This window comes from Streptomyces sp. NPDC007863 (assembly GCF_040633895.1).
Classification (GTDB): Bacteria; Actinomycetota; Actinomycetes; order Streptomycetales; family Streptomycetaceae; genus Streptomyces.
In genome coordinates, this window is the sequence record NZ_JBEYEI010000026.1 from 1 (window position 1) to 111,696 (window position 111,696).

Genomic DNA, 111,696 nt, shown 5'->3' on the forward strand with positions numbered 1-111,696 from the left:
CTCGATGACCAGAAATCGATCACTCGGGAAGGTACGCCCTCCGCGTTCCGCGAGCACCCCTCCCGAGTCCGATCCACAGGTCTTGAGCATTGCTCCTCAGCGCCCGGCCACGAGCTCTCGGACGAACGGGCCGCGCGGACCGCCTGGTGCATCAGGGTAGCCATGGGCCAGGAAGCCGCCGCGAGGTCGTACTCGAGGGTCCAGGAGTCCGAGACGAAGGTCGTGACCGGACCGCTGTCCTCCTTCTTGAGGCTGGCGACGTGCTCGGCGATCTCAGCTGGCGTCATCTCCGCCGAGCAGCGCAGTTCGCCCCTCATCTTGGCCGGGGTGTCCTTCGGTACGAGGTCTCGGTCCCTGATGCAGGCCACAGGGATGGGAACCGGCTCGCCGTCGCGCTGGAAGATCCGGCTGTAGCGGAACAGCCCGACGTGCCCGACGTTCACCACGCTGATGCCGCGTTCGTTGAAGGACCGGCCCATGGCCTTGGCGAGAGCGGGAAGGAAGATCGCCTCGGCATCACCCTCAACGACCGCGACGCCGCGGGCGAAGAACAGGTTGGCCTTGGTCACGTCCAGGAAGCGGGAGAGAAAGGCGTAGTCGCCATCGTCGAGCTTGGTGTGCTCAGGCGCCAGGCTGAACGTACGTCCCCGGGCCACCATCGTAAGGGACCCGACCGGCATGGCTGACGCCAGATTGGGACTGTGTGTGGTCAGGATGACCTGGACGGGTGCCGCTGCGGCGGCTTCCTCGGCTTCTTCCGATCGTTCACGCAGCAGATCCATGCTCCGGGCCTGCAGCTGCGGATGAAGGTGAGCCTCCGGCTCCTCGATGAGCAGCAGCGGCGCGATGTCGCCCTTCCCTAGAAGCAAGAGTTCTGCGGCCATGAACAGCGCGTTGTTGTAGCCCAGCCCGCGGCGGGTCCATTCGTCGGACGCCGAGAAGAGGGTCAGCTCCAGCCTCTCCAGGGCCCGGGCCAGCGACGCGTCACCCGCGACCCCGATCTTCCCTCGGAGCACGTCCCCGCCGATCACGAACTTCTGCAGGTACGCCGTGTTGATGTCGTCTCGGGCCGCGGTAACGGCTGGGTTCCGGCCGATGTGATGCTCTGCGCGGCTGAGGATGCCTACGAGCGTGGAAGCCGAGTCGTCCTCCGCGTCGAAGTCATCCTTGTCCTGGTCCGTCATCGCTGGATAGCTGGCAAGGATCTGCGACAGCCGGGATCCTCGCCCCGAGCGGAGCTCTGCTTCGGCGTCTCGTAGCGGGCGAAGGTAGGTGGCTTTGAGGAACTCACGTGCCGCCCCGTCGAAAGCCGGCCCCTTCCCGCCCTCGCCGGTGCGCGTGCTCCAGGACACACGGTTCCGGAGCGGGTCCATGAGCTGCGCCTTGAAAGTGACGTCCAGGACAGCGTTGCCACGACCGTCATTCGTCAGCAGCTCCAGGAAGGCCCCCTGCTCCTGCGTGGACAGGTCCTCGAACCGACAGGAGATCGAGAAGGTCTCCGCCCTGCCACGGTCACCGACGTGGAAGTCGTCCCTCGATATCCGGTAGTAGTCTGCCGCCGCAGTCTGCAAGCACAGGCGAATCGCGTCGACGATCGCAGTCTTCCCACTGTCGTTCTCACCCACCAGAACATTCGTTCCCGGACTGAACGACACATCCAGCGACTCACCCGAACCGTCGCCCTCTTGTGAGGCAGCACCGAAGATTCTGAAGTTCTCGGCACGCAGTCGCGCTAGGTACATGGCCCCATGCCACAGGAGCCTGCACCCGAGCGGGCGCAGGCGAAGACAACCGCCTCAAGTGCCCCACCCGTAAGCGGATTACCCATGGATCATATGCCCGCCTGGCCTGACTACGAGGCGGATCACCGTTTCTCACAACCGGCTAGAGACCGGCACCTGGCAGTCAGCCGACATTGACCAAGCACGACACGCCACCCGTTGCCGAACGTGATTTTCGCCCGGCATCCGTGGGCATGCACACCGGATTCAGGCAGTTCTCGTCTGGCAACCCGAGGGTCTGCGCGCCCGTCGGCCTCGACAAGGTCGGGAGCGGCACGACCGGCACGCCTGCTAACACGGCCCTGGCCGGCGTTACGGTCCCGCCTCGGCGCTCGACGATCTCGCTCCTCGGCACCCAGAGCAGTCTCTGGCAGAGAAGTGGCAGTGCTGCCTGACACCGCACTAGAGAGGGTCGGGAAAGCCGTCGAGGCCCAAAGAGCAGGGGCTGAGCGGCATACCGTCGTCGGGCGAGTCGGTCAGAAACATCCGGTAGTGCTCGCCTCGCGCGGGGCGCAGCACGAGGGTCGCCTCCGGCGCGAGACCGCTGCGGAGCAACTCGAGAACGGTGGGCCCGTCGTCGGCCGTGACTTCCGTGTGGAAGATGCAGACGGAGCCGAGGTTGAGAAGGTGTCCTGCGATCGTGATCCCGTATTCAGAGCTTGTGATGCGTAGCGACTGCGGCCGGCCGCTAAGCAGCTCCCTCGTGTTCTCGTCATCGATCCAGGTGAGTGTGATCGTCAGCTCGCGACTGACCGGTGACGCTACGCAGCGGCCCTCCACCAGGAGGCGAGCCATCCGCAGAGCAATCCGGTCGGTCATCGACATGTCGGCCGGGATGGGGAAGTCCTGTTCGCAGTATCGCTGGACCACTTCGAGGTCCTCCAGGAACAGCTGTAGCTGTTCCCAGCGGCGCAGATCATCTGCAGTGCCGCTCTTCGGCAGGCGCCCCGCACCCGCGAGTTGGCCGTCAATCATCACCCGGAAGTCGCCGCCGAGCGAAAGGCGCCGGCGTAGCCGCAGCACCTTTAGCGCCTCCGCGGGACTGAGGCCGGCAAGATCGAATTGATACGCGAGCTTCGCGGGAGCCGATTCATCGAACGGACGCAGCACCCGAAGCACCGCACCGGGTAGATCCACCTCGATCGAGCTCCCCAGGGAGCCGGAACCTCGCGCCTTAAGTCGACCCGCGTACGACGCCTGCACGCTGCCGTCCTCACCGAGGAAGGCTACGGTGACCGCGGCATCGGCCCCTGACACAGGCGAAATCGGCCTCCACAGAACTGTGGTGTTGGTGAATGTCTGCGCGATCCAGTCCGGTCCGCTGATCGTCAGGCTCTCCACCACGTCGGGCGGGAGCTCGACCGCCTCGGCGACCCCGAACCCCAGGGAGCGTGTAACGGCGGCTGACAGATCGGCGTCCATGGCCGTTCCGGCGATGGTCATGGTAATGGGGCTTACCTCATGCGCCCTGGAATGCTTCGCCCGCAGGGTTTGGATGACCTTGTCGCCTTCGCGGGCGAAGTCCACCGTCCAGTTCGGGTCGAGGTCGTCGACCACGCGCCCCAGAGCCTGCACTCGAGCACCCAGGTCGGCCGCGCCACCCGCCAGGATGTCCTGCTCCCGATTCATGATCTTCGCGTACTCCAGCAGCCCCACATCGCCACTGGTGCGGCTGAGACTGCGCTCGATATCACTGTGCGCGGCGAGGCGATCGTCCAGTACGGTCCGGTCCATCACGGTGACCTTCACGTCCCGGCCTTCACCCAGACCCGTGATGAACGCCCGTTCGCCCGGGGTAAGCGTGCAAGGAACCACGAGGAGCCACTCATAGGGGTCGTGTTCCATAGCCCGCTTGAACGACTTCTTGATACTCGGTCTGCGCCCACGCCCCTGCAGCCCGTCGGGGAAGTACTTGAGCTGGTAGATCCGCAGGCGGCCGCCTTGCACCACGTCAATGTCGCGGCCGCCATCACCGCCGCGCCCGTTGACGGCCCGGACCTCCGCCGTCTCGCTGTAGAGCCGGTGGACCAACGCCTCAACGACTCGGTCAAAATGCGGCTGGCCGATCCGATCCCACTCGAACGCCACAGCACTCCTCACTTCACGACGGACCCCTCCCACGCAGCATGACACTTGCCGCTGACAGCCGCGCAGAACGAGCCCGTCATAGGGAAGGGTGGTGGCCGCTGCCCTCTCTCGTCGGTGGACCGGCACGGCGTCGTGCCTGGCGTGCGGAGATTCGATGGACCCGGGTCAGGCGTTGATCGCGGGGATGATCTTGGAGCCGTACGCGTCGATGGTGCCCTCCCGGTTGTCGTGCATGTCGTAGACCGCGAACTGGTCGACGCCCAGGTCCCTCAGGTGCTTCAGCTTCTCGACGTGGGCCTCGGCGGGGCCGAGGAGGCAGAAGCGGTCGACGATCTCGTCGGGGACGAAGGCGGTGTCGGGGTTGTCGGCGCGGCCGTGGTGGGAGTAGTCGTAGCCATGCCGGTCCTTGATGTACGCCGTGAGCTCCTCCGGCACCATGTCCGAGTGCTCGCCGTACTTGGAGACCAGGTCGGCCACGTGGTTGCCGACCATGCCGCCGAACCAGCGGCACTGCTCGCGGGCGTGGGCCAGGGCCTCGGGCGAGTCGTCGGCCGTCACGTACGCGGGGGCGGCGACGCAGATGGTGAGGGCGTCGGGGTCGCGCCCGGCGTCGGCGGCGGCCTGCCGGACGGCCTTGACCATCCACTCGGTGAGGAAGGGGTCGGCGAGCTGGAGGATGAAGCCGTCGGCCTTCTGCCCGGCCAGCGCGAGCGCCTTGGGGCCGTACGCGGCCATCCAGACGGGCAGCCTGCCGTTCTTGATCCACGGGATGTGGATCGGGTTGCTGTCGACCACGGCCTCCCGGCCCTCGGCGAGGTCGCGGATGACGTCGATGGCCTCGCCGAGGCGGGCGAGGGTGTTGGGCTTGCGGCCGGCGACGCGCATCGCGGAGTCGCCGCGGCCGATGCCGCAGACGGTGCGGTTGCCGTACATGTCGTTGAGGGTGGCGAAGGTGGAGGCCGTCACCTCCCACGTCCGCGTCCCCGGGTTGGTCACCATCGTGCCGACGTGCAGCTTGGTGGTGTTGGCGAGGATCTGGCTGTAGATGACGAAGGGTTCCTGCCAGAGCACGGCGGAGTCGAAGGTCCAGCCGTAGCGGAAGCCGTTGCGTTCCGCCCGGCGCATCAGGCCGACGACCTGCGACGCCGGCGGGTCGGTCTGCAGGACGAGTCCGAAGTCCACGCGGGACCTCCAAGTTCAAGTCGATGAGGTGGGGCCCTGGCCGGGTCAGCCCAGGTACTGACAAAGACCGCGGGGCACGAACACCCCGTGGCCGGCGTGACCCGTGTATTTCCGCTGGTCGACGACAACCTCACCCCGCGACAGCACCGTCTGGACCTGGCCGGTGATCGTCTTGCCCTCGTACGCCGAGTAGTCGACGTTCATGTGGTGGGTCTCGGCCGACAGCACCTGGGTCGCGTGCGGGTCGTAGATCACGACATCGGCGTCGGCTCCCGGCGCGATCGTGCCCTTCTGCGGATAGATGCCGAACATACGGGCCGGCGTCGCGCAGGCGATCTCAATCCAACGCCGGCGCGAGATGTGCCCGTCGACCACCGCCTGGTGGAGGAGGTCCATGCGGTTCTCCACGCCCGGCAGGCCGTTGGGGATCTTCGAGAAGTCCCCGCGTCCCAGCTCCTTCTGTCCCGTGAAGCAGAACGGGCAGTGGTCGGTGGACACGACCTGGAGGTCGTTCGTCCGCAGCCCCCGCCACAGCGCCGCCTGGTGCTCCTTCGGCCGCAGGGGCGTGCTGCACACGTACTTGGCGCCCTCGAAGTCCGGCTCCGCGAGGTTGTCCGTGGACAGGAAGAGGTACTGCGGGCAGGTCTCGCCGAAGACCGGAAGCCCCATGTCCCGCGCCGCCGCCAGCTCCGCCACCGCCTCCTGCGCCGAGACGTGGACGACGTACAGCGGGCTGCCCGCGACCCGGGCGAGCTGGATCGCCCGGTGGGTGGCCTCAGCCTCAAGCAGCGCCTTGCGGACCTCGCCGTGGTAGCGCGGATCGGTCTCGCCGCGGGCCAGGGCCTGCTCCACCAGGACGTCGATCGCGATCCCGTTCTCCGCGTGCATCATGATCAACCCGCCGGTGCCGGCCGCGACCTGCATGGCGCGCAGGATCTGCCCGTCATCCGAATAGAAGACACCCGGATACGCCATAAACAATTTGAACGAGGAAACGCCGATCTCAACCAGCTTCGGCATCTCCCGCAGCGTCGCCTCGTTCACATCCGACATGATCATGTGGAACGCGTAGTCGATCGCACAGTTGCCGTCCGCCTTCTCCATCCAGACATCCAGGCCAGCCCGAAGCGGCTCGCCCTTCGCCTGCACCGCGAAATCGACGATCGTCGTCGTCCCGCCCCACGCCGCCGCCCGCGTCCCCGTCTCGAACGTGTCCGACGCGAACGTGCCACCGAACGGCAACTCCATATGCGTATGCGCATCGACCCCACCCGGGATCACATACTTCTGCGACGCGTCGATCACCCGGTCCGCCGTCCACTCCTGCGTCCCCGGCGCCGCCAACGCCACCACCCGGCCATGCTCGATCAGCACATCCGCGTGCACCTCGTCCGCGGCCGTGATCACAAGACCACCGGTAATCAGAGTCCGAGTCATTCCCCAGCCATCCCTTCACACCGACCACCGAACGGACCACCACCGGCACAGGCCGGGGCCACGCCCCCGCCCGCCGGCCCCCTCACGCCGCCGCCTCGCACGACACACGGCCTACTCCGCCAGAAAACCCCTGGTCACACGACCGAACGAAACCCTTGAAGGAGGTCACGCCCTCCTGGATGAGGAGGGACATCTCCTTCAGGGTGGTCGGGGTGACGTCCGACATGATCATGTGGAAGCCGTAGTCGATGGCGCAGTTGCCGTCGGCCTTGGCGTACCAGGTGTCCAGGCCTTCGCGCAGGCTGTGGCCGACGGTCTGGACGGCGAAGTCGACGAGGGTGGTGGTGCCGCCCCAGGCGGCGGCGCGGGTGCCGGTCTCGAAGGTGTCGGAGGCGAAGGTGCCGCCGAAGGGGAGTTCCATGTGCGTGTGGGCGTCGACGCCGCCCGGGATGACGTAGCGGTCGGTGGCGTCGAGGACGCGGTCGGCGGTCAGGCGGGCCGCCGCGTCGGAGCCGTGGGCGGCGAGCACGGCGACGCGGCCGTCCTCGACGAGGACGTCGGCGTGGAGTTCGTCGGAGGCGGTGACGACCAGGCCGCCCCGGATCAGGGTTCGGGTGCTCACGGGAGTACTCCCCTGCCAACTAGAGGGATCGGAGGGCCTGTTCGAGGATGGCGGCGCCCTCTTCGGCCTCGGCGACGGTGAGGGAGAGCGGGGGTGCGACGCGCAGGACGCTGGTGTCGTGGCCGCCGCCCTTGCCGATGAGGAGGCCGCTCTCGCGGGCCTTCTCCAGGACGGCGGAGGCGGCCGCGGGGGCGGCGGCGCCGGTGATGGGTTCGGCGAGCTCGATGCCGATCATGAGGCCGCGGCCGCGGATCTCCCGGACGAGGTCGACGCCGGCCGCGGCGGCGCGGAGCCGCTCGATGAGGAGGCCGCCGACACGGCGGGCGTTGCCCTGGAGGTCGTGGTCGAGGAGGTAGCCGAGGTTGGCGAGGCCGGCGGCCATGGTGACGGGTGAACCGCCGAAGGTGGAGATGGAGTTGGCGTCGAGGCAGTTCATGATCTCGGCGCGGGCGACGACCCCGCCGACGGACATGCCGTTGCCGATGCCCTTGGCGAAGGTGAGCAGGTCGGGCGGGCCGGCCTGGCCGTGCGCCTGCCAGCCCCAGAAGTGTTCGCCGGTGCGGCCCCAGCCGGTCTGCACCTCGTCGGAGATCCAGAGGATGCCGTGACGGTCGAGGACGCGGCGGAAGGCGGCGTACAGGCCGTCGGGCGGGGAGGTGAAGCCGCCGACGCCCTGGATGGGTTCGGCGATGAGGGCGGCGGTGCGGTGGGTGTGGCCGAGGAGGTCTTCGAGGTCGGCGACGGCGGCCTCGGTGAAGCGCTCGTCGCTGAGGCCGGCGAAGGGGCCGCGGGTGCGGACCGCGCCGTGCACGTAGAGGGTCTGGAGCGGGGAGAGGCCGGTGGGCGACCAGGCGCGGTTGCCGGTGACGCCGACGGTGGAGAAGGAGCGCCCGTGGTAGCTGTTGCGCATCGCCAGAATCTGGTTCGAGCGGCGGTACGCGGTGGCGAGGAGCAGGGCCGTGTCGTTGGCCTCGGTGCCGGAGGTGGTGAAGAAGACGCGGGCGTCGGGGATGCCGGAGAGGGTGGCGATCCGCTCGGCGAGCTCCACCATCGGCCGGTTGAGGTAGAGGGTGGAGGAGTGGACGATCCGGCCGGCCTGTTCGGCGACCGCCTTGGTGACCTCGGGGAGGGCGTGGGCGGTCATGGTGGTGAGGATGCCGCCGAAGAAGTCGAGGTAGCGGCGGCCCTCGGCGTCCCAGACGTGGCGGCCCTCGCCGTGGGTGATCTCGATCGGCTCCTCGTAGTAGAGGGCGAGCCAGTCGGGCAGGACGGAGCGGTGGCGGGCGTGGAGGCTGTTCACGGCCGGACCAGCCCGTCGTACGCGTCGGGGCGGCGGTCCCGGTAGAAGGCCCACTGCTGCCGGACCTCCTTGATCAGGCCGAAGTCGAGGTCCCGGACGACGAGTTCCTCCTCCTTGTCGGAGGCGACGTCGCCGACGAAGCGGCCGCGCGGGTCGACGAAGTAGCTGGTGCCGTAGAAGTCGTTGTCGCCGTACTCCTCGACGCCGACGCGGTTGATGGCGGCGACGAAGTACTCGTTGGCGACGGCGGCGGCGGGCTGCTCCAGCTGCCACAGGTGGGAGGAGAGGCCCCGGTGGGTGGCCGAGGGGTTGTAGACCAACTGGGCCCCGTTGAGTCCGAGTTGGCGCCAGCCCTCGGGGAAGTGGCGGTCGTAGCAGATGTAGACGCCGACCTTGCCGACGGCGGTGTCGAAGACCGGCCAGCCGGCGTTCCCCGGGCGGAAGTAGTACTTCTCCCAGAACCCCTTGACCTGGGGGATGTGGTGCTTGCGGTACTTGCCGAGGTAGGTGCCGTCCGCGTCGATGACGGCCGCGGTGTTGTAGTAGAACCCCTCGCCTTCGACCTCGAAGACCGGGACGACGATCACCATGCGGGTTCTGCGGGCGAGCTCCCGCATCCGCGTGACGGTGGGGCCGTCCGGGACGGCCTCGGCCCAGCGGTAGTGCTCGGGTTCCTGGACCTGGCAGAAGTAGGGGGCGTTGAACACCTCCTGGAAGCCGATCACCTGGGCGCCCCGGCCGGCCGCCTGGCGGGCGTGCTCCTCGTGCTTGGCGATCATGGATTCGGTGTCGCCGGTCCAGGTCGCCTGGACGAGTGCGGCGCGTACGACGGTCATGAGCAGCTCCTTCGGCGCGGCGTCAGAGAGCCTCTACGCCCGTAGACACGGTGCGTAGGAGGAGAACGTAAGCCCCGTCACACCCCGGAGCAAGACCGCCGCCCGGAAGCAGCGCAGTCGATCATGTTTCATACCGGAGTGGTCCACACCGGACACGTACCGACACGTGCCGACTGCTCCCGTTCTTCCGTACGGGACCGGCCCGGACCGGCCGGCCCGGGTCCGCCGCGGCGCGGTCCTCAGGGGCCGAGGACGCCGCCGACCCGCAGCGCGTGCCGCAGCGCCCGGTCGTCGGCCGCCGACAGGGCGCGGGCCGCCGCGCCGAGCCGGGGCACGAGGAGCGCCGGGTCGACGGCGGCGAGCCGGGCCGCCTCCTCGGGGGTGCGGACCCGGATGAAGGCGGTGAGCAGGGCGTGGGCCTCGCGTTCGCGGGCCTCCGCGACCAGGGCGGCGACGGCCCCGGTGAGCTCCTCGACCGGCCGGGCCAGGCCCTGGCGCAGCAGCTGTTCGCAGTCCTCGGCGCGCCCCGCGTCGGCGAGCGCCCCGGCGACGGCGGCCAGCCGCGCGGGCGGCAGCGAGGCGGCCTCCCAGAGCAGGGTGCCCCAGTCGGCGCCGAAACCGGCCCGGTGCAGCTCCGCGGCGAGCGCGGGCAGCCGTCCCGGCGGTCCGCCGAGCGCCTCGCAGAGCAGCACGTGCGCCTCGCCGGTACGGCCCTGGGACCGCAGCCGCCTGAGGGCGTAGACGGCGTTGACGGCGGCGCGGGCGGCCTCCTCCGCCTCGCCCGCCCCACCCGGCCCGTCCACCCCGTCCGCCCCGTCGGCGGCGACCGCCCCGGGGGCCGGGGCGTCCGGCGCGGCGGTACGGGACCCGGTCCGGCCCCGGAAGCGGGCGCCGCGCGGCGGCTCGCCCCCGCCGACGGGCAGCTCGGGCACCGCGGCGGGCGCGGCGTCCTCGGCGGCGTCGGCCGCCTCCGTCCAGGCGTACCGCGCGCCCCGCGGCCGTCGGCGCGCCGCCGCCGTCGCGGGGCCGTCGGCCGCGGCGCGCCCGGACGGGGCTTCGCCCTGGCCCGTGGGGGCGTGGAGGCGGGCGAGGCGGGCGGTGAGGTCGGTGAGGCGGGCGGTGGCGCGGGCGTGGTCGTCGCGGGTCCAGGCGAGGTCGTGGGCCAGCCGGGCCGCCTCCTCGGGGCCCGGGGCCGGGTGGGCGCCGAGCCGGCGCTCCAGCGCCTCGATCCGGGCCTCGGCGCGCCGGCGTTCGCCCTCCATGGCGTCGCGGCGGGCCACCAGGGCCTCGGCCCCGCCGGGCGTCCGGTCATGCGCGCCGGCGGCGGCCTCGTACAGTTCCCGGCCCCGGCCCGGGGCCTCCCCCACGTCCCGGAGCAGGGACTCGACGACGTCCCAGGGCAGCAGTTCGGTGCCGTCGAGGCAGGCGCGCAGGCCCTCCGGGTCCCGTTCGGCGAAGACGGCCCACCAGCCGCCGACCTGCTCGGCGCGGGCGGCCAGTCCGTTCAGCCAGTGGGTGAACTCGGCCATCCGGGTGGGAATGTGAGTGACCGTCATCTGCATGCACCTGCCCCGCGCTTGGGAGAAGGGGACCTTCCGGTCCGCCGCAGGGCATTGCACCGCAGCCGTGTTACGGGACGGCTACGGTCCGTTTTCCTTTCCGTGCCCCGGGGACCACATCGGTCTCGCACCGGGTCCGCGCCGGCGGGTCACAGGGTGACGACGATCCCGGTGTGCGGGCGCTTGCCGAGGCGGACGAGGGTGGCCGGCCAGTCCACCAGCCAGTACTGGTAGGTGTACTTGCGGGAGAGCAGGCGGCGGATGCGGCGCAGCTCCTCCCCGGTGACGAGGCGGGCGGTCCCGGGGGTCCGGGCGGCACCCTCGGGGACGGTGCCGCGCAGGTCGCAGACGGCCAGTTCGACCCGGGGGTCGTTGCGGAGCCGCTTGACCTTCCAGGAGTCGGCGCGGGTCCACACGTACACCCGCTCGTCGTCGACGGCGTACCAGACCGGGGTGGCGACCCCGGTCCCGTCCTTCCGGTAGGTGGTGAGGCTGAGGTAGCGGCCGCGCCGCAGCTCCTCGGGGATTCGTCGGTCGGTCGTCATGACCGGGGAGCCTATGCCGGAGTGGGGTTGCGGGCGTGCGTCAGGGTCTCCCAGGCGACGAAGAGGCCGTCGGTGCCGCCGGGCCGCTGGCTGGCGGCGAGGCGGGCGGTCTGCGGCAGCCGCATGCCCAGGCGGCCTTCGAGGTGGTTGAGGGCGACCTCCACGTCGGGGCCCATGGTGCGCTCGACCCGGCCGCCGCAGAGCCAGCGCGGGGCGGTGGCGCCGAGCTGGTAGCGGGCGTGGAACTCCAGGGCGGCGGCGATCCGTTCGGCCTCCTCCCGGTAGAGGTCGACGCCCTGGTGCCAGGCGGTCTCGGCGATGTGCGCGGTGGCGGCCAGCGAGTAGCCGATGTGCATGAAGTTGCGGCAGGTCTCCTGACCGAGGCCGTCGCGGTAGGTGCGCTGGCCGAACCAGTAGCCGGCCAGTTCGTCGGGGGTGTCGATGGTGCCGCCGGGCGGCGGCTTGGGCAGGGCGCCGTCGGAGGCGAGGTAGAAGTAGGCGGGCACGCGGGCGCGGTAGCGGCGCACGGACTGCTCGAAGAGCCGGCGGTCCTCCAGGAAGACGGCCATGCCGATGGCGGCGTCGGTCATCACCAGCTCCCAGTTCCCGTTGTGGTCGGGGACGGCGGAGGTGACGGCGGGGAGGTACGCCTTGCGCAGCATCCACTTGAAGCGCTGCACGGCCGGACCGCCCCAGGCGGGGTAGCCCGCGTGCACGATGTCGGCGGCGCGCGCCCAGGAAGAGCCGGACCAGGCGGTCTGGAGGTCGGCGTCGTCGCGGGTGTGCTCCTTCACGGTCCGCGCCCAGGCGTCCATGATCTCGACCGCCTTGGCGGCGTGCGCCGTCTTCCCCGACACGGACCACATGAGGGCGTGGGTGTACGCGGCGAGGGCGTCCTCGCGTTCGGCGACACAGGCCTCGGTGCCGGCGTTGGAGGCGCAGGCGACGGTCGCGGCCGGGTGCGGTACGTAGTCGAGGGCGGCGTACGCGGAGGAGCCCATCGCCCGGTAGGCGGAGGTCCACGGTTCGTCGCCGGCCGCCACGTGGCGCCGGACGGCGGCGAGCTGGGCGCCGCCGACGAGGACGCCCGGATGGCGGAACCGCTCCGGGGCCGTGCCGCTCGGCGGGGCCTGCGCCCGTTCGCCCGCGGAGTCGGCGCCGCAGGCCGCCGTGGCGAGGAGCAGCAGCGGGACGAGGGCGGCGGCGGCCGTCCGGAGGCGGCGGCGCGGGCGGGTACGACGGGGCTGAGGCTGCACGGCACCACGGTGGGGCCCCGGCCGGGCGGCCGCATCCGCTGTTACGCCACCGGACGGTTCTCCGGGTACGCGGCCCGCGCGTCGCCGACCTCCGTGCCGTGGGCGCGGGCCCAGGCGCAGGCGGTGTCCAGCGGGCCGAGGAGGGAGCGGCCGAGCGGGGTGAGGGCGTACTCGACGCGCGGCGGGTTCTCCTCGTACACGGTCCGGGCGAGGAAGCCGCTGCGCTCCATGGAGCGGAGGGTCTCGGTGAGGACCTTGGGGGTGATCCACGGGAGGGCGGCGCGGAGTTCGCCGAAGCGGCGGGCGGCGCCGTCCTCCAGGCAGCGCAGCACCACGCCGGTCCACTTGTCGCCGACGCGGAAGGGCTGGACGGCCCCGTCGGCGCAGTCGGGGTCGTCGAACCGGACGCGGATCGGGGGTGGTTCGCTCATGGGGCCGACGGTAGCGGCGCCGGTTCCCTTGAAGTAACCGGGGGCCGCCGTCCTACCGTCCCGGCCATGGGAATCGACACAGGCAAGAAGATCGTCGTGTTCGGCGCCGGCGGGCGGGTGGGCCGCGCGGCCGTGGCGGAGGCGGCGGCCCGGGGCCACCGGGTGACGGCGGTGGTCCGCGCCCCGGCGCGCCACCCCGGCCTGGAGGCGGCCGGGGTGACCGTCGTCCGGGGCGACGTGACGGACGCGGAGTCGGTGGCGGCGCTCGCCGCCGGGCACGACGCGGCCCTGCACGCCTCGGTCCGCCTCGACGTGCCGTCCGAGGAGTACTTCACCGCGACGGCGCAGGCGCTGCTCTCCGGGCTTCCGGCGGCCGGGGTCGGCCGGCTGCTGACGCTGGGGATCGCCACCACCCTGGAGGGCGCGTCCGGCATCCGGCTGATGGACGCGCCGGGCTTCCCGACGGAGTGGCGGGCGTTCGCCCAGGGGCACGTGGTGGAGTTCGGGCTCCTCACGGCCGGGGCGGGGCCGGGGCTCGACTGGCTGATGGTGGTGCCGCCGCTGGACCTGGACGCGGAGGCGGAGCCCACCGGCGGGTACCGGACGGCGGTCGGCACGGTCGTCGACGGCCCCGGCCGCCTCGCGCACGCCGACCTGGCGCTCGCCCTGCTCGACGAGATCGAGACGCCGCGCCACAGCCGCGTCCAGCTGGCGGTCTCGGCGTGAGGGACGGGGGCCCCGACCCGAAGGGCGATGTCAGGCTCGAGTGCTGAGCCGGCTCAGGCCCTCGGCCAGCTCCTCCGGGTTCATGACCGGGGAGTAGTGGACCTTGGCGCCGAGCCTCATGAAGAAGGGCTCCGAGATGGCGGGCAGGTCGGAGGACTCGGTGAGGTCGAAGAAGAAGTAGCCGGTGCGACAGCCGTCCTCGACGGTGAAGAAGGCGGCCTCGGGGTGGATCCGCGCGACCGTCTCCTGCATGAGCCCCGGGATGCTGCCCTGCCTGATGGCCTCGTTGGAGGCCTCGGTGTCCATCTCGACCTTCAGCAGCATGCGCATGGCACAGCTCCCATCCCGGCCGGGCGGGGACGCCGTGCGGTACGCCCTCGGTCCACCCGGACGTACTCCCTTCCAGCGTCCTCCCGCCGCGGGACGGGGGCCACTCGGCGACCGGGGCCGGAGCTCAGGCGGGCGCCGCCGCCGGGAGCCGGAGCTCGGGCGGGGGCCGGAGCTCAGGCGGGGGCCGGAGCTCAGGCGGGCAGCGGCGCGGTGCGGACCAGGAGGTCGTCCATCGACAGGTCGAGGACGCCGGCGAGGGCGGCGACGGTGAAGAAGGCCGGGGTGGGGGCGCGGCCGGTCTCGATCTTGCGGAGCGTCTCGGCCGAGAGGCCGGCCGCCGCCGCGATCTCCACCATCGACCGCTCGCCGCGGGCCTCGCGCAGCAGCCGCCCGAGCCGCTCGCCGCGCTCGCGCTCTTCCGGAGTGAGGGGGGTGCGCACCATGTCCCCCACCATACCCGCCCGCCCCCATTTTTATACCGGTATAGTAATGGGAATGGTAGAGATCAAGACCGACGAGAACATGGACGCGATGCGCGAGGCGGGCCGCGTGGTGGCCCGCGCCCTGGCGGCCGCGCGGCGGACGGCGGCGCCCGGGGTGCCCGTCACCGAGCTGGACCGGGCGGCACGGGAGGTCCTCGAGCGGGCCGGGGCCGGCTCGCCCTTCCTGGGCTACCGGCCGGACTGGGCGCCGACGCCCTTCCCGGCCGTCGTCTGCGTCTCCGTCAACGACGCGATCGTGCACGGCATCCCGGACGGCTCCCGGCTCGCCGACGGCGACCTGGTGTCGGTGGACTGCGGAGCGCTGCTGGGCGGCTGGGCCGGGGACGCGGCGGTGAGCTTCACCGTCGGCCGCGCCCGCGCCGAGGACACCCGGCTGATCGGGGCGGCCGAGGAGGCGCTGGCGGCCGGGATCGCGGCCGCCGTGGTCGGCAACAGGATCGGGGACGTGGCGCACGCCATCGGCACGGTGTGCCGGAAGGCCGGGTACGGCATCCCGGACGGCTTCGGCGGGCACGGCATCGGCCGCGCGATGCACGAGGACCCGGGCGTGCCGAACGAAGGGCGGCCCGGGCGCGGGATGAAGCTGCGGCACGGCATGGTCCTGGCGATCGAGCCGATGCTCGTCGGGGGCGGCGGCGACGAGCACTACACGGCGCGGGACGGCTGGACGATCCGTACCCTCGACGGCTCCCGCGCCGCCCACGCCGAGCACACCGTCGCCGTCACGGACGCCGGGCCGCGCGTGCTGACGGTCCTGTAGCCGCCGCCGGCATCCCGGGCGCGAGCTGTCGGAGCGGTCGGTCGCGCCGGGGGCGCTCCGCCTGGCGGTGACCCCCGGCACCCTGCACCGCGGCCTTCCGGTGCCCGTGTCGCCGGCCTCCGTCGCGCGGCTGTGGCGGGACACGCCGCTGCCCGCGCCCGCCACCGCGCGCGAGGAGCGGCTCGTCCACGCGCTGCTGTACGAGGTGCACGACGACCACCGCGCCGACGACGTGTCCGCGCGGCAGATCTGCGACGGCCTCATGGTCCGGAGCGTCGCGGCACCGGCGCGCCGGATGGGTCTGGAGGCGGCGGACGGCCCCTGAGGCGGGTCGTCCGCCGCCGGGCGTCACTTGTCGGGGCGGATGTCCGGGCGGACGACCATCGCCGAGCCGCCGCCCCGGCGGACGGTCTCGGCGGCGGCGATCCAGCGTCCGCCGGGGAGGCGCTGGACGCCGGTCGCGGCGCCGATCTCCGGGTTCTGCCGGAAGCCGTGCCCGAGCGCTTCGAGCCGGGCCCGCAGGGGGCTGTTCCAGAGGGCGGGTTCGAGTTCGGTCGTCGCCTGGTTGCGCTGGCTGGCGCGCGGGGCGGCGATGGCGTCGACGAGCGGCAGGCCCCGGTCGACGACGCCGGTCAGGGTCTGCAGGACGGTGGTGACGATGGTGGCGCCGCCGGGCGAGCCGAGGGCGAGGACCGGCCGGTCGTGCCGGTCGAGGACGATCGTCGGGGAGATCGAGGAGCGGGGGCGCTTGCCGGGGCCGGGCAGGTTGGGGTCGTGGACGGCGGGGTTCGCCGGGACGAAGGAGAAGTCGGTCAGCTCGTTGTTGAGCAGGAAGCCGCGCCCGGGGACGGTGATGCCGCTGCCGCCGGTGGACTCGATGGTGAGGGTGTAGGCGACGACGTTCCCCCACCGGTCGGCGACCGTGAGGTGGGTGGTGTTCTCGCCCTCGTACGTCGTCGGGGCCGCCGTCCCGCCGGCGGCGCACGGCACCGGGTCGCGCGGGTCGCCGGGCGCGAGCGGGCTGGTGAGCGCGGCGTCGTCGCGGATCAGGCAGGCCCGGGAGTCGGCGTACCGCTGGGAGAGCAGGCCGCGGACGGGCACGGACTCGAAGGCGGGGTCGCCCACCCAGCGGCCCCGGTCGGCGAAGGCGATCCGGCTCGCCTCGATGAAGCGGTGGAGGTAGCCCTCCTGCGGGGCGGCGGAGAGGTCCGTGGTCTCCAGGATGTTGAGGGCCTCGCCGACGGTCGTGCCGCCGGAGGACGACGGGGCCATGCCGTACACGTCGAGGCCCCGGTAGGTGACCTTGGTGGGCGCGCGCCGGACGGTCCGGTACGCGGCGAGGTCCCGCTCCGTGAGGTCGCCGGAGCGGACCACGCGCGACGCGCCCTCGCGGACCGGAGGGGTGCGGACGGTCCGCACGATGTCACGGGCGAGCGGGCCCCGGTAGAGCGCGCCGACGCCCTCCTCGGCGAGGGTGGCGTAGGTACGGGCCAGGTCGGGGTTCCGGGCGACCGAACCGACCTCGGGCAGCCGGCCGCCGGGCAGGAAGAGGTCGGCGGAGGCCGGGAAGTCGCGGAAGCGGGCCTCGTTGGCGGCGGTCTGGGCGCGGTAGGTGGCGTCGACCGTGAAGCCCTCGCGGGCCAGCCGCTCGGCGGGGGCGAGGAGTTCGCCCAGCGGCTTGCTGCCCCAGGCGTCGAGGGCGGTCGCCCAGGTGGCGGGGGTGCCGGGGGTGCCGACGGAGCGCCCGCTGGTCATCGCCTCGTCGAAGGGCAGCGGGGCGCCGTTCTCGGTGAACAGGGCGGTGTCGGCCGAGGCCGGGGCGGTCTCGCGGCCGTCGACGGTGGAGACCGTACGGCTCCGGGCATCGTAGTGGACGAGGTAGCCGCCTCCGCCGATGCCGGCCGAGTAGGGCTCGGTGACGCCCAGGGCGGCGGCGACGGCGACGGCCGCGTCGACGGCGTTGCCGCCCCGGCGGAGGATCTCGATGCCGGCGGCGCTGGCGTCGGCGTCCACGCTGGCGACGGCACCGCCGTGCCCGACGGCGACGGGGACCTTGCCCGGGGCGACCGGTGCGGCCTGTGCGGCCTGTGCGGCCTGTGCGGCGGGGGTGGTCGCCGGGGCCCTTGGGGACGGTGGGGTCGGTGGGGCGGTACGGGACGGGGCCGCCGCCCCCACCGAGAGCACCGTCGCGGCCGCCGCCGCGAACACCCCGTACCGGACCGTGGAGCGACGCATCCTGACCTCCCGTCAATGACCGTCCACGCAGGGTAACTTCTGCCGGGCCCGTCGTCAGGACCGCCTCCGGCCCCCTCTCGAACGGTCACCCGGCCGCCGCTAGCATGCGCCCCTATGGACGAGGACCTGCGCAACATCGTGCTCGGCGTGCTGGCCACCGGGCTCAGCGCCTCGCTGGGCTGGCTGACCCGGACGTACGTGTGGCGTCGGCGGCTCCGCCGCAAGCAGGCGTTCTTCGGCCTGCCCGGCCACGCGGAGTGCCTGCTCGTGGTGAACCGCGAGGCGGGCGGGGAGGGGGCGGTGCACCGCTTCGACGTCTTCGCGCTGCTCGAACTCGCCGCCCTGGTGAAGGACTGCGGGGCGCAGGCGCAGATCGTCCAGCACGACCGGACGCACCTGGGCTTCGGCGACCGCACGGAGTTCTGCGTCGGCGGGCCGGGGTCGAACCGGCGGATGGCCGCCCACCTCGGTTCGCTGCTGCCCGGCCTCGCCATGCGGACCGAACCGGATCCGGTGGAGGAGCGCGGCGTCATCGAGGTCGGCGGCGAGCGGTACCCCATGGACCCGGGGGCCGTGGAGTACGTGGTGCTGGCCCGGATCACGGCGGGCGAGGGCGGGCGGCCGGTCTTCCTCTTCTGCGGGCAGCGGGCGATCACCAACCAGGCGGCGACCCGCTATCTGGCCCGCCACCACGAACGGCTCGCCCGCACCCATCGCGGCGGCTCGTTCGTGCTGCTGCTGCGGGTGGTCAACTCGCAGGCGTACGGCCCCGACGTCGTCGAGCTGGTGGCCGACGTGACGCGGGCGGCGCTCAGGGCTCCCGCAGCCGCACCGGCAGCGACTTGATCCCGTTGATGAAGTTGGAGACGAGCCGCCGGGGCGGTCCGGCGAGCTCGACGCCGCCGCATGCCTCCCGCAATTCCTCGTGGAACACGCGGAGTTGAAGACGGGCGAAGTGCGCGCCGAGGCAGACGTGCGGACCGTCGCCGAAGGACACGTGGGGGTTGGGGCGGCGGCCGAGGTCCAGCCGGTGCGGGTCGGGGAAGACGCGTTCGTCGTGGTTGGCGGAGCCGTGGAAGACGACGACCTTGTCGCCCTCGGCGATCCGGACCCCGGCGAGTTCGGTGGCGCGGGCGGCGGTGCGGCGGAAGGAGAGCACCGGCGGGTGGACGCGCAGGAGTTCGTCCACGGCGGTGTCCATGCCCACCTCGCCGCGCCGGAGCCTCCGCTGTTCGCCGGGGTCCTCGGCGAGGGCGAGAACTCCTCCCGGGGCGGCGGACCGCACGGTGTCGTTGCCGGCGACGGTGAGGAGGAAGAAGAACATCTCCATTTCGGCGTCGGCGAGTTCGGTGGTGGCGAGGGCGGTCATCAGGTCGTCGCCGGGGTGGGCGCGCTTGTGGGCGGCGAGCTCCTGCGCGTACGCGAACATCTCGGCGAGCATGGCCGGTGACCGGGGGTTGACGGGCGTGCCGTCGGCGTCGAGGACGGCGGGTTCGTCCGGGTCCTGGTAGGCGATGACCCGTTCGGTCCAGGCGTGCAGCAGGCCCCGGTCGCCCGCCGGCACGCCGAGCAGGTCGGTGAGGTTGAGCAGCGCGTAGTCGTCGGTGACGGTCCGGACGAGGTCGACCTCGCCGCCCGCCTCGCGGGCCGCCGCCAGCAGCTCCCGGGCCCGGGCGCGGGCGGTCGCCTCGAACCGGGCGATCCGCCCCGGCGTGAAGGCCCGGGCGGCCAGCCGCCTCAGCTTCCCGTGTTCCGGCGGGTCCTGATTGAGCATCATGCGCCGGATGAACGGCAGGTCGGCGGGGTCGGGGTCGCGGATCTGGGTGGCGCCGAGCCAGGAGGAGTACGTCCCCGCGTCCTTGAGCACCCGGACGACGTCGGCGTGCCGGGTCACCGCCCAGAAGCCGGGCCCGGCCGGCCAGCCGAGCACCGCCCGCTCCTCCTGCCGGGCGACCGGCGCCCGGTCGCGCAGCTCGCGGAAGGCGTCGTGCGGCGGCCCGGCGGCGTGGACGCGGGGGTCGAAGACATCGGGGAGGTCCGTCGGCTGCTTCACGGCTCCAGCCTGGAGCAGGGGTGAAGACGTGTCCATCATGACAGGTCAGAGCCGTTTTTCGTAGGACGGAACGCACAGTTCGCGCGCCTTGTCCGACCTGTCGGCGGACGCCCAGAATCTCCGCCATGACGCATCGGGGTGGAGCAGAGGACGCAGGGGTGGTGAGCTGCTGCCGGGTGGGCGTGCATGTGTGTGTTCTGGCACGTGTGAGTGAGTGTTCCGGCGCGTGGCGATTGCCTGCGTGATCCGGGAACGACAGTTCCGCAGTCGAATGGGTGACCTTTCCGGGTGGCGGTCGTTGGATGCGGTGACGGGGCGCGGCGTGTGTGCGAGGCCGGGAGGGGGTGGTCACGGTGGGTGTGTTGCGGGAGGTGGCGGCGTCGTTCGTTGTGCCGGGGCCCTCGGGTGTCGCGGTCCGTGACCGGCTCAAGCACCTGACGGCCGAGGACGAGAGGGTGCTGCGGCTGGTGGGAGCGCACCTCGGCTCCCTCGCCTCCCGCGACCTCAGGGCCCGCTGCGCTGACGGCCTGGACCACTCCACGGAGACGTGGGCGGCGCGGAAGCGGGAGCTGACGGCCGTGTCGTCGTCGCGTTGGGCCGGGTCGCTCACGAAGGCGACGCACGACCAGTGGGCGCTGGCCCGCCGTGGTCAGGCCGCCCATCTTCAGGGCCTGGAAGCCGGTATCCGCACGATCGCGTACCGTCTGGCACTGCCGGTCGGGTCGAAGGGCACCGGGCGGGCTCCCGGCGGCTACCGTTCGCAGCGCGAGTGGTTCCACAAGACCCGCCGCCTGCGTGTCCTCGAAGACCGGCTGGCCGCCGTGCGCGCCGATCGCGAGGCCGGCGTCGTGCACGTGACACGGGGCGGCAAGCGCCTGCTGAACAACCGGCACCACCTCGACGCGGCTGAGCTGACCGAGGCGGAATGGCGGACACGGTGGGAGGCCGGGCGCTGGTTCCTACAGGCGGACGGCGAGTCCGGGAAGCGGTACGGGAACGAGACGATCCGCGTCAGCCCGGACGGTGAGGTGTCCCTCAAGCTCCCCGCCCCGCTCACACATCTGGCCAATGCCGGGCACGGCCGCTACGTTCTCGGCGTGAAGGTCCGCTTCCCGCACCGGGGGCAGGAATGGCGGGACCGTGTCGAGGCCAACCGGGCCGTGGCCTACCGCATCCACCTGGACGTGACACGCGGACGCTGGTACCTCACCGCCTCCTGGACCTTCCCGGTCACCAAGACGATCCCGATCGAGGCCGCACTCGCCGACGGTGTCATCGGTGTCGACACCAACGCCGACCACCTCGCCGCCTGGCGCCTCGACACCCACGGCAACCCCATCGGGCACCCGCGAAGGTTCCCCTACGACCTGTCCGGCGCTGCGGACCATCGTGACGCCCAGGTCCGCCACACCCTGACCCGCCTGCTGAACTGGGCCCAGACCTGTCGCGTGACAGCGATCGCGGTCGAAGACCTCGACTTCACCGCCGAGAAGACCCGGGAGAAGCACGGCCGCAGGCGCCGGTTCCGGCAGCTCATCTCCGGCATGCCCACCGGGAAGCTCCGCGCCCGCCTCACCTCCATGGCCGACGCCACCGGCATCACGATCATCGCCGTCGACCCCGCTTACACCAGCAAGTGGGGCGCCCAGCACTGGCAGAAACCCCTCACCGGCACGACCCGTAAGACCACCCGTCACGATGCGGCGAGCATCGCGATCGGGCGACGCGCCCAGGGACACCCGATCAGGCGACGGACGGCACCGCCCCGTGCTCACCAGAGTGATGAGCACGGGCATCGGACCGTCCAGGCCCGACCAGAAGCCCTTGGGAGTGAGGAACCCCGCCCCCGCAACCCCGGACCACGCACCCGATGCGCGCAGCCGGACGCGGAGAGAACGCGGGCGACCAGGACACCCAAAACCGTTCGGGATGTCCGCAGTGAACAGGCATGGGTCCAGGACTCACTCCTGCTCACTGATGAGGAACGGTCGTGGACGCGGACAGGGTGATGAGGGCACGGGTGTTCCTGCTGGGGTCGGGACGGCTGGACGAGCGTCAGGAGCTGGACGCGTACCGGGTACTGGCCCCGGTCAGCCCGGCCGTGTACGCGCCGAAGCTGGTGGGGCGGCTCGGCGGGGCGCGGGCGACGACGCCGGAGCGGCGCGAGGAGCTGGCCCTGGAGGGCGTCGCGGCGGCCAGGCTCCTCGACCCCGGCCACCGGCTGCGGACGGACGTCCTGTGCCACGCACTCGACCGGTACAGGTCCGAGCTGCTGCGGCAGGGGCGGCGGGCCGAGGCCCTCGCGGTCTGCGAGGAGTCGGCGGCGGTGGGCCGGGAGGGGTACGAACGCGGCCAGGTGGAGCATCCGGAGTACGGGTCGGGCCACCTGATCACGGTGCTGTCCGAGGAGGGCCGGTACGCGGAGGCACTGGAGGCGCGCGGCGGCCGGGCGGAGAACGACTTCTGGGAGGCGGTCGAGGGGTCGGCACTGCGCGAGGCGGCGGGCCGGAGCGAGGAAGCGGTGGCGGTGTTCGGGGAGTTCCTGACGGAGAGGCGGACGGCGGTGGTCGACGGGCGTACGGCCCTGGCCGTCCTGGTGTGGTCCCTGCTGTGGCAGGCCGAGGTACTGGACCGGGCCGGACGGCCCGCCGAAGCCGGGGAGCACCGCCGGGAGGCGGGCGAGGCGCTGGCCCGGCTCGCGGCCGACGGGGAGCCCGTCTCCTGGAGCAACATCCAGAACTGGTGGGTGATGCTGCTCCTGCTCTCCGGCCGGCCCGACGAGCCGCCCGCCGCCTCCGGGGCCCCCGGCCCCTTCTTCGGCGAGGACGCGCGGAACTGGTCGCCCGACATGCGGCAGGCGTACGCGGCGTCGACGGAGCCCCTGGAAGCGGAGAAAGCGGTCCTGGCGGAGCGGGCGGCAGGCGATCCGGCGCGATGGCTGCCGGACCTGGTGACCGCGCACCGGCGCCTCACGCTCCGTGCCGCGCTGCGTACCGCGCATCGCACTCACCGCATCCTCGACCCGCTGCGCCCGCTCTTCGACGAGGGGGTCGAACTGGCCCGCCGGCTCTCCCCGGCGGCGGAGGCCCGCGCCCTGACGGACCGCTCGACGATGCTCCTCGCGGCGAAGGCGTACGAGGAGGCCCACGCGGACTTCACGGCGGCGGAGGCCCTGCGGGCGGCGACGCCGGCGACGACCGGGTAACCGCTCCGCCCCCCCCCGGGCCGGGCCAGCGGCTACCCACCGGCCCGGCCCCGGACCCGGCGGGTCGCGGCGGGCCCTGGGGACCTGGGATGGCCGGGCGCCGGGCCCGAGGGCCGGGGCGGGCGGCGGCGTCGGGGCCGGCCGCGAAGCCGTGTGCGGGCGGGGCGGTCATCCCGGCCCCAATCGTTACCCGCACGTAACTTACCGACCGGTTACCACGGGTAGCCCGGCGCGGTTACCGTCGGGCCACCTCGCCGACCCCCCATCGGCGACCCCCCATCAAGGAGTGGCCCGTGCGTACACCCCTGGCCCTCGCCGTCTCGGCCGCGCTGCTGGCCGGGACGGCCCTGTCGCTCTCCCCCGCCGCCCACGCCGCGGAGTCCGGCACGAGCGGCACGTCGATCCGGTTCGTCGACATCGCCGGAGACGGCGGCACCGTGCTCAAGGCCAACGTCGTCACGCCCGCCGGGGCGGACGGCTCCGCCCGCTTCCCGGTCGTCGTGCTGCCCACCAGCTGGGCCATGCCCCAGATCGAGTACCTGGCGCAGGCACAGAAGCTCGCCGACTCCGGTTACGTCGTGGTGAGTTACAACTCCCGCGGCTTCTGGGAGTCCGGCGGTGAGATCGAGACCGCAGGGCCGAAGGACGTCGCCGACGCGTCGAAGGTGATCGACTGGGCGCTCGCCCACACCCCCGCCGATCCGGCCAAGGTCGGTATGGCCGGGGTGAGTTACGGCGCCGGCATCAGCCTGCTCGCCGCCGCGCACGACTCCCGGATCAAGGCGGTCGCCGCGCTCAGCGGCTGGGCCGACCTCATCGAGTCCATCTACGGCGGCCGCACCCAGCACCTCCAGGCCGCCGCCCTGCTCGGCGGAGCCGGGTACCTCACGGGCCGTCCGGGGCCCGAACTGGAGAAGATCCTCGGCGACTTCCTCTCCTCGAACCTCGATCAGGAGGACGAGATGATCGCCTGGGGGCGGCAGCGCTCCGCCGCCACCTACCTGGACCGGATCAACGCCAACGGCGCCGCGATCATGCTCGGCAACGCCTGGGGCGACACCATCTTCCCGCCCAACCAGTACGCGAGCTTCTACGAGAAGCTCCAGGGCCCCAAGCGCCTGGAGTTCCGCCCCGGCGACCACGCCACCGCCGAGGCCACCGGCATCCTCGGGCTGCCCAACGACACCTGGACCAGCGCCCACCGCTGGTTCGACCGCTACCTCAAGGGCACCGACAACGGCATCGACCGCGAGCAGCCGGTCCAGCTCAAGCCCCGGTCCGACGGCGGCTACGAGGGGTACGCCGACTGGAAGTCCGTGAACGCCCACCGCGAGCGCATCGCGCTGAACGACTCCGAGCACGTCTGGGCCAACGTCAACTCCGGCGCCGACGGCGGCATCGTGCTGCTCAGCAACCTCCTCGACCAGCTGACGCAGACCCCGCCGACGGTCTCCGTCCCGCTGCTCCCCCGCTCCTTCGCCGCCGTCTGGCAGTCCGGGCGGTACGACTCGGGCGCGGCGGTGCGCGGCACGCCGGTGCTGCACACCACGGTCACCCCGACCGCGTCGAGCGGCACCTTCGTCGCGTACCTCTACGACGTGGGCCCGCTGGGCGTCGGGAAGTTGGTGAGCAACGCCCCGTACACCTTCCACGGCAAGACGCCCGGCCGGCCGTTCGCCGTGGACCTGGAGCTTTTCTCCACGGCCTACGACGTCCCGGACGGCCACCGCCTCGCGGTGGTGGTCGACACCGTCGACCCGCTGTACATCGAGCACAACCCGGCCGGCGCGCAGCTGACCTTCTCCTCCCCCGCTTCCGATCCCTCGTACCTGTCGGTGCCGCTGCGGGAGGAGTGATCACGGCTGCTGCCGGGCCGGTTTCAGGCCCGTGCGGGGGCCCGTACGGGGGTCACTCGCGGCCCGGCAGCGTGGTCACCGGTGCGGCGGGAGCGACGTCCACCCCCTTCGTGCGGGGGTCGCGCCGCTCCCGTCGCGCGACCCAGGTCGCGAACCAGGAGAGCAGCATGCACATGCCGATGTAGATCGGCGAGATGACGAGGACGACCGGGATGAAGGGCAGGTCGTAGTCGAGGTTGGAGGCGATCAGCTTGCCCGCGTGGAGGAACTCCTCGTAGGTGATGAGATAGCCGAGCGAGGTGTCCTTGAGGGCGACCACCAGCTGGCTGATGATGGCCGGCAGCATCGCCCGGACCGCCTGCGGGACCAGGACCCAGGTCATGACCTGGGTCTTGCGCATGCCGAGGGCGTACGCCGCCTCGCCCTGCCCGCGCGGCACGGCGTGCACGCCGGTGCGGAAGACCTCGGCGAGCACCGAGCCGTTGTAGAGGGTGAGTCCGGCGACGAGCGCGGGCAGCGGCTGCACCTTGAGCGCCACGAAGATGAAGAAGATCATCACGAGGACGGGCATGGCGCGGAAGAACTCCACGAGCAGGGTGGCGATCCAGCGCACCGGCCGGTGGTCGGAGAGCCGCCCGGTGGCGAGGACCGCGCCGAGCGCCAGGGAGAGGACGGCGGCGAGCGCGAACGCCTTGAGGGTGTTGCCGAGCCCTTCGAGCAGCAGCTCCTGGATGCCCTCGTAGAGGAAGGGCCGCCACTTCACGGCGGTGAACTGCCCGGTGTCGAAGAGGAGATAGAGGATCCAGGCGGCGAGGCCGAGGATCACGGCGGTGGAGGCCAGGCCGTACAGCAGGTGCCGGCGGCGGGCCTGGGGGCCGGGGATGTCGTAGAGGGCGCTGGCCCGCTCGGTCGCGCTCATCGGGCCACCCCCCAGCGCTTCTCCATCACGTTGAAGACCGCGCTGATGGAGAGGGTGATGATGAGGTAGCCGACGGCGATCCAGACGAAGGTCCAGATGATGTTGTAGCCGAGTTCGCTCAAGGTCTTGTAGGTGCCCAGGAGTTCGGTGACGCTGAAGGCGCCGGCGATGGCGGAGTTCTTGGCGAGGGCGATCAGGGTGGAGCCGATCGGCGGGATCACCGAGCGGAAGGCCTGCGGCAGGACGACCGCGCCGAGGGTCTGGGTGAAGTTCATGCCCAGGCTGCGGGCCGCCTCGCCCTGCCCGACGGGGACGGTGTTGATGCCGGAGCGCAGCGCCTCGCAGATGAAGGCGGAGGTGTAGCAGCCCAGCGCGAGGACGGCGAACAGCTCGAAGGGCAGGACGAGTCCGAAGCGGGGCAGGCCCAGCATCACCGCGAAGAAGAGCAGGGTGAGCGGGGTGTTGCGGAGGATGGTGACCCAGACGGTGCCGAAGACCCGGAAGGAGCCGACGGGCGCGACCCGGAAGGCCGCCATGACGAAGCCCAGGACGAGCGCGAGCGCCGAGGCGTAGAGGGTGAGTTCGAGGGTGCCGAGGAAACCCTCGCCGTAGAGCGAGAAGTTCTCTGTCAGTACGTCCATGTCTGTACGTCCATGTCAGCGGTGGGGGTCCTCAGTCGGTCGGGTAGCGGTCGATGGGCGGCGGCGTCGGGGCCGGTACGCCGGAGAGGCCGAGGGTCGCGTCGTACGCCTTCTTCCAGTCGCCGTTCTTCTCGTGCGCGGCGATCGCGTCGTCGAGGGCGAAGCGGAGCGCGGTGTCGCCGCGCGGCACCCCGATCCCGTACGGCTCCTTCGAGAACGGCTTCCCGGCGAGCTTGAGTTCGTCGGGGACCTTGGCGGCGTAGCCCATGAGGATGGTGTCGTCGGTGGTGACGGCGTCGACCTGGTAGGTGAGGAGGTTGTCGACGCAGATGGAGTACGTGTCGTAGGCGACGAGTTCGGCCTTCGGGTACTCCCGCTGGATGCGCTGGTAGGGGGTGGAGCCGGCCGCCGAGCAGACGCGCTTGCCGTCGAGGTCCTGCGGTCCGTGGATGTCGTCCTCGTCGGTGCGGACGAGGAGGGACTGGCCGGCCTCGTAGTAGGGGCCGGCGAACCCGACGAGCTGCTTGCGCTTGTCGTTGATGGTGTAGGTGCCGACGTAGTAGTCGATCTGGCCGTTCTGCAGGGCGGTCTCGCGGTTGGCGGAGGCGATGGTGCGGTATTCGACGCCGGTCGCCGGGTCGAAGCCGAGGGAGGCGGCCATCATCTTGGCGATCTCGATGTCGAAGCCGGAGTAGCGGCCGGTGGCGGGGTCCTTCTCGCCGAGGTACGGCTGGTCCTCCTTGGCTCCGACGATCAGCCGGCCGCGTTTGCGCGCCCGGTTCCAGGTGGAGGAGTCCGGCAGCCGGAAGCCGGACTGGATCCGGTAGGAGGGGAGTTGGTCGGGCTGCGGGCCCTTCACGGGCGGGCTGCCGGGCCGGCCGCAGCCGGCCAGGAGGGAGCCCGCGGTGGCGAGCAGCAGGGCGAGGGCGCCCAGGCGTCGGTGCGTGCGCGGCATGGTTCCCACCCCGGTCAGTGCGAGAGGATCTTGGAGAGGAAGTCCTTGGCGCGCTCGCTGCGCGGGGCGGTGAAGAACTCCTCGGGGGCGCGGTCCTCCAGGATCCGCCCGTCGGCCATGAAGACGACGCGGTTGGCGGCGGAGCGGGCGAAGCCCATCTCGTGGGTGACGACGACCATGGTCATGCCGTCGTGCGCCAGTTGCTGCATGACCTCCAGGACCTCGTTGATCATCTCCGGGTCGAGGGCGGAGGTCGGCTCGTCGAAGAGCAGCGCCTTGGGGTCCATGGCGAGGGCCCGGGCGATGGCGACGCGCTGCTGCTGGCCGCCGGAGAGCTGGGCCGGGTACTTCTCGGCGTGGGCGGCGAGGCCTACCCGGTCGAGGAGGGCGCGGGAGCGGCGGTCGGCCTCCTCCTTCCCGCGCCGGCGGACCTTGATCTGCGCCAGCGAGACGTTGGCGAGGACGGTCTTGTGGGCGAAGAGGTTGAAGGACTGGAAGACCATGCCGACCTCGGCGCGCAGCCGGGCGAGGTCCTTGCCCTCCTCGGGGAGGGGGCGGCCGTCGATGCGGATCTCGCCGGACTCGATGGTCTCCAGGCGGTTCATCGCCCGGCAGAGGGTGGACTTGCCGGAGCCCGAGGGGCCGATGACGACGACGACCTCGCCGCGGCCGACGGTGAGGTCGATGCCCTGGAGGACGTGCAGCGTGCCGTAGTGCTTGTTGACGCCACGCAGTTCGATCAGCGGATCGACGGTCATGCGCTGCCCTGCCCCATTTCTCAGCGGTGTGCCGATGCGGTGTGTCGAGACAGCGCAAACTATCCGCCGGGAAAAGGGACTTCACGCCCGACACGCCCGAAAGGGGTAATCGGGGATTAGCCGTATTTACGTCACTGCTCGGCGGCCTCGGCGTACACCTGGGAGAGCTCGGGAGCGCCGGTCATCGCCCACTCCACGCCGTACTCGACGACGGGGATCTCGCGTCCGGACTCCAGGACGACGACCGGACCGCCGTTCGGCCACACCTGCCAGCGGGCCCCCGGCACGGTCCGCACGATGACGGTGCCGAGGTAGAGCCCCGCGTCGTTGCCGAACCACGGCAGCTCCTCGGGGTCGTCGCGCCAGCGCGGCGGGAGCTGGTCCAGCGCCTCCAGCGAGCGCGGGCTGTCGTCGAGCTCGACGCCCGCCGCCTCCACCCGGGCGCGGAGCAGCTCGCACTCGGCGAGCAGCTCCGCCACGCCCTCGGGGTCCCGGTCGTACGCCGCGGCCAGCGGGGACGGCTCGGGCTCGTGCCGCTTGCGCCAGTGGCCGAGAAACGGGATGTTCATCGGAACAGCGTCGCACCGCCACCTGCCGGACCACCACCCGGCACGCGGAGATCGACGGGACCGCCCGCGCGGGGCGGCCCGGGTCAGAGATCGAGGTCGACGACGACCGGCGCGTGGTCGGAGGCGCCCTTGCCCTTGCGCTCCTCGCGGTCCACGTAGCTGTCCTTCACGGCCTCGGCGAAGGGCTTGTTGCCGTACACCAGGTCGATGCGCATGCCGTTGTTCTTGGGGAAGGCGAGCTGGCGGTAGTCCCAGTACGTGTACGGGTGGTCGTACTTGAGGGGGCGCGGGACGACGTCGGCGAGACCGGCCTCGCGCAGGCCGGCGAGGGCCGCGCGCTCGGGCTCGGTGACGTGGGTGGCGCCCTCGAAGAGGGAGATGTCCCAGACGTCGCTGTCGGTCGGCGCGATGTTGTAGTCGCCGAGCACGGCGAAGGGGCGGCCGCCGGCCGCGTCCTCGGCGACGGCCGCCTTCAGCGCCTCCAGCCAGCGCAGCTTGTACGCGTAGTGCTCGTGGGCGACCTCCCGGCCGTTCGGCACGTAGACCGACCAGACGCGGACCGGGCCGCAGGTGGCGGAGATCGCCCGGGGCTCCTGGGCGCTGTCGTACTCGGGACCGCCGGGCAGGCCGGTGACCACGTCCTCGAAGCCCACGCGGGAGAGCAGCGCCACGCCGTTCCACCTGCCGGTGGCGTTGACCGCCGACTCGTAGCCCAGCTCCTTCAGCGCCTCGGCGGGGAACTGCTCGGCGGTGCACTTGGTCTCCTGGATGCACAGCACGTCGGTGCCGCTGCTCTCCAGCCAGGCCAGCAGCCGGGGCAGCCGGGCGGTGATCGAATTGACGTTCCAGGTGGCGATGCGCATGGGCCCCACCCTACTGGCGGGCACCGACAACGGCCCGGAGCCGGCTCACAGCCCCACGGAGGCGCCGGAGGACAGCCGCTGGTGGTCGGTGCCTCCGAGCGCGCCGATCTGCCGGTCGTAGATCGGCCGGGCCAGGTCGGTGAGCAGCGCGTCGTGGATGTCGTACGCCCGGCGCGGCTTCACCTCGCGGACGTAGTCGATGACCTCGGAGATCTTGTTCCAGGGCGCCATCACCGGCAGCAGCAGGGTGTCCACCGGGCGGCCCGGGACGGTGAGGGCGTCGCCGGGGTGGAAGACGGCGCCGTCGACGAGGAAGCCCACGTTGGTGACGCGCGGGATGTCGGGGTGGATCACGGCGTGCAGCTCGCCGTGGACCTCGACGTCGAAGCCGGCGGCGGTGAAGGTGTCGCCGTCGCCGACGGTGTGGACGCGGCCGGGGTAGGCGGCGGACAGCCGCTCGGCGACGCTGCGCAGGGTCCAGAGCTCGGTGGCCGGACGCGCGTCCAGGGCGGCGCGCAGCCGGCCCTCGTCGAAGTGGTCCGGGTGCTCGTGGGTGACGAGGAGGGCGTCCGCGCCGAGCACGGCGTCCTCCTCCGTGAACATCCCGGGGTCGAGGACGAGCGTCCGCCCGTCCTTCTCCAGCCGGACGCAGGCGTGGGACTTCTTCGTCAGCTTCACGGCCTCACCCTACGCCGGGCGTGCGGGCCCGGCGTGGTCCGCAGACCGCGGCCTACGCGGGCGGCGTGGTCTCCTCGGTGATGACGCGGCCGACGGCGGCGAGGGCGGTCTCGGCGGCGGGGAGGCCGCAGTAGACGGCGGTGTGCAGCACGATCTCGCGGATCTCGGCGGGCGAGAGGCCGTTGCGGAGGGCGGCGCGGGTGTGGTCGGCGAGCGCCTCCCGGTGTCCGCCGGCCACGAGGGCCGTGAGGGTGACGACGCTGCGCGTGCGCCGGTCGAGTCCCTCCCTGGCCCAGACCTCGCCCCAGGCGTAGCGGGTGACGAGCTCCTGGAAGTCGGCCGCGTCCTCGTCGGCGAGCGCCCGGTCGACGTGGGCGTCGCCGAGGATCTCGCGGCGCAGCCCGAGCCCCTTCTCGTACGGGTCGGGCCGGCCGGCCGGGGTCTCCTCGCCGTCCTCGGGGGCCTCCGGGGCGGGCGCGGGCTCGGCCGGGGCGGGGACGGGGACGGGCGGCGGTACGGCCAGGGTGCCGCTGGTGTCGTGGGAGATCGCCGCGAAGTGCTCCAGGAGCAGGTCGGTGACGGCGGCCGGCTGTTCGACGGGGGCGAGGTGGGAGGCGCCCGGGACGACGGCGAGCTTGGCGTCGGCGATGCCGGCGACGAGAGTACGGGCCTCGGCGGGGCCGGTGACCCGGTCCTCGGAGCCGACCAGGACGAGCGCGGGCACCCCGATGCTGCCGAGGGCGGCCCGGACGTCGAAGACGGCGAGGGCCTCGCAGGCGGCGACGTAACAGGCGGCGTCGGTGGTGCGCACCATCTGGACGGCCCAGTCGACGATGGCGGGCTGGTTGGCGGCGAAGTGCGGGGTGAACCACTGCTCGGGCGCGGTGCGGGCCATCGGCTCCAGGCCGTTGGTGCGGACCACGACCCCGCGCTGGCGGAACTCGTCGGCGGTGCCGAAGCGGGGCGCGGTGGCGACCAGGGCCAGCGAGGCGACCCGGTGCGGGGCGCGCAGGGCGAGGTCGAGGCCGACGGCGCCGCCGAGGGAGCAGCCGGCGTAGCCGAAGCGCTGGATGCCCAGGGTGTCGAGGGTGGCCAGGAGGCGGTCGCCGAGCTCCGCGACGGAGGTGAAGGGCTGGGCGGGCGCGCCGCCGTGTCCGGGGAGGTCGAAGCGGACCACCCGGCGGTCCCGGATCAGCTCCGGGATCTGCCGGTCCCACATGTGGAAGGTGGTGCCCAACGAGGGGCCCAGGACCAGGACGGGCGCGTCCTCGGGCCCGTCGACTCGGTATTGCAGGGTGTTCGTCGGTGTCTCACTCACTCGCCCGACCCTCTCATCCCGCCGGATCCGGCACGCCGCCGGGGCGGGATTCCCCGGCGCGCCCGGGGAGGATCGGCGGGCCGCGGCGGATCAGCGGCCGCGGCGGACCCGGGCGGCCTTGCGGGCCTCGGCCAGCTTCCGCTCCTCCGCGGAGCGGCGGGACTCGTTCTTCGCCCGGCCGGGCTTGCCGGGGACGGTGCCGATGCCGCGGTACTGCGCGCCGCCGCGCTTGGGGCGCTCGGGGCTGGGCGCGCTGCCCTCGACGGGGACGCCGGAGGGGGCCTTGGCGCCGGTGATGCGGCTGAGCTCGGCCTCGCCGGAGCGGACCTGGGTGACCCGGGGCCGCAGTCCGGCGTCGGACATGAGGCGCAGGACGTCCTTGCGCTGGTCGGGCAGGACGAGGGTGACCACGGTGCCGGAGCCGCCGGCGCGGGCGGTGCGGCCGCCGCGGTGCAGGTAGTCCTTGTGGTCGGCGGGCGGGTCGACGTTCACGACGAGGTCGACGTCGTCGACGTGGATGCCGCGCGCGGCGACGTTGGTGGCGACCAGGACCGGCACCTCGCCGGTGCGGAACCGCTCCAGGGTGCGGGTCCGCAGCGGCTGCGACTTGTCGCCGTGCAGGGCGGCGGCCCGGACGCCGCTGCCGCGCAGGTGCGCGGTGAAGCGGTCGACGGCCGCCTTGGTCGCCAGGAACATGATCACGCGCCCGTCGCGGGCGGCGATCTCCGTGGCGGTGGCGAACTTGTCGGCGCCGTGCACCTGGAGGACGTGGTGCTCCATGGTGGTGACGGCGGCGGCCGAGGGGTCCACGGAGTGGACCACCGGGTCGTGGAGGTAGCGCTGGACCAGGAGGTCGACGTTCTTGTCGAGGGTGGCGGAGAACAGCATCCGCTGGCCCCCCTCGCGGACCAGGTCGAGCAGTGCGGTGACCTGGTCCATGAAGCCCATGTCGGCCATCTGGTCGGCCTCGTCGAGGACCGTGATCGCGACCCGGTCGAGGCGCACGTCCTTGCGCTCGACGAGGTCCATGAGCCGGCCGGGGGTCGCGACGACGACCTCGGCGCCGTCGCGGAGCGCGGTGGCCTGCCGGCCGATCGACATGCCGCCGACCACGGTGGTCATCCGCAGCCGCAGCGCGGCGGCGTAGGGGGCGAGCGCGTCGGTGACCTGCTGGGCCAGCTCGCGGGTGGGGACGAGGACGAGCGCGCGCGGCTTGCGCGCCTCGGCCCGCAGCCCGGCGGTGCGCGCGAGCAGCGGCAGCCCGAAGGCGAGCGTCTTGCCGGACCCGGTCCGCCCGCGCCCCAGCACGTCGCGCCCGGCGAGGGCGTTCGGCAGGGTGGCGGCCTGGATCGGGAACGGGGTGGTGACCCCCTGGGCGGTGAGCAGTTCCCGCACCTCCGCGGGGAGCCCGAGCTCGTCGAAGGAGCCGACGGCGGGCAGGGCCGGCGTGTGGCTGACCGGCTGCGCGAAGTCGTCCTTGGAGACGGAGGGGCGGGGGCCGCGGTCCGGGCGGGCTGAACTGTTCATGGGTTCCATTGTGGGTCACCCCGGGGGTCCCCACGTCCGGCGGCCGGACCGGGGACGGTCAGGGGCTGGTGGTGGAGACGGCGAAGACGCGGGGGAAGGCCGGGTCCGTGAGGTCGACGGTGAGGTCGGTGGACGGGCGGGGGTCCTCGCGGTCGACGGTGGTGCCGGACCAGCTCAGGCCGTCGGGGAAGGTCCAGCCGACGATGTCGGCGTCCCGGTCGGAGACGGTGATCCGGCCCGGGGTGAGCGCGGCGCGGCCGGTGCCGGACTCGGCGAGGAAGGTGTCGAGGCCGGTCGCCGTGGTGGTGAACTGCACGTACAGCCGGCTGGTCTTCCAGTTGCTGGTCTCGTAGTAGGCGACGCCGGAGGCGCCCGCCGGGACGGGGACCTCGAAGACCCGGCGCTTCATCAGCGAGGGCCAGTTGTCCTGGAGGCCGGCGGCGGAGGACTCGCGCTCCTTGTCGATGCCGCTCTCCCGGCTCTGCCCGGCGGAGATCACCAGATAGCCGGCGGGGATGCCGACGAGCAGCACGATGATGACCGCCGTCAGCCAGCGGCGGCGCAGCATCCGCCCCCGCTCCTCCGGCAGCCGCCGCCGGTCGGGGAGCTCCTCGGGGAGCCGCTCCTCGGGCGGGCTCGCGGGCTGGTGGTGGACGGTCATGAGCCGGGGTCCTCGGGGGTGCGGGGGGTGCGCCCGTGGGTGCCGGCGCGGAAGGCCTGCGCGTACCGCTCGTACCGCTCGTAGCGCTCCACCCGGCGCCGGTTGGCGCGGCGGAAGCGGCGGGCGACGAGCCGGGCGAGGTCGGCGGCGCCGACCATGCCGGCCTCGGGGCCGAGCTGGGCGCGGGTGATCCGGGCCTCGGGGCGGTAGCCGCGGCCGGTGAGGTGGCGGCGGAAGGCCTCCCGGGCGGGGCCGATGAGCAGGTCGTCGGCGGCGGAGACGCCGCCGCCGATGACGAAGCAGGAGGGGTCGAGGGCGGCGGCGAGGTTGGCGATGCCGACGCCGAGCCACTGCCCGATGTCCTGGAACAGCTCGACGCACATGGCGTCGCCCTCGCGGGCCAGCTCGGTGATGAGGGGGCCGGTGATGTCGGGGACGCTGCCCTTGACCCGCTCGATGATGTTGTACGCGACCGGGGAGTCGGCGGCGGCCAGCTCGCGGGCCTCGCGGACCAGGGCGTTGCCGGAGCTGTACTGCTCCCAGCAGCCGCGGTTGCCGCAGGGGCAGCGGTGGCCGCCGGGCACGACCTGCATGTGGCCGAACTCGCCGGCGACGCCGAACTTGCCCCGCTTGACCTTGCCGTCCTCCAGGATGGCGCCGCCGATCCCCGTACCGAGGGTGATCATGACGAGGTGGTCCTCGCCGCGTCCCGCGCCGAAGCGCCATTCGGCCCAGGCGGCGGTGTTGGCGTCGTTGTCCACCATGACGGGGACGGCGAGCCGGTCCTGGAGGGCGTCCCTGAGGGGTTCGTTGCGCCAGGCCAGGTGGGGGGCGAAGAGGACGCGGGCCCGGTCGGCGTCGACCCAGCCGGCCGCGCCGATGCCGACGGCGTGCACGTCGTGCCGGTCGGAGAGGTCCAGGACCAGCTCGACGATGGTGTCCTCGACGACCTTGGGGCTCTTGGACTTGTCGGGGGTCTCGGTGCGGATCTTCTCCAGGATGGTGCCGTCGGCGTCGACGACGCCCGCCATCACCTTGGTCCCGCCGATGTCGATGCCCACCGTCGGCACCCGGGGCGCCGACAGGTGGGAGCGCCGCTCGCGGGTCCCGACGGTCCGCAGGACACCGCCCCGGGCGGCGGGGTCACGGTAGGTACTCATCGGGTCGATTCTGCCAGGAGGGACGTCGGGTCCGCGTGATGAAGCCCGGGGCGGGTCACGGTCCGGCGGGCCGCTCCAGCTCGTGGCGGAGGTCGTCGAGCTCGCTGCCGCCCGCCATCTGGCGGGTCAACTCGTCGAGCGTCACCGCGTCCTTGGTGTGGCTCGCGGCCATGACACCGCGCTTGAGCAGCACGAAGCGGTCGCCGACGAGGTAGGCGTGGTGGGGGTTGTGGGTGATGAGGACCACGCCGAGGCCCTGGTCGCGGGCGGCGGCGACGTACTTGAGGACGACGCCGGACTGCTTGACGCCGAGGGCGGCGGTCGGCTCGTCGAGGACGAGGACCTTGGCGCCGAAGTGGACCGCGCGGGCGATGGCCACGCACTGGCGTTCGCCGCCGGAGAGGGTGCCGATGGGCTGGTCGACGTCGCGCAGGTCGATGCCCATGCGGAGCAGCGCCTCGCGGGTGGTGGTCCGCATCCGTTCGACGTCGAGCCGTCTGAAGGGGCCCTTGCCCTTGGTGGGCTCGGAGCCGAGGAAGAAGTTCCGCCAGACGGGCATGAGCGGGACGACGGCGAGGTCCTGGTAGACGGTGGCGATGCCCCGGTCGAGGGCGTCGCGCGGGTTGGCGAGGGTGACCTCCTCGCCCTCGACGCGGAAGGTGCCGGCGTCGTGCCGGTGGAGTCCGGCGACGATCTTGATGAGGGTGGACTTGCCGGCGCCGTTGTCGCCGAGGACGCAGGTGATCTCGCCGGCCGCGACCTCCAGGGACACCCCTTCGAGGGCCCGGATGTTGCCGTAGTACTTGGAGACGTCGTCGAGCTCCACCAGCGGGGTCGTCGTCGGTGCCGTCACTTGGTGGCCTCCACGCGCTTGCGGATCCAGGCGTTCAGGAGCGTCGCGAGGAGCAGCATCGCGCCCAGGAAGAACTTGAACCAGTCGGGGTTCCACTCGGCGTAGACGATGCCCTTGCTGGTCATGCCGAAGATGAGGGCGCCGACGGCGGAGCCGATGGCCGAGCCGTAACCGCCGGTGATCAGACAGCCGCCGATGACGGCCGCGATGATGTAGATCAGCTCGTTGCCGACGCCCTCGCCGGACTGGACGACGTCGAAGGAGAAGAGCAGGTGCTGGCCGGCGACCCAGGCGCTGAAGGCGACGCCCAGGTAGAGGCCGATCTTGGTCCGGTAGACCGGGACGCCGACCGCGCGGGCCGCGTCGGCGCCGCCGCCGACCGCGAAGATCCAGTTGCCGAAGCGGGTGCGGAGCAGGATCCAGGTGGCGACCGCCACCAGGCCGAGCCACCACAGGATGGTGACCTTCAGCTCCACGCTCCCGACGGTGAGGGTCGAGGCGAAGACGGAGTGGGCGGAGGGGAAGCCCTCCATGTCGGCGATCGACTTGGTGGAGACGGTGCCGGTGATCAGCTTGGTGAGGCCGAGGTTCAGGCCCGTGAGCATGAGGAAGGTGCCGAGCGTGATGATGAAGCTGGGCAGTTTCGTGCGGGTCAGCATGAAGCCGTTGAAGGCTCCGATGGCCAGGGTGACCAGCAGCGAGACGCCGACGCCGACCCAGACGTTCGCGGTCATCTGGTAGCTGAACATCGAGGAGACCAGCGCGGAGCTGGTGACCAGGACGCCGGCGGAGAGGTCGAACTCGCCGCCGATCATCAGCAGCGCGACGGGCACGGCCATGATGCCGAGGGTGGAGGCCGCGTACAGGACCGTGCCGAGGCCGGCGGGGCGCAGGAAGCTGTCGGCGGCGACCGCGAAGAAGACGAAGACGGCGATCGCGCCGACGACCGAGCCCAGCTCGGGGCGGGCGAGGAGCTTCTTCAGCGGGGTGGTGCGCAGCAGGCGTTCGTCGACGTGGTCGAGGCCGTCGCCGGGCGCGGACGGGGGCGCGGCGGCGCTCATCGGGTCCCCCGCTCCGTGTACCGCTGGAGCTCCGCGGCCTGGTCCTTGGTGATGATCTGCGGTCCGGTGAGGACGGGCTTGCCGCCGCCGAGGACGTCGGCGTTGTAGCGGTAGAGCCAGAGCAGGTCGACGGCCTCGTACCCCTGGAGGTAGGGCTGCTGGTCGACGGCGAAGCCGAGGGTACCGGCCGCCAGGGCGGCGGCGACCTTGGCGTTGAGGTCGAAGGTGTCGATCTCGGCCTTGCTGCCGGCGCTCTTCGCGGCCTGGGCGGCGGCGTCGGCGAAGGGGGCGCCGAGGGTGACGACGGCGTCGACGTCCTTGTCGGACTGGAGCTTGGCCTCGATGGACGCCTTCACGTCGGGCATGTTGGTGCCGTCGACGTAGAGGTTGACCAGCTCGCCGTCGAAGGTCTCCTTCGTGCCGGCGCAGCGCTGTTCGTGGCCGACGTTGCCCTGCTCGTGCAGGACGCAGAGGGCCTTCTTCTTCCCGCGCCGGGTGAGTTCCTCGCCGACGGCCTGGCCGGCGACGGTCTCGTCCTGGCCGATGTGGGTGAGGGCGCCGAAGGCCTTGGACTGCTCGGCGCCGGAGTTCACGGTGATCACCGGGATGCCGGCCTTGACGGCCTTCTCCACGGAGGCCTTCACGGCGTCGGGCTTGGCGAGGGTGACGATCAGCCCGTCGACGCCCTTGGCGACGTACGAGTCGATCAGCTGCGCCTGCTGCTGCGCCTCGGCGTCGTGCGCGTACAGGAAGTTGATGTTGTCCTTGGCGGCGGCCTGCTCGGCGCCGTTCTGGACGATGTCCCAGAAGGTGTCCCCGTCGCCCGAGTGGGTCACCATCGCGAAGGTCCAGCGGGGGGTGTCCACGGCCGCCCGGCCCTGGGCCGCCGCCGCCTTGCGGGCGTCCTCGGCCCGCTTGCCGCCCGTGCTGCTGCACCCGGCGAGCGCTCCCGTGAGCGCGAGTGCGAGCACGGCGCCGACGGCGGCGCGTACCCCTCCTGTCCGAAGCCTGGTCACGAGGCCGTGCCCTCCTTTGTGTCCTTCTGCGTGCATTGCAGTATCGGTCATGCGGGTACCGCGGCTCGCCAGGGGGCCTACCCCGCTCCGCCAAGGCCTACGTACGGACCAGCCGCGGGACCGCCTTGACACCGCCCGGCGGGGCGGCCCACGGTGGGGCCATGCGCATCGGACTGATCGGTACGGGCCGGATCGGGAGCTTCCACGCGGGGGCGCTCGCCCGGCATCCGGAGGTCGGCTCGCTGGTCGTCACCGACGCCGAGGCGGTGCGGGCCCGGGCGGTCGCCGCGGCGGTGGACGCCGAGGCCGTGCGCGACGTGGCGGCGCTGCTCGGCTCCGGCGTGGACGCGGTGGTGATCGCCTCGGCGACGGCCGCGCACGCGGAGCTGATCGCCCGGGCCGCGCGGGCGGGCCTGCCGGTCTTCTGCGAGAAGCCGATCGCCCTGGACGTGCCGGGCACGCTGGCCGCGCTCGCGGCGGTCGCGGAGGCGGGCACCGAGCTCCAGCTCGGTTTCATGCGCCGCTTCGACGCGGGCTACCGGGCCGCGCGGGAGGCCGTCCGCACGGGGCGGCTCGGGCGGCTGCACACGGTGCGGACGGTCAGCTCGGACCCGGAGCCGCCGCCCGCCGCGTATCTGCCGCTCTCCGGCGGCCTCTTCCGGGACTGCATGATCCACGACATCGACATGATCCGGTGGGTGACCGGCCGTGAGGTCGTGGAGGTGTACGCGCGCGGCACGGACGCGGGCCCCGCGATGTTCCGCGAGGCCGGTGACGTGGACACGGCCGCCGCGGTGCTCACCCTGGACGACGGCACCCTGGTGACGGCGACGGCGACGCGCTGCAACGGCGCCGGGTACGACGTCCGGATGGAGCTGGCCGGCGACCTCGACCAGCTGGCGGTCGGGGTGGACGAGCGGACCCCGCTCACCTCCCTCGAACCCCACTCCCCCGCGCCGCCGCCCAAGCCGTGGCCCGGTTTCCTGGAGCGGTTCGCCCCGGCGTACGAGGCGGAGCTGGACGCCTTCGTGCGGCTGGTGCGCGGCGGGGCCCCGAACCCGTGCGACGGGTACGAGGCGCTGGCCGCGCTGCAGGTCGCGGAGGCCTGCGAGCGGTCCCGGCGGGAGCACCGCCCGGTGGCGGTGGCGGGCTAGCCGACGGTGCGGACGGTGCCCTGGGCGAGGGCGCAGAGGGTCTCGTCGCCCTCCTCGTCGACGGCGAGGAGTTCGCAGCGGACGACGGCCTGGCGGCGGCCGGAGTGGAGGACCTCGGCGCGGGCGCGGAGGGTGACGCCGACGGCGGGGCGGACGTAGTCGATGGAGTAGCCGGCGGTGAGGACCGACGCGCCGAGGACGGTGCCGGCGGCGAAGGTGATCGCGTTGTCGGCGGCGTAGGAGAGGACTCCGCCGTGGACGTAGCCGTTCTGCTGGCGCAGGTCCTCGCGGATCGGCAGTTCCAGGGTGGCGCCGCCGTCGCCGAAGGCGCGGACGTCGGCGCCGACGAGGCGGCTGAAGGGCTGGGCCCGCAGGATCTCCCGGGCCATGGCGAGGGCGGCGTTGTCGGTCACGCGCGTCACCCTACTCGCCGGTACGCTCCGGCGGCTCGTGATCGAGGAGACCGGCGTCGTGGACGAGGAGGGCGATCTGGACCCGGTTGTTGAGGCCGAGCTTGGCGAGCAGCCGGGAGACGTACGTCTTCACCGTGGGGACGCTCATGTACAGCCGGTCCGCGATCTCGGCGTTGGAGGCGCCGCGGCCGACGGCGACGGCGACCTCCCGCTCGCGGTCGGCGAGCCCGGCGAGCCGCTCCGCGGCGGTGTCGCGCCGGGGCCGGACCTCCGGCGCGCCGGCGACGTGGGTCATGAGCTGGCGGGTGACGGCCGGGGAGAGGACGGGGTCGCCGGCGGCGACCCGGAGGACGGCGCCGGCGATCTCGGCGGGCGCGGTGTCCTTGAGGACGAAGCCGGCGGCGCCGGCCCGCAGGGCGCGCAGCACCTGTTCGTCGGCGTGGAAGGTGGTCAGGACGATCACCTCGGGGGCGCCGGGGCGGGCGCGCAGCCGTTCGGTGGCGGTGAGCCCGTCGACGTGTGGCATGCGGATGTCCATGAGGACGACGTCGGGGGCGAGCCGGGCGACGAGGTCGGGGACCTCGGCGCCGTCGGAGCCCTCGCCGACGATCTCGATGCCTTCGGCGCCGCCGAGCATCAGGGTGAGGCCCGCGCGGACCAGGGGGTCGTCGTCGACGACGAGCAGCCGGATGGTCATGGGGGCCACGGTAGCCAGGCGGTGAGGGCGAAGCCGCCGCCGGGGGTGGGGCCGTGGTCGAAGCGGCCGCCGGCGAGGACGGCCCGCTCGGAGAGGCCGATGAGGCCCTGTCCGGAGCCGGGGACGTGCGGGACGGTTCCGGCGGGGGCGGGGTTGCGGACCTCGACGGTGAGCCCGTCGCCGGGCCGGCCGCTCAGGGTGACGGTGACCTGGGCGCCGGGGGCGTGCTTGCGGGCGTTGGTGAGGCCTTCCTGGGCGATGCGGTAGACGGTGCGGCCGGTGGCGGCGGGGACGGCGCCGGGGTCGTCGACGGTGGAGTCGAGGACGACGCGCATCCCGGCCGCGCGGGACTCGTCGACGAGCTCGCCGAGGGTCGCGAGGGTGGGCTGCGGCCGGTCGCCGCCGCCGCTCTCCTCGCCGGGCGCGCGCAGCACGCCGATGATCTCGCGCAGGTCCTGGAGGGCGTCGTGGGCGCTGTCGCGGATGACGCCCGCGGCGCGGGCGACCTGCTCGGGCGGGGCGTCCGGGCGGAACTCCAGGGCGCCGGCGTGGACGCTGAGCAGGGTCAGCCGGTGGGCGAGGACGTCGTGCATCTCGCGGGCGATGGCCTCGCGGGCGAGCCGCTGGGCCTGCGCGGCCCGCAGCTCGGCCTCGGACTCGGCGCGCTCGGCGCGCTCGCGCAGCGCCTCGACGAGCTGGCGGCGGGCGCGCACGAGCATGCCCCAGGCGACGACGAGGAGGGTGAGGGCGACGCCGAGGACGATCCCGAGGAGCCGGCCGGTCTCGGGGTCGGGCCGGACGAAGACGGTGGCGACCGCGCCGGCGAGGGCGAGCCCGACGATCCAGGCGAGGTCCCGGAAGGGGCGGCGGACGGCGACGCTGAAGAGGCTCGCGAGCATGGCCCCGGCGGCGGCCGGGACGAGCGCGCCGACGACCGCGAGGACGGCGGCGAGCGCCACCGGCCACCGGCGGCGCAGCCAGAGCGAGCAGCAGGCGAGGGCGCCGACGATCTGGTCCGTCAGGTTCACGGGGTCGCTGTTGTAGCGGGCGCTGGTGTCGATGGCGACGAGCCCGAAGAGGGCGGCGAGCAGGAAGACCAGGATGTCCACGACCCAGTCGCGGACGGTGCGGCGCGGCCGGGCGCCCCCGGTCCCGGCCGGTTCGACCAGGTGGGAGGGGAGCAGCCAGCGCTGCCGGTCCGTTCGCGTCATATCCGCAATGTACGCAGCCGGGGCCCGCCGCACCGGTCCGCGGCGCCCGGCCGCTACCGAAGTCGCGCGGATCGATACTTCGGTCGCACGGGGGTGGACCGGCGGCCGACGCGGGGGGCCGCCGGGCGCGCCCATGATCGCCGTATGAAGCGAATTCTCGAGGTGGCCGGTTTCCTGCTGACGGTGTTCGGGGTCTGCGGGGTGGTGCGCGAGCTGACGGACGGGTGGTTCTCGTTCATGGGCGTGACCCGTTTCCTCACCGAGAACGTGTGGTTCCTGGAGGGCCGGGAGGTCTTCACGAACCTGGTGATCGCCGCGCTCGGCCTGGTCCTGATGATCGTCTCGGACCGGGTGGAGCCGAAGGGCTGACTCAGGCGCGGGGCCCGGCGTCCAGGTGCTCGGCGACGCGGCGCTCCGCGCTCGCGCCCGCGTAGACGGCGGCGCCCAGGGCGGCGAAGGGGACGGAGCCGCCGAGGAGCAGGGTCATGAAGGGCCAGTCGCGGCTCTCGACGCAGTCGTCGTCGTGCGCGTACGCGCTGGCGACCAGGGCGGGGCACTCGCCGTCCTCGCCGTACGGCGTGACGAGCAGGACGGCGAACCAGCCCCAGAGCAGGCCGGCCACGGCGAGCAGGAGGAGCCCGCGGCCCTGGGAGCGGCGGGCGCGGGCGAGGAGCGGGGACTCGGGGCGGGTGCGGCCGTCGGCGGTTGACATGATCACAACCTACTGGGCGGCGGTGTCGGCGCTGCGGCGCCCCCAGGCGGTGCCCGCGAGCACCAGGACCGCGCCGGCCAGGCCGAGGGCGCCCGGCCGGTCGCCGGCCAGGGCGATGCCGGCGAGGGCGGCCCACAGCGGCTCGGTGCCGAGCAGCAGGCTGACCCGGGACGCGGAGGTGCGGCGGACGGCCCACATCTGCACGAAGAAGGCGAAGAGCGTGCAGCAGACGGAGAGGAAGACCAGGCCGGCCCACTCGCGGGGCCCGAAGTCGAGCGCGGCGGCCCAGGGGGTCGTCCCGCCCCCGGCGGCGGAGAGCACGGCGAAGACGAGGACGGCGGTGCCGAGCTGCACGGTGGTCAGGGAGAGCGAGTCCGCCGACCGCACGGCCTTCGTCCTGGCCATGGCGAGGACGTGCACGGTCCGGGCCAGGGCGGCCAGCAGGATCAGCAGGTCGCCGAGGGAGGGTGCGGTGAACCCGGCGCCCTGGGTGAGCAGCACGACGCCGGCCACGGAGAGCGCGGCGGCGCCGAGGAAGCCCCGGGAGGGCGCGGTCCGGGTGACGGCGGCCTCGGCGAGCGGGGTGAAGATCATGGTGAGGCTGATGATCAGGCCCGCGTTGGTGGCGGAGGTGTGGACGACGCCGTACGTCTCCAGGAGGAAGATCCCGGCGAGGATCAGCCCGAGGAGCGCGGCGCCCCGCCACTGCGCGCCGGTCAGCGCCCGCAGTCCCTTCCACCCGGCGGCGACGAGGACGGGCACGACGAGCGCGAAGCGCAGCACGAGGACGGCGACCACGGTGTGGCTCGTGGTGATGCCCTTCGCCGCGAGGTAGCTGCCGCCCCAGAAGACGGCGACGAGCAGCAGCGGCAGGTCGGTGAGCCAGGCGCGGCGGCGGACGTCGAAGGGGACGGCGGCGGCGGGCGCCGGGGCGGTCGGAGCGGCCATGGCGGTCCGGGTCTCCCACTCTTGTGCAGGGGTGGAGACGTCGGCGGCTCGCACACGGGAGGCTCACCGTACCGGGCACGGCCGGTGGTGACTACACCTTTCCTCGCTCCTCCTTCCTCCCCTTCCTCAGGCGTAACTGCCGTACGTGGGACGCCCGGCGCGCTCGTACGTGTGGAGGGCGACGCCCGTGCCGGTGACGGACGACTCGGTGAGCCGGAAGGCGGTCGGCCGGGCGCCCTCGGCGAAGAGCCGGAAGCCGGTGCCGAGGACCACGGGGAAGACGTGCAGGTGGAGCGTGTCGATGAGGTCGTGGGCGAGGAGGGTGCGGGCGAGGCCCCCGCTGCCGTGCATCTGGATCTCGCCGTCGAGGCGCTCCTTGAGCGCGGTCACCTCCTCGACGGCGTCGCCGCGCAGCAGGGTCGTGGCGTTCCAGTCGGCGGAGTCGAGGGTGGTGGTGACGACGTACTTGGGCAGGGCGTTGAGCTTGCTCGCGACGGGGTCGGCGGGGTCGTCGTGCTGCGGCCAGTACCCGGCGAAGATGTCGTAGGTGCGGCGGCCGAGGAGGAAGGCCGTGGGCCGGGTGAAGATCTCCTCGACGCGGCGGAGGAAGGTCTCGTCGCCGAAGGGCACGGACCAGCCGCCGTGCGCGAAGCCGCCGCTGCGGTCCTCGTCGGGGCCGCCGGGGGCCTGGTACACGCCGTCGAGGGTGAGGAACTGGGTCAGGCTGAGAGTGGCCATGGCGGTCGCCTTTCGGAGAACGGGGACGTCGTGTCCCATCCGTATCGACCCGGCGCGGATCCGAAACTCATCGGTCCGCGCCGCGGCGAGGACGGCGTCCGATGGCCGCCAGCACGGCCGCCCCGCCCCGGGTTTCCTTGAATTCGCAACCAGTTGTGACGGATCGAGGAGGCGGAAGCGATGTCCACGACGAGGATGGCCGGGACGGCGGCACTGGTGACGGGCGGCAGCCGCGGGATCGGCGCGGCGACGGCGGTCCGGCTCGCCCGGGAGGGCGCGGACGTGGCCTTCACCTACGTACGGGACGAGGCGGCGGCGAAGGAGGTCGCGGCCCGCATCGAGGCGACCGGCCGCCGGGCCCTGCCGCTGCGCGCCGACGCGGCGGACGCGGGGGACGCGGCGGGGGCGGTGCACCGGGCGGCGGACGACCTCGGCCGCCTGGACGTCCTCGTGAACAACGTCGGCGTCGGCGTCCTCGGCCCGCTGGCCGAGCTGACGCTCGCGGACGTGGACCGGGTGCTGGCGGTGAACGTCCGCGCGACCTTCCTCGCCTCCCAGGCGGCGGCGGAACGCCTGCCGGACGGCGGCCGCATCATCACGATCGGCACCTGCATGACCCAGCGGGTCCCGGGCCCCGGCGGCACGCTGTACACCCTGAGCAAGTCGGCTCTGGTGGGCCTGAACCGGGCCCTGGCCCGGGAACTCGGCGCCCGCGGCATCACCGCGAACCTCGTCCACCCGGGCCCGGTCGACACGGACCTCAACCCGGCGGACGGCCCGTACGCGGCGGGCCAGGCGGCCATGACGGCCCTGGGCCGCTTCGGCACCCCGGACGAGATCGCCGCCGCCGTCGCCTACCTGGCGGGCCCGGAGACCCGCTACGTCACGGGCACCGAACTCTCGGTGGACGGCGGCCACGCGGCCTGACGCGGAACGTTGCGCGGCGAACCGAGCCGGAAAAAAAGAGGGGTTCGCGAGGGCGCACCGGTGCTGTCGGGCCGGTGCGCCCTCGCGGGCCGGGCGGGGTGTCGTGCCCGCCCAGTCTGTGGTGAGCCCGGCGAGTGAGCCGAAGGGGCGCGCCGGGCTCACGACCCCGAGCGCGCGCAGGCCCGTGAGGAACGAGCGGGCCGAGCACGATCGGGGTCGTGAGCCCGGCTGCAGCGCCCCGGAGGCGAACCGAGCCCTCAAAAAAAAGGGGGGTGTCGTGCCCGCCCAGTCGTTGCCGGGGGCCGGCCGGTGTCGGCCGGCTCGGCCCCCGGGGTCGTACGGGCCCCGTCAGCCGCCGAGCTCCTGGTGGCGGGCGGTGAGGCGGGCGGTGCCCGCCTCGGTGAGGGAGCCGTAGAGGCGGAGGCGGGAGATGCCGCCGTCCGGGTAGATGTCGATCCGCACGCGGGAGCCGACCGCCGGGGTGTCGAGGACGAACCGGTGGTTGGTGTCGGGCTGGAGGCGGGTCCGGGGCAGGACCTCGGTCCAGTCCTCGGAGCCCTCGGCGGCGACGGAGAGCGCGGCCCAGCCGGCGCTGTTGCCCTTGAGGTACGCGGTGTCGATCTCGACGGCGCGGATCGCGGACTCGGCGACGAGGGAGTAGCGGATCCAGTCGTTGCCCTTGTCGCGGCGGCGGCGGGTCTCCCAGCCGTCGTCCATCTTGCGGGAGCGGCCGGGCTGGATGGTGTTGGTGGCCGGCGAGTAGAAGCGGTCGGAGGCGTCCTCGACCTGGCCGCCGTTCTCCAGGGCCGCGAGGTCGAAGGTGCCGAGGACGTTCAGCCACGCCGGGTCGGGGGCGACCTCGCCGTACACGCGGAGGCGGGCGATGCCGCCGTCGGGGTGCTGGTTGACGCGGAGGTGGGTGAAGCGCTGCTCGACGTCGACGGCGAAGCCGTTGGCCGCGTGGCCGCCGATGGCGGTGCGCGGGACGAGGGTCGTCCACTTCACGTCCTCGGCGAGGAGGTCCTCGGGCGAGGGCGAGCCGGGTACGGAGGCGGCCTCGACGGAGACGGCCTGCGGGTAGTTGCCGCGGAAGTGGGCGGTGTCGACGACGATGCCGCGGATGACGCCGGGGGCGCCGAGCCGGACGAGGGCCCAGTCGTGGTCCTCGGCGGTGGGGTGCGGTTCGGCGGCGGAGACGCCGCGCCGGCGGCGGGTCTCCCAGCCGTCCATGATCTTGCCCTTGTGGCCGAAGTGCTCGGGGTCGAACTCGGCGGCCTCGGGCTTGAGGAGGTTCTCGCGCTCGGCGAAGAACTCGTCGTTGGCGGCGATGACGCCGGCGCCGAGGCGGCGGTCGGCGAGGTCCGCGTACTGGGTGAAGGGGAACTCGGCCGTGCGGTAGTCGGCGTACGGGTCACCGCCGCCGTACGGGCTGGCGTCGCCGGTGAAGGAAGGTATGCCGGTCACGGTTCAGTTGTTCCTTTCGAGGAGGCGGCCGGAGGGCTCGGCCAGGGTGCCGCCGTCGTTGATCTTGCGGCCGTGGAGCCAGGTGGACTTGACGACGCCGTGGAGGGTCTTGCCGGCGTACGCGGTGATGCGGTTGCGGTGCTGGAGCTCGGCCGGGTCGACGGTGAAGGTGGCGTCGGGGTCGAGGACGGCGAAGTCGGCGTCGCGCCCGGGCTCGATGGCGCCCTTGCGGTCGAGGCCGGCGAGGCGGGCGGGGCCCTCGGACATCCAGCGGACGACGTCGGTGAGGTCGAAGCCGCGGCGGCGGGCCTCGGTCCAGATCGCGGGCAGGCCGAGCTGGAGGGAGGAGATGCCGCCCCAGGCGGAGGAGAAGTCCGGCGTCTTGAGGTCGGCGGTGGACGGCGAGTGGTCGGAGACGATGCAGTCGATGACGCCGTCGGCGAGCCCCTGCCACAGCGCGTCCTGGTTCACGGCCTCGCGGATGGGCGGGCAGCACTTGAACTCGGTGGCCCCGTCCGGGATCTCCTCGGCGGTCAGGGTGAGGAAGTGCGGGCAGGACTCGACGCTGACCTTGACGCCCTCGGCCTTGGCGGCGGCGATGAGCGGCAGCGCGTCGGAGGAGGAGAGGTGCAGCACGTGGACGCGGGCGCCGAGCCGGCGGGCCTGGTCGATCAGGTTCGTGATCGCGGTGTTCTCGGCGTCGCGCGGCCGGGAGGCGAGGAAGTCGGCGTACTCGGACGAGGACTTCTGCGGGGCGGCGGCGAGGTGGTGGGGGTCCTCGGCGTGGACGATCATCAGGCCGTCGAAGCCGGCGATCTCGGCGAGGGAGCGGGCCAGCTGCTCCTGGTCGAGCTCGGGGAACTCCTCGACGCCGGAGGGCGACAGGAAGCACTTGAAGCCGTAGACGCCGGCGTCGTGCAGGGGGCGGAGGTCCTTGACGTTGTCCGGCAGGGCGCCGCCCCAGAAGCCGACGTCGACGTGCGCCTTGGCGCGGGCGACCTCCTGCTTGACGCGCAGGTTCTCCACCGTGGTGGTCGGCGGCAGCGAGTTGAGCGGCATGTCGACGATGGTGGTGATGCCGCCGGCGGCGGCCGCGCGGGTGGCGGTCCAGAAGCCTTCCCACTCGGTGCGGCCGGGGTCGTTCACGTGGACGTGCGAGTCGACGAGGCCGGGGAGGACGACGTCGTCGCCGACGTCCTCCAGGACCGCTCCGGCGGGCACCTCGGCGTCGTACGGCAGGACCGCCGCGATCGTTCCGTCCGAGACGGCGATGGCCGCCGGCCGTGTGCCCTCCGGGGTGATGACCCGAGTCGAGCGCAGTACCAGGTTGACGTCCACCATGCCCCTTTCCGTTCCGCTTCGGGGAAGCGGAAATTCAACGAACTGTTGAAGGAGTTTGCGGCCGGGACGACATGCCGTCAAGGGGAGGCCCCTCGGGGCGACACCCGGCCGAACTCGCTTGGATGTTTCCACAAAGTGGAATCGATATTTCGTACAGTAGAAGGTAGCTCCGCACAGGCGGGGTGGTCCAGACCCGCGCCGAGCAGCCGCCGACAACGGACAAACACCCCGCTGACCGGCCGGTTCGCCGGGCCCCGAGCACTGTGCCCGGCCCGGCGGCCCGGTAGGCTGCTGCCTTGCCCGCCTGCCCCGAAAGGACCGTTGACGTGCCGACGTCCAGCGCCAGCACCACCGACGCCGCCAAACCCGCCGCAAGCGGGGGCGTCCAGTCCCTTGAGCGCGCCTTCGACCTTCTGGAACGGATGGCCGACGCGGGGGGCGAGGTCGGGCTCAGCGAGCTGTCCGCGAGCAGCGGGCTGCCGCTGCCGACCATCCACCGCCTGATGCGCACGCTGGTCGCCTGCGGCTACGTCCGCCAGCAGCCGAACCGGCGGTACGCGCTCGGCCCCCGGCTCATCCGGCTCGGCGAGTCCGCCTCCCGCCTCCTCGGCACCTGGGCCCGGCCCTACCTCGCGCGGCTCGTCGAGGAGACCGGCGAGACGGCGAACATGGCGCTCCTCGACGGCGACGAGATCGTGTACGTCGCGCAGGTGCCGTCCAAGCACTCCATGCGGATGTTCACCGAGGTCGGGCGGAGGGTGCTGCCGCACTCCACGGGCGTCGGCAAGGCGCTCCTCGCGCACACGCCGGACGAGGAGGTACGGGCGCTGCTCGCGCGCACCGGCATGCCGGCGGCGACCGAGAAGACCATCACCACGGCGGACGGCTTCCTCGCGGCGCTCGCGGACGTGCGGGAGACGGGGTACGCCGTCGACGACAACGAGCAGGAGATAGGGGTCCGCTGCCTCGCGGTCTCGGTCCCCGACTCGCCCACGGCGGCGGCGATCTCCATCTCGGGTCCGGCGGGCCGGGTCACCGAGGCGGCGACGGAGAAGATCGTCCCCATCCTCCAGGAAGTGGCCCGCGAACTCTCCACGGCCCTCGCCAACACCACGGCCAACGGCCAGGCGTAACACCCCGCCGTTTCGTCGTGGGCAATCGTTCCGCAGGGCGGGACGTATGCCCACAGGGACGGCGGGCGTCAGGCCCTGGTGGTGGCCGTCAGGCGGCCGTCCTGGACCGTCGCCAGTTCGTCGGCGGCGGACAGGTGCGTCCGGTCGTGGGTCACCAGGACCGTCGCCGTGCCACGGGCCCGCGTGAGGTCCGAGAGCAGCGCCACGATCGCCGCGCCCCGCTCGTGGTCCAGCGCGCTCGTGGGTTCGTCGACGAGCAGGACCGACGGCTCGTTCATCAGGGCCCGCGCGATGTTGACGCGCTGGCGCTGGCCGCCGGAGAGCTGGTGCGGGCGGCGGTCGGCGCGGTCCGCGAGGCCGACCGCGTCGAGGAGTTCCCTGGCCCGGTCGCGGACCGAGGCCGGCGGACGTCCGGCGAGGTGCGCCATGACCTGGAGCTGTTCGACCGCCGTCAGCGAGGGCAGCAGGTTCGGCTGCTGGAAGACGATCCCGATCGAGGTGCGGCGCAGCTCCGCCCGCCCGGCCGCGTCGAGGCCGGCCGTGTCCGCGCCCGCGACGACGACCCGGCCCCGGTCGGGCGTGACGAGGGTGGCGGCGACGGCGAGCAGACTGGACTTGCCGGAGCCGGAGGGGCCGACGACGGCCGTGAGGCGGCCGGCCGGGACGGTGAGGGAGACCTCGTCGAGGGCGGTGAGCCGCCCGTCGCCGTCCGGGTAGGTCAGGGTCACGGCATCGAGTGCGAGGCTCATCGGACGCTCCCGAGCGCGGTGAGGGGGTCGACGGCGGTGATCCGCCGGATGGACAGGGCGGAGCCGATCGCGCCGAGCACGATGATCACGCCGGCCGGGCCGAGGACGGTCAGCGGCGCGAGGACGAAGGGGACGTCGCCGCCGGAGACGAGCGCGCCGATGCCGAGGGCGAGGGCCGTGCCGAGCAGCGTGCCCGCCACCAGCATCAGGACCGCCTGGCCGAGCGCGTCGCGCAGCAGGTACGGGGTGGAGGCGCCGAGCGCCTTCAGGACGGCGACGTCGCCGCTGCGCTGGATCGTCCACACCGTGAAGAAGGCCCCTATGACCAGCGCGGAGATCACGAAGAGGAAGCCGCGCATGAGCTGGAGGGAGCCGTTCTCGGCCTGGTAGGACCCTATGGCGGTGAGCGCGCCGTCGACGGTCCGCGCCTCCGTGCCGGCCGCCGCGTCGCCGGCCGCCCAGTCGGCGCCGTCGCCGCGCAGCACGATCACGGTCGCCTGCTCCCCCGCCGTCGCTCCGCTCCCCCCGAGCTTCTGCCAGTCGCCGAGGGCGGTCCACACCACGGGTGTGTGGCTGTACGAGGCGTCCCCGGCGACCGCCGAGACGCGGGCCTCCAGGGGGCCGAGCCGGACCGTGTCCCCGGTCCGCGCGTCCAGTTCCTTCGCCGCCGACGCGGAGAGGACGGCCTCGCCGGGCGCCACGGCGGCGGGCGCGAGCCCGTCGCCCGGCCGCGTGCCGAAGGCGGAGACGGCGGCGGTCCGCTCGCCCGCGACCGCGTTGAGGGTGCGGATGCCGAGCGGTGCCGCCGCGGTGACGCCGGGCCGCTCCGCCCACCCGGTCCACTGTTCCTCCGTCACCGTCGAATTGGTGAAGGAGACCGACTGCCCGGCGGGCGGGGCGGCGAAGGCCACACGGTCGGCGGGCAGACCGGTGATCGCGGAGATGTTCTCCCGCGCGAGCCCGGCCGTCAGCCCGGACAGCAGCCCCACGAGCAGGGTGATCAGCACGATCACCGTGCCCATGAGGGCGAACCGCCCCTTGGCGAATCTCAGGTCTCTCCATGCCACGAACATGGGACCCAGCCTGGCGCCCGCGCCCGGCCGCTGGCATCGCGCCACGGATGGCTCCCCCTTCAAACTTTTGGTTGACCCGGGCGCACCCTCCCCCTGTCTACGCTGGTGGGGTCATGGATCCACGCAGCCTCACCCCCGTCCTCCGCGCCGTCCGGCTCTGTCTGCACCTACTGATGGCGGGGCTCCTCGTCCTCGCCGCGGTGCGCGACCGTTCCACGGCGGGCACGGTCCTCGCGGCCGTCATGGGCGCCGTGTACGCGGCCGGGGCCTGGATCCCGTCCGTGCGGCGCTCGCAGCGGGCGGCGGCCGGCTGGCTGGCGGTGCTCGCGCTGTCCTGGCTGGCGCTGCTGTGGACGACGCCGGAGGCCCTGTGGCTGGCCTTCCCGCTGTACTTCCTTCAGCTGCACCTGCTGCCCGCCCGCTGGTCGCTGCCGGCGGTGGCGCTGACGGCGGGCGCGGCGATCCTCTCGTACGTGGGTCATGGCGCCGCCCTGAACCCGGGGGTCTTCATCGGGCCGCTGCTCGGTGCCGCCGTCGCCGTGGCGACGGTCCTCGGCTATCAGGCGCTGTACCGGGAGAGCGAGCGGCGGCAGCGCCTGATCGAGGAGCTGATCACGACCCGGGCGGAGCTGGCGGCGGCGGAGCGGCACGCGGGGACGCTGGCCGAGCGGGAGCGGCTGGCCCGGGAGATCCACGACACGCTGGCGCAGGGGCTGTCGTCGATCCAGCTGCTGCTGCGGGCGGCGGAGCGGGCCCTGCCGGAGGGTTCGCCGGCGGCCGGGCACATCGACCGGGCGCGGCGGGCGGCGCAGGAGAACCTCGCGGAGGCGCGCCGTTTCGTGCGGGCGCTGACGCCGCCGGATCTGGAGCACGGTTCGCTGGCGGCGGCCCTGGAGCGGCTGTGCGAGCCGGGCGCGGGGCCGCGGGTGCGGTTCTCGGTGAGCGGGACGCCGGTGGAGCTGCCGACGCCGTACGAGGTGGCGCTGCTGCGGATCGCGCAGTCGGCGCTGGGCAACACGGTGCGGCACGCCGGGGCGTCCCGGGCGGAGATCACCCTGTCGTTCATGGACGCGTCGGTGACCCTGGACGTCGTCGACGACGGCCGGGGCTTCGATCCGGCCTCCGTGCGCCCGTCGTCGGACGGCGGTTTCGGGCTTCCGGCGATGCGCTCGCGGGCGGAGTCGCTGGGCGGCACGTTCACCGTCGAGTCGGCGCCCGGCCAGGGCACCGCCGTCGCCGTCTCCCTCCCGCTCCCCCTCCCCCTCTCCGCAGGAGCCGCCGTATGACGATCCGACTTCTCCTCGCCGACGACCATCCGGTGGTCCGGGCGGGACTGCGCGCGGTGCTCGACACCGAGCCGGGTTTCACGGTGGTCGGCGAGGCGGCGACGGCGGAGCGGGCGGTGGAGCTCGCGGCGGCCGGGGGCGTGGACGTGGTCCTGATGGACCTCCAGTTCGGCGCGGGGATGCACGGCTCGGAGGCGACGGCGGCGATCACGGCCGTGCCGGACGGGCCGCGGGTGCTGGTGCTGACGACGTACGACACGGACGCGGACATCCTGGCGGCGGTGGAGGCCGGGGCCTCGGGCTATCTGCTCAAGGACGCGCCGCCGGAGGAGCTGGCGGCGGCGGTGCGGACGGCGGCGGCCGGCCAGTCGGCGCTCGCCCCGGCGGTGGCGCACCGGCTGATGGACCGGATGCGGACGCCGGCGGAGGCGCTGACGAAGCGGGAGCTGGAGGTGCTCCAGCTGGTCGGCGAGGGGCTGTCCAACCAGCAGATCAGCAAGGTGCTGTTCCTCAGCCAGGCCACGGTGAAGTCCCATCTGGTGCACGTCTTCGCGAAGCTGGGCGTGGACTCGCGGACGGCGGCGGTGGCGGTGGCCCGTGAGCGGCGGCTGATCCGGCGGTAGCGCGTACCCCGGTCACGCGTATCCCGGTCGCGCGTGCGCCGGTCAGCGGGGGGACGGCGGGCCGGGCGGGCCGAAGAGCTCGACGGCGTTGCGGACGCCGGTGAGCGCCTCGGAGAGGGCGCTGACGGAGCCGAGGGAGCCGGCGACGAGGAGCAGGCTGCGGCGCAGCCGCCACACCTCGGGGGCGCCGGTGACGGCCATGGCGTCGAGCGCGGCGAGTTCGTCCTCGGCGATCTCGCGGTCGGCGAAGTCCACCCGGTGTCCGGCCAGTTCCCGCCGGAGCCGGGACACGGCGGACCTGAGTCCGGCCACCCTCGGATCCACTGCCTCGCCGGTCACTCGCCTCTGCCCCACGCTCCGCAACACGGTCTCCCCCCACGCCGAGACGTCCGTCCAGGTACCCCGGGACGGCGGTCGGGCGCCCGGAGTGCGGACAGTTAACTCCCCGGCCGCCCGGCGGGGAAGAGGCAGTGCCGCGCATTCATGCGACCGTGTCGTTCCGTGTCATGCGGTATGCAGTCCTCCATGACGCACATGACTCCCCTGACTCCCGAGACCCCCCGGACGCCTCTCGTCGCCGGGCTGCTCCTCGCCGCCGGAGGCGGCCGCCGGCTCGGCGGGCGGCCGAAGGCGCTGCTGCCGTACCGGGGCCGGCCGCTGGTCGAGAACGCGGTGCGGGTGCTGCGCGAGGGCGGCTGCCCGGTGGTGCACGTGGTGCTCGGCGCCTCGGCGGAGCTCGTACGGGAGCGGGCGGAGCTGCCGGGCTGTGTGGTGGTCGAGAACCCGGAGTGGGCCGGGGGGATGGGTTCCTCGCTGCGGGTGGGGCTCGCCTCGCTGGCGGCGGATCCGCGCGGGGTGGACGCGGCGCTGGTGTCGCTGGTGGACCAGCCGGGGATCGGCGCGGCGGCGGTGGCACGGCTGCGGGCGCACGGGGCGCGGGACGCGCTGGCGGCGGCCTCGTACGAGGGGAAGCGGGGGCATCCGGTGCTGTTCGGGGCGGACCGGTGGGCCGGGATCGCGGCGGGCGCGGAGGGCGACCGGGGCGCGCGGGAGTATCTGGCGGCGCACCGGGAGGCGGTCGCGCTGGTGGAGTGCGCGGACGTGGCGGAGCCCTTCGACATCGACACGGAGGCGGATCTGTACCGGCTCGACGGGTGAGGAGGGGCCCGGGCGGGCACCTGGAGTAAGGGGGCTGGCACCCGGAGCCATGATCTGTCGACCCGAAGAATCTCGACATCAACAAACGATTGAACTTCCACCATGAGGAAACTAATATCCACTGCTTAGAAGCGCCTCATCCCTTGTGAGGGCGCTCGCGGCCGTATCTCGGCATCGCGGCACTCCGTGCCGTCCGTGACGCCCGGCGGCCGCCAGGCACCGCCCGTAGTCCGCTGAAGGAAGTGACAGTTCATGTCCGCACCAGCGCCGTCCCCCCTGGTCGTCGTCGACGCCGAGCCCCTGCCGCGCCAGGAGGAGGTGCTGACGGAGGCGGCCCTCGCCTTCGTCGCCGAGCTCCACCGCCGCTTCACCCCGCGCCGCGACGAGCTGCTCGCCCGACGCGCCGAGCGCCGCGCCGAGATCGCCCGCACCTCCACCCTCGACTTCCTGCCGGAGACCGCGGCGATCCGCGCCGACGACTCCTGGAAGGTCGCGCCGGCCCCGGCGGCCCTGAACGACCGCCGCGTCGAGATCACCGGTCCGACCGACCGCAAGATGACGATCAACGCGCTCAACTCCGGCGCGAAGGTGTGGCTCGCGGACTTCGAGGACGCCTCCGCCCCCACCTGGGAGAACGTGGTCCTCGGCCAGGTCAACCTGATCGACGCCTACACCCGGAACATCGACTTCACCGACGACCGCACCGGCAAGTCGTACGCCCTGGGGCCCGCCGAGGAGCTCGCCACCGTCGTCATGCGGCCGCGCGGCTGGCACCTGGAGGAGCGTCACCTCGCCTTCGAGGGAAGCCCGGTGCCCGGCGCGCTCGTCGACTTCGGCCTGTACTTCTTCCACAACGCGCGCCGCCTGATCGACCTCGGCAAGGGCCCGTACTTCTACCTGCCGAAGACCGAGTCGCACCTGGAGGCCCGCCTCTGGAACGACATCTTCGTCTTCGCCCAGGACTACGTCGGCATCCCGCAGGGCACCGTCCGCGCCACCGTCCTCATCGAGACGATCACGGCCGCGTACGAGATGGAGGAGATCCTCTACGAGCTCCGCGACCACGCCGCCGGCCTCAACGCGGGCCGCTGGGACTACCTCTTCTCCATCGTCAAGAACTTCCGTGACGGCGGACAGAAGTTCGTCCTCCCGGACCGCAACGCGGTCACGATGACGGCCCCGTTCATGCGCGCGTACACCGAACTCCTCGTCCGCACCTGCCACAAGCGCGGCGCGCACGCGATCGGCGGCATGGCGGCCTTCATCCCGTCCCGCAAGGACGCCGAGGTCAACAAGGTCGCCTTCGAGAAGGTCAAGGCCGACAAGGACCGCGAGGCCGGCGACGGCTTCGACGGCTCCTGGGTCGCCCACCCCGACCTCGTCCCGATCGCCATGGCCTCCTTCGACGCCGTCCTCGGCGACAAGCCCAACCAGAAGGACCGTCTGCGCGAGGACGTCTCCGTGGCGCCCGGCGACCTCATCGCCATCGACTCGCTCGACGCCAAGCCCACCTACGAGGGCCTGCGCAACGCGGCCCAGGTCGGCATCCGCTACATCGAGGCGTGGCTGCGCGGCCTCGGCGCCGTCGCCATCTTCAACCTGATGGAGGACGCGGCCACCGCCGAGATCTCCCGCTCGCAGATCTGGCAGTGGATCAACGCCGGCGTGGTCTTCGAGAACGGCGAGACCGCCACCCCGGAGCTGGCCCGCAAGGTCGCCGCCGAGGAGCTCGCCGCCATCCGCGCCGAGATCGGCGAGGAGGCCTTCGCGGCCGGCAAGTGGCAGCAGGCGCACGACCTCCTCCTCCACGTCTCCCTCGACGCGGACTACGCGGACTTCCTCACCCTCCCCGCGTACGAGCAGCTCGTCGGCTGATCTCCGACGCACCCCCGTACAGGGCCCGGCCCCCGGCGAACGCACAGCTCCGGGGCCCGGGCCCTGTCGTGTCACAGGGGAAGTGACGCAACCGAGATATGCAGCTACCTAGCGGTAATAAGCCGGCGCGTGCGAGATTCCGCCATGCCACCGGCCGGCGGCTGTCCCCCACGTCACTGCGTACCGCAGGAGCACACAGCCATGCCTTCGACCCCCCACCGCGCGCTGCGCGCACTCCTGGCACTGTGTACCGCCGCCGGACTGGCCACCGCCGCCGCCCCGGCCGCCCAGGCCTCCCCCGGCAACGGCCCCACCGCCGTCGTCGCCATGGGCGACAGCTACATCTCCGGCGAGGCCGGCCGCTGGCTCGGCAACAGCCTCACGAACTCCGGCGGCCGCGACGGCACCGACCGCGCCTGGACCGGCAGCGGCTACGACCCGTCCCGGGTGTACGGCTCCACCGCCGGCGGCTGCCACCGCTCGGACGTCTCCGAGGTCAGGAGCGCCGGACCGGTCGCGACCAACCTGATCAACCTCGCCTGCTCCGGGGCGACCACCGAGAACGTCATCCGCGCCTCGCAGGGCGGCCAGGCGTACAAGGGCGAGGCCCCGCAGGCCGACCGGCTGGCCGCCGTCGCCGCCGCGAACGACGTGAAGCTGATCGCCCTGTCGATCGGCGGCAACGACCTCGGCTTCGCCGACATCATCACCACCTGCGCCACCGACTACATCGTCTGGTACTCCTACTGCCACGACGACCAGCAGGCCGAGGTCGACGCCAGGATCGACGCCGTGATGGCCTCCGTCGGCAAGGCCGTCGACGAGATCCGGGCGGTGATGACCGGCGCGGGCTACACGGCCTCCGACTACCGGATCGTGCTCCAGTCCTACCCCTCGCCGATCCCCCGCGCCGCCGAGAACCGCTACTCGGAGAGCGGCTGGGCGCGGACGAACACCGGCGGCTGCCCGTTCTGGAACAAGGACTCCGACTGGGCGCGGGACTCCCTCGTCCCGCAGCTCTCCGGGCGGCTGCGGCAGGTCGCGGTGGCGAAGGGCGCGCAGTTCCTCGACCTGCGGGACGCGCTCCAGGGGCGCGAGGTGTGCGCGAAGGCGAGCCGCCAGGTGACGGCGTCCCTGCCGCCGTCGGGCGCGTCGAGCGAGTGGGCGCGGTGGATCGACAGCCAGTCCACCCAGGGGCTCGTGCAGGAGTCCATGCACCCCAACGCCTACGGTCAGCAGGCCCTCGGGCGCTGCCTGGCGCTGATCCACGCCGTCCCGTCGGGCCACCGCGCCTGCCGGAACACGGCGGGCGCGGGCCCCTCGGGGATGTACCTCACGACCGGCTGACCCGCCTCACGGCAGGCTGATGCCCAGCGGGCCGAGGACGCGTTCCGTGCCGTGCCGGTCGGCCTCGGCCATCGCCCGGACGAGGGCGGCCGAGCCGCCCGGCCAGTCGGCGGCGGCCGCGTCGAAGGCGGCCCGCCGGGACTCCAGCGGCCCCTTCTTCCCGGGCAGCCGGTCCAGGAGGTGCAGGGCGCGGGCCGAGGCCGGCACCTGGACCTCGTCGGCCTCCTCGCCGCGGGCGCGCAGCGCGTACAGGGCGTAGGCGCCGACCACCGGGTCCCGCAGCGCGCCGCGCAGGGCGCCCGGCGGGGCGGTGGCGGTGTCGAGGAGCCCGAACAGGGCGCGTACGTCGCCCCCTTCGGAGGCGTGGGCGTGGACGGAGCCGAGCGCGGCCAGCAGCTCCGCCCAGGCGTCGGCGGTGTCCCCGCGCGCGTGCAGCCAGTCGGCGAGCACGCGCGCGGCGGGCGCCTGCGGCCACTGCGCGGCGGCCCCCACCAGCTCCGCGGCCGGCCAGGCGACCGCCTCGGCGGCGGTGGGCGCGGCGACCCGGCGGACCCGCAGGAGGTAGCGGACGGTGGCGGCGCCGCGCGGCGTGAGCCCGAAGGCGTCGCCGGAGCGCAGCACGAGGCCGGTGGCGGCCAGCCGGTCGGCGACGGCGGCGAGTTCCCGGGCGGGGCCCTCCAGACGGGCCCGGTCGTCCTCGCCGAGTCCGTCGGAGCCGAGCAGCCGGACGAGCTCGGGCACCGGCGGGGTGACGTAGGCGCCGGCGACCCCTTCGGGGACGGTGACGGGGACGTCCTCCAGGGCCGGGTCGACGGTCCAGTCCTCGTACTCGGCGGCGCGCCGGGCGATCGAGTCGGCGGCGCAGCCGCGCTGGTAGAGCGCGTACAGCAGGTGCGGGGCCTCGCCGCCGTAGGGCTCGTGCTCCTCCTCGGCCAGCTCCTCGACGGCGGCGAGCAGGGCGTCGGCGTCCCGCTCGGCGTCGCCCGCAGGGGCGGGCTCGACGGCGGCGGGGGGCGGGACGGGGATCGACGGGTCGCCGTAGTAGTCCATGTGCTCGTCGAGCAGGGCGTCGGCGAGCACGAGGTGGGGGAAGTCGTCGGGGCCGGGGGCGAAGCGCGCGTAGGCGCCGGTCAGCTGGTCGGCGAGGCCGGCGGCGGTCCAGCGGTCGAGGAGCGCGGCGGCGACCCGGCCGACGCCGGCGGCGACGGCGTGGTCGGTGAGGAGCGGCCCGGCGGCGGGCGGCTCCTCGGCGTCCCGTACGTAGGCGCGGGCGACGGCCTCGGCGAGCACGGTGTCCGCGAGCGCGGTACGGCCCATGAGGTCGGCGCGCAGGACCCCGTCCGGCAGCGGCGCGCCGTCGAGGGCGCCGATCCGCCGCCGTACGTCGTCGGCGTCGCCGAGGTCGGCTCCGACGCTCCGCAGCAGCGAGGCGTACCACCGGTACCAGGTGAGGTTCCCGGGGTCCGCCATGGCGCGCTCGAAGTCCCCGGCGCTCTCGTCGACGACGGCGGCGATCCGCTCGCGCAGCCCGCCGTCGAACCGTCCGGCGAGCTCGCCGACGACCGCCCGGTAGCCGGGCAGCTCGCCGGGGGCGACGTACACGAAGGCGGGCAGGTCCTCGACGAGGAGCCGCCGCACCAGCTCCGGCGTGGGCTCGGGCACCCCGCTGGCCCGGTCGGCCCCGCGCAGCGCGAGAAGGCCGAGGACGACCTCGGCGGCCCGGCGGAACGCGGGGTCACGGTGCTCCGGCCTGCCGTCGAGCAGCTCCAGGAACCTGTCCAGCCCGGTATTGGTGAGAACGGTCTCGGCCACGGTTCCAGGGTAGTTCGGGGGCACCGGGAACGGCCTGAGGGACACCCCCGGGCAGGGCGGGGCGGCGGCGGGCCCGGTGTCCCCGTACCCGGCCGTCCTCAGCCGTCCTCAGCCGTCCTCAGCCGTCCTCAGCCGTCCTTCGACCACGTTCGGCGGTCCTTCGCCGTTCCTCGCCGGTACGAGCCGCGCGAGCCGCGCGAGCCGCTCCGCCGTACGGGCGCGGTCCAGGGCCCGGCACAGGGCGACGGTGCCGGTGCCGGGGCCGTGGTCCGGCGCGTACCGGCCGAGGAGGGCGTGGTGGCGGTCCTCGGCGTGGGGGCCGTCGGCGCGGGCGGCGAGTTCGCGGGCGCGGGCGAGGAGCGCGCCGACGGCCGCGTCTTCCGGCGTGGCGCCGGGGAAGGGTTCGCCGATCCGGGACGGCTCGGTGTCGAGCCCCCGGTACCAGGGGCCGAGCAGGAGCCGGTCCGCCCCGGCCCGCGCGGCGAGGGCGTCGGTCGCCCGGCGGGCCTCCCGTACCGCGTCGAGGGCGGTCCGCGCCTCTTCCAGGGTGGGGGCGTGGGCGGGATCGCCGTCGCCCCGGCCGGCCGGGGCGAGGGCGTCGAGGAGGTCCATGGCCGCGGCGAGCGGGGCCAGGTGGGCGCTCACCCAGTGGGCTGCCCGGCCGAACGACTGCCCGGCGAGCCCGTCCGCGCGGTCCGCGAGCCGCGGCCGGCGCAGGTCCGCCCGCCAGCCGGCCAGCGCGCCGCGCACCGCGGCGGCGTGGCCGGTCAGTTCGGGGGCGGGGGCACGGCCGTCGGCGAGCTGCGCGGCGAGGAGGGCGCGGCGGCGCGGGTCCGCCAGGGTGTCGGGCGCGAGGCGGTGGACGGACTCGGCGTGGGCGAGAGCGGCGTCGAGGGCCGCCGGACCGGGGGGTTGCGGCGTCACGTACCGGGCGAGCAGCGCGCCGTGGGTGCGGACGAGCGACCGCAGCCGGTCGTGGGCGGTGCTCCAGGCGAGGGCGAGGGGCAGCGTGTCGTACAGGTCGCCGCGCCAGGTCCCGGCGGTGGTGAAGGCGCCGATGATCCGGCGGTCCGCGCGCACGGTGCCGGAGAGCAGGCCGCCGATGCCGCGCGCTCCCCCGGTCAGCCGGCCGACGATGTCGGGGAGTTCGGGGAGGGTGGCGATCTCGGGCCGGAAGACGGCGGACGCGGCCGCCCCCGCCTCGGCGAGGCGGCGGGTGGCGTCGGCGAGCTCGGCGCGGGCCGCGCGGACCCGGGGCAGCACCCTCGGGTCCAGCCAGTGCTCCGGCGCCCGGTGCGGGGCCTCGGCCAGGTCGCCGAGGGCGGTCAGCTCCTCGGCCTCCCCGGTACCGGGGGGTGTGTCACGGCCCAGGAGCGCGGCGAGGGCGGAGGCGCGCGCGTCCGCCTTCGCCAGGCGGGCCGCGAGGGCGCCGAGCCACGGGGCGAGGCCGGCGGCCCGGGCGCGGGTGAGCGGGGCGAGGTCGAGGGCCTGGGGGCGCAGTCCGGCGAGCGTCTGTTCGCCGGAGAGGAAGCGCGTGACGAGGGACGGCGGCAGTTCGGCCCAGCGGGGGCCGGCCTCGGCGGCGGCCCGCTCCCGGGCGGCCAGTGCCCCGGCGCGGCGGGCGAGGAAGGCGTGGAGGGCGTCGGCGGTGACGCGCACCGCCGCTTCCTCGATCTCCTCGGACCTTTCCGGGTCTTCGTCGCCACCGAGGGCGATCGGGTTCGTCACGCTGGTCCTTGTCGTCCGCTCGCGAGGGGACCGGCCGTGCCGGGCCGCCACCCCACCTTGATCACGCGATCCTAGGTCAGCGGACGGTGACGGTCCGTGGGGCGGAGAAGTCGCCCCAGGTGCCGTCGGGGAGGCGGGCGCGGAGGGTGAGGGTGTAGGTGGTGCCGGGTTTCGCCTGGGCCGGGAAGGTGTAGGTGGCGCGGCCGGTGGGCGGGGCCGCGCCCCAGACGATGGTGGTGGCGAAGCGGCCGTCGATGTGGAGTTCGTGGTGGGTGACGGGGCCTCCGGTCTCGGGCGGGGTCCAGGTGAGGGTGATCGCGCCGTCGGCGGAGGCGGCGGCGAGGGCGCGCGGGGAGGTGTTGGGGGGCGCGCCGGGGGCGGGGGCGGTGGTGAGTTCGGCCGGGGGGCTGTCCGGGGAGGAGTTCTCGGCGGCGTCGCGGGCGCGGAGGGTGAGGGAGTAGGCGGTGCCGGGGCGCAGGCCGGTGAGGCGGGCGGTGGTGGCGGTGCCGGGGGCGGTGTGGACGCGGACGCCGGCCTGGTGGACGTCGTAGGCGGTGACGCGGGTGTCGTCGCGGGCGGGGGTCCAGGTGAGGAGGGCGGCGGTGGGGCCGTCGGGGGTGGCGCGCAGGGTGCGGGGGGCGGTGGGGGGTTCGCGGTCCTCGGCGGTGGCGCGCAGGGTGGTGGCGGCGACGGCGGGGGTGGCGGGCGAGGTGTTGCCGGCGGCGTCGCGGGCGACGACGGCGAAGGTGTGGCGGCTGCCGGGGGCGAGGCCGGTGACGTCGGTCATCACGGTGGTGGCGGGGAGGTCCTTGACGGGGCGGCCGTCCTGGAGGACCTGGTAGCCGGTGACGGCGTGGTCGTCGGTGGCGGCCTCCCACATGACGTGGACGGTGGTGGAGCTGCCGGAGGCGGCGGTGAGGCCGGTGGGGGTGGTGGGCGGGGTGGAGTCCGGGGGTTCGGCGCGGGCGCAGGCGCCGAGCGCGAGTACGACCAACAGGCTTGCGGCGAGCGGGCGTTGGGGGCGTCGCACAGGCCGGCCTCCATCTCCATCGGAAAGGTCCAGACCTATATGGCACGCGGAGGGAGGGGTGCGCAAGGGGGCGTTGTCAGTGGGGTGCGCTTCACTGGAAACGTTACTCTCCGTAGTCGATTCTTGGGGGGATCATGACGGACCGTTGGCTGTACGTGGCGCCGGCCGGGGTGCGGCGGCGCGGCTGGAGCGACGCGATGATCCGGGAGCTGCTGGGGCTTCCGGACGTGCAGGGGCGCGATCCGCGGCGGTACGCGCTCACGCCGCTGCGGCTGTACCTGCTGGCGCGGGTGGAGGCGGTGGAGCGGACGCCCGAGTTCGCGGCGGCCTCCTCGTCCCTGGCGGAGCGGGGGCGGAGCACCGCCGTCGGGGTGCTGGCCGAGGGGCGGCGGGCGGCCGTCCTCGCGGCGATCCGGGCCGAGCCGCTCCTGGTGCCGAGGCTGCCGGCGGCCGAGCTGGAGCGGCGGGCGGCGCGCCACCGGCGGCTGCTGACGGCGCGCGGGGCGGGCGGCGGGGGCGGCGGGGCCTCGCCCGGCTCGCTGGTGCGGTGGCAGGTGGGCTATCTGCGGCAGACGCTGGCGCGGTACGAGACGCTGCTCGACGGGCTGTACGGCGACACGGGCCGCCGCGAGGCCGAGCGGCTGCTGCGGCGCAGGCAGTACGAGGCGATCGCCGCCGCCTATCCGGCGCTTGCCCCCGAGTGCGCCCGGCGGATCGCCCTGGAGTCGCGGTGAGGGCGCCGGGCGGCACGCCGCCGCCCCGGACCCCGCGGGGTGCGCGGGGTCCGGGGCGGGCGGGACCGAGGGCCTGGGGGCTGCGGGTCCTCTGGTGGCTAGTGGACGTGGGCCGCCTTCGCGGTGCGGGTCTCGGAGATCTCGTCGCCCGGTTCCATCGGCGCGGTCACCTCGTCGTCGTCCGCGCGCCGGCCGAAGTGGTTGAAGACCACGTTGAGCAGGACGGCGGCGACACAGCCGGTGGAGATGCCGGAGTCCAGGATGATCTGCGCCGTCTGCGGGAAGGCGTGGTAGAAGTCCGGCTTGGTGATCGGGATGATGCCGACCGCGATCGAGACGGCGACGATGAGGACGTTGTTGTCCTTCTCCAGGCCGGCCTTGACCAGGGTCTGGATGCCGCTGGCCGCGACCGAGCCGAAGAGGACGACGCCGGCGCCGCCCAGGACCGGGCGGGGCACCACCGAGATCAGCGAGGCCATCACCGGCGAGAGGCCCATCAGGACCAGCAGGCCGCCGCCGCAGGCGACGACGAAGCGGCTGCGGATCCGGGTCATGGCGACCAGGCCGACGTTCTGCGCGAAGGCGCTGCACATGAAGCCGTTGAAGAGCGGGCTGATCGCCGAGCCGAGGGTGTCGGCGCGCAGACCGGCCGCGATGGTCTTCTCGTCGGCGGGCCGCTCGACGATCTCGCCGAGCGCCAGCATGTCGGCGGTGGACTCGGTCATCGAGACCAGCATGACCACGCACATGGAGATGATCGCGGCGAGCGCGAACTGCGGGGCGCCGAAGTGGAAGGGGCTCGGGAAGCCGACGATGTCCGCCTCGGTCACCGGGGAGAAGTCGGTGGCGCCGAAGGGTATGGCGATCAGGGTGCCGAGGACCAGGCCGACGAGGACGGCGATCTGCTTCAGGAAGCCGCGGGTGAAGCGGCGCAGCAGCAGGACGATCGCCAGGGTGACGGCGGCCAGGGCGAGGAACTTGCCCGAACCGTAGTCGTCCGCCGCGGGGTTGGGACCCTGGGCCCAGCCGAAGGCCACCGGCAGCAGCGAGATGCCGATGAGGGTGATGACGGTGCCGGTGACCACCGGCGGGAAGAAGCGCACGAGCCGGGAGAACCACGGCGCGGCGAGGAAGCCGAGCAGACCGGCGACGATGATCGCGCCGAAGATGACGGGCAGCGCGTCCGCCTTGTCCTTCGTGGTGTCGATGATGGCGAGCATCGGGGCCACGCCCGCGAAGGTGACGCCGTTGACGAAGGGCAGCTTGGCGCCGATCTTCCAGACGCCGAGGGTCTGGAGGAAGGTGGCGAGTCCGGCGGTGAAGAGGCTGGCGCCGGTCAGGAAGGTGAGTTCGGTGCCGGAGAGGCCGACGGCCGCTCCGACGATCAGCGGCGGGGCCACGACTCCCGCGTACATGGCGGCCACGTGCTGGAGGCCGCTGGTGAACATCTTCAGTGGGGGCAGGGTCTCGTCGACCGGATGTCTGGTCCGGTCTCCGGGGTCGGTGCCTGCGTCTTGTGCATTGCGAACCTGGGGCTCGTCGGCCACGGCGGTTCCTCCGGTCGGTTACACGTCGGCGGTGACGCGGGTGTCTGGGAGGTGGTGCGATGCGGTGCGAAGTGCAGGAGGTGCGGCTCGGTGCGGGGTGGTGCGGTGCGCCGGAGGAAGGGGTGCGGCGCGGGTACGGGGTGCCCGGTGGGGGTGCGGGCGGGTGTGGCCGTCCCGGGCGGCGCCGTACGACGGGTGCGTACGGCGCCGCCCGGTCGGGCTGCCGCGGACCCCGCTCGGGTCCGCGGCGACCGGTCGGGGGCCGTCCCCCCCGACCGGACTCCGGGGGAGGGTCAGGCCTGGGCCGCGATGCGGGCCAGGCGCTGGGCCTCCGTGCGCGCGTCGCGCGCGATGGTGTCCTCGTCGACGGTGAGCAGCCGGTTGTTCTCGACGATCTGCTTGCCGTTGACGAAGGAGGCGGTGACCGGGGCGGCCGCGCCGAAGACGATGGCGGTGACCGGGTCGGCGATCGAGGAGTGGCCGAGGCCGTCGATCTTCCAGAGGACGAAGTCGGCGAGCTTGCCCGCTTCGAGGGAGCCGATGTTGTCGGCGCGGCCGAGGACCTCCGCGCCGCCGTAGGTGCCGAGGCGCAGGGCCTGGCGGGCGTTGAGCGCGGCCTCGCGGTGGGCGCCGAGGCGGTTGATGAGGAGGGCGTTGCGCAGCTCGGTGTGGAGTTCGCCGGACTCGTTGGAGGCGGTGCCGTCGACGCCGAGGCCGACCGGGACGCCCGCCTTCAGCATGTCGGGGACGCGGGCGATGCCGGCGGCGAGGCGCGCGTTCGACGAGGGGCAGTGGGCCACACCGGTCTTGGTGCGGGCGAAGGCGGCGATGTCGGAGTCGTTCATGTGGACGCAGTGCGCCATCCACACGTCCTCGCCGAGGAAGCCGGTCGACTCGAAGTAGTCGGTCGGGCCCATGCCGAAGAGCTCGTGGCAGAACTTCTCCTCCTCCACGGTCTCCGAGCCGTGGGTGTGCATGCGCACGCCGAGGCGGCGGCCGAGGGCGGCGCCCTCGCGGAGCAGCTCGGTGGAGATGGAGAACGGCGAACAGGGGGCGACGGCGACCTGCGTCATCGAGTCGAAGGAGGCGTCGTGGAACTTCTTGACGGTCTCCTCGGTCGCGGCGAGCGCGCCCTCGGTGGTCTCGACGGCGAAGTCCGGCGGCAGGCCGCCGTCCTTCTCGCTGCGGTCCATGGAGCCGCGGGCCAGGGTGAAGCGCACGCCCATCTCGGAGGCGGCGCCGATGATGGCGCCGGAGAGGTCGCCGGAGCCCTTCGGGAAGACGTAGTGGTGGTCCATGGCGGTGGTGACGCCGCCGCGGGCCATCATGGCGAGCGAGCCCTGGGCGGCGACGCGCACCATCTGCTCGTCGATGCGGGCCCAGGTCGGGTAGAGCGCGACCAGCCAGTTGAAGAGGTTGTGGTCGGTGGCCAGGCCCCGGGTGATCCACTGGTAGAAGTGGTGGTGGGTGTTGACCAGGCCCGGGGTGATCAGATGACCGGTGGCGTCGATCCGCCGGACCACGTTCTCCAGGTTCTCGGGGGCCTTGCCGGGGCCGAGGGACTCGATCCTGTTGTCGGCGACGACGAGGTAGCCGGAGGCGTACTCGGTGTCGTTCGCGTCGACGGTGGCGATCGCCGCGTTCTCGATGACGATGCGCTGGGCTGCCGAAGGTGCTGCCATGGCGGTGCTTCCTTCATTCCTCATGGGTGGGGTGGGCACGGCAGGACCCTAGGAGGATTTGAGTGCCGGGGCCGTCTGACGGCTCCGGGTGCCGAGATGATGGAAGAACAGGTTCAGCAGGACGGCGACGAGCGCGCCGGCGCTGATGCCGGAGCCGAGCACGGTCTGTGCCCAGGCGGGGAAGCCGGCGTAGAAGGTGGGTGCGGCGAGCGGGATGATGCCCGCGCCGAGCGCGACGGCCACCAGGATGATGTTGGAGCTGTCGTCGAGACCGGCCTCGGAGAGGGTCCGGATGCCGCTGACCGCGATGGAGCCGAAGAGGACGATGCCGGCGCCGCCGAGGACGGGCATCGGGACCATGGAGACGACCGCGCCGAGCACCGGGAAGGCGCCGAGCACCAGGAGGGCGCCGCCGGCGACGGCGACCACGTAGCGGGAGCGGACCCGGGTGAGCGAGACGACGCCGACGTTCTGCGCGAAGGCGGAGGTCGGGAAGCCGCCGAAGACGGGGCCGAGCAGGGTGGCGATGCCGTCGGTGCGCAGGCCCCGGGTGATGGTCCTGCCGTCGCTGGGACGCTCGCAGATCTCGCCGAGGGCGAGCATGCCGGCGCTGGACTCGGTCATCAGGACCAGCATCACGATGCACAGGGAGAGGATCGCGGCGGGCTGGAACTCGGGGGCGCCGAAGGCGAAGGGGGAGGGCAGGGCGGCGACGGGCGCCTCGCGCAGGGCGGTGAAGTCCGCCATCCCGAAGGGGATCGCGGCGAGGGTGCCGATGAGCAGGCCGAGGAGCAGGGCGATCTGCTTGACGAAGCCGCGGCCGAAGCGCTGGAAGAGCAGGACGACGACCAGGGTGAAGCCGGCGAGGGCGAGGTACTTCATGGCGCCGAAGTCGGCGGCGGTCTTGTCGCCGCCCTGGGCCCAGCTGACGGGCACCGGCATCAGGGTGACGCCGATCAGGGTGATGACGACGCCGGTGACGAGCGGCGGGAAGAAGCGCAGGAGCCGGCCGAAGAAGGGGCCGACGGCGAGACAGAAGACTCCGGCGACCATGACCGCGCCGTAGATGGCGGGGAGCTGGTGTCCGGGGGCGCTCGTCTCGGCGATGGCCAGCATGGGGGCGATGCCCGCGGAGGAGGCCGCGTTGACGAACGGGAGCCGGTTGCCGGCGAAGTTCCGGATGCCGAGGGTCTGCAGGATGGTGGCGAGACCGGCGATCAGGAGGCTGGCGGCGATGCGCCGGGTCATCCCGGCCGCGTCCAGGCCGACGGCCTGGCCGATGATGAGCGGAGGGGTGACGACGCCGGCGTACATGGCGGCGATGTGCTGGAGCGCCGCGGGGACGAGCCGCGAGGCGGGGAGTTTCTCGTCGACCGGATGGCCGGCGGCCTGGGCAGGGGCCTCGGTGGTCGACGGGGTGGAACACGGGCCTTCGGCGGACGCCGGCCCCTTTGCGGGCAGTGCCATGCTGGGTTCCCTCCGGTCTGGTGCCGGTCCCCGCCCGACTGCGGGCGGGCGGGGACCGGGTCACTCAGTGCCGCTCAGAGATGTGGTGCCACTCAGAGGTTGGTCATGTCGACCGGGATCAGCGCCTCGGCGCCGTCGCGCAGGACCGTGGCCTCGATGAGGCCGTACATGCGGTCCGCGGCGTAGTAGACCTCGTTGTCGTTCTTGAGCCCGAAGGGCTCCAGGTCCACGAGGAAGTGGTGCTTGTTGGGGAGCGAGAAGCGCACCTCGTCGATCTCCGCGCGGTGGTTGATGATCCGCGTGGCCATCTGGTACAGCGTCTGCTGGAGGGAGTACGAGTAGGTCTCCGCGAACGCCTCGAGCATGTGCTTCCGGGTCTGCTCGTAGGACCGCTCCCAGTTGGGCATGCGCTGGTCGTCGTCGGTCCAGTTGAACCGCCAGCGGCCGGAGACCTGGGTGGCCAGGATGCGGTCGTACGCCTCCTGGAGGGTGGTGTACTGGTCCTTGATGTAGCCCCAGAACTCCGAGTTGGTGGAGTTCATGACGACGAGGTCCTTGAGGCCGGAGATGACCTCCCACTTCTCGCCGTCGTAGGTGATCTGGGTGACGCGGGTCTCCTGGCCCTTGCGGGCGAAGGAGTGGTTGACCTCGTCGGCGCCGATGAACTTGGAGTTGGCGTCCGAGGAGGCGATGCGCTCCCAGGAGTACTCCTCGATCCGGATCCGGGCCCGCTTGATCGGCTCCTGGCTCGTCACGAAGTGACGGGCGAGGTGGATGCCGAACTGCTCGGCGGACTCGATGCCGTACTCCTTGGCGAACGCGAAGACGGTGTTCTTCGTCGTGTCGGTGGGGAGGCAGTGGGCGTTGGAGCCGGTGAGGTGGACGTCGCTGAGGTCGCCGGAGAGGGCGACGGAGACGTTCAGGTCCTTGATGTGGTGGGTGGCGCCGTCCCGCGTGATCTTGACGACGCGGTTCTCTGCTTTGCCGTACTGGTTCTGGCCGAGAATCGTGGGCATGTCTGCTAGCTCCCTCGGTAAACGGAGTAGCCGAACGGGTTGAGCAGCAGCGGTACGTGGTAGTGCTCGCCCGGCGTGACGGCGAACGTGATCGCCACCTCCGGGAAGAAAGCACCCTCCGGACCGCTGTCCCGATTCGCGGGGGCGTCCTGCTGCGCCTCGGCTTGCTGGTTCTGCTTGCTCAGGAAGTACGCCTCGGTCTCGAAGTCGAGGCGTACGTGGGTGGTGCCGACCGGCAGGGCCGGCAGGTCCTTGCACCGTCCGTCGGCGTCGGTGGCCGAGCCGCCGAGCGCGACCCAGGCGGCGTCGGAGCCGGCGCGGGCGGCGAGGGTGATCGCCACGCCCTCCGCGGGGCGTCCGATGCTGGTGTCCAGGATGTGGGTGGACACCGAGGCCGTGGTGTCGGTGCTCATGCGGCGCTCTCTTCCTCTACGAGACGGGTGAGCCGGATGCGGTTGATCTTGCCCAGTTCGGTGCGGACGATCTCGCGCTCCCGCTCGGGCGAGTTGCCGATCCGGTCCTTGACCGCGTCGCGCATCTGCTCGCCGGTCCTGCCGGTGGCGCAGATGAGGAAAACGTGGCCGAAGCGTTCCTGGTAGGCCAGGTTCAGTTCGAGCATCTCGGCCTTGAGCTCGGCGGAGGAGCCGGCCATCCCGCTCTGCTCGCGGGTGGAGGTGGCATCCCCTTCCTTCGGACGACCGATCGGCGGGTGGCCCGCCATCGCCTCGGCCAGGTCCTCGGCGGTGAGCTCGGCCATGGCGGCGTCGCTGGCGAGGAAGAGGGCTTCGGCGGTGGTGTACGGGCGCTGGGCGAGGATCTTGCTCCCCCACGCCGAGCTGGAGCACACCTCGTGGAGCGCGGCGAGAGCCTCGCTGTCCGCCGAGGTGTTGAACCGGATGAGGCCCGGTGTCGTACCTGAAGTCACGGGAAGCCTCCGTGGCTGTTTTTCGCTGTGCGTCGGACGGGCTGCGGATAGCTAACGCCCTCGGCAACAGGACGTCAACACTTTGTTGAAAACTCGGTGACACAAAAGCCGTCGTCCCGGCATGCGGACGACGGCTTGTGGCCATTCTTGATCAACTAAGCGTTCTTGGAGGCGTTTTCCCTGTTCAGGTAGTTGTAGACGGTGAAGCGGCTGACACCGAGTGCACCGGCCACCGTCTCCACTCCATGACGGACGGAGAAGGCGCCGCGCGCCTCCAGGAGCCGCACGACCTCCTGCTTGGCCTTGCGGTCCAGTTCGGCCAGCGGCATCCCGTGCCGGCGCTCCATCGCCGCGAGGATGCGGTCCAGGGAGTCCGACAGCTGCGGCAGCCGTACGGCGAGGACGTCCTCGCCCTCCCAGGACAGCACGATGTCGTCGGCCGCGGCCTGCGCCGGCTCCAGCACTTCCGCGCCCATCGCGTCGACCAGCGGCTTCACCGCCGCCGCCAAGGGATGCTCGGTCACTTCTCGTCCTCCCCGCCCTCACCGATCACGTTGACCTGGAGCGAGACCCGGGTGGCACCGGCACCGAGCGCCTTGCGCAGCAGCTCGTCGACGGCGGTGAGGACGGCGTCGGCGCCGCCTTCCGCGGTGTTGCCGAAGGGGCCGACATCGACGGCGTCCAGTTCGGCCGACTGGATGACCTCACGAGCCACGACCGCGTGGGCCGGCGCCTCGTCGAGGTCGAACGGCTCGGTCGTGAACTCCACTCTCAAACGCACCATGCCCCCACGCTACGGCCCGGACCAGGGCCTGGGGAGCCCCGAAGTCGGAGGGAGCCCTTGACAAGCCGGGCACTCCGCTTGCAGCATTCCGTCAGACAGAAAACGACTTCCGCAATACGGAAGGAGCGCCGCCCCTCATGGGATACACGGACCAGCGCTTCGATGTGAACCTGTCGATCCTCTTCACGGAACTCCCGCTCCTGGAGCGCCCCGCGGCCGCCGCCGCGGCCGGCTTCACCGCGGTCGAGCTGTGGTGGCCCTGGATCGACACCGCCACCCCCGAGCAGAGCGAGCTCGACGCCCTCAAGAAGGCCCTTGAGGACGCCGGCACCCAGCTGGTGGGCCTGAACTTCTACGCCGGACAGCTCCCCGGCCCGGACCGCGGCGCGGTCTCGGTCCCGGGCGAGGAGTCCGACCGCTTCCAGGCCAACATCGACATCGCCGCGGACTTCGCCGCCTCGGTCGGCTGCAAGGCGCTCAACGCGCTCTACGGCAACCGCGTGGAGGGCGTCGACCCGGAGGTCCAGGACGCCCTCGCCCTGGAGAACCTGATCCTGGCGGCCCGCGCCGCCGACCGCGTCGGCGCGATCCTGCTGATCGAGACCCTGAACAAGCCGGAGTCGCCGCTCTACCCGCTGGTGAGCGCCCCCTCCGCGATCGAGGTCGTCGACAAGGTGAACGAGGCCACCGGGCTCGGCAACGCCAAGTTCCTCCTCGACATCTACCACCTGGCCATGAACGGCGAGGACGTCAGCGCCGTCATCGCCGAGTACGCGGCGAAGACCGGCCACGTCCAGATCGCGGACATGCCGGGCCGCGGCGCCCCGGGCACCGGCGAGCTCCCGCTGGAGCAGCTCCTCGACGAGCTGAAGAAGGCCGGTTACGACGGCTGGGTGGGCCTGGAGTACAAGGCCGCCGACGCCGCCGCGTCCTTCGAATGGCTCGCCGCCGAGGCCCGCCCGGCCCGCTGACGCAGGCCCCCTCCCCCGTACCACCTTGTTTTGAGAGGCACCCTCATGAGCAACCTCCCCAAGATCGCGTGGATCGGCCTCGGCATCATGGGCTCCCCCATGTCCGAGAACCTGATCAAGGCCGGTTACTCGGTCACCGGCTTCACGCTGGAGCAGGACAAGCTGGACCGCCTGGCCGCCGCCGGCGGCACCGTGGCCGGCTCGATCGCCGAGGCCGTCAAGGACGCCGACGTGGTCATCACGATGGTGCCCGCCTCCCCGCAGGTCGAGGCCATCTCCTACGGCCCCGAGGGCATCCTGGAGAACGCCAAGCAGGGCGCGCTGATCATCGACATGTCGTCGATCACCCCGCAGACCTCGGTCGACCTGGCGAAGAACGCCAAGGAGAAGGGCATCCGCGTCATCGACGCCCCCGTCTCCGGCGGCGAGGCCGGCGCCATCGAGGCCGTGCTCTCCATCATGGTCGGCGGCGAGCAGGCCGACTTCGACGAGGCCCTCCCGATCCTGGAGGCCCTCGGCAAGGTCATCGTGCTCTGCGGCCCGCACGGCTCCGGCCAGACGGTCAAGGCGGCCAACCAGCTCATCGTCGCCGTGAACATCCAGGCGTGCGCCGAGGCCGTGGTCTTCCTGGAGAAGTCCGGCGTGAACCTCAACGCCGCCCTCGACGTCCTCAACGGCGGTCTGGCCGGCTCGACCGTGCTGACCCGCAAGAAGGACAACTTCCTGAACCGGGACTTCAAGCCCGGCTTCCGGATCGACCTGCACCACAAGGACATGGGCATCGTGACCGACGCCGCCCGCAACGTCGGCGCGGCCCTCCCGGTCGGCGCCGTGGTCGCCCAGCTCGTCGCCTCGCTGCGCGCGCAGGGTGACGGCGGCCTGGACCACTCGGCCCTGCTCCGCGCCGTCGAGCGCCTCTCCGGCGCCCAGGTCTGATCCACCGCCCCGGATCCCCGGGGCCCCAGATTTCCGGTCGGCGGCGGTGCTGACACCTGTCCTGTCGCGCCCAGGCGCCGCCGCCGACCGGAACACCACACTTCATTTTCAACAAACTGTTGACGTCGTGTTTCGAGCGAACTTACGCTCCACGGCATCGTCATCAGCAGGTTCCTGTACGGAAAGGCCACCATGTCGAAGCGCGTGCTTACGACCGAGTCCGGCGCCCCCGTCGCCGACAACCAGAACTCCGCCACCGCCGGCGTCGGTGGCCCTCTCCTCCTCCAGGACCAGCACCTGCTGGAGAAGCTCGCGCGCTTCAACCGTGAGCGGATCCCGGAGCGCGTGGTGCACGCCCGCGGCTCCGGCGCGTACGGCTACTTCGAGGTGACCGACGACGTCACCGGCTTCACCAAGGCCGACTTCCTCTCCGAGGTGGGCCGGAAGACCGAGCTGTTCATCCGCTTCTCCACCGTGGCCGACTCGCTCGGCGGCGCGGACGCGGTCCGCGACCCGCGCGGCTTCGCGGTGAAGTTCTACACCGCCGAGGGCAACTACGACCTCGTCGGCAACAACACCCCGGTGTTCTTCATCAAGGACCCGATCAAGTTCCCCGACTTCATCCACTCCCAGAAGCGCGACCCCTTCACGGGCAAGCAGGAGGCGGACAACGTCTGGGACTTCTGGGCCCACGCCCCCGAGGCCACCCACCAGATCACCTGGCTCATGGGCGACCGCGGCATCCCGGCCTCGTACCGTCACATGAACGGCTACGGCTCGCACACCTACCAGTGGACCAACGAGGCGGGCGAGGCCTTCTTCGTCAAGTACCACTTCAAGACGAACCAGGGCATCCGCTCCCTCTCCGCCGACCAGGCCGCCGAGCTCGTCGGCAAGGACGCCAACTCGCACCAGACGGACCTGCTCCAGGCCATCGAGCGCGGCGTGAACCCGTCCTGGACCCTGTACGTGCAGGTCATGCCGGCCGCCGAGGCCGCGGACTACCGCTTCAACCCGTTCGACCTCACCAAGGTGTGGCCGCACAGCGACTACCCGCTGCAGCGCGTGGGCCGCATGGTCCTCGACCGCAACCCGGACAACGTCTTCGCCGAGGTCGAGCAGGCCGCGTTCTCCCCGAACAACTTCGTGCCGGGCATCGGCCCCTCGCCGGACAAGATGCTCCAGGGCCGTCTCTTCGCCTACGCGGACGCCCACCGCTACCGCCTCGGCGTCAACCACACCCAGCTCGCGGTGAACGCCCCCAAGGCGACCGTGGCCGAGAACTACGGCCGCGACGGCGCCATGGCGACCCGCAACGGCTCGCGGTACGACAAGAACTACGAGCCCAACTCGTACCAGGGCCCGGCCCAGACCGACGCCGCGCTCGCCGCGCCGCTCGCGATCCACGGCTGGACCGGCACCCACGCCGCTCCGCAGCACACCAAGGACGACGACTTCTTCCAGGCCGGCGAGCTGTACCGCCTGATGTCGGAGGAGGAGAAGTCCCGCCTGATCGCCAACATCGCCGGCGGTCTCTCCCAGGTGTCCCGCGAGGACGTCATCGAGAAGAACCTCGCCCACTTCGCCGCCGCCGACGCCGAGTACGGCAAGCGCGTCGAGGAGGCCGTCCGCGCCCTGCGCGAGGACTAGTCGTCTCGAATTCCCAGACCGCGTACGGCATCTGACGGGAGGTCAATGCCGTACGCCGTCCGGAACACCGGCCCGGATGAGGGGTGGCCGGTGTTCATGGACAGCGTGAGGACCGCGGTGGCTGCGAGCCAGTGCGGTGGCCAGGACGCCCGGCCCCCCTTCCAGACCTGAAGGAAGGGACCGGCCGGAGCGTCCGTCGGAGCCACCGCGGTCCCAACGCCCTCCCCCACCCCGGGAGCCCACAGGCTCCGCCCGGCGGCGCGAACATCCTGTCGCGCCGGCCTCGCACCGCCGGGCGGTCACAGACGAGAGCGCGGAACCAGGTTTACGGTCCCTGGTTCCGCGCTCTTTCGTCGTATCCGTACGCCGGGACCGCCGTCCCCCGCGCCGGGGCAGCGCATCGTTTCTGCGGTGAAGATCCGCACCCGCTCGGGGGAGCGCACCGCGATGCGCCTCCCGTGCGCCCCGGTTCCGGCGCTATCCACCCGTACGTGATCAAGAACCTGATGCGCGGGCTCGTCCCGCTCGCCCTCGTCCTGTCCCCGCTCGCCGCCCCCGTGCCCACCGCCTCCGCGGGCGTCCAGCTCTTCCCCGACGCGCTCGCCGAACTCACCGAGGCCACCGAGGACTCGGCGGGATTCGAGGAGTCGGCGTTCCCGCACTGGGACAAGGGCCTCGACGCGGCCGACGACTGCGACACCCGCGCCGAGGTGCTCCTCGCGGAGGCCGTCGAGGCGCCCGCCACGGGCGGCGCCTGCGCCCTGACCGGCGGCAGGTGGGCCTCGTACTACGACGGCCAGACCGTCACCGACCCGGCGCTGCTCCGCGTCGACCACCTGGTGCCCCTGGCGGAGGCGTGGGCCTCGGGCGCGTCCGGCTGGACGGCGGCGCGGCGGGCGAAGTACGCCAACGACCAGGGGGCCGCGGCCACCCTGGTCGCCGTCACCGCCCGCAGCCAGAAGGCCAAGGGGACCCAGGACCCGGCCGAGTGGGTGCCGGACGGGAACGCCGCGTACTGCCGCTACGTCGGCGAGTGGGTCGGCACGAAGCTGCGCTGGGGGCTGTCCGTCGACAAGGACGAGATGGAGGCGCTCAAGCTGTTCGCCGACGGGCCGTGCGAGGAGACGGTCGTGCAGCGCTCGACAGCCCCGCGGTGAGCGCGGCGGTGACGGCGAGCGAGGCCACCGCGAGGAGGGCCATCGCCGTCGCCGGCGAGGTCAGCTGCGCGAGCCCGCCCGCCAGGGCCGCGGCGAGGCCCTGGCAGGCGAGCATCCCGGAGCCGTGCAGGCCGAGCGCGTGCCCGCGCGACTCCTCCGGGACGAGCGCGAGCAGCCGCTCCTGGTACAGCAGGCTCGCGCCGTAGCCGACCGCGGAGACGACGACGGCCGCGCCCGCCAGGACCGGCGGCAGCCCCGTACCGAGCGCGAAGAGCAGGTACGGGGCGGCCAGCAGGCCCTGGAGGGGCGCGGCGAGCCGTCCGCGCAGCCGCGGCGGCACGAACCGCCCGACGACCGTGTCCCCGGCGAGCATGCCGACGGCGGCGCAGGCGAAGAGCAGCCCGGCGCGGTCGGGGGCGTAGGGGACGAAGAGCGCCTCGCAGCCGACGATCAGCCCGTTGGGCACCCAGAGCGCGAGGTAGAGCAGGCGGCGGTGGCGGTCGGCGAGGAGCCGGCCGTTGGCCCGCCAGGTCTCGGCGGCCGAGGCGCGGCCGGAGGCGCGGGGCGGGCGGGCGGTGAGCCCGAAGCGGTAGAGGAGCGCGGCGAGGAGGTAGAGGGCGGCGCCGGCCAGGAGGACCCCGCGCGGGGAGAGCACCGCGAGCAGGACGCCGCCGGCGGCGAAGCCCGCGATCTGGCAGACGCCGGCGGCCATGTTCGTCACCGCCCGCCCGAGCAGGAAGCGCTCGCGCGGCAGGATCTCGCCGAGCAGCCCGAGCCGCACCCCGCCGCCGAGCGACCCGACGACGCCGAGCACGGCGAGCAGCCCGAAGGCGGCGGCGAGCGGCACCCCCGGCACGGCCTGGACGGCCGTGCCCGCCGCGAACACCACGGCGACGACGGCGAGCGCCGTACGGGGCGGCAGCCGGTCGGCGGCGGAGAGCAGCGTGGTGGCACCGAGCAGCTGGGCGAGCGACGGCCCGAACAGCGCGAGCGCGCTCAGCAGCGGCGACCCGGTCGCGTCGAACACGAGCGTGGCGAGCCCGAGCCCCGCGACGGTCTGCGCGGCGGTCTGCGCGGAGCCGGCGAGGAAGAGGGGGACGAATTCGGGGGTACGGAACAGGTCGCGGTAGCCCGCGGCGGCGGGCGCCTCGGAGGCGGAGAGGGACATGCCGGGGATTCTGGGGAGACCGGGACGGGCCCCGGTACTGTTTCGCGGTCCCGCGAAACAGTGGGCGCGGGGCGGGACGAGCGGCGACGCTCGGCGTCCGGGACGAGCGGGGAGCCTGTCGCGGGGACGAGCGGGAAGACGAGCCGGAGTTCCGCCGCGGGAGTTCCGCCGCGGGAGATCGTCTGCGGCGGCTCGACCGCGGGGACAAGCGGGGAATCGGCGCCGGGGACGAGCGGGGACTCGGCCGCCGGAACGAGCGGGGAAGGGAGCGGGCATGGGGTGGTGGCGGATCGGGGCGGACACGCTCGCGGGCGGCCGGTTCGTGGTGTCGCCGCTCGCCGAGACCGTCGCCGCGCTGAAGGCGCTGCACGTCGGGCGGGCCGGGCACCCGGGCGAACGGGGGTGGCTGGCGGAGCACCTGCCGGCCTACCGGGCGCGGCTCGCGGCCGAGCCGCTGGACGGGCTGCTGGTCCGGGCGGCGATCAGCCCCACCTGGAACGCGGACTTCCTCACGCCCACCCCGCTGGGCGAGGGCGAGCGGTGCTTCGAGGAGGAGGTGGCGGTGGTCCGCGCGACCGGACAGCCGGCCGCCCTGGCCGATCTGGCGGTCTCGGTCGGCGGCCCGGTGCCGGAGCCGCTGGCCTCGGCGCGCGATCTGCCGGGGCGCCTCGCGGAGCTGCTGACCTGGGTGTGGCGGGAGACGGTGCTGCCGGAGTGGCCGCGGCGGCGCCGGGTGATGGAGGCCGATGTGACGGCCAGGACCGCGCGCCTTGCCCGGGACGGCTGGGCGGCGGCGCTGGACGAGCTGTGCCCGGGGAAGATGCGGTGGCTGGGGAACGGCCGGCTCCAGGTCAACGCCCGGGACTATCCACCGCGTTCGGTGGAGGGCGGCCGGCTGCTGCTGGTGCCGGTGACGCCGGTGACGGGCTGGGTGTCCTGGGACGCGGAGCGCCCCGGCGAGGAGCGGTACGCGATCGTCTATCCCTGCGCGGGAGTGCTCGCCGACGGCGCCGGCCCGACGGTGCCGGAGGCGCTCGGCGCGCTGCTCGGACCGGCCCGGGCGGGGGTCCTGCTGCGCCTCGGATCCCCCTTGTCCACCAGCCAGTTGGTGGCGCTGACCGGGCAGGGCCTGGGGTCGGTGGGGCGGCATCTGAAGGTGCTGCACGACGCCGGTCTGGTGCGCCGCAGGAGGGCGGGCCGGTCGGTGCTGTACGACTGGACGGAGGCCGGCGCCGTCCTCGTACGGGCGCAGCGGCCGGCTTCCTAGAACCCGGCCCAGGCGCGCAGGCGTTCGCCGAGGACGACGGCGTGCGCGAGCCCCGCGAGGGCGTCGGGGCCGGCCGGCACGCCCTGGCGGGCGAGGATGCCGGCGAGGGCGGCCCAGTGGGCGGCGGCGGCCTGCTCCTGGGTCTGGTCGCCGTAGGGCTCGTCGGGGCCGACGACCGTGCGGGCGTCGTCCTCCAGGGACGCGCGGGTGAGGTGGGTCCGGATGTCGCCGTCGCCGAGGACGCTCTCGTTCCAGCCGCGGTCGTCGAGGAGGACCAGGGCGCGCCCGTCGGAGAGTTCGGCCTCCAGGCGGGCGGAGACCGACAGCTGCCGGCGGGTGGTGTGGGCCTCGTCGAGCTCGACGTGGGTGACGAGGCGGGTGGGGACGGCAGGGGTGGTCATGGTGTCCACGGTAGACGCAGCGTGCCCGGCCGGATGGAGCCGGCCGGGCACGTTTCGAGCGGGACGGGAGCGTCCCGGGCGGGCCCGCCCGCGCCCGTCACGTGGACGACGGGCGCGGGCGGGAACCGGGGGCGGGCCCCGAGGGGCCCGGCGGTCAGACCGCGAGCGGCTTGATCGCCGTCGGGGCGTGGCCGGGCTCGGTGGCCAGGTCCTCGAACTCCGTGACGTCGCTCATGTCGACGGTCTTGCTCATCGCGATGTTGGTGATGCGCTCCAGGATCGCCTCGACGACGACCGGGACCCGGTACTCGACGGCCATCTTCTTGGCCTGCTCCAGGGCCTCGCCCAGCTTCTCGGGGTCCTCGACGCGGATCGCCTTGACGCCGAGGCCCTCGGCGACCTTGACGTGGTCGACGCCGTAGACGCCGATCTCGGGGGTGTTGATGTTCTCGAACTCGAGGTTGACCTCGAAGTTGATGCCGAGGCCGCCCTGCGCCTGCCGGATGAGGCCGAGGTAGGCGTTGTTCACGAGGACGTGGACGTAGGGGACCTTGTGCTGGGCGGCGACTGCCAGCTCCTCGATCATGAACTGGAAGTCGTAGTCGCCGGAGAGCGCGACGACCGGGGTCTCCGGGTCGGCGGTGGCGGCGCCGATGGCGGCGGGGATGGTCCAGCCGAGCGGGCCGGCCTGGCCGCAGTTGATCCAGTGGCGCGGCTTGTAGACGTGGAGGAACTGGGCGGCGGCGATCTGGGAGAGGCCGATGGTGGTGACGTACCGGGTCTCCGGGCCGAAGGCCTTGTTCATCTCCTCGTAGACGCGCTGCGGCTTGATCGGGATGTTGTCGAAGTGCGTCCGGCGCTGGAGGGTGGCCTTGCGCTCCTGCGCGGAGGCGGCCCAGGCGGTGAAGTCGGGGAGCTTGCCCTCGGCCTTCCACTCCTTGGCGATGGCGACGAAGAGCTCCAGGGCGGCCTTGGCGTCGGAGGCGACGCCGTAGTCCGGGGCGAAGATCTTGCCGAGCTGGGTGGGCTCGATGTCGACGTGGACGAACTTGCGGCCGGCCGTGTACGCGTCGAGGTTGTAGCCGGTGTGACGGTTGGCCCAGCGGTTGCCGATGCCGATGACGACGTCGGACTCCAGGAAGGTCGCGTTGCCGTAGCGGTGCGCGGTCTGGACGCCGACCATGCCGGCGGCGAGCTCGTGGTCGTCCGGGATGGTACCCCAGCCCATGAGGGTGGAGATGACCGGGATGTTCGTCAGCTCGGCGAACTCGACGAGGAGGTCGGAGGCGTCGGCGTTGATGATGCCGCCGCCGGCGACGATCAGCGGGCGCTCGGCCTCCAGGAGGAAGGAGAGCGCCTTCTCGGCCTGGGCGCGGGTGGCCGTCGGCTTGTAGACGGGCAGCGGCTCGTAGGTCTCGGGGTCGAACTCGATCTCGGTGAGCTGGACGTCGATCGGCAGGTCGATGAGGACCGGGCCGGGACGGCCGGAGCGCATCAGGTGGAAGGCCTGCTGGAAGACGCCGGGGACCTGCGCGGCCTCCAGGACGGTGGTGGCCTTCTTGGTGACGGGCGCGGCGATCGAGGCGATGTCGACGGCCTGGAAGTCCTCCTTGTGGAGCTTCGAGACCGGGGCCTGGCCGGTGATGCACAGGATCGGGATGGAGTCGGCGATCGCCGAGTACAGGCCGGTGATCATGTCGGTGCCGGCGGGGCCGGAGGTGCCGATGCAGACACCGATGTTGCCGGCCTTGGCGCGGGTGTAGCCCTCCGCCATGTGGGAGGCGCCCTCGACGTGGCGGGCCAGCGTGTGGCCGATGCCGCCGACGTTCTTGAGCTCGCGGTAGAAGGGGTTGATCGCCGCGCCGGGCACGCCGAAGGCGTTGGTGACGCCTTCGCGCTTGAGGATCTCAACGGCCGCTGCGGCGGCGGTCATACGAGGCATGGGAGTGCTCCTGCTCGGCCGGTCGGTCGCAGGTTCCGGGCGGGCCGCCCGTCCCTGTTTCCGTAATGCGGAAGAACTGTTCTGCTATACGGAAGCAATGTAGGTGGGGGCTCGGGAAGCCGTCAAGGGAGCGCCCACCAGACGGGCACAAGACGGACCTCGAAGAGGCCCCGGAGAGGCCCCGGAGAGGCCCCCGAGAGGCTTCGGGCCCGCCTCCGGAAGGCCCCGGAACCCCGGCCCGATGGCCGAAGTCGCACCCCCGCGCGGCCGGATTGGTGGACCATGGGCGGACGGGAAGAGGGGGTTCGGTGTGGGTGAGTCGGTGTCGGTGCGCTGCCCTGAGTGCCTGCGGAGCCATACGTACGCGCCGCCCGCCTTCCCCTGCGCCTGCGGGACCCCCGTCGTCCCGCCCGTGGTCCCGGACGCGACCGCCGAACCCGTCCGGCACCGGACCTGGCTGGACGCGTGGGTGACCGTCCGCTGCGACGCCTGCGGCCGCGAGGGCGAATGGCCCCACCCCGAGCTGGGCTGCGCCTGCGGCGCCGTGCTGAGGATCCCGGTGGCCCCCGCCTCCGGCCCGGTGGGTGCGGGCCCGGCGACCCCCGTCCCGGTGCCGCCGAGGACGGACCCGCAGGAGGGATACGGCTCCGAGGGGTACGGGCCTGAGGGGTACGGGCCCGAGGGGTACGGGCCTGAGGGGTACGGCTCCGAGAGGCCTGGTCCCGTCCCGTACGCGCCGGACGACGACTCCGCCGACCCCGGCACCGGCCTCTTCGCCGCCCTGGACGGCGAGGTCGGAGAGGCCGGAGAGGCGGGCAGGACGGGCGAGGCGGGCGAGGCGGGCGAGAGCACGGAGCTGCTGCCGGGCACCGGGCCCGTCACGGACTGGTTCGGGGCCCCTCCCCGGTCCTTCGCCGAGCGGTACCCGGCGCACATCCCTCCACCGCCGACCGTGCCCCGGCCCTCACCGGGGCGGGGCGCGTACCGGCCGGTGACGATCCGGACGGCGCGGGACGCGGTCGCCGCGGCGGCGACGTATCTGCACTGGCTCGGCTTCCGGGAGATCGTGCAGCCGGAGGACCGGCACTCCCCCGGGGTGGACCTGCGCGGGCCCGGACTCGTCGCCCAGGTCGACCCCAGCACCCGGCCGGCCGGACTGCGGGCCGTGGAGTGCCTGTGGCTGAACGGCCTCAGCGCCTCCGCCGTGAGCGTCTTCTTCTCGCTCGCCGGCTACACCCCCGAGGCCCGGTCCCGCGCCGCCGAGATACGGCTCCCGCTCTTCGTCCTCGACCTCACCGGCACCCCGCAGCCCGTGAACGACGCCGCCGACGAACTGACCTCCGGCGGCGCCATCTGAGCCCTCACGGGCCGATCGGGGATACGAATCCGGCCATCCACGCGTGACGATCACGCTCCCCCGGGCAGAACCCTCCTGGGGGTGGACGGCATGGGAACGGGGACGGGGTGGTTCGTGGCGGCGGCGTGCGCCGCCTGGGCCGAGGTGCTGGTCGCGGCGGTGCTGCTGCGCGTCCGGGGCGGGAGCAGCGACGGCGTCCCCGGCGGCGCCCCGCCCGGCCCCGAGGCGCTGGCGCTGCTGCGCGGCGGACGGCGGGCCGCCGTGACGGTCGCGCTCGTCGCGCTGCACCAGCGGGGCGCGGTCGCGGCGGGACGCAAACACACGGTTCGGGCCAACGGCGGGCCAGGGCGCACCCGGGACCCGGTCCAGCTCGGCGTCCACCGCTCGCTGCGCAACGCCCTCCCGCCGCGCGCGCTCGCCCTGCGCCCCGAGGCGCGCCGGGCGGTGGACGCGCTGCGGGACGACCTGGGGCGGGCCGGGTTCCTTCGCCCGCCGGGACGGCGGCGCGCGGCCCGGCTGCTGCTCGCGGCGGCGCCGGCCACGCTCGCGGCGGGGCTGCTGATCGCGGACGCCGGGGCACAGGACGGGCCCGGGCTCGTGCTCGTCCTCGCCGCCGGGGTGCCGGCGCTCCTGGCCGTGGCCGCGCTGCTGCGGCTGCCGCCGGCCACCGGGGCCGCCCGACGGCTCCTCGCCGAGCTGCGGGAGCGGCACCCGCTGCCGGCGCACCGGCGGGAGGTGACGGACGGCCGGCTGGTCCAGCTGTACGTGGCGCTGTACGGCGACCCGGCGCTCGCGCTGTTCCTGCCGCGCTTCTCCCGGGACGGGGGGCTGCTCGGCCATCGGGCCTCCGACGGGCGGTGAGGCCGGGCCATACTGTCGTATGCGCATCCGAGCGGCCGCACCGGCCGAACTCCCGCTGCTCCAGTCCATCGAGCGCGCGGCGGGCGAACCCTTCCGCACCCTCGGTATGACGGCGATCGCCGACGACGAACCCCTCCCCCTCGACGTCCTGGAGGGGTATCGCGCGGCGGGCCGGGCCTGGGTGGCGGTCGACGGGACCGACCGTCCCGTCGCCTATCTGATCGCGGACACGGTCGACGGCGCCGCCCACATCGAGCAGGTCTCCGTCCACCCGGAGGCCGCCCGCCGGGGCGTCGGCCGGGCCCTGATCGAACACCTGGCGGAGGCCGCCCGGCAGGAGGGCCTGACGGCCCTCACCCTCACGACCTTCACCGAAGTGCCCTGGAACGCCCCCTACTACGCCCGCCTCGGCTTCCGCCCCCTCACCGACACCGACCCCGCCCTCACCGACGGCCTGCGGGAGATCAGCCGCGCCGAGGCCGCCCACGGCCTGGCGGCCTGGCCCCGCGTCTGCATGCGCCGGGAGCTGGCGGGGTCGTAGGCGGGCCTCGGCGCGCCTAGGCGCCGTAGCGCTCGCGGAGTTCCACCTTGCGGACCTTGCCGCTGACCGTCATCGGGAACTCGGCGAGGATCTCGACGCGGCGCGGGACCTTGTAGTGGGCGAGGCGGTCGCGGCAGAAGGCGGTGACGTCGTCGAGGGTGGGCGGGTCGGCCGGGTCGCGCGGGATCACACAGGCGAGGATCTCCTCGCCGTAGCGCTCGTCGGGGACGCCGACGACCTGGACGTCGGCGATCTTGGGGTGGGTGTAGAGGAACTCCTCGATCTCGCGCGGATAGACGTTCTCGCCGCCGCGGATGATCATGTCCTTGATGCGGCCGACGATCCGCACGTAGCCGTCCTCGCGCATCGTCGCGAGGTCGCCGGTGTGCATCCAGCGGCCCGCGTCGACGACTTCGGCGGTCTTCTCCGGCTCGTCCCAGTAGCCGAGCATCACGCTGTAGCCACGGGTGCACAGTTCGCCCGCGGTGCCGCGCGGCACGGTGAGGCCGGTGGCCGGGTCGACGACCTTCACCTCGATGTGCGGCAGGACCCGGCCGACGGTGCCGGTGCGCCGCTCCAGGTCGTCGTCGCGGCGCGTCTGGGTGGAGACCGGCGAGGTCTCCGTCATGCCGTAACAGATCGACACCTCCGCCATGTTCATCTCGGTGACCACCCGCTTCATCACCTCCACCGGGCACGGCGAGCCCGCCATGATGCCGGTGCGCAGCGAGGAGAGGTCGTACGCGGCGAAGTCGGGGAGGTTCAACTCGGCGATGAACATGGTCGGTACGCCGTAGAGGGAGGTGCAGCGCTCCTCCTGGACGGCGCGGAGGGTCGCCGCCGGGTCGAAGGAGGGGGCCGGGATGACGATGCAGGCGCCGTGCGAGGTGGCCGCCAGATTGCCCATCACCATGCCGAAACAGTGGTAGAAGGGCACCGGCACGCAGATCCGGTCCTCCTCGGTGTAGGCGATCATCTCGCCCACGAAATAACCGTTGTTGAGGATGTTGTGGTGGGAGAGCGTGGCGCCCTTCGGGAAGCCGGTGGTGCCCGAGGTGTACTGGATGTTGACCGGCTCGTCGGCGGAGAGCGGCTCCGGCACGAGCCCGCCGGACGGGCGGGCCGCGAAGGCGTCCCAGGTGGGGTCGCCGAAGTACACCGCCTCCCGCAGCGCGGGGCAGTCGCCGCGCACCTCCTCGACCATCGCCCGGTAGTCGCTGGTTTTGTGGCTGAGCGAGGCGAAGAGCAGCGATATCCCCGACTGGCGCAGCACGAAGGCGAGTTCATGGGAGCGGTAGGCCGGGTTGATGGTGACCATGACGGCGCCGACGCGGGCGGTGGCGTACTGGACGAGGACCCACTCGGCGCGGTTCACCGCCCAGATCCCCACCCGGTCGCCCTTGCGGACGCCGCTGCCGAGCAGGGCGCCGGCGATCCGGTCGACGTCGGCGCCGAACTCGGCGTAGGTCCAGCGCCGTCCGTCGGCGAGGTCGACCAGGGCCTCCCTGTCGGGCCAGGCGGCGACGGCCCGGTCGAGGTCGGCTCCGATGGTGTCGCCGAGCAGCGGGGTGTCCGCCACCCCGTGCGCGTACGAGAGCTCCGTGGCGGTCATGCCGGGTCCCTTCGGTGGTGTGCGTCGTGGAGCGGCGCGGGGGTCTTGGTGGGGGTTGTTGGTGGGGTTCTTCGGGGGGTGGTTCGGGGGGGTGGTTCCTGGACCGGGTCCGCGCGCGCCTCGCGGACCCGGGTCGGTGGGCTCCGTCCCGTACTCCGGGTCCGTGCGGTTCGTCAGTTCACGCCGCGGTCGAGGCCGTCCCAGTACGGCTCGCGGAGCTTGAACTTCTGGATCTTGCCGGTGGCGGTGCGCGGGATGTCCTGGCGGAACTCCACGCTCGTCGGTGCCTTGTAGCCCGCCATCCGCTCCTTGCAGTGCGCGATGATCTCCGCCTCCGAGACCGTCGCGCCGTCCGCGGTGACGACGAGCGCCTTGATCGTCTCGCCCCACTTCTCGTCCGGGACGCCGATCACGGCCACCTCGGCGACCGCCGGGTGACGGAAGATCACGTCCTCGACCTCGATCGACGAGACGTTCTCGCCGCCGGTGATGATGACGTCCTTCTTCCGGTCCGAGATCGTCAGGTGCCCGTCCGTCTCGTCGAAGGTGCCGCCGTCGCCGGTGTGGAACCAGCCGTCCTCCAGGGCGGCCGCGCTCTCCTCGGGCTTGTCCCAGTACCCGTCGAGGACCGTGTTGGAGCGGGCCAGCACCTCGCCCGTGCCGGAGAGTTCCATCTTCACGCCGAGCGCGGGCAGCCCGGCCCGGGACAGTTTCCGGGCACGCTCCTCCGCGGGCAGGTGCGCGTCCTGCGGGCGGAGGCGGTTGAAGGTCAGCAGCGGCGAGGTCTCCGTCAGGCCGTAGATCTGCGTGAACTCCCAGCCCAGTTCCTCCTCGACCCGCTGGATCAGCCGGCTCGGCGGCGGCGCGCCCGCGCACACGATCCGCACCCGGTCGCGGCCCGGCACCGGGCCGTCCCAGTCGGCCGCCGCGTCCACGACCGCCTTCCAGACGGCGGGCGCCCCGCACATCAGGGTGACGCCGTGCTCGTCGACCCGGCGCAGGATCTCCGCGCCGTCGACCTTCCGCAGCACCACCTGCTTCACGCCGAGCCCGGCCATGACGTACGGCATGCCCCAGCCGTTGCAGTGGAACATCGGCAGGGTGTGCAGGTAGACGTCCCGCTCCCACACGCGCGTGTGCAGGCCGAAGGTCAGGCCGTTGACCCAGATGTTGCGGTGCGTCAGCTGCACGCCCTTGGGGCGGGCCGTCGTGCCGGAGGTGTAGTTGATCGTCGCCGTCGCGTCCTCGTCGGGCGCCGACCACGGGCGCGGCTCGACCCCGAACCGCATGAGGCCGGTGTCCGTCGCCTCGCCCAGCACGAAGCGGTGCCGCGTCCTCACCCCCGCCAGGGCCGCGTCGAGCTCCGGGTCGACGAGCAGCACCGACGCGCCGCTCTGCTCCACGAGGTACGCGACCTCCTCCGGCTTCAGCCGGAAGTTGACCGGTACGCAGATCCGCCCACTCATCGGCAGCGCGAACAACAGCTCCAGGAGGCGGGCCGAGTTGTGGCTCGCCACCGCCACCCGCTCGCCCTCCCGCACGCCCAGCGCGTCGAACCCGGCCTGCCAGGCCCGCACCCGCTCGGCGAAGGTCCCGTAGGTGGTCGTGGGAACGGCCCTCGCGGGCTGATCCGGCTCGTCCACCACCGCCGGGCCGTCGCGGAAGCCGAGCTCCGCCCGCTCCAGGAAGTCGGTGATCGTCATCGGTACACGCATCGGTGTCGCCTCTTCGCAGATAGGGGCCGGTCCCCCCGGCGTCGCCGCCGCGGGATGCCGACCGATTGACCCGAACGCCTAACGCGCCATCCAAACAGAGGAACCGGCCCCCGTGAGGACGGTTCCGGCCCGGCCCGCGTGGTGGAGGTGGCCGTCCTCGTCGCGGGTGGCGAGGTCGCCGGTCCGGTAGTGGCCGCCGCCATGGCCCCGGCCGTACGCTCCGGGTCGTCGTGGTATCCGGTCATCAGGCCCACCGGGTTGGTGGCCAGGTCGAGGCAGATCTCGCCCGCCGCCGCGTCAGGGAGCCCGGTGCCGGGGTCGATCAGGGTGACGGCGCACCCGGGGGCGGGGCGGCCGAGGGAGCCCGGCTTGGACGGCGAGCCGGGGCTGTCGGACAGCAGGACGGTCGTCTCGCTCCGCCCGAAGCCACCGCGCAGGGGCACGCCCCAGGCGCGCCCGACCGCCTCCGCGACCTCCCGGGCCGACGGCTCCCCGTCGCCCGCGCCCGCGCCCACGGCCATGGCCTCGCGCGGTGGTGCGGCGGGCCGCCCGAGACCGTCCCAGACGAGCCGCCGCAACACGGCGGGCGGGGCGGCGACGGAGGTCACGCGGTACCGGTCGACGAGCGCGGTCAGCCCGCCGGCATCGAGGCCAGGGGCGGCGTGGACGAGCACCGTCGCCTCGGCGCTCCAGGCGGCGAAGAGGGTGGACCAGGCATGCTCGGCCCGGTCGGGCGGGGCGATGTCGAGGTGTACGTCGCCGGGGAGCAGCCCCATCCCGTACATCGTCGACAGGTGTCCCACGGGGAGCGAGGTGTGGGTGTGTTCGACGAGCTCGGGGCGGCCGGCGGCACCGGCGGCATCGGCGGCATCGGCGGCATCGGCGGCATCGGCGGTGAAGCAGAGCATCAGGGTGTCGTGGGCGAGGGTGACGCCGTCGGGCTCGAAGGCCTCCGGCTCGCGGGCGGACAGCTCGTACCCCAGCCAGTTCACCCCGTCGCCGCCGATCGAGACGCGGGTGTAGTCGCCGGGTACGCCGGCGAAGAGCCCGGTGCACGCGGAGCGGACGACGACGTGCCGGGCCCGGCTGCGCGCCATCCGTTCGCGGAGTCGCGCGGGGTCGAGGCGCGGGGAGACGGGGACGACGACGGCCCGCAGCTTCATCGCGGCGAGGGCCGTCTCCCACAGCTCGGGCTGGGCGCCCAGCATCACGACGATCCGGTCCCCGGCGCGGACGCCCTGCCCACGCAGCCAGTTCGCCACCTGATTGGACCGGGCGGACAGTTCGGCGAAGCTCGACCTCGTCTCCGTGCCGTCCTCCCGGACGAGGTGGAGGGCGGTGCGGTCGTTGCCCTCGGCGATGACGTCGAACCACTCCAGCGCCCAGTTGAACCGGTCGGGGCGGGGCGGCACGAAGCCGGCGTAGGCGGCCTCGTACTCCTCGCGGTACCGGATCAGGAAGTCCCGGGCGGTCCGGAACTCCTCGGTGGCGCCGGCAGCCGTCATGCGTCCTCCTCGTTGCGGGACAGGGTCCGCCCATCGTGTAATCGGTCCCCCGGGTCCCACTACCCCCGTTCGGGGGTGAAGGAAGGGTGTTCTTCCGTGTCCGAGCGGATCGAAGAGGCGGAGCTGCGCGCCGCGCTGGTACGGCTGCGGCGCGGCAGCGGGCTGCCCGTGGTCTTCGGCGGCCTCGTACCGGACGGCGGCCGGCCGCTGCGGATCGCCGAGCTGCACGGGGCGGTCACCCCGGCGCTCCAGGGCCTGGTGGTCTCCCCCGGCAACGGCCTGGGCGGCAAGTGCCTGGCGCTGGCCCGCCCGTGCGCGGTCACCGACTATCCGGTGGCCCGGCACATCACCCACGAGTACGACCTGCCGGTGTCGGCGGAGGGCCTGCGCTCGGTGATCGCGGTGCCGGTGGTCGTCCGGCGGCAGGTCCGAGGGGTGCTGTACGGGGCGCTGCGGGACGCGCTGCCGCTCGGCGAGCGGGTCTTCGACGCGGCGATGACGGCGGCCCGGGACGTGGAGCAGGCGCTCGTGGTGCGCGACGAGCTGAGCCGCCGGTTCGGGACGGCGGAGCCCCCGCGCCCCGCCGGCGGGCCCGGCCCCGCGTGGGAGGAGGTCCGGCACGCCTACGGCGAGCTGCGGGCGCTCGCCCCGCAGGTCGCGGACGAGGAGGTGCGGGCCCGCCTGCTCGCCGTCTGCGGCCGCCTGGAGACGGCGGCCGGCACCCCGGCGCCGCTGCCGGGGGTGGCCCTGACGCCACGCGAGACGGACGTCCTGGCGGCGGTCGCCTCCGGCGCGACGAACGCGACGGCGGCCCGCCGCCTCGGCCTGCGCCCCGAGACGGTCAAGGGCTACCTGCGCTCGGCCATGCGCAAGCTCGGCGCGCACACCCGCCTGGAAGCAGTAACGGCAGCCCGCCGCGCGGGCGCGCTGCCGTAGGGGTGGGCGGGGCGGCGTGGGGGGTGTGGAGGGGCGTGGACGGCATGACGTGGGGGGGGGGAAGGTGGGCGGGAGGGCGTGACGGGTGAGCGGGGTGCCGCTCGGGGTGGAAGGGGGTACCGCCCGGGATGGAATGGGGTACCGCCGGGGATGGACGAGGTACCGCCAGGGCGAATGGGATACCGCCAGGGCCGATGGCGTACCGCCAGGGGCGGGTGGGATGCCGCCGGGGGCAGATGGGTGGCCGCCGCACACTGACGCGGTACCGCCGGGGGGTGGGCGCGACGACACCAGAGGTGGCGCAACGCCGCCGGACACGAACGGGCGGCCGCTGCACAAGGGCGCGCTGCCGCCACATACGGACGCGGTCCCGCCGGGGTGGACGGGTGGCCGCCACACACCGACGCGGTCCCGCCGGAGGCGGACGTGATGGCGCCAGGGGCGGACGCGCCCCCGCCGCACACGAACGGACGCGCCGCACAAGGGCGCGCTGACCATCGGAGGCAGACGCGGTCCGGCCGGAGCCGGACGCAACACGGCCAGGAGCGGGCGCGACCCGCTGGCCACGAACGGACGGCCACCCCACGCGGAGGCGGTCGCGATGACGCCAGGGGCGGGCGCGACGCCGCCGCACGCGAACGGACGGCCGCCACACAACGGCGCACTGCCGCCACACACTGACGCGGTACCGCCGGAGGCGGGCGCAGCGCCGCCGCACACGAACGGGCGGCCGCCGCACAAAGGGCGCGTTACCGCCGGAGGCAGACGCGCCGTCGCCGGAGCGAGTCGCGATGGCTCCGGAGCGGGCCGCGATGGTGTCGGAGGCGGGCGCGGGTCGTGGTTTCGCTCACCCCGTGCGGAAGACGAGGTCGTACACGTCCCCCTCGGGCGCCGTGAGGCGCAGGATCCTTTCGGCCTCGTCCGTGAGGGCCGCGCGGTCGGCGCGCGTGAGCCGCGCGAAGGGCTCGACGGTCAGGGTCGTACGCCCCCTGGTCTCCTCCAGGAACCAGAGCCCGGCGAGGAGCCCGTCGAGGAGGAAGACGCGGTGGGGCTGGTTGCCGGTCCAGGTGCGCCCCTTCAGCTCGGCGGGGACGATCCGGGTCCGGTCGGCGTGCGAGAGGAGCAGGTTGTCGTACTCGGGCAGGAGGCGCGGCGGGGCCGGCGTGTCCGCGTCGGGCCGGGGCGCGTCGGGCAGGTCGAAGAGCTCGGTGCCCTGCTCGTCGCGCAGGACGAGGAGCCGGGTCCGCAGCCGCTCGAAGGCGGGCCGCAGCCGGGTGAGCCCGCACCAGGTCTGCATGTCCTTGACGGACGCGGGCCCGAAGGCACCGAGGTACCGCAGCACGGTCTCGTCGATCCCGGCCGCCTCCTCGTCGTCCCCGCCGAACCACTCCCGGGTGGTCGTCAGCGCCACCTGCCCGCTGCGCCGCCACAGCCCGCGCGGAGTGACCTGCACCATCGGCAGCAGGCAGCGCGCGGCGACGGTGAGCGCGAGCGGATCCGCGTCCGGCCACTCCCGCAGCAGCCGCTCCCGCAGCTCCTTGACCGTTCGGGCCCGCTCCTCGACGTACGCGGTCGTCACGGCGACGAGGCGGTCGAGGTCGACGCCGACGAGCCCCTTCCGGAACCCCCGCAGCTCCCGCTCGACGGCCCCCGCCTGGACGAGCCGCCGCAGGCCGACGGCGTCCCGGGCGGTGTGGGTGTGCACGGTCGACCGCAGGGAGACGATCCGCGCGACCGCCCGCGACTCCATCAGCCCGGAGAGCTCCTCGGGCCGGAATCCGCCGAGCCGCGCGGCGAGGGCGTAGTACGGAGGCTTGGTGTTCTGCGCCTGGAGCCCCACCAGATGCCGCACGGCCTCCTCGACCCCGAGCTCCGAGGGCCGGAGCAGCAGCTGACGGGCGAGGGTCGCACGGCCCAGGGCGCGGCGCGAGACGGTGGGAAGGGAGTCCATGCGGGGACGCTACAGGCGATAGAGGTCAGTTTCCGTCCTCAATCGCCGGAGGGGCGGGGACAGCGAGGTCAGGCGGGGACAGGGGATGTCAGGCCAGGGCAGCCTCGGTCAGGCCAAGGCTGACGCGGGCCAGGCCAAGGCAGGCGCGGGCAGGCGAGGCCGGGCACGGGCAGGCGAGGCCGGGCACGGGGACGGACCCGGCGGCACCATTCCCACCCATATATCCTGATGACCGTCTCCTCCCCCGCCGGGATCGGGAAGGGTTCGGAGGGCCCAGCAGCAGTCGACGGAGGTACGCATCGTGTCCGACCGCCACCCCCGCGCGGCCTGGCGCCGCCACCCGGAGCCCGCGCGGCCCCCCGTGGCCCCGGAGCCCTCCGCCGAGGGACCGAGCGTGATCCAGGCGACCTTGTACCGGGAGGGCCGCAAGGTGTCGTCGCCGGCGACGCTGGCGGAGACGTACCGGCAGCTGCGGGAACACCCGGACGGCATGGCGTGGATCGGTCTGCACCGCCCGACCGAGGAGGAACTCCACTCGCTGGCAGCCGAGTTCGACCTCCACGAGCTCGCCGTCGAGGACGCCCTGGAGGCCCACCAGCGCCCGAAGCTGGAACGGTACGGCGACACCCTCTTCGTCGTGCTGCGCGCGGCCCGCTACCTGGACGCGCAGGAGGAGGTCGACTTCGGCGAGCTGCACGTCTTCGTGGGCCCCGACTTCCTCATCTCCGTCCGGCACGGCGCGGCACCGGACCTGTCGGCGGTCCGCCGCCGCATGGAGGAGAACCCCGACCTGCTCGCCCTCGGCCCGGAGGCCGTCCTCTACGCCATCCTGGACGCGGTCGTGGACGGCTACGCCCCGGTCGTCGCCGGCGTCCAGAACGACGTCGACGAAATCGAGACCGAGGTCTTCGGCGGCGACCCGGCCGTCTCCCGCCGCATCTACGAACTCTCCCGCGAGATGGTCGAGTTCCAGCGCGCCACCCGCCCCCTGGTCGGCATGCTCCACGGCCTGATGGCCGGCTTCGCGAAGTACGGCACCGACGAGGAGCTCCAGCGCTACCTCCGCGACGTCGCCGACCACGTCACCCACACCAGCGAACGCGTCGACGGCTTCCGCCAGGCCCTCACGGAGATCCTCACGGTCAACGCGACCCTGGTCACCCAGCAACAGAACGCGGAGATGCGCGCGTTGGCGGAGGCCGGCTTCGAGCAGAACGAGGAGATCAAGCGGATCTCGTCCTGGGCCGCCATCCTCTTTGCACCCACACTCGTGGGAACGATCTACGGCATGAACTTCGACTCCATGCCGGAGTTGCACTGGAGCCTCGGATACCCCTTCGCCATCGGCCTGATGGCGATGGTATGCACTAGTTTGTACGTGATTTTCAAGCGGCGGGACTGGCTCTAGCGGTCGATCGACCGCCTACACGCGGCTCGCACGGTTTGCGCCCGCACCTCCTGCGCGAAACGCCCATATGGGGCGCTGGGGAGTCCCTGGGGAGAAGTGGTGCGGGTGATCTCCTCGCCCTCCCTCCAAAGGGCCCCTGACCTGGGTCTTTAGGCATCCACGAGCGCTGGGGCGAATCTGGGGAGAATCAGGGCCGTCAGCAGGACCTCACGCCCCTTCGCATCACGCCCGTACACGGTCCAGTTCACAGCCCTCCGCACGACCTACCGACGCCGTGGCCAATCACAATGAGTGACACCGACAGTGCCTCACCGCGCCGTCGGCGACAATCCAGCCTCTGGCCAGCCCTGCAGGGCACCCCGGAGAACGACCCCGGCTCTCCGCAGACATGAATCTCGCCGTATGGCATTCAAAATGCCATAATCGTGTCATGACCGACGACGGCACCGACTTCCCTCCCGGCGACGGCCCCAGCAACGGCGTCTCCGTCACCCTGACCGCCGGCACCCTCCAGGCGATCCGCGAGCGGGTCGGCAAGCGGGGCGTGTCCGCGTACCTGGAGAAGGCCGCGCAGCGGCAGATCGAGCGCGACAACCTGGACGAGCTGATCGCCGACTTCGACAAGATCCACGGCCGCGCCGACCCGGAGGCCGTCGCCTCCAAGCGGGCCAAGCTCACCGGCGGCCCCGCGTCCGATGCCGGGGCGGCCGCGTGAGCGGCGCGCTCATCCTGGACAGCGAGGGCCTGGCCAAGGCCGTACAGCGCGACCGCGAGGTCCACGAGTGGCTCACCGCCGCCCGGGCCGCCGACCTCCCAGTGATCACTTCAGCCGCCGTGCTTGTCGAGGTGATCCATCCCCGGATCGACGACGCCGCCCTCAAATGGACGCTGTCCCGGCTGCGCGTCGAGCCCGTGACTCAGGCCCTCGCCCAGTCAGCAGCCACCCTGCTGCGCGTGGCAGGGCTGCACGGGCACAAGTACGCCATCGACGCCATGCTCTGCGCCACCGCCCTCGCCCAACCGGGCCGCGTCACGATCCTGACCTCCGACGTCGAGGACATCACCACGCTCACCGCCGACCACCCACGCGTCACCACCGAGAAGGTCTGACCCACGCCACGACTCCGGGCCCGGGCCATGCCTTCGAGGGGCGCTCGAACGGGGGGTCATGCCGCTTGTCTGGTTGTTCGGCACCGTCGCCGCCTGCGGCATCCAGATCCTCGCCGGCACAGCTCTGGAGCGCGGGGACAACGTCCTGATCGTGGCCATCAGCCTCGGCGTCGGCCCATCGCCAGCCCGGAGTTCTAGCGCGTCTTCCCGGGGTGCGTGCACATCGTGCTCGACTCCGGCATCAGCGCCGGCTGCGCCGTCGCGGTCCCGCTCAGCCTCGTCTTCAACCACCTCGGCCGCGGCAAGCAGGCCGAACCCGCACCCGAGACCGTGCCCATCTTGGCACACGGGCCCACCACGGAAGCCGCGCCCGTCGCCCACTGATCACCACCGGTGAGACCCAGGTGCCTGCTCCCCGAAGGAGCGGCCACCTGGGCCTCGCAGGCGCGGCAGGTCCTCCGTTTCCGCTGTTGTCAGGCTCGGCTCCGACCGGGACCGCTCAGTGGCTCAGAGCGGCCGCGAGCTCCTGGATGCGCGGATGGTTCTCCAGCGCCCACCGCACGGTCTTCGGCGGACGCCCGAGCAGCGTCTCCAGCTGGTCGGTCACGCCGCGGTACCCTCCACCGCCGATCAGCCGGGTCAGGGCCTTCATATGCGCCGCGGTGTGCGGATAATCGGCGAGGTTGCTGTCCACGAAGGTCTCGTTCCAGGTTTCGATGTCATCGGGAACGTAGGTGACCGGGCGTCCCAGCACGGCCGCGAAGTCCTCCGCGAACCCGTGCATGTCCTTCGCCTCCGGACCGTTGAGCTCGTACGACTTCGAGAGGTGCGGCGCCGGGTCGGCCAGGATCTTCGCGGTCGCCTCGGCCACGTCGTAGCCCGCGACGGGCGCGAGCCGGTGGGGACCGAAGGGGAGGCGCAGTTCGCCCCTGCTCAGCGGCTCCAACGCCAGCCAGGTCAGCAGGGGGTTCTCGACGAACATGGCTCCCCGGATGTGGACGGTGGGCAGGCCGGACCACTCCAGCATCTGCTCGGCGATCCAGTGGGCCCGTTGCTGCGGCGACCACTCCGTGAGGTTCCCACCGAGCCACGCCCGCCGCTCCTCCTCCGGTGCGGTCATCTTCTCGACCGTCATGAAGTACTGCTCGAACTCGGAGATGTTGACGAAGACCTCGATGTCGCCCTTGGTCCGTGCCGCCGCGGCCATCAGGCCGACGGCATCGGTGTAGTACGGCGACAGGCTCATGCTGAAGTAGATGCGGCGAACACCGGTCAGCGAGGCGGTCGCGTCGGCCATGTTGAGCAGGTCTCCTACGAAGACCTCGGCCCCGGCCTGGCGGAGCGCGTCCGCGCGTTCGTCGTCCCGCCGCACGAACGCCCGCACGGCGTGCCCTTGTTCGAGCAGCATGTCGACCATCGTCCGGCTCACACCACCGATATGGCCGGCGGCTCCGGTGATCAGGATGGGATGACGCTCTGACATCAGTGTGTCCTCTGTCTGGTGGGGGTAAATCAGCTGTTCGGAAGGGCGCGGGAGGCGGGCGCTGAAGGCGGGGTCGTTGAGTTCCGTGGCCGCTGCCACGGGGGCCTTGGGCTCGGCTCCGGCGGCCGGACGGTACCGGCCAGGCGGATTCTGCGGAGCGTCATCGGAGCGATGAGATGTCGACGCGGCCGAGGAAGTCGAGGAGTGCGGCGTTGACCTCCGCGGGACGCTCCTGCTGCGTCCAGTGCCCGCAACCGGGCAGCACGACCATGTCGTGCAGTTGCGGCGCGACGGCGGTCAGCGGGTTGCCCGGCGCGGCCTCGCCGCGGAACATCTCGCTCAGCGAGCTGCCGCCGTCCGGGCCGCGCAGCGAGGTGACCATGTCGCGGTCCCCCACGATGTACAGCGCGGGGACGTCGATCCCACGGCCCCTGAAGGGGGCGAGCAGTTCGTTGTTGCGCTCGATGTTCCGGTACCAGTTGAAGGCGCCGGTGAACGCCCGCTCGCCATGGAGGGCGAAGTCCTCGGCGTACGCCTGTATGTCCTCCTCCGTCAGCCAGGCAGGCAGGGCCGGCGACTGCGGCATGGTGTCCAGCAGGCCGAGGCCGTCGGGTACGACCAGCGGGCGGGGCTCGATACCGAGCGGGTTGTCGCCCGAGGCGCCGACCAGGAGGCGGCGGAGGGAATCCGGGATGTCCTTGGCGAACTCGGCGTCGGCGACTCCCGGCTGCTGGAAGTACACCTGATAGAAGCCGTCGCCGTACTGGGTGCGGGTGATCGACGGCGGGACCATCCCGCCGGGCAGGATCGGCGGAATGCTGAGCCCGGCCACGGCGCGGACCTTGTCGGGACGCAGCATCGCGGCGGTCCAGGCGACGGGTGCGCCCCAGTCGTGACCGATCACGACCGCTTGCTCCTCGCCGAGTTCGTCGATCAGGGCGATCACGTCGCCGACGAGGTGGAGCAGGGTGTACGAGTCGATGTCCGGCGGCTGCTCGCTGCGGGCGTAGCCGCGCTGGTCGGGGGCGACGACCCGGTATCCGGCGGCCGCGAGCGCCGCGAACTGGTGACGCCAGGAGTACCAGCTCTCCGGCCAGCCGTGCAGCAGCAGGACCAGCGGTCCCTGCCCCTGCTCGGCGATGTGCAGTCTGACTCCGTTCACGTCGACGAAGCGGTGGGTGAGAGGGCTTTCCACAGGGTTGTTTCCTTGACGAGCGAGTAAGTGCGTACTTAGTTCTTCAGCTGCGCGTACAGGGCTTCGAGGTCGGCGGACAGCTGCGACTTGACCCAGCGGGTGGTGTCGTCGGCCAGGACCTCGTGGGCCCCCGCCTCGATGCCGTCGAGCGCGGCCACGGCGACGTCGCGGGGGTCGGCCTTGGACACGTCGAGGCCCGATGTCATGTCGGTGTCCACGTACGCCACGTGGAGTCCGGTCACGGCGATGCCGCGGGTCCGCAATTCCAGACGCAGAGAGTTGGTCTGCGACCACAGGGCGGCCTTCGAGGCGCTGTAGGGCGTGCCGTCGGCCAGCCAGGACAGGGCGGAGTGGACGTTGAGGATGTGGCCACCGCCGTTGCGCTCGATGATCGGCGCGAAGGCCCGGGTGACCAGCAGTGGTCCGTAGAAGTTGGTCTCCAGGTCACGGCGCACGTCGTCCATCGGGGAGTCGAGGTACGAGGCGCCGACCGAGGCACCGGCGTTGTTGATCAGGACGGTGACGTCCTGGGCCTGCTCGGCGGCAGCCGCGACGGACGCCGGGTCCGTGACCTCAAGGGCGAGCGGAACGGCATCGGGGTGCGTCACCGTGCGGGGGTCACGGGCTGTGGCGTAGACCTTGCCGGCACCGCGCAGGTAGAGCTCCTCGACCAGCATCTTGCCGATGCCACGGCCGCCTCCGGTGACGAGGACGGTAGCGCCCTTGATTTCTGTCACGACAACCTCCAAGAAGCAGGAAACCGATCGGTTTCACTCACCGTAAACCGATCGGTTTCATCATGCAAGTCAGGCCGCCGCCGTGCGGCTCGGCGTCGCACCGGTCCCCGGCCGGTGTTACGGGCCGCCCAGGGGCGGCGGTCAGGGCTCGCCTCCCTCCGGCGGCGGCGTGAGGACCGCTCAAGTACTGCCGGCGGGCGAGGCGGGCCTCGGGCGGCGAGTTGGCGCATGGAGTCCGCTGCCGGGTTCGGGGCGTGGTCGCGCCCCACCTCCGGCACTTCGCCGTCGCCGTCGCCGTCGCCGATCAAGCTCTGGAACCAGCCGGGCACACGGCGCCAGTTGGTACGGGTTCACGGACCCGCGATCAGCGCGGCCGGCCTGTCGGCCCGACACACCGCAGTGAAGGTGCCGAGCGCGCCCGACCGTAGACGCCGCCCCGGCCTGCCGGCCTGGAAGATGGGCAGGTCGACCTGTCGCGCGGTCCGGAGAGGCGGCGGGACCACGCCCGGTCGGGCTCCGCCGGGAACGCTCGTAGCCGAGCTCGGAGAGGTCGCGCCGGGCGAACGCGGGAAACGGCTCAGCGGACAGCTCCCCGTAACCGTCGCTCGTCAGGCCGGCGAGATCCGGTACGAGCCCGGCGATGCCGCTCACGAGCCCGTCAAGGTCGGTGCGGTGGCGTCGCATCAGGGTGTCGACGCCCTGCGCGAGAGACCAGGGCGCGGTGATGCCGAGCTCGACCGCGCCACCGCGCGTCCCACCGTCGGCGTCCGGATCGGACCACGTGATCTGCGGCGCGATCACCTTCGGCTCGTCGGCGTCGACAGCGCCGCCCTCCACTGGATGTTGCCGAATGGAATGCCGTCGATCAGACCGAGGAGCCGTTCGAGCGGAGGAAGGGCGGCGGCCCACCGTACGCTGTCGCAACCGTCGGGCTGCTCATACGTCCGCGGCTCCCGCTCACCCTCGGAGGCGAACCGGCCCCGGGTGTCCTGAATGACCCTCGGGGCGGGCAGGCGTCAGCCGGCCAGACGGTTGAGCTTGCGGATCTGCTTGTCGAAGACCCCGGCGGGAGCGAGGCGGTGCAGCATGCTCGCGCGCCCGGCCACGGGACCGGCGGTGTAGCGCAGCTTCGGCTTCGGGTCGGTCGCCGCCGCGACGATCGCCTTGGCGACGACGGCGGGGTCGTCGCCGTCCTTGATCGCGTCCACCATCAGGCGGTCGAAGGCGTGCCGCTGCTTGTCGTAGACCGGCAGGGGCGTGTCGGGCCGGGGGCTGCTGGTCTCGAATCCGGTGCTGGTGTAGGCGGGCTGGACGAGAAGCGCCCGAACGCCCTGCTCGCGGACTTCGTGATCCAGGGACTCGGTGTACCCCTCGATCGCGTGCTTGGACGCGGCGTAGACGGCCATGTAGGGCGAGGGGAGGAAGCCGACCACGGAGGACACGTTGATGATGCGTCCACGGCCCCGGGCGCGCATGTGCGGCAGGGCCGCCTTCACCATGCGCATCACGCCGAAGACGTTGACGTCGAAGACGGCCTGGGCCTGCGCGACGGAGTTCTCCTCGGCCGCGCCCATCAAGCCCATACCGGCGTTGTTGACCAGGACGTCGATCCGGCCGAACCGGTCGATCACCTGCTGGACCACGGCAGTGGCCGACGCGTCGCCGGCCACGTCGAGGTCGAGGAAGGTGACGCCATCGAGCGGGGTGACGCGGGAGATGTCGCGGCTCGTGCCGACCACCTCGAACCCCGCTCCGACCAGCGCGAGCGCGGCTGCCTTCCCGATGCCGGATGACGCACCCGTCACGAGGGCCACTGGGCGGTTCGTCGTCATGATGCACTCCTGAGGCCAACGGGAAACTGATCGGTTTCTTCACTGTAAACCGACCGGTTTCCCCCTGCAAGCGCAGCGTCGCCCCGCCCGCCACGCTCGTCGAACGGCTCGCCGCGCGATGCGGACCGGCCGACACACGCCAGAAGGCTCCGTCCGGACAGAAAGGTGACCTTCACCCCCGCGCCCGTAGGCGGCTGGCACTGAAGCACAGGGCAACCCGCCGGATCGGTGAGGTCACCCAGGCCGACTGGATGAGGCCCCGGAGAATGGGGCATCTACCGCCGAAGGCGGGCCGAGGCCGCCGAGACCACAGCCCTTCTCCCGCACACCCTGCTCGCGAGCACCCTTACGGCCACCGGACCGTCCCACGGTCGCCGGGAAGCGCGGGCGGCACGGAGCCCACTCCGCCCACCGGAGGCGGACATCAGCCCCGGACGGCGCCTCGGCTCGCGAGGTCGCCCGAAGAGGGGGACGTCAGCGCACGCCTGCCGCGTCGAGCAGTGTGGCCACGGTGGGTGCGATGAGCCCGATCAGGTTGTCGGCCTGGATTCCCGCGCGGGCACTGGCGCCGTCGAAGACCAGGCTGAGCTGCCGGGCCAGCAGGTCGGGATCCCGCGCGCCGCCCTTTTCGGCCTCCGTGCGGAAGAACGCCGTGAGGTTCTCCTTGATCCGGTGGGCCACCTGGCTCGCGGGGTGACTCTGGTCCTTGAGTTCGATCTGCACCGCCAGGTACCGACAGCCCCGGAACTCGGGCGCGCCCGCCTGTCGTTCCACCTGCTCGAAGACGTGCAGGATCCGCTCGCGGGGTGAACGGTCATCATCCACCGCGGGCAGGAGCCCGGCGATGAAGGCGGAGGCACGCTCCTCAAGGCTTGCCGCCAGCAGCTCGTCCTTGCTCTCGAACAGCTGGTACATGGAGCGCTTCGACACCCCCGCCGCCTTGCACAGCGCCTCGATGCCGATGCCCACGCCGTCTCGGTAGGTGAGCGTGGCCGCCGCCTCCAGCAGGCGCTCCCTGGGACTTGGCTTCACTTGGGTGGTCATAGGGCGAGGTTAACCCCGAAGGGGACGAAATGAAAACCGATCGGTTTCAGGTGTCTCGGGGCGGCGCTGTCAGGCGCCGCGCAGAGACCTGAGTCGGCTCAGAGGCTCGGCGACGGCCTGGGGGGAGAGGCCGTCGCCGAGCCCTGACGGTGTGCGCGCCTCGCGTCCTCGCGGGGGGGCACACACAGGGGCCACTCCGGGTAGTGGCCCCGTCCTGGGTGAGCCGCGCTCCGCTATGCCGGGGCGGCGGGCTCGCGGGCTTCGTCTCGGCGGGATGCGGTGCGGTCCTTCGCGGTCGTACCAGCCCGTCACGCCGAAGCCGAACAGCACGGCCGCCGTGAGGCCGACGGCCGCCGTCACCCAGCCTCGGGTCAGGCCGGCGTCGGCCTGGGCGTCGTAGTAGAGGATCGACCGGAGACCGTCGGTGATCTGCCGCAGCGGTTCGAACTCCGAGAGGAAGCGGTGGAAGCCGGGCAGCGCCTCGATGGGGGTGATGGCGCCGGCCATCGGCACGGCCATGCCGATGAAGATCGGCGTGACCACCAGCATGCCGGGCGTGCCGAAGGCAGCGAGGAGCGTGAGCGCACCGATCCCGGAGACCGCGATGGCGGCCACCGAGCACAGCCACAGCAACGGCAGGTGGGGGCGTCCATGCCCATGATGCCGACGGCGCCCACCGTGACCAGAGTGCCCATCAGCAGGGAGATACCGATCACGAGGGTGCTGCTGATGGCGAGGGTGCGGCCGAGGGCGTGGACTGCCTGGCCGCTGATGACGTTGGCGGAGAGCATGCCGCAGACCACGAGGACCAGCGCGTAGGAGAACGCCGTCCTGCCCCGGCCGCTGTGCGAGTCGAGGGGGTGTCCGTCCTTCACTGTGACAGCGACCGGGTCGGCGAGCGGGACTCGTGCCGCGGTGGACATCTCCGCCTGCCCCGCCCCGCTCCGTACGGTCAGTTCCTTGCCCACCTGGAGCGAGGGGCTCTCCGCCGCCTGCGTCGTCGCCTGCCGCGCGAGACCGGGGCCCACGCTGCCGGCGGACTGGTTGGTCAGCACCGTCACCGACGGGCGAGACGGGGTCCCGGTGGCCGTGGTGCCGATCGGTGCCGCGACGGAGGCGGTGGAGTCGTCGGGCCAGACGAGCGCGCCGAGCAGCTTGCCCTCGCCGAGTTCCTCCTTCACCCTCCTCTCGTCCATCACCTTCCAGTCGGCCTTGGCCCCGCTCACGGAAGAGTTCTCGATCGATACGGTGACCTGCGCCCCCGCGCTGACCTGCTTGCCACCGACAGCGGCACCTTCGTCGGCGCCGACGTAGAACAGGGTGAACAAGAGCGCGAGAGCGCCGGTGATGGCGCCGTTGGCGATCCACAGAGGTTTGGCGCGCAGGACGCGGAAGGGGTGACTGCCACACATCGCTGACTTGCTCCGGTTTCGACAACGCAATCACACAGGGGCTCTCGGTGCACACGAGCGCCGGAGCGTTTTCGTACAGCACGAGGGATCGGCTGGCGGGTTCAAGGCTCGTCGAGGCCCCCTGCCTCACAGGGTTTTCGCCGGGGGGTGCCAGCCGCCGGTGACTTCCTTGACCGGCTTGTGGGGGAAGCGGCGCCGGGCGTACTCCTGCGCGTGGGAGCCCGGCAGGACGTACAGGGTTTCCTTCTTGTCCTGGAGCGGTCGCAGCACGGTGTCCATGAAGGTCTTGCGGTCGTCCAGGTAGGGGCCGAGGACGTCCTCGCCAGCGGGGCAGACGGCAACGCAGTAGCCGGACTTGTAGCCGGGCGGTGAGGTCAGGCTCTGCCACATGGAGGCGTTCTCGGAATCGGTGACCCGGGAGCGGTAGTCGGCGGCGTCCCGGCTGTCGGCCACGGTCTGCGCCCAGTCGGTGAACCCGCTCATGAACTCACGGTAGTTATGCGTGGTACACGCCAGCGCGTCGAACGCCCCGTCCTTGGCGATGGCGCCGACTGGGCAGGCGGCGACGCACAGCTTGCAGTCGATGCAGGGGTTGTAGTCCAGCGCTTGCCCGTACGCGCTCACCTCCGCGTCCACCACGACGGTCGCCAGCAGCACGAAGCTGCCGAACTTCGGATGGATGACGTTGCGGTGCAGGCCCATGACGCCGAGCCCCGCGGCCACCGCGACGGTCTTGTGCGCCACGACCCAGATCCGCTCCCTGGGGAAGCGGTCCATCTCCTGAGGGAAGGCGACGGACGGGTTGAGTGCGCGGTAGCCGGCGTCCTGGAGGGCTTGGGTGACGCTGCGGGCGGCGCGATTGGCCTGCTCGTCGGTCTGGTGGAACTCCTGGTTGGCCACACTGCGGGCCGGAGAGCGGGAGTTGTCGCGGTTCATCCGGACCGCCATCGCGATCAGGGTGCGGGTGCCGGGCAGCGCGGACCGCGCGTGCTCCCGCTCGCCGGCCAGGTCGGGGTGGTCCAGGCTGACCGCGGCCGCGTCGTCCGCGCCCGCCGCCAGGCACAGCTCGCGCAGCCAGGCCGCGTCGATCACCGCCGGCGGGCTCATGACGTCGCCGGTCCGGCGCCTGGCGAGTACGGCCCGGACCGACGGGTGCGCGGCCAGTTTCGCCGGGAGCCTGGGAGCCGCGGGCTTCTCCTCGGCACTGCTCGGGGTAGTCATCCGTCACTCCTGAAGGTCTCGTTCCGAGACTCGCCCCCACGGCGAGAAACCGATCAGTTTCACCACCGTAAACCGATCAGTTTCTGCACGCAAGGCCGCGCGGCGGATCACTGCGACCACACCCCGCTTCACGCCGGAGCCGGCCACGAAGGGCAGGCGCCTGCGACTCGGCCCACGAGGCGCCCCACGGGCAGGCGAGGAAGGTCTTTCGCGGCCGGCAACGACTCACCGCGCCCCCAACGATTCCGCCTCAGTGGGCCATCACAGGCTCGCCCTCCGACGGCGCGAGAGCCCGATTCGGAATGAGGAACGCCGCTAGCACCGCGCCGACCACGAAGATCCCGGCACCCCACGCCAAGGTGGCCGTGTAGCCCTCGACCCCGGCCTGCGCCGCGGTCAGTGCGCCGGGCTTGTGCGAGGACAGGTAGTCGGCCGTGGCCGAGGAGGCGACGGTGGTCAGCAGCGCCGTGCTGATCGAACCTCCCACCTGCTGGCTGGTGTTGATCAGCGCTGAGGCGACACCCGTGTCCTCGTGCTGCACGCCGGCGGTCGCCCCCTGGAACGCGGTGGTCATCACCGCGCCGATGCCGAGGCCCAGCAGGATCATCCCGGGCATGATGTGGGCGACGTAGGTGCTGTCCAGGGCGAGCCGGGCCAGCAGGGCCATGCCGGAGGCGGAGACCAGGAATCCGGCGGTGATCACGACCTTCGGTCCGACCCTGGGCAGCAGCAGCGACGGCGCCGTGGTCGACGAGGCGACGATGCCCGCGACCATCGGCAGGAACGCCAGACCGGCCTCGATCGGCGAGTAGCCGATGCTGGCCTCCAGGTAGTAGGTCAGGAACAGGAAGATCGAGAACATGCCCATACCCAGGACGAACACCGCCAGGAACGCACCGCCGCGGGTCCGGTCCAGCACGACGCGCAGCGGCAGCAGCGGATGCGCGACCCGGGACTCCAGCCACACGAACACCGCGAGCAGCGCCACGCCGCCCGCCAGGGAACCGAGGCTGACCGGGTCGGTCCAGCTGGTGGATTCGACGTGCGCGAAACCGTAGACGATGGCGAACAGCGCGGCGCTGACCGTGAGGGTGCCCGGGACGTCGATGCGGGGCCGCTCGGTGACCGCGGGCTTGGCGAGCAGCAGGAGCGCGCCGAGGAGTGCGACGCCGGCGAAGATGACGTTCACGTACATCACCCAGCGCCATGACGTCCATTCGGTGAGCATGCCGCCGAGCAGCAGCCCGACCGCGGCCCCCGCACCGGCCAGCGCACTGAAGATGCCGAACGCCTTCGGCCTTTCGGACGGCCGGGCGAAGGTCACGCTGAGCAGTGAGAGGGCCGCGGGTGCCAGCAGCGCGGCGAAGAGACCCTGCGCCACACGCGCCCCGACAAGCACTTCGAAGCTGCCGGCCGCGCCGCCGACGACGGACGCGCCCGCGAAGCCGACCAGACCGGTCACGAAGGTGGTACGCCGGCCGAACAGGTCACCGAGCCGGCCACCGAGCAGCAGCAGACTGCCGAACGCCAGGGCGTAACCCGTGATCACCCACTGCCGGCTGCCGTCACTGAAACCGAGGTCATGCTGGGCCGCGGGCAGCGCGATGTTCACGACGGTCGCATCGAGCGTGACCATGAGCTGCGCCGTGCCAAGCACGACGAGCACCCACCAGCGCATGGCATGGGAGCCGCGGCGGCCCGGGGCTGTCTTTCCGGAGGCGGGCGCCCCTCGGTCGATGGTGGTACTCACGTTTCCCCTTGTTGTCGGGCACGGGCAGAACACCGACCGGAAACCGATCGGTTTCCAATCAGGGAAACAGATCGGTTTCCCTGATGCAAGTCAGCGGGTGACCTCTGGCCCGCGAGCGAGCCGACATGCGGCGCGCCAGATTGCCCTTCAACAGAAGGGCAGGCCGACCGCGCCCTCTTCAGCGCCGGCCGCGATCGCCTTCGTGGCCACGACAGGCTGCACCGGGCGGCAGCTGTCACCGACCTCCGGGCCGGACGCCCTGGGCTCGCGCGGCGGCCTGGCCTGGTCGCGCTGCGCGATCGACTCAACGAACACTCAGGCCCTGAAAGGGCGCTCCGGCGAACAGCGGCGACCCAGCCACCGACCACCACGGCCAGCCGCACGAGGCCGCCACCCTGGCGAGGGCCTGGTGGACAGTCACGACGATGCCCGGAATGTCGAGGACCGCTGTCGCCTCACGACCCTTGGCCTGGGGCCGCCCTAGAGGAGAGTCCCAGGGCGGCCCGGAGGCCAAGGACGGTGAGGTGTTCCGGCAGAGGATCCGCGTGGCCGTGGACCGTGGACCACGCCCGCGCCCTGCGCGTCTCGCGCCCCCGGGCTCCTGCCCGACGCGCCTGGCGGGCGATCCGGCGGAGGCGGTGCCCGGCCCCGGCGATCCAGTGGACGCCCCGCCGACGATCTATCTAGCGGGTGGACCCGGTGTGCTCCCGCACAGTCGCCGCCTCGCTCGCCGTCGTCCCGGCCCCCGGCTCGGCGCTCTTCCTCGCGAACCCGCGTCGGCCCGGCAGGACCGCGAGAACGATCATTGTTCCGGCGGCCATGATGATCCCGCCGATGAGGCTGGTCTGGGCGACTCCGTGGGCGAAGGCCTGGTGGACGGCGTCCACGGCGGCCTGGGCCTGCTGGGGCCCGACGGAGGGATCCTGCGCGACCCGCTCCGCGACGGCCAGGCCGGCGCCGACCGAGTCCTTGGCTATCTCCATCGCCTCCGCCGGGAGCCGGTTGCCCACCAGGTCGGTCAGCTCGCCCCGGTAGGCCGTGCCCAGCAGCGAGCCCAGCACCGCGATGCCGAGCGCCCCGCCCAGCTCCAGGGCGGTGTCGTTGACACCGCCGCCGACGCCCAGCTCGGACTCGGGGAAGGAGCCCATGATCGTGTCGGTCGCCGGGGAGATGGCCAGTCCGAGCGCGAGGCCCAGCATCATCAGCGGCGCCAGGAAGTCCCCGTACGTCGACCCCTTGTCGATCTGGGTGAGCAGGAACATGCCCGCCGTGCCGATGACCAGGCCGGTCACGGCCATCACCCTCACCCCCAGCTTCGGGGCGAGCACCCCGGTCACCGCGGACCCGAGGAACACCGCACCGCCCAGCGGCAGCAGCCGTACACCCGTGTCCAGGGCGCCGTAGCCGAGGACGAACTGCAGGAACTGCGTCGCGTAGTAGATCACGGCGAACATACCGAAGAAGAAGAACATCACCGCGAGCATCGAGCCGCTGAAGGGCCGCAGCGCGAACTTTCGGACGTCCAGCATCGGGTGCGGGTGCCGCAGCTCCCAGGCGACGAAGGCGACCAGACCGACACCGGCGACCGCGGCGCCGGTGACGGGGCCGACGCCCCAGCCGGAGTGCGGGCCCTCGATGGCGGCGTAGATCAGGGAGCCGACGGTGACGATCGACAGCAGACCACCGACGTAGTCGATCCGGCCCATGCCCTCCGCCTTGGACGGCGGTACCAGGGCGAGCGCGCCGAGCACGGCGAGGAGGGCGATCGGCACGTTGATCAGGAAGGTCGAGCCCCAGGCGTGGTCCTCGAGCAGCCAGCCGGAGACCAGCGGGCCGACGGCGACCGCCAGCCCGGAGGTCGCGGCCCAGGCGGTGATCGCCTTGGTCCGCTCGCTCCGGGGGAAGGTCGCGACCACCAGGGACAGCGTGGCCGGCATCACGACCGCGGCACCGATGCCCATGATCGCGCGGGCCACGATGACCAGCGAGGTCTCGTCGACCATGCTTCCCATCACCGAACCGCCGGCGAAGATCAGCAGCCCCAGCACCAGCGCGCCGCGCCGGCTGTACTTGTCGCCGATCGCGCCCAGCACCAGCATCAGCGCCGCGTACGGAACGGTGTAGCTGTCGACGACCCACTGCAGATCACTGCTGCTCAGGCCCAGGTCGGTGGTCATGTCGGGGGCGGCGACGATCAGCGACGTGTTCGCCATCACCGTGATCAGCAGGCTCAGGCACAGTACGAGCAGCGCCCACCAGCGCCGCGCGTAAGGCCCGGTCATTTTCTCCACGGGGGTGTTTGCAAGGAAGGGCATCAGTAGCTCCTGAGAGGGACGGGGCGGACGAGCGGAAGCTCTGAATTGCCCATCGCGTGGCGTCATGTTCTGCTCCGGAGCGCTCAGTGGCTCGGAGCACCCGCCAGTTCGCGCAGGCGAGTGTTGTTCTGCAGCGCCCACCGCATGGTCCGCGGTGGGTGCCCGAGCAGGGTTTCCAGTTGGTCGGAGAGGACGTCGTACCGCCCGCTGGCGATCAGCCTGGTCTGGATCCTCAGGTGCGCCGCCACGTGCCGGGCCGTAGACGGATCGCCCAGGGACTCCTGCAGGACGGTCTCGTCAAGGAAGGCCTCGTTCCAGGCCTCCACTTCCTCAGGGATGTAGGTGACCTGGCGTCCCAGCACGGCTGCGTAGTCCTCAGCGAACCCGTACATGTCCTTCAACTCCGGGCCGGTGAGCGCGTAGGACTTCGAGATGTGCGGTGCAGGGTCGACCAGCACCTTCACGCACACCTCTGCCAGGTCGTGAACGGCGATGGGCGCGAGCCGCTGGTTGCCGAAGGGCAGGCGCAGTTCACCGTTGCTCAGCGGGCCCTGTTGCATCCAGGTCAGGTGGGGGTTCTCGGCGAACAGGGTCGCACGCACGTTGACGGTCGGGAGGCCGGACCAGTCCAGCACCCGCTCGCAGACCCAGTGCGCCCGCTGCTGCGGTGACCAGTCCGTGACCAGTCCGCCGAGCCAAGAAAGCCGCTCCTCATCCGGTGTGGTCATCTTCTCGAGCGTCATGTACGACTGCTCGTAGTTGGACAGGTGCACGAAGGCCTCGATGTCGCCCTGGGCTCGCGCCGCGGCGGTCATCACGGTGAGGGCATCGGCGTAGTACGGCTGCGGGGTCATGCTGAAGTAGATGCGCTTGACACCCTTCAGCGCGGCGGCCACGTCCGCGAGTTTGAGCAGGTCGCCGACGAAGACCTCGGCCCCGGCCTCGCGCAGCGACTGCGCGCGTTCGTCGTCCCGTCGCACGAACGCGCGCACTGGGTGGCCCTGTTCGAGCAGCATGTCGACCATCACCCTGCTCACGCCACCGACTTGGCCGCCGGCGCCGGTGATCAGAATGGGATTGCGTTCCGTCATTGTTGTGTCCTTCATCTGGTGGGGGGGGTGGGTCGGCCGTTCAGGAAGCCGAGGATGTGGAGTCGTCGAAGCGGGCGAGGACGTCGAGGAGGGTGACGTTGACCTCGGCGCGACGCGCGGGCGGGTGACGGACTGAGATCTCAGGGCTTCGAGATCATCGTGTGGCTGCTTTAGGGCTTGCCTCGGCGATCCTGTGGAGGGCCGCGTCGGTGTCCGCGATGGCCAGCGTGCTGTTGATGTCGGCGCCGGCCAGTGCGCCGGCCGCTGCGGAGGCTCCGACCTGGGCGACCAGATCGGTGACGTTGCCGGCCACCCACACACCCGGCACCTCGGTGGTGCCGGCCGTGCCGGAGGCGAAACCGCGGCCCTTCGGCAGGTCCTGCACCGGCAGGCCCAGACCTTCCAGACCCTGGGTGCGGGCCTGCATCGGCGCGGCGACCGCGACGACGCGGCGGGCCACGACCTGGCCGTCGGCCAGGCGCACCCCGGCGAGGGCACCGTCCTCGTCGTTGACGACCTCGGTGACCAGGGTGTCGATGACGCGGATGCCGCGGGCGGCGAAGCGGGCGCGGCTGTCCTCGTCCAGGTCGGTGCCGTGGGTGAAGTAGGTCAGGTCCTCGGTCAGCTGACGGAACAGATACGCGTGGCCGATGGAGGCCGGGCCGGTGGCGAGGATGCCGATGGGCTCGTCGCGCACCTCCCAGCCGTGGCAGTAGGGGCAGTGCACCACACCGTGCCCCCAGTGCTCGGCGAGCCCGGGCACCTCAGGCAGCACATCCGTGAGGCCGGTGGCCACCAGGATGCGGCGGGCGGTGATGCTGCGGCCGTCGGCCAGGGTGACGGTGAACCGAAGGTCCCCGTCCGCCGACGGGGCGGCGGACTCGGCGGAGACCACCTCGCCGAACACGACGCGTCCGCCGTACTGGCGCACCTGCTCCCGGCCCCGGCGAAGGATCTCGGACGGCGGGGTGCCGTCCAGGGCGAGGAGGCCGTGCACGGCCTCCGCGGGCGCGTTGCGCGGGGAGCCGCTGTCGATCACGACGACCGAGCGGCGGGAGCGGGCGAGGATCAGTGCACCGTTCAGCCCCGCGGCGCCCCCGCCGATCACCACCGCGTCGACGGTCCCCTCGGCCAGTGCGTCGCTCGCGTACGGAGGAGTCGCCACAGCCATGGCCTCCTGCGTTTCCTTATCGGTCATGGTTCGGTCAACCCTTCGAGTTCTGGGTGATTGGAGGGGGGTCAGCTGTTCAGAAAGCCGAGGATGCGGTTGGCGACCGTCTTGGGCCGTTGTGGAGAATCCGGCCCCGGTTTGCTTGGGACGTTCGTGATGTCCAGATCCAGTACGGCGATGAAAACTCGCCGTCGCCAGGATCAGACCGTGCCTTGCCGGCCTGAAAGGCGCCGCAACACCGGGCGGCGCGGAAAAGTTCAAAGGCATGGGCTGCCCTCAATCACGCCAGGCGTGCACACAGCCTGTCCGGTGAGCTCAGGATGTTGTGTACTGAACAGTCAGAAACTTAGACGGTTCTGTACTGAGTTGTCAAGTGCGACAGGTCGGCCCGTGATCGCGGCTTGGCCAGCAGCAATGCACCGATCAGGGCGGGGGCCGCGAAGGCGACGTTCACGTACATCACCCACCGCCACGACGCCCATTCGGTGAGCATGCCGCCGAGCAGCAGCGCGAACCGCTCGATGGTTTCGCCGCCAAGATGGCCCTGGAGATCGGCGCCTCCGACCCCGAAGTGCAACTCCTGGCCAACGACTGCTTCGCCGCGGTCGCGACAGCGGTGGCCGAATGCGCGCGAGCAGCGCAGCGCAACGGCGACATCGACCCCGACGCCGATCCCGACGACCTCGCGTACCTTCTGCTGACCATCATCCGGGGCATCGATGTCGTAGGCGCGGCCGGCCACAGCCCCGACCGCCTGACCTCGATCGCGGAAAGCGCGTTCGCCCTGCTGCCTCGCCCCCGCCACCACCGACAAGGACACAGCCGACCTCGTCGCACAGGCACCTGATGCGGCCGGCCCACCTCGACACCGCCGAAGCACGGCCCGCAGGTTCACGCACCGCCGGGCGGTCATCTGGGCGGTTGGCGAAGAACCGTGCCCGCATCCAGTCGAGTTACTCCACCGCATGCGCGCTACGCCGCGACCGGTGGCCGCGACTACGAGGCCTGGGACCCGATCCTCGACGGGATCGGCCGCTGCGCGACCCGGCTCATGCAGTACTCCGGTGACCCGATCCACCCGGACTGGCCGACCGTCGCCGTACAGGCCGTCACCGCCGCGGCAGGCGTCACCGTCAAGGACGGCGCGCTGGCCGAGCCGAGCCACCGCGCCTTGGTCCAGGCGCTGCTCACGACCGTGCGGCGGGCGGGCGTGTACTTCCTAATCAGCCCGGACGACTTGCACCAGATAACAGCCTATTTCTCCGGCGCATGCCCCTCCCGGCCATCCCCGCGACCTGCTTCCGAGCATTCGTTCGACGAAGTTGCGGGCCCAGACGACCTCGTTCTCCCGCTCGTATTCGAGGAACCCCACTCACGCTGCAGCGGCGCCGATATCCAAACTTTTCATCCGCGTACTCTTGACCCTCGTCTTGGCGAGCAGTCGGCCGGCGATCGGCAGCCGGCCGAGGCGGATCATCACGGACCGAAGCAGCAACTCGGCACGGTTGCCTGGGGTGAGGAAACCGCGCATGCTCACACCGCTGCCGAGGTGGTGGTCGATGAACGGGCGCAGGTGGTTCTCCCAGTCCTGCAGCGCTCGTGGCACGTCGTGCGGGTGGCGTTCCAGCATGGTGCCGAGCAGGTCCGCCCCGGCCAGGCCGGTGGATGCCCCCATGCCGGAGTAAAGGGTCAGGCACCACGCGGCGTCGCCGACGAGCACGACTCGGCCTCCGTGCCAGTGGTCGAGGTGCACCTGCTCGGCGGAGTCGAACAGGTGGTCCGGGGCCTTCTCGAACTGGTCGAGCAGCCAACCGAGCGTGGAGCCGGTGGGCTCGGCGCCGTAGGCGGCGCGCAGCGAGTCGATGGCCGGCCGGGTGAACTCGGCATCCACGTCGTCGGTGCGGTAGGAGAACAGCACCGACGGCGGACGGTCGGCGAACGGGAACACCCACACCGATCGGCCCGCCTCGGCCATGGTCAGCCCGTCCTGTAGGCGGTAGCCGGGTATCGGCTCGGGCAGGCTGTACACGGCGATCATGTAGTTCAGCCGACGGATCGGGCTCTGCTCGGGCTCGAACGCAAGCCGGCGCACCGTCGAGCGCAGTCCGTCTGCCCCGACCACCAGGTCGAACCGTTCGACGGTCGTCGTCTCCGTCGTCAGGTCGCGGATCTCGACGTCCACCCCGTCGGGGTACTGGTCCAGCGCGATTGGCACGGTCGAGTACCGGATCTCGACCTCGTCGGGCAGGGCGGTGAAGGCCGCGTCTTCGATGTCGCCCCGCACCGTCAGTCGAGATCCGGGGAACACATCGGCGTAGCTCACACCGCGGCGGCGTCGGCCCTTACGGTCGACGTCGTAGCTCACGCCTTCCGGAGCGACGCGATTCGACACCGCATCGGCGAAGCCCAGCCGCTCGGCGGCGGCGAGCCCGGTCCCGAACAGGGCGATGAAGTATCCGCCGCGGCGCCGCTCGGGAGCCTTCTCCAGCACCACCACGTCCCAGCCCGCGCGACGCAGTCGCAGCGCGGAAGCGGTCCCGCTGATCCCGAGGCCGACGACCAGGGCCCGCTGTCGCGATGCCGTGTTCTTGTCCATGGGATTGCGTTCCGTCATTGTCGTGTCCTTCATCTGGTTGGGTTGGCCGGCTGTTCAGGAAGCCGAGGATGTGGAGTCGTCGAGGCGGGCGAGGACGTCGAGGAGTGTGGCGTTGACCTCGGCGGGACGCTCCTGCTGCCTGCTGGGCATGACCGATCCCGTCTGGAAACTGATCGATTTCCAGACGGGAAAGCAGATCGGTTTCCTCGCCGGCGAAGGTGAGGCGAGCGGTGACGGGCTGAGATCCAGGGCTTCGAGATCGTCCTGTGGCCCCTTGTGGGCTTCCCTCGGCGATCCCCTGGAGGGCCGCGTCGGTGTCCGCGGTGGCCGGCATCCTGTTGATGTCGGCGCCGGCCGCTGCGGAGGCCCCGACCTGGGCGACCGGATCGGTGGCGTTGCCGGCCACCCACCCGCGGAGCCGGCCGTTCGACCTTCAGGTGCGCGCGGACGTCTGCAGGAACAGCTCCAGCAGTGCCAGCAGCGTCTCGGGCGCGTCCTCGGTCGGGAAGTGGCCGGCGCCCGGGATCTCGACCACGGGTGCGTCGGGGTAGACCAGATGGAACGACGGGATCACGTACTGGGGCAGCAGTGCGGTGTCCCGCATCCCGACCGCCAGCATTGCCGGCACGGCTCGCAGCGCGGCGACGGCTTGCATGGGCAGCGGGCCGGGCGGCGGGCCCTGCGGGCCCTCCAGGACCTGCCGAGGGAACGCGATGACACCGCGGCACCCAGCCGGGGTCGAATAGGGGCTGGAGTACGCGCGGATCCAGGTCGGCGTGGCGATCTCCGGTCGGGCGACATGTTGCAGGTCGATCATCAGCTGAGCGATGGTGTGACCCGCCTGTCCGAGGATCTGCTCGAACGAACCGTCCGCGAGCGCCTACTGGGCCCACCGGAACCACCGGCTCTCGGCGCCGTTGGCCATCATCAGATCGCCGATGCCCTCGGCGAGAGGCAGCACGGTGTTCACCGCGAAGATCCGGGAGATCCGGCCGGGATTACGCAATGCGAACCCGGCGCCGATGGGCCGCCCCAGTCACGGACCACCAGGGTGATGTCCGTGAGGTCGAGCGTGTCGACGAGCAACGATTCGAGATTCAGGATGTGTTCGCTCGCGTCGTACGTGCGGTCCTGCGGTGTCTCGCTCCTGCCGAAGCCCATGTGGTCGGGAACGACCACCCGATGGTGACGCGACAGCGGCCCGATCAGGTGGCGCCACTCGTAGCCCCACGTGGGCTCGCCATGCAGCATGACGATCGTCTGACCGGGCTGCTCGGGGCCCTCGTCGACATAATGCTGACGGAAGCCAGCAGCCTCATTGAAACGGGCGGGATACGGCCACGTGCCGTCGAACGTCTCGTCAGCAGCAATCACGGGACATCGTGCCTTCCGGCGCAGTGTTGTCCGTACTGACCGCGGTCATGAGGTCCTCCGAAGCATTCGGTTCTGAAGCAGCCTTCATCGGCCGGCTCGTTCTTGCGCCGAGCTGCGTGCGACGCCCTGAACGTCATGAATTCAACGTCCAAGTCGCCTTCGCGGCGCACCGGTCCTGCAAGCCCGGACCAAGCCTGTCCGGTGAGCCCAGGATGGTTATGTACTGAACAGTCAGGAACCTAGATGGTTCTGTACTGACTTGTCAAGAAGGGCGGGACGGCTTTACCTTCGATGCATGGCGAGACCACGAAGCTTCGACCCCGACCACGTCCTGCATGCCGCCGAGCGGCAGTTCCGCACCTCGGGCTACAACGGCACGAGCGTCGACGACATCAGCGCCGCCACCGGCCTGGGCCGCGGCAGCCTCTACGCCGCGTTCGACGGCAAACACGGCGTGCTGCTGCAGGCGATGACCGGCTACTCCGCCCGGCTGGGGCAGTTTGCGCCCAAGGCGCTCGCCGGACCGGACGAGGGCGCCCTGGAACGACTGCACGAATACTTGCTCCGCGCCGTCCACGGGGTGCCACTCGCCGCCGACGTACCGCCCGCCCCCGACCGGGCGGCGGCGGCCTGCTTCGCCGCCAAGATGGCCCTGGAGATCGGCGCCTCCGACCCCGAAGTGCAACTCCTGGCCAACGACTGCTTCGCCGCGGTCGCGACAGCGGTGGC

General features: G+C 72.5%; 100 protein-coding genes and 6 pseudogenes. 33 read left to right on the plus strand and 73 right to left on the minus strand.

Annotated elements, in window-relative coordinates:
• The 11 genes and pseudogenes from ABZ621_RS32440 to ABZ621_RS32490 all read right to left on the minus strand — a co-directional run.
• Window positions 1-1,742 (minus strand): AAA family ATPase (locus ABZ621_RS32440; RefSeq protein ID WP_360610032.1); only part of this gene is annotated, 1,742 nt, incomplete at its 3' end.
• A 441-nt stretch (window positions 1,743-2,183) separates the two neighbouring features.
• The gene (locus ABZ621_RS32445) at window positions 2,184-3,869 is read right to left on the minus strand and encodes a hypothetical protein (RefSeq protein WP_360610033.1); all 1,686 of its coding nucleotides are present in this window, start codon (window positions 3,867-3,869) and stop codon (window positions 2,184-2,186) included.
• 165 nt (window positions 3,870-4,034) lie between these two features.
• Window positions 4,035-5,051, minus strand: a complete 1,017-nt coding sequence (locus ABZ621_RS32450; RefSeq protein ID WP_360610034.1) for a TIGR03842 family LLM class F420-dependent oxidoreductase — start codon at window positions 5,049-5,051, stop codon at window positions 4,035-4,037.
• Window positions 5,052-5,096: 45 nt separating this feature from the next.
• Window positions 5,097-6,488 carry a dihydropyrimidinase gene (gene hydA, locus ABZ621_RS32455; RefSeq protein WP_360610035.1) on the minus strand — a complete coding sequence of 464 codons (1,392 nt, stop codon included), beginning with the start codon at window positions 6,486-6,488 and terminating at the stop codon, window positions 5,097-5,099.
• Between the two features lie 145 nt (window positions 6,489-6,633).
• Window positions 6,634-7,110 (minus strand): annotated as a pseudogene (locus ABZ621_RS32460) (amidohydrolase family protein); the annotation flags it as partial.
• A gap of 19 nt (window positions 7,111-7,129) precedes the next feature.
• Window positions 7,130-8,410, minus strand: coding sequence for an aspartate aminotransferase family protein (locus tag ABZ621_RS32465; RefSeq protein ID WP_360610036.1), 1,281 nt, complete (start codon window positions 8,408-8,410; stop codon window positions 7,130-7,132).
• Window positions 8,407-9,246: a nitrilase-related carbon-nitrogen hydrolase gene (locus tag ABZ621_RS32470; protein WP_360610037.1), complete on the minus strand. Its 840-nt coding sequence runs from the start codon at window positions 9,244-9,246 to the stop codon at window positions 8,407-8,409. Before ABZ621_RS32470 ends, ABZ621_RS32465 begins: the two co-directional genes overlap by 4 nt.
• 239 nt (window positions 9,247-9,485) lie before the next feature.
• A complete protein-coding gene (locus ABZ621_RS32475) occupies window positions 9,486-10,802 on the minus strand; it encodes a UL36 very large tegument protein (protein WP_360610038.1) in 1,317 nt (438 codons plus the stop codon).
• A 152-nt stretch (window positions 10,803-10,954) separates the two neighbouring features.
• On the minus strand, window positions 10,955-11,350 hold the full coding sequence (locus tag ABZ621_RS32480) for a PPOX class F420-dependent oxidoreductase (protein ID WP_360610039.1): 396 nt from the start codon (window positions 11,348-11,350) through the stop codon (window positions 10,955-10,957).
• An 11-nt stretch (window positions 11,351-11,361) separates the two neighbouring features.
• On the minus strand, window positions 11,362-12,606 hold the full coding sequence (locus tag ABZ621_RS32485) for an alginate lyase family protein (RefSeq protein ID WP_360610040.1): 1,245 nt from the start codon (window positions 12,604-12,606) through the stop codon (window positions 11,362-11,364).
• Between the two features lie 41 nt (window positions 12,607-12,647).
• On the minus strand, window positions 12,648-13,037 hold the full coding sequence (locus ABZ621_RS32490) for a helix-turn-helix domain-containing protein (RefSeq protein ID WP_360610041.1): 390 nt from the start codon (window positions 13,035-13,037) through the stop codon (window positions 12,648-12,650).
• A 66-nt stretch (window positions 13,038-13,103) separates the two neighbouring features.
• On the opposite strand from ABZ621_RS32490, the gene ABZ621_RS32495 reads away from it, so the two are divergent.
• Window positions 13,104-13,763, plus strand: coding sequence for an NAD(P)H-binding protein (locus ABZ621_RS32495; protein ID WP_360610042.1), 660 nt, complete (start codon window positions 13,104-13,106; stop codon window positions 13,761-13,763).
• A gap of 30 nt (window positions 13,764-13,793) precedes the next feature.
• Here the strand turns inward: ABZ621_RS32495 and ABZ621_RS32500 are convergent, their stop codons facing one another.
• Both ABZ621_RS32500 and ABZ621_RS32505 read right to left on the minus strand, forming a co-directional pair.
• Window positions 13,794-14,093 (minus strand): hypothetical protein, encoded by a 300-nt coding sequence (locus ABZ621_RS32500; RefSeq protein ID WP_360610043.1) that lies wholly within the window; start codon window positions 14,091-14,093, stop codon window positions 13,794-13,796.
• A 191-nt stretch (window positions 14,094-14,284) separates the two neighbouring features.
• Window positions 14,285-14,536 carry a helix-turn-helix transcriptional regulator gene (locus tag ABZ621_RS32505; RefSeq protein ID WP_360610044.1) on the minus strand — a complete coding sequence of 84 codons (252 nt, stop codon included), beginning with the start codon at window positions 14,534-14,536 and terminating at the stop codon, window positions 14,285-14,287.
• A gap of 52 nt (window positions 14,537-14,588) precedes the next feature.
• Between ABZ621_RS32505 and map the strand changes: the two genes are divergently transcribed.
• Window positions 14,589-15,356 (plus strand): type I methionyl aminopeptidase, encoded by a 768-nt coding sequence (map, locus tag ABZ621_RS32510; RefSeq protein WP_360610045.1) that lies wholly within the window; start codon window positions 14,589-14,591, stop codon window positions 15,354-15,356.
• A 67-nt stretch (window positions 15,357-15,423) separates the two neighbouring features.
• On the plus strand, window positions 15,424-15,681 hold the full coding sequence (locus tag ABZ621_RS32515) for a hypothetical protein (protein WP_360610046.1): 258 nt from the start codon (window positions 15,424-15,426) through the stop codon (window positions 15,679-15,681).
• Between the two features lie 23 nt (window positions 15,682-15,704).
• On the opposite strand, the gene ggt is transcribed toward ABZ621_RS32515, so the two are convergent.
• Window positions 15,705-17,591, minus strand: a complete 1,887-nt coding sequence (gene ggt / locus ABZ621_RS32520; protein ID WP_360610047.1) for a gamma-glutamyltransferase — start codon at window positions 17,589-17,591, stop codon at window positions 15,705-15,707.
• A gap of 114 nt (window positions 17,592-17,705) precedes the next feature.
• Between ggt and ABZ621_RS32525 the strand changes: the two genes are divergently transcribed.
• Window positions 17,706-18,437, plus strand: a complete 732-nt coding sequence (locus ABZ621_RS32525) for a hypothetical protein (protein WP_360610048.1) — start codon at window positions 17,706-17,708, stop codon at window positions 18,435-18,437.
• Here the strand turns inward: ABZ621_RS32525 and ABZ621_RS32530 are convergent.
• On the minus strand, window positions 18,403-19,644 hold the full coding sequence (locus ABZ621_RS32530; RefSeq protein ID WP_360610049.1) for a cytochrome P450: 1,242 nt from the start codon (window positions 19,642-19,644) through the stop codon (window positions 18,403-18,405). The two genes, ABZ621_RS32525 and ABZ621_RS32530, sit on opposite strands and share 35 nt — an antisense overlap.
• Window positions 19,645-19,997: 353 nt before the next feature.
• Between ABZ621_RS32530 and ABZ621_RS32535 the strand changes: the two genes are divergently transcribed.
• The 3 genes from ABZ621_RS32535 (at window position 19,998) to ABZ621_RS32545 (ending at window position 24,705) form a co-directional block, all read left to right on the plus strand.
• Window positions 19,998-21,653, plus strand: a complete 1,656-nt coding sequence (locus tag ABZ621_RS32535; RefSeq protein WP_360610050.1) for an IS200/IS605 family accessory protein TnpB-related protein — start codon at window positions 19,998-20,000, stop codon at window positions 21,651-21,653.
• Window positions 21,635-22,849, plus strand: coding sequence for a hypothetical protein (locus ABZ621_RS32540; RefSeq protein ID WP_360610051.1), 1,215 nt, complete (start codon window positions 21,635-21,637; stop codon window positions 22,847-22,849). Before ABZ621_RS32535 ends, ABZ621_RS32540 begins: the two co-directional genes overlap by 19 nt.
• A gap of 293 nt (window positions 22,850-23,142) precedes the next feature.
• On the plus strand, window positions 23,143-24,705 hold the full coding sequence (locus ABZ621_RS32545) for an alpha/beta fold hydrolase (RefSeq protein WP_360610052.1): 1,563 nt from the start codon (window positions 23,143-23,145) through the stop codon (window positions 24,703-24,705).
• Between the two features lie 52 nt (window positions 24,706-24,757).
• Here the strand turns inward: ABZ621_RS32545 and ABZ621_RS32550 are convergent, their stop codons facing one another.
• The 14 genes from ABZ621_RS32550 to ABZ621_RS32615 all read right to left on the minus strand — a co-directional run bounded on the left by ABZ621_RS32550 (window position 24,758) and on the right by ABZ621_RS32615 (window position 37,684).
• Complete coding sequence (locus tag ABZ621_RS32550; RefSeq protein ID WP_360610053.1) at window positions 24,758-25,624, minus strand: amino acid ABC transporter permease; 867 nt, start codon at window positions 25,622-25,624, stop codon at window positions 24,758-24,760.
• A complete protein-coding gene (locus ABZ621_RS32555; RefSeq protein WP_360610054.1) occupies window positions 25,621-26,265 on the minus strand; it encodes an amino acid ABC transporter permease in 645 nt (214 codons plus the stop codon). The genes ABZ621_RS32550 and ABZ621_RS32555 overlap by 4 nt, the downstream gene beginning before the upstream one ends.
• A 31-nt stretch (window positions 26,266-26,296) precedes the next feature.
• Window positions 26,297-27,220, minus strand: a complete 924-nt coding sequence (locus ABZ621_RS32560; RefSeq protein ID WP_360610055.1) for a glutamate ABC transporter substrate-binding protein — start codon at window positions 27,218-27,220, stop codon at window positions 26,297-26,299.
• A gap of 14 nt (window positions 27,221-27,234) precedes the next feature.
• On the minus strand, window positions 27,235-27,978 hold the full coding sequence (locus ABZ621_RS32565; RefSeq protein ID WP_360610056.1) for an amino acid ABC transporter ATP-binding protein: 744 nt from the start codon (window positions 27,976-27,978) through the stop codon (window positions 27,235-27,237).
• 131 nt (window positions 27,979-28,109) lie between these two features.
• Window positions 28,110-28,547 (minus strand): DUF6278 family protein, encoded by a 438-nt coding sequence (locus tag ABZ621_RS32570; protein WP_360610057.1) that lies wholly within the window; start codon window positions 28,545-28,547, stop codon window positions 28,110-28,112.
• Window positions 28,548-28,630: 83 nt separating this feature from the next.
• Window positions 28,631-29,410, minus strand: coding sequence for an exodeoxyribonuclease III (locus ABZ621_RS32575; RefSeq protein ID WP_360610058.1), 780 nt, complete (start codon window positions 29,408-29,410; stop codon window positions 28,631-28,633).
• Window positions 29,411-29,455: 45 nt separating this feature from the next.
• Window positions 29,456-30,088, minus strand: a complete 633-nt coding sequence (locus ABZ621_RS32580; protein WP_360610059.1) for an MBL fold metallo-hydrolase — start codon at window positions 30,086-30,088, stop codon at window positions 29,456-29,458.
• Window positions 30,089-30,140: 52 nt separating this feature from the next.
• A complete protein-coding gene (locus tag ABZ621_RS32585) occupies window positions 30,141-31,406 on the minus strand; it encodes an alpha/beta fold hydrolase (RefSeq protein ID WP_360610060.1) in 1,266 nt (421 codons plus the stop codon).
• A 90-nt stretch (window positions 31,407-31,496) separates the two neighbouring features.
• Window positions 31,497-32,933 (minus strand): DEAD/DEAH box helicase, encoded by a 1,437-nt coding sequence (locus ABZ621_RS32590; protein WP_360610061.1) that lies wholly within the window; start codon window positions 32,931-32,933, stop codon window positions 31,497-31,499.
• Window positions 32,934-32,991: 58 nt separating this feature from the next.
• Window positions 32,992-33,594 carry a hypothetical protein gene (locus tag ABZ621_RS32595; protein WP_360610062.1) on the minus strand — a complete coding sequence of 201 codons (603 nt, stop codon included), beginning with the start codon at window positions 33,592-33,594 and terminating at the stop codon, window positions 32,992-32,994.
• On the minus strand, window positions 33,591-34,754 hold the full coding sequence (locus tag ABZ621_RS32600) for an ROK family glucokinase (RefSeq protein WP_189945947.1): 1,164 nt from the start codon (window positions 34,752-34,754) through the stop codon (window positions 33,591-33,593). The genes ABZ621_RS32595 and ABZ621_RS32600 overlap by 4 nt, the downstream gene beginning before the upstream one ends.
• Before the next feature lie 55 nt (window positions 34,755-34,809).
• On the minus strand, window positions 34,810-35,607 hold the full coding sequence (locus ABZ621_RS32605) for an ATP-binding cassette domain-containing protein (protein ID WP_360610063.1): 798 nt from the start codon (window positions 35,605-35,607) through the stop codon (window positions 34,810-34,812).
• Window positions 35,604-36,668, minus strand: coding sequence for an ABC transporter permease (locus ABZ621_RS32610; protein WP_360610064.1), 1,065 nt, complete (start codon window positions 36,666-36,668; stop codon window positions 35,604-35,606). Before ABZ621_RS32610 ends, ABZ621_RS32605 begins: the two co-directional genes overlap by 4 nt.
• Complete coding sequence (locus tag ABZ621_RS32615) at window positions 36,665-37,684, minus strand: sugar ABC transporter substrate-binding protein (protein WP_360610065.1); 1,020 nt, start codon at window positions 37,682-37,684, stop codon at window positions 36,665-36,667. Before ABZ621_RS32615 ends, ABZ621_RS32610 begins: the two co-directional genes overlap by 4 nt.
• A 161-nt stretch (window positions 37,685-37,845) precedes the next feature.
• Between ABZ621_RS32615 and ABZ621_RS32620 the strand changes: the two genes are divergently transcribed.
• Complete coding sequence (locus tag ABZ621_RS32620) at window positions 37,846-38,838, plus strand: Gfo/Idh/MocA family oxidoreductase (RefSeq protein ID WP_360610066.1); 993 nt, start codon at window positions 37,846-37,848, stop codon at window positions 38,836-38,838.
• On the opposite strand, the gene ABZ621_RS32625 is transcribed toward ABZ621_RS32620, so the two are convergent.
• From ABZ621_RS32625 to ABZ621_RS32635, 3 genes are read right to left on the minus strand one after another with little or no spacing between them, the layout of a single operon-like run.
• Window positions 38,835-39,227, minus strand: coding sequence for a PaaI family thioesterase (locus ABZ621_RS32625; RefSeq protein ID WP_360610125.1), 393 nt, complete (start codon window positions 39,225-39,227; stop codon window positions 38,835-38,837). The genes ABZ621_RS32620 and ABZ621_RS32625 overlap by 4 nt on opposite strands.
• A gap of 34 nt (window positions 39,228-39,261) precedes the next feature.
• Window positions 39,262-39,957, minus strand: coding sequence for a response regulator transcription factor (locus ABZ621_RS32630; protein ID WP_360610067.1), 696 nt, complete (start codon window positions 39,955-39,957; stop codon window positions 39,262-39,264).
• Entirely contained in the window at window positions 39,945-41,159 is a 1,215-nt protein-coding gene (locus ABZ621_RS32635; RefSeq protein ID WP_360610068.1) for a histidine kinase, read from the minus strand. The genes ABZ621_RS32630 and ABZ621_RS32635 overlap by 13 nt, the downstream gene beginning before the upstream one ends.
• A gap of 144 nt (window positions 41,160-41,303) precedes the next feature.
• On the opposite strand from ABZ621_RS32635, the gene ABZ621_RS32640 reads away from it, so the two are divergent.
• Complete coding sequence (locus ABZ621_RS32640; protein ID WP_360610069.1) at window positions 41,304-41,528, plus strand: hypothetical protein; 225 nt, start codon at window positions 41,304-41,306, stop codon at window positions 41,526-41,528.
• 1 nt (window position 41,529) lies between these two features.
• On the opposite strand, the gene ABZ621_RS32645 is transcribed toward ABZ621_RS32640, so the two are convergent.
• The 3 genes from ABZ621_RS32645 to ABZ621_RS32655 all read right to left on the minus strand — a co-directional run bounded on the left by ABZ621_RS32645 (window position 41,530) and on the right by ABZ621_RS32655 (window position 43,557).
• Window positions 41,530-41,871: a hypothetical protein gene (locus ABZ621_RS32645; protein WP_360610070.1), complete on the minus strand. Its 342-nt coding sequence runs from the start codon at window positions 41,869-41,871 to the stop codon at window positions 41,530-41,532.
• A gap of 9 nt (window positions 41,872-41,880) precedes the next feature.
• Window positions 41,881-42,819, minus strand: a complete 939-nt coding sequence (locus tag ABZ621_RS32650; RefSeq protein ID WP_360610071.1) for a DMT family transporter — start codon at window positions 42,817-42,819, stop codon at window positions 41,881-41,883.
• Between the two features lie 126 nt (window positions 42,820-42,945).
• Complete coding sequence (locus tag ABZ621_RS32655) at window positions 42,946-43,557, minus strand: dihydrofolate reductase family protein (protein ID WP_360610072.1); 612 nt, start codon at window positions 43,555-43,557, stop codon at window positions 42,946-42,948.
• A 180-nt stretch (window positions 43,558-43,737) separates the two neighbouring features.
• Here ABZ621_RS32655 and ABZ621_RS32660 point away from each other — a divergent pair, with 180 nt between their 5' ends.
• Window positions 43,738-44,484, plus strand: coding sequence for an SDR family oxidoreductase (locus ABZ621_RS32660; protein WP_360610073.1), 747 nt, complete (start codon window positions 43,738-43,740; stop codon window positions 44,482-44,484).
• A gap of 348 nt (window positions 44,485-44,832) precedes the next feature.
• Here the strand turns inward: ABZ621_RS32660 and alc are convergent, their stop codons facing one another.
• Window positions 44,833-45,948 (minus strand): allantoicase, encoded by a 1,116-nt coding sequence (gene alc / locus ABZ621_RS32665; RefSeq protein WP_360610074.1) that lies wholly within the window; start codon window positions 45,946-45,948, stop codon window positions 44,833-44,835.
• A 3-nt stretch (window positions 45,949-45,951) separates the two neighbouring features.
• Window positions 45,952-47,289, minus strand: a complete 1,338-nt coding sequence (gene allB / locus ABZ621_RS32670; protein WP_360610075.1) for an allantoinase AllB — start codon at window positions 47,287-47,289, stop codon at window positions 45,952-45,954.
• A 326-nt stretch (window positions 47,290-47,615) separates the two neighbouring features.
• Here allB and ABZ621_RS32675 point away from each other — a divergent pair, with 326 nt between their 5' ends.
• Window positions 47,616-48,422, plus strand: a complete 807-nt coding sequence (locus ABZ621_RS32675) for an IclR family transcriptional regulator (protein ID WP_360610076.1) — start codon at window positions 47,616-47,618, stop codon at window positions 48,420-48,422.
• Window positions 48,423-48,490: 68 nt separating this feature from the next.
• On the opposite strand, the gene ABZ621_RS32680 is transcribed toward ABZ621_RS32675, so the two are convergent.
• Together ABZ621_RS32680 and ABZ621_RS32685 are read right to left on the minus strand one after the other, a co-directional pair.
• The gene (locus ABZ621_RS32680; protein WP_360610077.1) at window positions 48,491-49,171 is read right to left on the minus strand and encodes an ABC transporter ATP-binding protein; all 681 of its coding nucleotides are present in this window, start codon (window positions 49,169-49,171) and stop codon (window positions 48,491-48,493) included.
• Window positions 49,168-50,244, minus strand: coding sequence for an ABC transporter permease (locus tag ABZ621_RS32685; RefSeq protein ID WP_360610078.1), 1,077 nt, complete (start codon window positions 50,242-50,244; stop codon window positions 49,168-49,170). Before ABZ621_RS32685 ends, ABZ621_RS32680 begins: the two co-directional genes overlap by 4 nt.
• Before the next feature lie 113 nt (window positions 50,245-50,357).
• Between ABZ621_RS32685 and ABZ621_RS32690 the strand changes: the two genes are divergently transcribed.
• Both ABZ621_RS32690 and ABZ621_RS32695 read left to right on the plus strand, forming a co-directional pair.
• The gene (locus ABZ621_RS32690) at window positions 50,358-51,530 is read left to right on the plus strand and encodes a sensor histidine kinase (protein ID WP_360610079.1); all 1,173 of its coding nucleotides are present in this window, start codon (window positions 50,358-50,360) and stop codon (window positions 51,528-51,530) included.
• Window positions 51,527-52,153 carry a response regulator transcription factor gene (locus tag ABZ621_RS32695; protein WP_360610080.1) on the plus strand — a complete coding sequence of 209 codons (627 nt, stop codon included), beginning with the start codon at window positions 51,527-51,529 and terminating at the stop codon, window positions 52,151-52,153. Before ABZ621_RS32690 ends, ABZ621_RS32695 begins: the two co-directional genes overlap by 4 nt.
• A gap of 42 nt (window positions 52,154-52,195) precedes the next feature.
• Here the strand turns inward: ABZ621_RS32695 and ABZ621_RS32700 are convergent, their stop codons facing one another.
• Window positions 52,196-52,519, minus strand: coding sequence for a DUF5955 family protein (locus ABZ621_RS32700; protein WP_360610081.1), 324 nt, complete (start codon window positions 52,517-52,519; stop codon window positions 52,196-52,198).
• A gap of 168 nt (window positions 52,520-52,687) precedes the next feature.
• Between ABZ621_RS32700 and ABZ621_RS32705 the strand changes: the two genes are divergently transcribed.
• The 3 genes from ABZ621_RS32705 to ABZ621_RS32715 all read left to right on the plus strand — a co-directional run bounded on the left by ABZ621_RS32705 (window position 52,688) and on the right by ABZ621_RS32715 (window position 56,533).
• Window positions 52,688-53,311, plus strand: coding sequence for a nucleotidyltransferase family protein (locus tag ABZ621_RS32705; RefSeq protein WP_360610082.1), 624 nt, complete (start codon window positions 52,688-52,690; stop codon window positions 53,309-53,311).
• Window positions 53,312-53,563: 252 nt separating this feature from the next.
• Entirely contained in the window at window positions 53,564-55,186 is a 1,623-nt protein-coding gene (gene aceB, locus ABZ621_RS32710; protein WP_360610083.1) for a malate synthase A, read from the plus strand.
• 201 nt (window positions 55,187-55,387) lie between these two features.
• The gene (locus ABZ621_RS32715) at window positions 55,388-56,533 is read left to right on the plus strand and encodes a GDSL-type esterase/lipase family protein (protein WP_360610084.1); all 1,146 of its coding nucleotides are present in this window, start codon (window positions 55,388-55,390) and stop codon (window positions 56,531-56,533) included.
• Window positions 56,534-56,539: 6 nt separating this feature from the next.
• Here the strand turns inward: ABZ621_RS32715 and ABZ621_RS32720 are convergent, their stop codons facing one another.
• The 3 genes from ABZ621_RS32720 to ABZ621_RS32730 all read right to left on the minus strand — a co-directional run bounded on the left by ABZ621_RS32720 (window position 56,540) and on the right by ABZ621_RS32730 (window position 61,103).
• Complete coding sequence (locus ABZ621_RS32720) at window positions 56,540-58,345, minus strand: hypothetical protein (RefSeq protein ID WP_360610085.1); 1,806 nt, start codon at window positions 58,343-58,345, stop codon at window positions 56,540-56,542.
• Between the two features lie 108 nt (window positions 58,346-58,453).
• Entirely contained in the window at window positions 58,454-60,073 is a 1,620-nt protein-coding gene (locus ABZ621_RS32725; protein WP_360610086.1) for a hypothetical protein, read from the minus strand.
• Between the two features lie 76 nt (window positions 60,074-60,149).
• Complete coding sequence (locus ABZ621_RS32730) at window positions 60,150-61,103, minus strand: fibronectin type III domain-containing protein (protein WP_360610087.1); 954 nt, start codon at window positions 61,101-61,103, stop codon at window positions 60,150-60,152.
• Between the two features lie 134 nt (window positions 61,104-61,237).
• Between ABZ621_RS32730 and ABZ621_RS32735 the strand changes: the two genes are divergently transcribed.
• Entirely contained in the window at window positions 61,238-61,837 is a 600-nt protein-coding gene (locus ABZ621_RS32735) for a hypothetical protein (protein ID WP_360610088.1), read from the plus strand.
• Between the two features lie 98 nt (window positions 61,838-61,935).
• Here ABZ621_RS32735 and ABZ621_RS32740 read toward each other — a convergent pair whose 3' ends face one another.
• From ABZ621_RS32740 to ABZ621_RS32775, 8 genes are all read right to left on the minus strand, one after another.
• Window positions 61,936-63,285: a nucleobase:cation symporter-2 family protein gene (locus ABZ621_RS32740; RefSeq protein WP_360610126.1), complete on the minus strand. Its 1,350-nt coding sequence runs from the start codon at window positions 63,283-63,285 to the stop codon at window positions 61,936-61,938.
• Window positions 63,286-63,677: 392 nt separating this feature from the next.
• Complete coding sequence (locus tag ABZ621_RS32745) at window positions 63,678-65,066, minus strand: 8-oxoguanine deaminase (protein WP_360610089.1); 1,389 nt, start codon at window positions 65,064-65,066, stop codon at window positions 63,678-63,680.
• 48 nt (window positions 65,067-65,114) lie between these two features.
• On the minus strand, window positions 65,115-66,533 hold the full coding sequence (locus tag ABZ621_RS32750; RefSeq protein ID WP_360610090.1) for a nucleobase:cation symporter-2 family protein: 1,419 nt from the start codon (window positions 66,531-66,533) through the stop codon (window positions 65,115-65,117).
• Between the two features lie 92 nt (window positions 66,534-66,625).
• Window positions 66,626-67,549: a factor-independent urate hydroxylase gene (gene pucL / locus ABZ621_RS32755; RefSeq protein WP_360610091.1), complete on the minus strand. Its 924-nt coding sequence runs from the start codon at window positions 67,547-67,549 to the stop codon at window positions 66,626-66,628.
• Between the two features lie 5 nt (window positions 67,550-67,554).
• On the minus strand, window positions 67,555-67,962 hold the full coding sequence (gene uraH, locus ABZ621_RS32760; protein WP_360610092.1) for a hydroxyisourate hydrolase: 408 nt from the start codon (window positions 67,960-67,962) through the stop codon (window positions 67,555-67,557).
• A complete protein-coding gene (uraD, locus tag ABZ621_RS32765) occupies window positions 67,959-68,474 on the minus strand; it encodes a 2-oxo-4-hydroxy-4-carboxy-5-ureidoimidazoline decarboxylase (RefSeq protein WP_360610093.1) in 516 nt (171 codons plus the stop codon). The genes uraH and uraD overlap by 4 nt, the downstream gene beginning before the upstream one ends.
• A gap of 155 nt (window positions 68,475-68,629) precedes the next feature.
• Window positions 68,630-68,950 carry a helix-turn-helix domain-containing protein gene (locus ABZ621_RS32770; protein ID WP_360610127.1) on the minus strand — a complete coding sequence of 107 codons (321 nt, stop codon included), beginning with the start codon at window positions 68,948-68,950 and terminating at the stop codon, window positions 68,630-68,632.
• Between the two features lie 44 nt (window positions 68,951-68,994).
• Entirely contained in the window at window positions 68,995-69,255 is a 261-nt protein-coding gene (locus tag ABZ621_RS32775) for a hypothetical protein (protein ID WP_360610128.1), read from the minus strand.
• Window positions 69,256-69,395: 140 nt separating this feature from the next.
• On the opposite strand from ABZ621_RS32775, the gene ABZ621_RS32780 reads away from it, so the two are divergent.
• The 4 genes from ABZ621_RS32780 (at window position 69,396) to ABZ621_RS32795 (ending at window position 73,972) form a co-directional block, all read left to right on the plus strand.
• Window positions 69,396-70,229: a TIM barrel protein gene (locus ABZ621_RS32780; RefSeq protein ID WP_360610094.1), complete on the plus strand. Its 834-nt coding sequence runs from the start codon at window positions 69,396-69,398 to the stop codon at window positions 70,227-70,229.
• A gap of 45 nt (window positions 70,230-70,274) precedes the next feature.
• Window positions 70,275-71,165 carry a 2-hydroxy-3-oxopropionate reductase gene (locus ABZ621_RS32785; protein ID WP_360610095.1) on the plus strand — a complete coding sequence of 297 codons (891 nt, stop codon included), beginning with the start codon at window positions 70,275-70,277 and terminating at the stop codon, window positions 71,163-71,165.
• Window positions 71,166-71,357: 192 nt separating this feature from the next.
• On the plus strand, window positions 71,358-72,815 hold the full coding sequence (locus ABZ621_RS32790; RefSeq protein WP_360610096.1) for a catalase: 1,458 nt from the start codon (window positions 71,358-71,360) through the stop codon (window positions 72,813-72,815).
• Window positions 72,816-73,306: 491 nt separating this feature from the next.
• Window positions 73,307-73,972 carry an HNH endonuclease gene (locus ABZ621_RS32795; protein ID WP_360610097.1) on the plus strand — a complete coding sequence of 222 codons (666 nt, stop codon included), beginning with the start codon at window positions 73,307-73,309 and terminating at the stop codon, window positions 73,970-73,972.
• On the opposite strand, the gene ABZ621_RS32800 is transcribed toward ABZ621_RS32795, so the two are convergent.
• Window positions 73,908-75,140 carry an MFS transporter gene (locus ABZ621_RS32800; protein WP_360610098.1) on the minus strand — a complete coding sequence of 411 codons (1,233 nt, stop codon included), beginning with the start codon at window positions 75,138-75,140 and terminating at the stop codon, window positions 73,908-73,910. The genes ABZ621_RS32795 and ABZ621_RS32800 overlap by 65 nt on opposite strands.
• A 274-nt stretch (window positions 75,141-75,414) precedes the next feature.
• On the opposite strand from ABZ621_RS32800, the gene ABZ621_RS32805 reads away from it, so the two are divergent.
• On the plus strand, window positions 75,415-76,407 hold the full coding sequence (locus tag ABZ621_RS32805) for an ArsR family transcriptional regulator (RefSeq protein ID WP_360610099.1): 993 nt from the start codon (window positions 75,415-75,417) through the stop codon (window positions 76,405-76,407).
• Here ABZ621_RS32805 and ABZ621_RS32810 read toward each other — a convergent pair.
• Both ABZ621_RS32810 and gcl read right to left on the minus strand, forming a co-directional pair.
• Complete coding sequence (locus ABZ621_RS32810) at window positions 76,404-76,808, minus strand: hypothetical protein (RefSeq protein WP_360610100.1); 405 nt, start codon at window positions 76,806-76,808, stop codon at window positions 76,404-76,406. The two genes, ABZ621_RS32805 and ABZ621_RS32810, sit on opposite strands and share 4 nt — an antisense overlap.
• Before the next feature lie 154 nt (window positions 76,809-76,962).
• Window positions 76,963-78,750, minus strand: coding sequence for a glyoxylate carboligase (gcl, locus tag ABZ621_RS32815; protein WP_360610101.1), 1,788 nt, complete (start codon window positions 78,748-78,750; stop codon window positions 76,963-76,965).
• Window positions 78,751-79,060: 310 nt separating this feature from the next.
• Here gcl and ABZ621_RS32820 point away from each other — a divergent pair, with 310 nt between their 5' ends.
• From ABZ621_RS32820 to ABZ621_RS32830, 3 genes are all read left to right on the plus strand, one after another.
• The gene (locus tag ABZ621_RS32820) at window positions 79,061-80,107 is read left to right on the plus strand and encodes a hypothetical protein (RefSeq protein WP_360610102.1); all 1,047 of its coding nucleotides are present in this window, start codon (window positions 79,061-79,063) and stop codon (window positions 80,105-80,107) included.
• Between the two features lie 90 nt (window positions 80,108-80,197).
• Window positions 80,198-80,968: a TIGR04222 domain-containing membrane protein gene (locus ABZ621_RS32825; RefSeq protein ID WP_360610103.1), complete on the plus strand. Its 771-nt coding sequence runs from the start codon at window positions 80,198-80,200 to the stop codon at window positions 80,966-80,968.
• 19 nt (window positions 80,969-80,987) lie between these two features.
• On the plus strand, window positions 80,988-81,509 hold the full coding sequence (locus ABZ621_RS32830) for a GNAT family N-acetyltransferase (protein ID WP_360610104.1): 522 nt from the start codon (window positions 80,988-80,990) through the stop codon (window positions 81,507-81,509).
• 16 nt (window positions 81,510-81,525) lie between these two features.
• Here the strand turns inward: ABZ621_RS32830 and ABZ621_RS32835 are convergent, their stop codons facing one another.
• From ABZ621_RS32835 to ABZ621_RS32845, 3 genes and pseudogenes are all read right to left on the minus strand, one after another.
• On the minus strand, window positions 81,526-83,121 hold the full coding sequence (locus tag ABZ621_RS32835; protein ID WP_360610105.1) for an AMP-binding protein: 1,596 nt from the start codon (window positions 83,119-83,121) through the stop codon (window positions 81,526-81,528).
• A 173-nt stretch (window positions 83,122-83,294) separates the two neighbouring features.
• Window positions 83,295-84,836: an AMP-binding protein gene (locus tag ABZ621_RS32840; protein WP_360610106.1), complete on the minus strand. Its 1,542-nt coding sequence runs from the start codon at window positions 84,834-84,836 to the stop codon at window positions 83,295-83,297.
• Between the two features lie 126 nt (window positions 84,837-84,962).
• Window positions 84,963-86,341, minus strand: a pseudogene (locus ABZ621_RS32845) (AMP-binding protein); the annotation flags it as partial.
• Between the two features lie 96 nt (window positions 86,342-86,437).
• On the opposite strand from ABZ621_RS32845, the gene ABZ621_RS32850 reads away from it, so the two are divergent.
• A complete protein-coding gene (locus ABZ621_RS32850) occupies window positions 86,438-87,277 on the plus strand; it encodes a helix-turn-helix transcriptional regulator (protein WP_360610107.1) in 840 nt (279 codons plus the stop codon).
• A gap of 847 nt (window positions 87,278-88,124) precedes the next feature.
• On the opposite strand, the gene ABZ621_RS32855 is transcribed toward ABZ621_RS32850, so the two are convergent.
• Window positions 88,125-89,228, minus strand: a complete 1,104-nt coding sequence (locus ABZ621_RS32855) for a winged helix DNA-binding domain-containing protein (RefSeq protein ID WP_360610108.1) — start codon at window positions 89,226-89,228, stop codon at window positions 88,125-88,127.
• Between the two features lie 301 nt (window positions 89,229-89,529).
• On the opposite strand from ABZ621_RS32855, the gene ABZ621_RS32860 reads away from it, so the two are divergent.
• The 4 genes and pseudogenes from ABZ621_RS32860 to ABZ621_RS32875 form a co-directional block, all read left to right on the plus strand.
• Entirely contained in the window at window positions 89,530-90,636 is a 1,107-nt protein-coding gene (locus ABZ621_RS32860) for a magnesium and cobalt transport protein CorA (protein ID WP_360610109.1), read from the plus strand.
• 430 nt (window positions 90,637-91,066) lie between these two features.
• Window positions 91,067-91,351, plus strand: coding sequence for a hypothetical protein (locus ABZ621_RS32865; protein ID WP_360610110.1), 285 nt, complete (start codon window positions 91,067-91,069; stop codon window positions 91,349-91,351).
• The gene (locus tag ABZ621_RS32870) at window positions 91,348-91,746 is read left to right on the plus strand and encodes a PIN domain-containing protein (RefSeq protein ID WP_360610111.1); all 399 of its coding nucleotides are present in this window, start codon (window positions 91,348-91,350) and stop codon (window positions 91,744-91,746) included. The genes ABZ621_RS32865 and ABZ621_RS32870 overlap by 4 nt, the downstream gene beginning before the upstream one ends.
• A gap of 73 nt (window positions 91,747-91,819) precedes the next feature.
• Window positions 91,820-92,130 (plus strand): annotated as a pseudogene (locus ABZ621_RS32875) (purine permease); the annotation flags it as partial.
• A gap of 115 nt (window positions 92,131-92,245) precedes the next feature.
• Here ABZ621_RS32875 and ABZ621_RS32880 read toward each other — a convergent pair.
• The 9 genes and pseudogenes from ABZ621_RS32880 to ABZ621_RS32920 all read right to left on the minus strand — a co-directional run bounded on the left by ABZ621_RS32880 (window position 92,246) and on the right by ABZ621_RS32920 (window position 102,420).
• The gene (locus ABZ621_RS32880) at window positions 92,246-93,229 is read right to left on the minus strand and encodes an NAD(P)H-binding protein (protein WP_360610112.1); all 984 of its coding nucleotides are present in this window, start codon (window positions 93,227-93,229) and stop codon (window positions 92,246-92,248) included.
• A 160-nt stretch (window positions 93,230-93,389) separates the two neighbouring features.
• A complete protein-coding gene (locus ABZ621_RS32885; RefSeq protein WP_360610113.1) occupies window positions 93,390-94,424 on the minus strand; it encodes an alpha/beta hydrolase in 1,035 nt (344 codons plus the stop codon).
• A gap of 35 nt (window positions 94,425-94,459) precedes the next feature.
• Complete coding sequence (locus ABZ621_RS32890) at window positions 94,460-95,161, minus strand: SDR family oxidoreductase (protein ID WP_360610114.1); 702 nt, start codon at window positions 95,159-95,161, stop codon at window positions 94,460-94,462.
• 797 nt (window positions 95,162-95,958) lie between these two features.
• Window positions 95,959-96,174: a CocE/NonD family hydrolase gene (locus tag ABZ621_RS32895; RefSeq protein ID WP_360610129.1), complete on the minus strand. Its 216-nt coding sequence runs from the start codon at window positions 96,172-96,174 to the stop codon at window positions 95,959-95,961.
• Between the two features lie 3 nt (window positions 96,175-96,177).
• Window positions 96,178-96,993 carry an oxidoreductase gene (locus ABZ621_RS32900; RefSeq protein WP_360610115.1) on the minus strand — a complete coding sequence of 272 codons (816 nt, stop codon included), beginning with the start codon at window positions 96,991-96,993 and terminating at the stop codon, window positions 96,178-96,180.
• 474 nt (window positions 96,994-97,467) lie between these two features.
• On the minus strand, window positions 97,468-98,037 hold the full coding sequence (locus ABZ621_RS32905) for a TetR/AcrR family transcriptional regulator (RefSeq protein ID WP_360610116.1): 570 nt from the start codon (window positions 98,035-98,037) through the stop codon (window positions 97,468-97,470).
• A 69-nt stretch (window positions 98,038-98,106) separates the two neighbouring features.
• Window positions 98,107-99,449 (minus strand): annotated as a pseudogene (locus tag ABZ621_RS32910) (DUF3533 domain-containing protein).
• 126 nt (window positions 99,450-99,575) lie between these two features.
• Complete coding sequence (locus tag ABZ621_RS32915) at window positions 99,576-100,670, minus strand: 4Fe-4S binding protein (protein ID WP_360610117.1); 1,095 nt, start codon at window positions 100,668-100,670, stop codon at window positions 99,576-99,578.
• Between the two features lie 250 nt (window positions 100,671-100,920).
• Window positions 100,921-102,420, minus strand: coding sequence for an MFS transporter (locus tag ABZ621_RS32920; protein ID WP_360610118.1), 1,500 nt, complete (start codon window positions 102,418-102,420; stop codon window positions 100,921-100,923).
• A gap of 187 nt (window positions 102,421-102,607) precedes the next feature.
• On the opposite strand from ABZ621_RS32920, the pseudogene ABZ621_RS32925 reads away from it, so the two are divergent.
• Window positions 102,608-102,754, plus strand: a pseudogene (locus ABZ621_RS32925) (IS5/IS1182 family transposase); the annotation flags it as partial.
• A 349-nt stretch (window positions 102,755-103,103) separates the two neighbouring features.
• Here the strand turns inward: ABZ621_RS32925 and ABZ621_RS32930 are convergent.
• From ABZ621_RS32930 to ABZ621_RS32940, 3 genes are all read right to left on the minus strand, one after another.
• Window positions 103,104-104,735: an MFS transporter gene (locus tag ABZ621_RS32930; protein ID WP_360610119.1), complete on the minus strand. Its 1,632-nt coding sequence runs from the start codon at window positions 104,733-104,735 to the stop codon at window positions 103,104-103,106.
• A gap of 83 nt (window positions 104,736-104,818) precedes the next feature.
• Entirely contained in the window at window positions 104,819-105,826 is a 1,008-nt protein-coding gene (locus ABZ621_RS32935) for an NAD(P)H-binding protein (RefSeq protein WP_360610120.1), read from the minus strand.
• Between the two features lie 154 nt (window positions 105,827-105,980).
• A complete protein-coding gene (locus ABZ621_RS32940; protein ID WP_360610130.1) occupies window positions 105,981-106,997 on the minus strand; it encodes an NAD(P)/FAD-dependent oxidoreductase in 1,017 nt (338 codons plus the stop codon).
• A 526-nt stretch (window positions 106,998-107,523) separates the two neighbouring features.
• Here ABZ621_RS32940 and ABZ621_RS32945 point away from each other — a divergent pair.
• A pseudogene (locus tag ABZ621_RS32945) lies at window positions 107,524-107,844 on the plus strand (TetR/AcrR family transcriptional regulator); the annotation flags it as partial.
• Between the two features lie 525 nt (window positions 107,845-108,369).
• Here the strand turns inward: ABZ621_RS32945 and ABZ621_RS32950 are convergent.
• From ABZ621_RS32950 to ABZ621_RS32960, 3 genes are all read right to left on the minus strand, one after another.
• Window positions 108,370-109,611: an FAD-dependent monooxygenase gene (locus tag ABZ621_RS32950; RefSeq protein WP_360610121.1), complete on the minus strand. Its 1,242-nt coding sequence runs from the start codon at window positions 109,609-109,611 to the stop codon at window positions 108,370-108,372.
• Between the two features lie 415 nt (window positions 109,612-110,026).
• Window positions 110,027-110,410, minus strand: a complete 384-nt coding sequence (locus tag ABZ621_RS32955) for a hypothetical protein (protein ID WP_360610122.1) — start codon at window positions 110,408-110,410, stop codon at window positions 110,027-110,029.
• Window positions 110,411-110,559: 149 nt separating this feature from the next.
• Window positions 110,560-110,967 (minus strand): alpha/beta fold hydrolase, encoded by a 408-nt coding sequence (locus ABZ621_RS32960; RefSeq protein ID WP_360610123.1) that lies wholly within the window; start codon window positions 110,965-110,967, stop codon window positions 110,560-110,562.
• Window positions 110,968-111,262: 295 nt separating this feature from the next.
• Between ABZ621_RS32960 and ABZ621_RS32965 the strand changes: the two genes are divergently transcribed.
• Window positions 111,263-111,696: TetR/AcrR family transcriptional regulator (locus ABZ621_RS32965; protein WP_360610124.1), on the plus strand; the 434-nt coding region annotated here is incomplete at its 3' end.

Coding starts and splice junctions, on each gene's coding strand:
- ABZ621_RS32855 (WP_360610108.1), bottom strand. CDS start 89,228: ATGGACTCCCTTCCCACCGTCTCGCGCCGCGCCCTGGGCCGTGCGACC.
- ABZ621_RS32575 (WP_360610058.1), bottom strand. CDS start 29,410: ATGCGCATCGCCACCTGGAACGTCAATTCGATCACCGCCCGGCTGCCC.
- ABZ621_RS32600 (WP_189945947.1), bottom strand. CDS start 34,754: ATGAGTACCTACCGTGACCCCGCCGCCCGGGGCGGTGTCCTGCGGACC.
- gcl (WP_360610101.1), bottom strand. CDS start 78,750: ATGCCTCGTATGACCGCCGCCGCAGCGGCCGTTGAGATCCTCAAGCGC.
- ABZ621_RS32695 (WP_360610080.1), top strand. CDS start 51,527: ATGACGATCCGACTTCTCCTCGCCGACGACCATCCGGTGGTCCGGGCG.
- ABZ621_RS32555 (WP_360610054.1), bottom strand. CDS start 26,265: ATGGACGTACTGACAGAGAACTTCTCGCTCTACGGCGAGGGTTTCCTC.
- ABZ621_RS32595 (WP_360610062.1), bottom strand. CDS start 33,594: ATGACCGTCCACCACCAGCCCGCGAGCCCGCCCGAGGAGCGGCTCCCC.
- ABZ621_RS32495 (WP_360610042.1), top strand. CDS start 13,104: ATGGGAATCGACACAGGCAAGAAGATCGTCGTGTTCGGCGCCGGCGGG.
- ABZ621_RS32800 (WP_360610098.1), bottom strand. CDS start 75,140: ATGTCCCTCTCCGCCTCCGAGGCGCCCGCCGCCGCGGGCTACCGCGAC.
- ABZ621_RS32865 (WP_360610110.1), top strand. CDS start 91,067: ATGACCGACGACGGCACCGACTTCCCTCCCGGCGACGGCCCCAGCAAC.
- ABZ621_RS32780 (WP_360610094.1), top strand. CDS start 69,396: ATGGGATACACGGACCAGCGCTTCGATGTGAACCTGTCGATCCTCTTC.
- ABZ621_RS32745 (WP_360610089.1), bottom strand. CDS start 65,066: ATGGCAGCACCTTCGGCAGCCCAGCGCATCGTCATCGAGAACGCGGCG.
- ABZ621_RS32475 (WP_360610038.1), bottom strand. CDS start 10,802: ATGACGGTCACTCACATTCCCACCCGGATGGCCGAGTTCACCCACTGG.
- ABZ621_RS32560 (WP_360610055.1), bottom strand. CDS start 27,220: ATGCCGCGCACGCACCGACGCCTGGGCGCCCTCGCCCTGCTGCTCGCC.
- ABZ621_RS32690 (WP_360610079.1), top strand. CDS start 50,358: ATGGATCCACGCAGCCTCACCCCCGTCCTCCGCGCCGTCCGGCTCTGT.
- ABZ621_RS32660 (WP_360610073.1), top strand. CDS start 43,738: ATGTCCACGACGAGGATGGCCGGGACGGCGGCACTGGTGACGGGCGGC.
- ABZ621_RS32790 (WP_360610096.1), top strand. CDS start 71,358: ATGTCGAAGCGCGTGCTTACGACCGAGTCCGGCGCCCCCGTCGCCGAC.
- ABZ621_RS32835 (WP_360610105.1), bottom strand. CDS start 83,121: ATGACCGCCACGGAGCTCTCGTACGCGCACGGGGTGGCGGACACCCCG.
- ABZ621_RS32505 (WP_360610044.1), bottom strand. CDS start 14,536: ATGGTGCGCACCCCCCTCACTCCGGAAGAGCGCGAGCGCGGCGAGCGG.
- ABZ621_RS32840 (WP_360610106.1), bottom strand. CDS start 84,836: ATGCGTGTACCGATGACGATCACCGACTTCCTGGAGCGGGCGGAGCTC.
- ABZ621_RS32590 (WP_360610061.1), bottom strand. CDS start 32,933: ATGAACAGTTCAGCCCGCCCGGACCGCGGCCCCCGCCCCTCCGTCTCC.
- ABZ621_RS32470 (WP_360610037.1), bottom strand. CDS start 9,246: ATGACCGTCGTACGCGCCGCACTCGTCCAGGCGACCTGGACCGGCGAC.
- ABZ621_RS32500 (WP_360610043.1), bottom strand. CDS start 14,093: ATGCGCATGCTGCTGAAGGTCGAGATGGACACCGAGGCCTCCAACGAG.
- ABZ621_RS32810 (WP_360610100.1), bottom strand. CDS start 76,808: ATGACCACCCCTGCCGTCCCCACCCGCCTCGTCACCCACGTCGAGCTC.
- ABZ621_RS32915 (WP_360610117.1), bottom strand. CDS start 100,670: ATGACTACCCCGAGCAGTGCCGAGGAGAAGCCCGCGGCTCCCAGGCTC.
- ABZ621_RS32770 (WP_360610127.1), bottom strand. CDS start 68,950: ATGGGCGCGGAAGTGCTGGAGCCGGCGCAGGCCGCGGCCGACGACATC.
- ABZ621_RS32635 (WP_360610068.1), bottom strand. CDS start 41,159: ATGACGCGAACGGACCGGCAGCGCTGGCTGCTCCCCTCCCACCTGGTC.
- ABZ621_RS32685 (WP_360610078.1), bottom strand. CDS start 50,244: ATGTTCGTGGCATGGAGAGACCTGAGATTCGCCAAGGGGCGGTTCGCC.
- map (WP_360610045.1), top strand. CDS start 14,589: ATGGTAGAGATCAAGACCGACGAGAACATGGACGCGATGCGCGAGGCG.
- ABZ621_RS32705 (WP_360610082.1), top strand. CDS start 52,688: ATGACTCCCCTGACTCCCGAGACCCCCCGGACGCCTCTCGTCGCCGGG.
- ABZ621_RS32525 (WP_360610048.1), top strand. CDS start 17,706: ATGGACGAGGACCTGCGCAACATCGTGCTCGGCGTGCTGGCCACCGGG.
- ABZ621_RS32940 (WP_360610130.1), bottom strand. CDS start 106,997: ATGGCTGTGGCGACTCCTCCGTACGCGAGCGACGCACTGGCCGAGGGG.
- hydA (WP_360610035.1), bottom strand. CDS start 6,488: ATGACTCGGACTCTGATTACCGGTGGTCTTGTGATCACGGCCGCGGAC.
- ABZ621_RS32805 (WP_360610099.1), top strand. CDS start 75,415: ATGGGGTGGTGGCGGATCGGGGCGGACACGCTCGCGGGCGGCCGGTTC.
- ABZ621_RS32930 (WP_360610119.1), bottom strand. CDS start 104,735: ATGCCCTTCCTTGCAAACACCCCCGTGGAGAAAATGACCGGGCCTTAC.
- ABZ621_RS32655 (WP_360610072.1), bottom strand. CDS start 43,557: ATGGCCACTCTCAGCCTGACCCAGTTCCTCACCCTCGACGGCGTGTAC.
- ABZ621_RS32830 (WP_360610104.1), top strand. CDS start 80,988: ATGCGCATCCGAGCGGCCGCACCGGCCGAACTCCCGCTGCTCCAGTCC.
- ABZ621_RS32955 (WP_360610122.1), bottom strand. CDS start 110,410: ATGATCGACCTGCAACATGTCGCCCGACCGGAGATCGCCACGCCGACC.
- ABZ621_RS32825 (WP_360610103.1), top strand. CDS start 80,198: ATGGGAACGGGGACGGGGTGGTTCGTGGCGGCGGCGTGCGCCGCCTGG.
- allB (WP_360610075.1), bottom strand. CDS start 47,289: ATGGTGGACGTCAACCTGGTACTGCGCTCGACTCGGGTCATCACCCCG.
- ABZ621_RS32950 (WP_360610121.1), bottom strand. CDS start 109,611: ATGACGGAACGCAATCCCATGGACAAGAACACGGCATCGCGACAGCGG.
- ABZ621_RS32565 (WP_360610056.1), bottom strand. CDS start 27,978: ATGACCGTCGATCCGCTGATCGAACTGCGTGGCGTCAACAAGCACTAC.
- ABZ621_RS32880 (WP_360610112.1), bottom strand. CDS start 93,229: ATGTCAGAGCGTCATCCCATCCTGATCACCGGAGCCGCCGGCCATATC.
- ABZ621_RS32645 (WP_360610070.1), bottom strand. CDS start 41,871: ATGTCAACCGCCGACGGCCGCACCCGCCCCGAGTCCCCGCTCCTCGCC.
- ABZ621_RS32785 (WP_360610095.1), top strand. CDS start 70,275: ATGAGCAACCTCCCCAAGATCGCGTGGATCGGCCTCGGCATCATGGGC.
- ABZ621_RS32905 (WP_360610116.1), bottom strand. CDS start 98,037: ATGACCACCCAAGTGAAGCCAAGTCCCAGGGAGCGCCTGCTGGAGGCG.
- ABZ621_RS32735 (WP_360610088.1), top strand. CDS start 61,238: ATGACGGACCGTTGGCTGTACGTGGCGCCGGCCGGGGTGCGGCGGCGC.
- ABZ621_RS32490 (WP_360610041.1), bottom strand. CDS start 13,037: ATGAGCGAACCACCCCCGATCCGCGTCCGGTTCGACGACCCCGACTGC.
- ABZ621_RS32480 (WP_360610039.1), bottom strand. CDS start 11,350: ATGACGACCGACCGACGAATCCCCGAGGAGCTGCGGCGCGGCCGCTAC.
- ABZ621_RS32550 (WP_360610053.1), bottom strand. CDS start 25,624: ATGAGCGCGACCGAGCGGGCCAGCGCCCTCTACGACATCCCCGGCCCC.
- ABZ621_RS32680 (WP_360610077.1), bottom strand. CDS start 49,171: ATGAGCCTCGCACTCGATGCCGTGACCCTGACCTACCCGGACGGCGAC.
- uraH (WP_360610092.1), bottom strand. CDS start 67,962: ATGAGCACCGACACCACGGCCTCGGTGTCCACCCACATCCTGGACACC.
- ABZ621_RS32740 (WP_360610126.1), bottom strand. CDS start 63,285: ATGTTCACCAGCGGCCTCCAGCACGTGGCCGCCATGTACGCGGGAGTC.
- ABZ621_RS32610 (WP_360610064.1), bottom strand. CDS start 36,668: ATGAGCGCCGCCGCGCCCCCGTCCGCGCCCGGCGACGGCCTCGACCAC.
- ABZ621_RS32640 (WP_360610069.1), top strand. CDS start 41,304: ATGAAGCGAATTCTCGAGGTGGCCGGTTTCCTGCTGACGGTGTTCGGG.
- aceB (WP_360610083.1), top strand. CDS start 53,564: ATGTCCGCACCAGCGCCGTCCCCCCTGGTCGTCGTCGACGCCGAGCCC.
- ABZ621_RS32935 (WP_360610120.1), bottom strand. CDS start 105,826: ATGACGGAACGCAATCCCATTCTGATCACCGGCGCCGGCGGCCAAGTC.
- ABZ621_RS32750 (WP_360610090.1), bottom strand. CDS start 66,533: ATGGCACTGCCCGCAAAGGGGCCGGCGTCCGCCGAAGGCCCGTGTTCC.
- ABZ621_RS32650 (WP_360610071.1), bottom strand. CDS start 42,819: ATGGCCGCTCCGACCGCCCCGGCGCCCGCCGCCGCCGTCCCCTTCGAC.
- ABZ621_RS32620 (WP_360610066.1), top strand. CDS start 37,846: ATGCGCATCGGACTGATCGGTACGGGCCGGATCGGGAGCTTCCACGCG.
- ABZ621_RS32570 (WP_360610057.1), bottom strand. CDS start 28,547: ATGAACATCCCGTTTCTCGGCCACTGGCGCAAGCGGCACGAGCCCGAG.
- ggt (WP_360610047.1), bottom strand. CDS start 17,591: ATGCGTCGCTCCACGGTCCGGTACGGGGTGTTCGCGGCGGCGGCCGCG.
- pucL (WP_360610091.1), bottom strand. CDS start 67,549: ATGCCCACGATTCTCGGCCAGAACCAGTACGGCAAAGCAGAGAACCGC.
- ABZ621_RS32715 (WP_360610084.1), top strand. CDS start 55,388: ATGCCTTCGACCCCCCACCGCGCGCTGCGCGCACTCCTGGCACTGTGT.
- ABZ621_RS32900 (WP_360610115.1), bottom strand. CDS start 96,993: ATGACGACGAACCGCCCAGTGGCCCTCGTGACGGGTGCGTCATCCGGC.
- ABZ621_RS32625 (WP_360610125.1), bottom strand. CDS start 39,227: ATGGCCCGGGAGATCCTGCGGGCCCAGCCCTTCAGCCGCCTCGTCGGC.